This window comes from Rivibacter subsaxonicus (assembly GCF_004217215.1).
In the GTDB taxonomy this organism is placed as follows: Bacteria; Pseudomonadota; Gammaproteobacteria; order Burkholderiales; family Burkholderiaceae_C; genus Rivibacter; species Rivibacter subsaxonicus.
Map to the genome: position 1 here is coordinate 335,730 of NZ_SHKP01000007.1, position 111,406 is coordinate 447,135.

Annotated in this window: 113 protein-coding genes and 2 tRNA genes (2 of these 115 only partly in view); 59 read left to right on the forward strand and 56 right to left on the reverse strand. The window is 68.7% G+C overall.

Annotated features, from left to right (window positions below; genetic code table 11):
- Together EV670_RS14835 and EV670_RS14840 are read left to right on the forward strand one after the other, a co-directional pair.
- Positions 1-608, forward strand: the 3' end of a protein-coding gene (locus tag EV670_RS14835; protein WP_130433445.1) for a M61 family metallopeptidase. It extends 1,183 nt beyond the left edge of the window; 608 of the gene's 1,791 nt are visible here — the last part of the coding sequence; the start codon falls outside the window, past its left edge; its stop codon occupies positions 606-608.
- Positions 609-627: 19 nt separating this feature from the next.
- Positions 628-1,824 carry a DUF3108 domain-containing protein gene (locus EV670_RS14840; RefSeq protein ID WP_130433447.1) on the forward strand — a complete coding sequence of 399 codons (1,197 nt, stop codon included), beginning with the start codon at positions 628-630 and terminating at the stop codon, positions 1,822-1,824.
- 15 nt (positions 1,825-1,839) lie between these two features.
- Here EV670_RS14840 and EV670_RS14845 read toward each other — a convergent pair whose 3' ends face one another.
- Entirely contained in the window at positions 1,840-2,364 is a 525-nt protein-coding gene (locus EV670_RS14845) for a hypothetical protein (protein ID WP_130433449.1), read from the reverse strand.
- A 180-nt stretch (positions 2,365-2,544) separates the two neighbouring features.
- Between EV670_RS14845 and EV670_RS14850 the strand changes: the two genes are divergently transcribed.
- From EV670_RS14850 to EV670_RS14860, 3 genes are all read left to right on the forward strand, one after another.
- Positions 2,545-3,333: an enoyl-CoA hydratase gene (locus EV670_RS14850; protein WP_130433451.1), complete on the forward strand. Its 789-nt coding sequence runs from the start codon at positions 2,545-2,547 to the stop codon at positions 3,331-3,333.
- A 16-nt stretch (positions 3,334-3,349) separates the two neighbouring features.
- Entirely contained in the window at positions 3,350-4,084 is a 735-nt protein-coding gene (locus EV670_RS14855) for a class I SAM-dependent methyltransferase (protein WP_130433453.1), read from the forward strand.
- 130 nt (positions 4,085-4,214) lie between these two features.
- A complete protein-coding gene (locus EV670_RS14860) occupies positions 4,215-4,796 on the forward strand; it encodes a PEP-CTERM sorting domain-containing protein (RefSeq protein WP_130433455.1) in 582 nt (193 codons plus the stop codon).
- A gap of 12 nt (positions 4,797-4,808) precedes the next feature.
- Here EV670_RS14860 and EV670_RS14865 read toward each other — a convergent pair whose 3' ends face one another.
- Together EV670_RS14865 and lysS are read right to left on the reverse strand one after the other, a co-directional pair.
- Positions 4,809-5,366, reverse strand: coding sequence for a pyridoxamine 5'-phosphate oxidase family protein (locus EV670_RS14865; RefSeq protein WP_242616990.1), 558 nt, complete (start codon positions 5,364-5,366; stop codon positions 4,809-4,811).
- 64 nt (positions 5,367-5,430) lie between these two features.
- On the reverse strand, positions 5,431-6,957 hold the full coding sequence (gene lysS / locus EV670_RS14870) for a lysine--tRNA ligase (protein ID WP_130433457.1): 1,527 nt from the start codon (positions 6,955-6,957) through the stop codon (positions 5,431-5,433).
- A 159-nt stretch (positions 6,958-7,116) separates the two neighbouring features.
- Between lysS and EV670_RS14875 the strand changes: the two genes are divergently transcribed.
- From EV670_RS14875 to EV670_RS14915, 9 genes are all read left to right on the forward strand, one after another.
- Entirely contained in the window at positions 7,117-8,394 is a 1,278-nt protein-coding gene (locus EV670_RS14875) for a lipopolysaccharide biosynthesis protein (RefSeq protein WP_130433461.1), read from the forward strand.
- Between the two features lie 22 nt (positions 8,395-8,416).
- Positions 8,417-9,115 (forward strand): acyltransferase, encoded by a 699-nt coding sequence (locus EV670_RS14880; protein WP_130433463.1) that lies wholly within the window; start codon positions 8,417-8,419, stop codon positions 9,113-9,115.
- Positions 9,103-10,215 carry a glycosyltransferase gene (locus EV670_RS14885; protein WP_130433465.1) on the forward strand — a complete coding sequence of 371 codons (1,113 nt, stop codon included), beginning with the start codon at positions 9,103-9,105 and terminating at the stop codon, positions 10,213-10,215. The genes EV670_RS14880 and EV670_RS14885 overlap by 13 nt, the downstream gene beginning before the upstream one ends.
- The gene (locus EV670_RS14890; protein ID WP_130433467.1) at positions 10,212-11,228 is read left to right on the forward strand and encodes a glycosyltransferase family 2 protein; all 1,017 of its coding nucleotides are present in this window, start codon (positions 10,212-10,214) and stop codon (positions 11,226-11,228) included. Before EV670_RS14885 ends, EV670_RS14890 begins: the two co-directional genes overlap by 4 nt.
- Entirely contained in the window at positions 11,225-11,923 is a 699-nt protein-coding gene (locus EV670_RS14895) for a class I SAM-dependent methyltransferase (RefSeq protein ID WP_130433469.1), read from the forward strand. The genes EV670_RS14890 and EV670_RS14895 overlap by 4 nt, the downstream gene beginning before the upstream one ends.
- 54 nt (positions 11,924-11,977) lie before the next feature.
- Positions 11,978-13,321: a UDP-glucose dehydrogenase family protein gene (locus tag EV670_RS14900; RefSeq protein ID WP_130433471.1), complete on the forward strand. Its 1,344-nt coding sequence runs from the start codon at positions 11,978-11,980 to the stop codon at positions 13,319-13,321.
- A gap of 65 nt (positions 13,322-13,386) precedes the next feature.
- Entirely contained in the window at positions 13,387-14,607 is a 1,221-nt protein-coding gene (locus EV670_RS14905; protein ID WP_130433473.1) for a DegT/DnrJ/EryC1/StrS family aminotransferase, read from the forward strand.
- 6 nt (positions 14,608-14,613) lie between these two features.
- Positions 14,614-15,207, forward strand: coding sequence for a sugar transferase (locus tag EV670_RS14910; protein ID WP_130433475.1), 594 nt, complete (start codon positions 14,614-14,616; stop codon positions 15,205-15,207).
- A gap of 14 nt (positions 15,208-15,221) precedes the next feature.
- Positions 15,222-17,090: a polysaccharide biosynthesis protein gene (locus tag EV670_RS14915; protein WP_130433477.1), complete on the forward strand. Its 1,869-nt coding sequence runs from the start codon at positions 15,222-15,224 to the stop codon at positions 17,088-17,090.
- Between the two features lie 7 nt (positions 17,091-17,097).
- Here the strand turns inward: EV670_RS14915 and EV670_RS14920 are convergent, their stop codons facing one another.
- Both EV670_RS14920 and EV670_RS14925 read right to left on the reverse strand, forming a co-directional pair.
- Positions 17,098-17,865, reverse strand: coding sequence for a glycosyltransferase family 2 protein (locus tag EV670_RS14920; RefSeq protein ID WP_130433479.1), 768 nt, complete (start codon positions 17,863-17,865; stop codon positions 17,098-17,100).
- A 105-nt stretch (positions 17,866-17,970) separates the two neighbouring features.
- Positions 17,971-18,714 carry a glycosyltransferase gene (locus tag EV670_RS14925; protein WP_130433481.1) on the reverse strand — a complete coding sequence of 248 codons (744 nt, stop codon included), beginning with the start codon at positions 18,712-18,714 and terminating at the stop codon, positions 17,971-17,973.
- A gap of 155 nt (positions 18,715-18,869) precedes the next feature.
- Between EV670_RS14925 and EV670_RS14930 the strand changes: the two genes are divergently transcribed.
- Entirely contained in the window at positions 18,870-19,787 is a 918-nt protein-coding gene (locus EV670_RS14930) for a glycosyltransferase family 2 protein (RefSeq protein WP_165393334.1), read from the forward strand.
- A 21-nt stretch (positions 19,788-19,808) separates the two neighbouring features.
- Here the strand turns inward: EV670_RS14930 and EV670_RS14935 are convergent, their stop codons facing one another.
- The 16 genes from EV670_RS14935 to EV670_RS15010 all read right to left on the reverse strand — a co-directional run bounded on the left by EV670_RS14935 (position 19,809) and on the right by EV670_RS15010 (position 35,668).
- Entirely contained in the window at positions 19,809-20,924 is a 1,116-nt protein-coding gene (locus tag EV670_RS14935) for an EpsG family protein (protein ID WP_130433485.1), read from the reverse strand.
- A 4-nt stretch (positions 20,925-20,928) separates the two neighbouring features.
- On the reverse strand, positions 20,929-22,023 hold the full coding sequence (locus tag EV670_RS14940) for a glycosyltransferase family 4 protein (RefSeq protein ID WP_130433487.1): 1,095 nt from the start codon (positions 22,021-22,023) through the stop codon (positions 20,929-20,931).
- Between the two features lie 77 nt (positions 22,024-22,100).
- The gene (locus EV670_RS14945; RefSeq protein ID WP_130433489.1) at positions 22,101-22,850 is read right to left on the reverse strand and encodes a class I SAM-dependent methyltransferase; all 750 of its coding nucleotides are present in this window, start codon (positions 22,848-22,850) and stop codon (positions 22,101-22,103) included.
- Between the two features lie 62 nt (positions 22,851-22,912).
- Positions 22,913-24,190, reverse strand: coding sequence for an O-antigen translocase (locus EV670_RS14950; protein ID WP_130433491.1), 1,278 nt, complete (start codon positions 24,188-24,190; stop codon positions 22,913-22,915).
- A gap of 22 nt (positions 24,191-24,212) precedes the next feature.
- Positions 24,213-25,307 (reverse strand): DegT/DnrJ/EryC1/StrS family aminotransferase, encoded by a 1,095-nt coding sequence (locus tag EV670_RS14955; RefSeq protein WP_130433493.1) that lies wholly within the window; start codon positions 25,305-25,307, stop codon positions 24,213-24,215.
- Between the two features lie 3 nt (positions 25,308-25,310).
- Positions 25,311-25,787 carry an acyltransferase gene (locus EV670_RS14960; RefSeq protein WP_130433495.1) on the reverse strand — a complete coding sequence of 159 codons (477 nt, stop codon included), beginning with the start codon at positions 25,785-25,787 and terminating at the stop codon, positions 25,311-25,313.
- Positions 25,784-26,665, reverse strand: coding sequence for a WxcM-like domain-containing protein (locus EV670_RS14965; RefSeq protein WP_130433497.1), 882 nt, complete (start codon positions 26,663-26,665; stop codon positions 25,784-25,786). Before EV670_RS14965 ends, EV670_RS14960 begins: the two co-directional genes overlap by 4 nt.
- Positions 26,666-26,815: 150 nt before the next feature.
- A complete protein-coding gene (gene gmd, locus EV670_RS14970) occupies positions 26,816-27,937 on the reverse strand; it encodes a GDP-mannose 4,6-dehydratase (RefSeq protein ID WP_130433499.1) in 1,122 nt (373 codons plus the stop codon).
- 22 nt (positions 27,938-27,959) lie between these two features.
- Positions 27,960-28,898 carry a GDP-L-fucose synthase family protein gene (locus EV670_RS14975; protein WP_130433501.1) on the reverse strand — a complete coding sequence of 313 codons (939 nt, stop codon included), beginning with the start codon at positions 28,896-28,898 and terminating at the stop codon, positions 27,960-27,962.
- Between the two features lie 13 nt (positions 28,899-28,911).
- Positions 28,912-29,274 (reverse strand): MarR family EPS-associated transcriptional regulator, encoded by a 363-nt coding sequence (locus EV670_RS14980; RefSeq protein WP_130433503.1) that lies wholly within the window; start codon positions 29,272-29,274, stop codon positions 28,912-28,914.
- 101 nt (positions 29,275-29,375) lie between these two features.
- Complete coding sequence (gene rfbC, locus EV670_RS14985) at positions 29,376-29,927, reverse strand: dTDP-4-dehydrorhamnose 3,5-epimerase (protein ID WP_130433505.1); 552 nt, start codon at positions 29,925-29,927, stop codon at positions 29,376-29,378.
- Complete coding sequence (gene rfbA / locus EV670_RS14990; RefSeq protein ID WP_130433507.1) at positions 29,927-30,808, reverse strand: glucose-1-phosphate thymidylyltransferase RfbA; 882 nt, start codon at positions 30,806-30,808, stop codon at positions 29,927-29,929. The genes rfbC and rfbA overlap by 1 nt, the downstream gene beginning before the upstream one ends.
- Before the next feature lie 31 nt (positions 30,809-30,839).
- Positions 30,840-31,736 carry a dTDP-4-dehydrorhamnose reductase gene (gene rfbD, locus EV670_RS14995; protein WP_130433509.1) on the reverse strand — a complete coding sequence of 299 codons (897 nt, stop codon included), beginning with the start codon at positions 31,734-31,736 and terminating at the stop codon, positions 30,840-30,842.
- Complete coding sequence (gene rfbB / locus EV670_RS15000; protein ID WP_130433511.1) at positions 31,733-32,806, reverse strand: dTDP-glucose 4,6-dehydratase; 1,074 nt, start codon at positions 32,804-32,806, stop codon at positions 31,733-31,735. The genes rfbD and rfbB overlap by 4 nt, the downstream gene beginning before the upstream one ends.
- Positions 32,807-32,865: 59 nt before the next feature.
- A complete protein-coding gene (locus tag EV670_RS15005; protein ID WP_130433513.1) occupies positions 32,866-34,017 on the reverse strand; it encodes a Wzz/FepE/Etk N-terminal domain-containing protein in 1,152 nt (383 codons plus the stop codon).
- 13 nt (positions 34,018-34,030) lie between these two features.
- Entirely contained in the window at positions 34,031-35,668 is a 1,638-nt protein-coding gene (locus EV670_RS15010; protein WP_165393335.1) for an SLBB domain-containing protein, read from the reverse strand.
- 484 nt (positions 35,669-36,152) lie between these two features.
- Between EV670_RS15010 and EV670_RS15015 the strand changes: the two genes are divergently transcribed.
- Genes EV670_RS15015 through EV670_RS15025 form a run of 3 tightly spaced genes read left to right on the forward strand, consistent with a single transcriptional unit; the run spans position 36,153 to position 39,231 of the window.
- Positions 36,153-37,286 (forward strand): glycosyltransferase family 4 protein, encoded by a 1,134-nt coding sequence (locus EV670_RS15015; protein ID WP_130433517.1) that lies wholly within the window; start codon positions 36,153-36,155, stop codon positions 37,284-37,286.
- 7 nt (positions 37,287-37,293) lie between these two features.
- Complete coding sequence (locus tag EV670_RS15020; RefSeq protein ID WP_130433519.1) at positions 37,294-38,766, forward strand: DEAD/DEAH box helicase; 1,473 nt, start codon at positions 37,294-37,296, stop codon at positions 38,764-38,766.
- A 54-nt stretch (positions 38,767-38,820) separates the two neighbouring features.
- Positions 38,821-39,231, forward strand: a complete 411-nt coding sequence (locus EV670_RS15025; RefSeq protein WP_130433521.1) for a VanZ family protein — start codon at positions 38,821-38,823, stop codon at positions 39,229-39,231.
- Here EV670_RS15025 and EV670_RS15030 read toward each other — a convergent pair.
- Together EV670_RS15030 and EV670_RS15035 are read right to left on the reverse strand one after the other, a co-directional pair.
- Entirely contained in the window at positions 39,149-39,946 is a 798-nt protein-coding gene (locus EV670_RS15030) for an SAM-dependent methyltransferase (RefSeq protein WP_130433523.1), read from the reverse strand. The genes EV670_RS15025 and EV670_RS15030 overlap by 83 nt on opposite strands.
- The gene (locus tag EV670_RS15035; protein WP_130433525.1) at positions 39,943-40,563 is read right to left on the reverse strand and encodes a Maf family nucleotide pyrophosphatase; all 621 of its coding nucleotides are present in this window, start codon (positions 40,561-40,563) and stop codon (positions 39,943-39,945) included. Before EV670_RS15035 ends, EV670_RS15030 begins: the two co-directional genes overlap by 4 nt.
- A gap of 43 nt (positions 40,564-40,606) precedes the next feature.
- On the opposite strand from EV670_RS15035, the gene EV670_RS15040 reads away from it, so the two are divergent.
- The 22 genes from EV670_RS15040 (at position 40,607) to nagZ (ending at position 60,646) form a co-directional block, all read left to right on the forward strand.
- Positions 40,607-41,215 (forward strand): YceD family protein, encoded by a 609-nt coding sequence (locus EV670_RS15040; RefSeq protein ID WP_130433527.1) that lies wholly within the window; start codon positions 40,607-40,609, stop codon positions 41,213-41,215.
- Positions 41,216-41,446: 231 nt separating this feature from the next.
- Positions 41,447-41,629 carry a 50S ribosomal protein L32 gene (gene rpmF / locus EV670_RS15045; RefSeq protein ID WP_130433529.1) on the forward strand — a complete coding sequence of 61 codons (183 nt, stop codon included), beginning with the start codon at positions 41,447-41,449 and terminating at the stop codon, positions 41,627-41,629.
- A gap of 139 nt (positions 41,630-41,768) precedes the next feature.
- Positions 41,769-42,860 carry a phosphate acyltransferase PlsX gene (gene plsX / locus EV670_RS15050; protein WP_130433531.1) on the forward strand — a complete coding sequence of 364 codons (1,092 nt, stop codon included), beginning with the start codon at positions 41,769-41,771 and terminating at the stop codon, positions 42,858-42,860.
- Positions 42,857-43,876 carry a beta-ketoacyl-ACP synthase III gene (locus EV670_RS15055; protein WP_130433533.1) on the forward strand — a complete coding sequence of 340 codons (1,020 nt, stop codon included), beginning with the start codon at positions 42,857-42,859 and terminating at the stop codon, positions 43,874-43,876. Before plsX ends, EV670_RS15055 begins: the two co-directional genes overlap by 4 nt.
- A gap of 62 nt (positions 43,877-43,938) precedes the next feature.
- Positions 43,939-44,880: an ACP S-malonyltransferase gene (gene fabD / locus EV670_RS15060; RefSeq protein ID WP_130433535.1), complete on the forward strand. Its 942-nt coding sequence runs from the start codon at positions 43,939-43,941 to the stop codon at positions 44,878-44,880.
- The gene (gene fabG, locus EV670_RS15065) at positions 44,877-45,626 is read left to right on the forward strand and encodes a 3-oxoacyl-ACP reductase FabG (protein WP_130433537.1); all 750 of its coding nucleotides are present in this window, start codon (positions 44,877-44,879) and stop codon (positions 45,624-45,626) included. Before fabD ends, fabG begins: the two co-directional genes overlap by 4 nt.
- A gap of 122 nt (positions 45,627-45,748) precedes the next feature.
- Positions 45,749-45,991 (forward strand): acyl carrier protein, encoded by a 243-nt coding sequence (gene acpP / locus EV670_RS15070; RefSeq protein ID WP_130433539.1) that lies wholly within the window; start codon positions 45,749-45,751, stop codon positions 45,989-45,991.
- Positions 45,992-46,030: 39 nt separating this feature from the next.
- Positions 46,031-47,275: a beta-ketoacyl-ACP synthase II gene (gene fabF, locus EV670_RS15075; protein WP_130433541.1), complete on the forward strand. Its 1,245-nt coding sequence runs from the start codon at positions 46,031-46,033 to the stop codon at positions 47,273-47,275.
- 41 nt (positions 47,276-47,316) lie between these two features.
- Positions 47,317-47,814 (forward strand): hypothetical protein, encoded by a 498-nt coding sequence (locus tag EV670_RS15080; RefSeq protein WP_130433543.1) that lies wholly within the window; start codon positions 47,317-47,319, stop codon positions 47,812-47,814.
- Positions 47,815-47,898: 84 nt separating this feature from the next.
- The gene (gene rpoE / locus EV670_RS15085) at positions 47,899-48,513 is read left to right on the forward strand and encodes an RNA polymerase sigma factor RpoE (protein ID WP_130433545.1); all 615 of its coding nucleotides are present in this window, start codon (positions 47,899-47,901) and stop codon (positions 48,511-48,513) included.
- 30 nt (positions 48,514-48,543) lie between these two features.
- Positions 48,544-49,206 carry a sigma-E factor negative regulatory protein gene (locus EV670_RS15090; protein WP_130433547.1) on the forward strand — a complete coding sequence of 221 codons (663 nt, stop codon included), beginning with the start codon at positions 48,544-48,546 and terminating at the stop codon, positions 49,204-49,206.
- A gap of 1 nt (position 49,207) precedes the next feature.
- Positions 49,208-50,272, forward strand: a complete 1,065-nt coding sequence (locus EV670_RS15095; protein ID WP_130433549.1) for a MucB/RseB C-terminal domain-containing protein — start codon at positions 49,208-49,210, stop codon at positions 50,270-50,272.
- A gap of 158 nt (positions 50,273-50,430) precedes the next feature.
- Entirely contained in the window at positions 50,431-51,996 is a 1,566-nt protein-coding gene (locus tag EV670_RS15100; RefSeq protein ID WP_130433551.1) for a DegQ family serine endoprotease, read from the forward strand.
- A gap of 583 nt (positions 51,997-52,579) precedes the next feature.
- Complete coding sequence (gene lepA, locus EV670_RS15105) at positions 52,580-54,394, forward strand: translation elongation factor 4 (protein WP_130433553.1); 1,815 nt, start codon at positions 52,580-52,582, stop codon at positions 54,392-54,394.
- 40 nt (positions 54,395-54,434) lie between these two features.
- Positions 54,435-55,403 carry a signal peptidase I gene (gene lepB / locus EV670_RS15110; protein ID WP_130433555.1) on the forward strand — a complete coding sequence of 323 codons (969 nt, stop codon included), beginning with the start codon at positions 54,435-54,437 and terminating at the stop codon, positions 55,401-55,403.
- 26 nt (positions 55,404-55,429) lie between these two features.
- Entirely contained in the window at positions 55,430-55,804 is a 375-nt protein-coding gene (locus EV670_RS15115) for a DUF4845 domain-containing protein (RefSeq protein ID WP_207225081.1), read from the forward strand.
- A complete protein-coding gene (rnc, locus tag EV670_RS15120; RefSeq protein ID WP_130433557.1) occupies positions 55,801-56,502 on the forward strand; it encodes a ribonuclease III in 702 nt (233 codons plus the stop codon). The genes EV670_RS15115 and rnc overlap by 4 nt, the downstream gene beginning before the upstream one ends.
- A gap of 63 nt (positions 56,503-56,565) precedes the next feature.
- Positions 56,566-57,528 (forward strand): GTPase Era, encoded by a 963-nt coding sequence (gene era / locus EV670_RS15125; protein WP_130433559.1) that lies wholly within the window; start codon positions 56,566-56,568, stop codon positions 57,526-57,528.
- Between the two features lie 28 nt (positions 57,529-57,556).
- Positions 57,557-58,348, forward strand: coding sequence for a DNA repair protein RecO (gene recO, locus EV670_RS15130; RefSeq protein ID WP_130433561.1), 792 nt, complete (start codon positions 57,557-57,559; stop codon positions 58,346-58,348).
- Between the two features lie 16 nt (positions 58,349-58,364).
- Complete coding sequence (locus EV670_RS15135) at positions 58,365-59,165, forward strand: pyridoxine 5'-phosphate synthase (RefSeq protein WP_130433563.1); 801 nt, start codon at positions 58,365-58,367, stop codon at positions 59,163-59,165.
- Positions 59,166-59,171: 6 nt separating this feature from the next.
- Positions 59,172-59,573, forward strand: a complete 402-nt coding sequence (gene acpS / locus EV670_RS15140; protein WP_130433565.1) for a holo-ACP synthase — start codon at positions 59,172-59,174, stop codon at positions 59,571-59,573.
- Positions 59,570-60,646, forward strand: coding sequence for a beta-N-acetylhexosaminidase (gene nagZ, locus EV670_RS15145; protein ID WP_130433567.1), 1,077 nt, complete (start codon positions 59,570-59,572; stop codon positions 60,644-60,646). Before acpS ends, nagZ begins: the two co-directional genes overlap by 4 nt.
- Positions 60,647-60,710: 64 nt before the next feature.
- Here nagZ and EV670_RS15150 read toward each other — a convergent pair whose 3' ends face one another.
- Positions 60,711-61,328 (reverse strand): FMN-binding negative transcriptional regulator, encoded by a 618-nt coding sequence (locus tag EV670_RS15150; protein ID WP_130433569.1) that lies wholly within the window; start codon positions 61,326-61,328, stop codon positions 60,711-60,713.
- Positions 61,329-61,362: 34 nt separating this feature from the next.
- Between EV670_RS15150 and EV670_RS15155 the strand changes: the two genes are divergently transcribed.
- Positions 61,363-64,014: a ligase-associated DNA damage response DEXH box helicase gene (locus EV670_RS15155; protein WP_242616991.1), complete on the forward strand. Its 2,652-nt coding sequence runs from the start codon at positions 61,363-61,365 to the stop codon at positions 64,012-64,014.
- Here EV670_RS15155 and EV670_RS15160 read toward each other — a convergent pair.
- The 7 genes from EV670_RS15160 to EV670_RS15190 all read right to left on the reverse strand — a co-directional run bounded on the left by EV670_RS15160 (position 63,914) and on the right by EV670_RS15190 (position 71,548).
- Positions 63,914-65,221 (reverse strand): tetratricopeptide repeat protein, encoded by a 1,308-nt coding sequence (locus EV670_RS15160; RefSeq protein ID WP_130433573.1) that lies wholly within the window; start codon positions 65,219-65,221, stop codon positions 63,914-63,916. The two genes, EV670_RS15155 and EV670_RS15160, sit on opposite strands and share 101 nt — an antisense overlap.
- The gene (locus EV670_RS15165; RefSeq protein ID WP_130433575.1) at positions 65,218-65,961 is read right to left on the reverse strand and encodes a hypothetical protein; all 744 of its coding nucleotides are present in this window, start codon (positions 65,959-65,961) and stop codon (positions 65,218-65,220) included. The genes EV670_RS15160 and EV670_RS15165 overlap by 4 nt, the downstream gene beginning before the upstream one ends.
- 96 nt (positions 65,962-66,057) lie before the next feature.
- A complete protein-coding gene (gene rocF, locus EV670_RS15170) occupies positions 66,058-66,990 on the reverse strand; it encodes an arginase (protein WP_130433577.1) in 933 nt (310 codons plus the stop codon).
- 55 nt (positions 66,991-67,045) lie between these two features.
- On the reverse strand, positions 67,046-67,969 hold the full coding sequence (locus EV670_RS15175) for an LOG family protein (RefSeq protein WP_130433579.1): 924 nt from the start codon (positions 67,967-67,969) through the stop codon (positions 67,046-67,048).
- A gap of 12 nt (positions 67,970-67,981) precedes the next feature.
- Positions 67,982-68,782 (reverse strand): HesA/MoeB/ThiF family protein, encoded by an 801-nt coding sequence (locus EV670_RS15180; protein WP_130433837.1) that lies wholly within the window; start codon positions 68,780-68,782, stop codon positions 67,982-67,984.
- A 78-nt stretch (positions 68,783-68,860) separates the two neighbouring features.
- Positions 68,861-70,306 (reverse strand): S41 family peptidase, encoded by a 1,446-nt coding sequence (locus EV670_RS15185; protein ID WP_130433581.1) that lies wholly within the window; start codon positions 70,304-70,306, stop codon positions 68,861-68,863.
- A gap of 159 nt (positions 70,307-70,465) precedes the next feature.
- Positions 70,466-71,548, reverse strand: coding sequence for an ABC transporter ATP-binding protein (locus tag EV670_RS15190; RefSeq protein ID WP_130433583.1), 1,083 nt, complete (start codon positions 71,546-71,548; stop codon positions 70,466-70,468).
- A gap of 94 nt (positions 71,549-71,642) precedes the next feature.
- Here EV670_RS15190 and EV670_RS15195 point away from each other — a divergent pair, with 94 nt between their 5' ends.
- A complete protein-coding gene (locus EV670_RS15195; protein ID WP_130433585.1) occupies positions 71,643-73,334 on the forward strand; it encodes an ABC transporter permease in 1,692 nt (563 codons plus the stop codon).
- Positions 73,335-73,345: 11 nt separating this feature from the next.
- On the opposite strand, the gene EV670_RS15200 is transcribed toward EV670_RS15195, so the two are convergent.
- Entirely contained in the window at positions 73,346-74,287 is a 942-nt protein-coding gene (locus EV670_RS15200; protein ID WP_130433587.1) for a LysR substrate-binding domain-containing protein, read from the reverse strand.
- 161 nt (positions 74,288-74,448) lie between these two features.
- On the opposite strand from EV670_RS15200, the gene EV670_RS15205 reads away from it, so the two are divergent.
- Positions 74,449-74,784: a DUF2917 domain-containing protein gene (locus EV670_RS15205; RefSeq protein ID WP_165393336.1), complete on the forward strand. Its 336-nt coding sequence runs from the start codon at positions 74,449-74,451 to the stop codon at positions 74,782-74,784.
- A gap of 22 nt (positions 74,785-74,806) precedes the next feature.
- Here EV670_RS15205 and EV670_RS15210 read toward each other — a convergent pair.
- The 19 genes from EV670_RS15210 to EV670_RS15300 form a co-directional block, all read right to left on the reverse strand.
- A tRNA-Arg gene (locus EV670_RS15210) sits at positions 74,807-74,881 on the reverse strand.
- 285 nt (positions 74,882-75,166) lie between these two features.
- On the reverse strand, positions 75,167-75,442 hold the full coding sequence (locus tag EV670_RS15215; protein ID WP_130433591.1) for a hypothetical protein: 276 nt from the start codon (positions 75,440-75,442) through the stop codon (positions 75,167-75,169).
- Between the two features lies 1 nt (position 75,443).
- A complete protein-coding gene (locus EV670_RS15220) occupies positions 75,444-76,388 on the reverse strand; it encodes a hypothetical protein (RefSeq protein ID WP_130433593.1) in 945 nt (314 codons plus the stop codon).
- 12 nt (positions 76,389-76,400) lie between these two features.
- Positions 76,401-76,667 (reverse strand): hypothetical protein, encoded by a 267-nt coding sequence (locus EV670_RS15225; RefSeq protein ID WP_130433595.1) that lies wholly within the window; start codon positions 76,665-76,667, stop codon positions 76,401-76,403.
- A 578-nt stretch (positions 76,668-77,245) separates the two neighbouring features.
- Entirely contained in the window at positions 77,246-77,464 is a 219-nt protein-coding gene (locus EV670_RS15230; RefSeq protein WP_130433597.1) for a hypothetical protein, read from the reverse strand.
- Between the two features lie 30 nt (positions 77,465-77,494).
- Positions 77,495-78,166: a hypothetical protein gene (locus EV670_RS15235; RefSeq protein WP_130433599.1), complete on the reverse strand. Its 672-nt coding sequence runs from the start codon at positions 78,164-78,166 to the stop codon at positions 77,495-77,497.
- Positions 78,167-78,280: 114 nt separating this feature from the next.
- Positions 78,281-79,066, reverse strand: a complete 786-nt coding sequence (locus EV670_RS15240) for a HEPN domain-containing protein (RefSeq protein ID WP_130433601.1) — start codon at positions 79,064-79,066, stop codon at positions 78,281-78,283.
- An 85-nt stretch (positions 79,067-79,151) separates the two neighbouring features.
- Positions 79,152-79,547 carry a hypothetical protein gene (locus EV670_RS15245; RefSeq protein WP_130433603.1) on the reverse strand — a complete coding sequence of 132 codons (396 nt, stop codon included), beginning with the start codon at positions 79,545-79,547 and terminating at the stop codon, positions 79,152-79,154.
- A gap of 329 nt (positions 79,548-79,876) precedes the next feature.
- Complete coding sequence (locus EV670_RS15250) at positions 79,877-82,135, reverse strand: AAA family ATPase (RefSeq protein ID WP_130433605.1); 2,259 nt, start codon at positions 82,133-82,135, stop codon at positions 79,877-79,879.
- Between the two features lie 123 nt (positions 82,136-82,258).
- Positions 82,259-82,465, reverse strand: coding sequence for a hypothetical protein (locus tag EV670_RS15255; protein ID WP_130433607.1), 207 nt, complete (start codon positions 82,463-82,465; stop codon positions 82,259-82,261).
- Positions 82,466-82,574: 109 nt separating this feature from the next.
- Entirely contained in the window at positions 82,575-82,754 is a 180-nt protein-coding gene (locus EV670_RS19005; protein ID WP_130433609.1) for a helix-turn-helix transcriptional regulator, read from the reverse strand.
- 38 nt (positions 82,755-82,792) lie between these two features.
- Positions 82,793-83,110 (reverse strand): hypothetical protein, encoded by a 318-nt coding sequence (locus EV670_RS15265; RefSeq protein WP_130433611.1) that lies wholly within the window; start codon positions 83,108-83,110, stop codon positions 82,793-82,795.
- Positions 83,107-84,303 carry a tyrosine-type recombinase/integrase gene (locus EV670_RS15270; protein ID WP_130433613.1) on the reverse strand — a complete coding sequence of 399 codons (1,197 nt, stop codon included), beginning with the start codon at positions 84,301-84,303 and terminating at the stop codon, positions 83,107-83,109. The genes EV670_RS15265 and EV670_RS15270 overlap by 4 nt, the downstream gene beginning before the upstream one ends.
- A gap of 147 nt (positions 84,304-84,450) precedes the next feature.
- Positions 84,451-84,525: transfer RNA gene (locus EV670_RS15275), tRNA-Arg, on the reverse strand.
- A 158-nt stretch (positions 84,526-84,683) separates the two neighbouring features.
- On the reverse strand, positions 84,684-89,153 hold the full coding sequence (locus EV670_RS15280) for a translocation/assembly module TamB domain-containing protein (protein WP_130433615.1): 4,470 nt from the start codon (positions 89,151-89,153) through the stop codon (positions 84,684-84,686).
- Positions 89,153-91,081 (reverse strand): autotransporter assembly complex protein TamA, encoded by a 1,929-nt coding sequence (locus tag EV670_RS15285; RefSeq protein ID WP_130433617.1) that lies wholly within the window; start codon positions 91,079-91,081, stop codon positions 89,153-89,155. Before EV670_RS15285 ends, EV670_RS15280 begins: the two co-directional genes overlap by 1 nt.
- A 2-nt stretch (positions 91,082-91,083) precedes the next feature.
- Complete coding sequence (locus tag EV670_RS15290; protein WP_130433619.1) at positions 91,084-92,277, reverse strand: vWA domain-containing protein; 1,194 nt, start codon at positions 92,275-92,277, stop codon at positions 91,084-91,086.
- Positions 92,278-92,284: 7 nt separating this feature from the next.
- Positions 92,285-92,890, reverse strand: coding sequence for a GNAT family N-acetyltransferase (locus tag EV670_RS15295; protein ID WP_130433621.1), 606 nt, complete (start codon positions 92,888-92,890; stop codon positions 92,285-92,287).
- A gap of 10 nt (positions 92,891-92,900) precedes the next feature.
- Positions 92,901-93,758: an AAA family ATPase gene (locus EV670_RS15300; protein ID WP_130433623.1), complete on the reverse strand. Its 858-nt coding sequence runs from the start codon at positions 93,756-93,758 to the stop codon at positions 92,901-92,903.
- 208 nt (positions 93,759-93,966) lie between these two features.
- On the opposite strand from EV670_RS15300, the gene EV670_RS15305 reads away from it, so the two are divergent.
- Both EV670_RS15305 and EV670_RS15310 read left to right on the forward strand, forming a co-directional pair.
- Positions 93,967-94,644 (forward strand): c-type cytochrome, encoded by a 678-nt coding sequence (locus EV670_RS15305; protein ID WP_130433625.1) that lies wholly within the window; start codon positions 93,967-93,969, stop codon positions 94,642-94,644.
- A gap of 113 nt (positions 94,645-94,757) precedes the next feature.
- The gene (locus tag EV670_RS15310; RefSeq protein ID WP_130433627.1) at positions 94,758-96,338 is read left to right on the forward strand and encodes an ABC transporter substrate-binding protein; all 1,581 of its coding nucleotides are present in this window, start codon (positions 94,758-94,760) and stop codon (positions 96,336-96,338) included.
- Between the two features lie 141 nt (positions 96,339-96,479).
- On the opposite strand, the gene EV670_RS15315 is transcribed toward EV670_RS15310, so the two are convergent.
- The gene (locus EV670_RS15315) at positions 96,480-96,911 is read right to left on the reverse strand and encodes a DUF1841 family protein (RefSeq protein WP_130433629.1); all 432 of its coding nucleotides are present in this window, start codon (positions 96,909-96,911) and stop codon (positions 96,480-96,482) included.
- Between the two features lie 43 nt (positions 96,912-96,954).
- On the opposite strand from EV670_RS15315, the gene EV670_RS15320 reads away from it, so the two are divergent.
- A complete protein-coding gene (locus EV670_RS15320) occupies positions 96,955-97,530 on the forward strand; it encodes a malonic semialdehyde reductase (RefSeq protein ID WP_130433630.1) in 576 nt (191 codons plus the stop codon).
- An 11-nt stretch (positions 97,531-97,541) separates the two neighbouring features.
- Here the strand turns inward: EV670_RS15320 and EV670_RS15325 are convergent, their stop codons facing one another.
- Positions 97,542-98,180: a trimeric intracellular cation channel family protein gene (locus EV670_RS15325; protein ID WP_130433632.1), complete on the reverse strand. Its 639-nt coding sequence runs from the start codon at positions 98,178-98,180 to the stop codon at positions 97,542-97,544.
- A 19-nt stretch (positions 98,181-98,199) separates the two neighbouring features.
- Here EV670_RS15325 and EV670_RS15330 point away from each other — a divergent pair, with 19 nt between their 5' ends.
- The 6 genes from EV670_RS15330 (at position 98,200) to EV670_RS15355 (ending at position 104,537) form a co-directional block, all read left to right on the forward strand.
- Positions 98,200-98,958 carry a sulfite exporter TauE/SafE family protein gene (locus EV670_RS15330; RefSeq protein ID WP_130433634.1) on the forward strand — a complete coding sequence of 253 codons (759 nt, stop codon included), beginning with the start codon at positions 98,200-98,202 and terminating at the stop codon, positions 98,956-98,958.
- Between the two features lie 120 nt (positions 98,959-99,078).
- On the forward strand, positions 99,079-99,810 hold the full coding sequence (locus EV670_RS15335) for a GntR family transcriptional regulator (protein ID WP_130433636.1): 732 nt from the start codon (positions 99,079-99,081) through the stop codon (positions 99,808-99,810).
- A complete protein-coding gene (locus EV670_RS15340; RefSeq protein ID WP_242616992.1) occupies positions 99,807-101,138 on the forward strand; it encodes a malonyl-CoA decarboxylase domain-containing protein in 1,332 nt (443 codons plus the stop codon). The genes EV670_RS15335 and EV670_RS15340 overlap by 4 nt, the downstream gene beginning before the upstream one ends.
- Before the next feature lie 63 nt (positions 101,139-101,201).
- Positions 101,202-102,200: a Bug family tripartite tricarboxylate transporter substrate binding protein gene (locus tag EV670_RS15345; RefSeq protein WP_130433638.1), complete on the forward strand. Its 999-nt coding sequence runs from the start codon at positions 101,202-101,204 to the stop codon at positions 102,198-102,200.
- A 7-nt stretch (positions 102,201-102,207) separates the two neighbouring features.
- Positions 102,208-102,999 (forward strand): enoyl-CoA hydratase/isomerase family protein, encoded by a 792-nt coding sequence (locus tag EV670_RS15350; RefSeq protein WP_242616993.1) that lies wholly within the window; start codon positions 102,208-102,210, stop codon positions 102,997-102,999.
- Positions 102,996-104,537 (forward strand): malonate--CoA ligase, encoded by a 1,542-nt coding sequence (locus EV670_RS15355; protein ID WP_130433642.1) that lies wholly within the window; start codon positions 102,996-102,998, stop codon positions 104,535-104,537. The genes EV670_RS15350 and EV670_RS15355 overlap by 4 nt, the downstream gene beginning before the upstream one ends.
- On the opposite strand, the gene EV670_RS15360 is transcribed toward EV670_RS15355, so the two are convergent.
- Together EV670_RS15360 and EV670_RS15365 are read right to left on the reverse strand one after the other, a co-directional pair.
- Positions 104,527-104,967, reverse strand: coding sequence for a TM2 domain-containing protein (locus tag EV670_RS15360; RefSeq protein WP_130433644.1), 441 nt, complete (start codon positions 104,965-104,967; stop codon positions 104,527-104,529). The two genes, EV670_RS15355 and EV670_RS15360, sit on opposite strands and share 11 nt — an antisense overlap.
- A 5-nt stretch (positions 104,968-104,972) precedes the next feature.
- Positions 104,973-105,530: a GNAT family N-acetyltransferase gene (locus EV670_RS15365; RefSeq protein ID WP_130433646.1), complete on the reverse strand. Its 558-nt coding sequence runs from the start codon at positions 105,528-105,530 to the stop codon at positions 104,973-104,975.
- Positions 105,531-105,731: 201 nt separating this feature from the next.
- On the opposite strand from EV670_RS15365, the gene rpsP reads away from it, so the two are divergent.
- The 6 genes from rpsP (at position 105,732) to EV670_RS15395 (ending at position 109,701) form a co-directional block, all read left to right on the forward strand.
- Positions 105,732-105,992: a 30S ribosomal protein S16 gene (gene rpsP, locus EV670_RS15370; RefSeq protein WP_130433648.1), complete on the forward strand. Its 261-nt coding sequence runs from the start codon at positions 105,732-105,734 to the stop codon at positions 105,990-105,992.
- A gap of 14 nt (positions 105,993-106,006) precedes the next feature.
- On the forward strand, positions 106,007-106,603 hold the full coding sequence (gene rimM, locus EV670_RS15375) for a ribosome maturation factor RimM (protein WP_423213585.1): 597 nt from the start codon (positions 106,007-106,009) through the stop codon (positions 106,601-106,603).
- Positions 106,604-106,630: 27 nt separating this feature from the next.
- Entirely contained in the window at positions 106,631-107,422 is a 792-nt protein-coding gene (gene trmD / locus EV670_RS15380) for a tRNA (guanosine(37)-N1)-methyltransferase TrmD (protein ID WP_130433650.1), read from the forward strand.
- Between the two features lie 135 nt (positions 107,423-107,557).
- Positions 107,558-107,911, forward strand: a complete 354-nt coding sequence (rplS, locus tag EV670_RS15385) for a 50S ribosomal protein L19 (protein WP_130433652.1) — start codon at positions 107,558-107,560, stop codon at positions 107,909-107,911.
- Between the two features lie 84 nt (positions 107,912-107,995).
- A complete protein-coding gene (locus EV670_RS15390; protein WP_130433654.1) occupies positions 107,996-108,679 on the forward strand; it encodes a CoA pyrophosphatase in 684 nt (227 codons plus the stop codon).
- 32 nt (positions 108,680-108,711) lie between these two features.
- Positions 108,712-109,701, forward strand: a complete 990-nt coding sequence (locus EV670_RS15395) for a CobD/CbiB family protein (protein ID WP_130433656.1) — start codon at positions 108,712-108,714, stop codon at positions 109,699-109,701.
- A 52-nt stretch (positions 109,702-109,753) separates the two neighbouring features.
- On the opposite strand, the gene argH is transcribed toward EV670_RS15395, so the two are convergent.
- Complete coding sequence (argH, locus tag EV670_RS15400; RefSeq protein WP_130433658.1) at positions 109,754-111,184, reverse strand: argininosuccinate lyase; 1,431 nt, start codon at positions 111,182-111,184, stop codon at positions 109,754-109,756.
- Positions 111,185-111,308: 124 nt separating this feature from the next.
- On the opposite strand from argH, the gene EV670_RS15405 reads away from it, so the two are divergent.
- A protein-coding gene (locus EV670_RS15405; RefSeq protein WP_242616994.1) for a sensor histidine kinase crosses the window boundary here: on the forward strand, positions 111,309-111,406 show its 5' portion. The gene runs 1,036 nt beyond the window's last position; the window shows 98 of its 1,134 coding nt (coding positions 1-98); the start codon lies at positions 111,309-111,311; the stop codon falls past the right edge of the window.

The window sequence follows — 111,406 nt, forward strand, 5'->3', positions numbered from 1 at the left end:
CGCTGGTGGCGCTCTGCATCGACCTCACGCTGCGGCGCGAGGGCCGCACCACGCTCGACGGGGTGCTGCGCGAGCTGTGGCGGCGCAGCGGCGCCGCGCGCGGCGAGGGCGGGATCAACGAAGCGGACTTGCTGACCGTGCTGCAGGAACTGGGGGGCCGCAGCTTCGCCCCCGAGCTCCAGGCCTGGGTGCACGGCACCGGCGAGCTGCCGCTGGCCGAGCTGCTAGGCCCCTTCGGCGTGAACTGGAGGGAGGAAGCGCCGGTCGTGGCCCAGCGCCTGGGTGCCCGCATGGCCGACAGCGCCGGCGTTCTGAAGCTGCAGTCGGTGCTGCGCGGCGGCGCGGCCGAGCGCGCCGGCTTGGCCGCCGGCGATGAACTGATTGCGGTCAACGGCTGGCGCGTGCGGCGCGCCGACGACTTGCTGCCAGCCGGCGCCTTTGCCGGCGCGGCCGAGCTGCTGGCCGCGCGCGACCAGCGCCTGCTCACGCTGCGTCTCGAGCCTGCCAACCCGGCGCCGGGCGGCGCGGTGCAGCTGAGCCCGATGCCGGCGCCTGAGCCGGCCGCGGCCGATCGGCGTGCGGCGTGGCTCGGCGAGCCCAGGCGTTGATGCCGGGGCCGATCGCATCGTGAGCGTGCCGGTCGGCGACCGATCGCCGCAGCCAGGCCGCGGCCGCTGGCTGCTGCTGCTGACCCTGCTGGTGGTCGGCGCACACCTGCTGCTCACCCATTGGGCCGGCTCGGCGTTGCGCGGGATGGGCGAGGCGCAGGCGCTCGAACGCATGGAGGCGGCTTTCATCACCGAACTGCGGCCGACCGCGCCGCCGGCGGTGCCCGCAGCCGCCGCGCCGGCGGCCCCGCCCAAGCCAGCCGCCGTGCCGGCACGGCCGGCTTCTGCGGCCTCGGCCGCCGAGCCGACTCCGGCGGTCGAGCCGGTCCCGCCTGAGGCCGCCTCGGTGCCGCCCCTCGCGGACACGCAGGCCGCCGATGCCGGTGCTTCCGCGCCGGGCCTCGCATCCTCCGCCTCGGCGCCGGCAAGCGCGCCCGAAGCGGCCGCGACGGCGGTCGCTGCCGCGTCGGCTGCCAGCGCGGTCGGCGGCGGCGACCTGCTCGAGATCGCCAGCTTTCGCTGGCCGCCATCGACACGCCTGTCGTACACGCTCACCGGCTGGGTGCGCGGCGAGGTGCATGGCAGCGCCCAGGTCGGCTGGCTGCGCGAGGGTGCGCGCTACCAGGTCCAACTCGACGTGCTGGTCGGCCCGCGCGTGGCGCCGCTGGTTCAGCGGCACATGACCAGCGACGGCGACATCACCGCCGCCGGCCTCGTGCCGCGCCAGTACGAGGAGAGCACCGAGACCGTCTTCGGTCGCCCGCGGCGCAACCGCATGAACTTCGGACCCGAGCAGCTGCAACTGGCCAACGGCAACTGGGTCGCCAAGCTGCCGGGCGTGCAGGACACGGCGAGCCAGTTCGTGCAGCTGAGTTGGTTGCTGTCGAGCCAGCCGCAGCGGCTGCTGGTAGCCGGCGGCAGCGTCGAGTTGCCGCTGGCCTTGCCGCGGCGCCAGGATCCGTGGGTCTACGAGGTCGTCGGCATGGAAACGCTGGATACCGAACTGGGCGCGATCGACACCTGGCACCTGCGCCCGCGGCGCGAGGGCGATCCGTCGACGCTGTCGGTCGAGGCCTGGTTCGCACCGAGCCTGCAATACCTGCCGGTGCGCATCGTGATCCGCCAAGACGAGGACAACTTCGTCGATCTGCTGATCGAGAAGCTGCCACAGCAGGCGTTGGCGGGGGTGGGGCCGGCCAGTTCGCCGGCGCGCTGAGCCCGAGGGCTCGGCTCAGGCTGGCGGCAACAGGGACACCACGTCGCGTTGGAACTCGGCCAGTCGGCCGGCGCCGAGCTGGTCGCGCACGACGTTCTCTGCACTTGCGAGCGCGGTGCGCAGGTCTTCGCGCGACTTGGCCTTCTCTAGCCGGATACTGAGCCCTTCGCCGACCGGGCCGAGCTTGTCGTTGATCCAGCGCACGGCGCGCTTGCGGACCTCGTCGGCCGTCAGCGCCGCGAGCACCGGCGCGGTGGGAGCCGACTGCGCCGGCGCGGCTGCGGGCTGCGGATCGCCAGCGGCGGGTGTTGCACGCGGCGAGGGGCGATCGGCGGTGACAGCGATGGCTTCGATGAAGCCGTCCTTGATCAGCGCCTGCAGCGTTTCGTCGGCCGGCGGCAGGATCATCTTGCGCAACTCTTCGTCGGTGCGCTTGCCGTCGACCATGATCAGCCCCGAACGCAGGCGCGGAGCCAGATGATGGACACGGGTGGCGATCTCGGCCTGCCCCTTGTCGGTCTTGCGGTAGATCGTGGCCATGCGGTTGGCGATGCCGGCAAGCCGGACTCGCAGCGGATCATATGAGTCTCGAAGCGTAACCGAGTGCCACGATCACGTGCACGGTGTCCCGCTTCTGGTGCGGCTCGGCCGCCACATCGTTCACGCAGGCCGGCGCGGTTACCTCGGCGTTACAGTGCCAGCGCAAACGGAGGAAGAGTCATGGCTTTCGAGAACCTGCTGACCGAACTGCGCGGCGAGGCGCCGCTGAAGACCGGCTGGATCACGCTGAACCGGCCCAAGGCGCTCAATGCGCTGAACGACGCGCTGATGGACGAACTCGGGGCCGCGCTGCTGGCCTGGGACGCCGACGACACCGTGGGCTGCATCGTCATCACCGGCAGCGAGAAGGCCTTTGCCGCCGGCGCCGACATCGGCGCGATGGCGAGCTATGGCTTCACCGACGTCTACCGCGGCGACTACATCACCCGCAACTGGGAAACGCTGAAGAAGGTGCGCAAGCCGGTGATCGCCGCGGTGGCCGGCTATGCGCTGGGCGGCGGCTGCGAGCTGGCGATGCTGTGCGACTTCATCATCGCCGCCGACAGCGCGAAGTTCGGCCAGCCCGAGATCAAGCTTGGCGTCATCCCGGGCGCCGGCGGCACCCAGCGCCTGCCGCGCGCCGTTGGCAAGGCCAAGGCCATGGACATGGTGCTGACCGCGCGCATGATGGACGCGGCCGAGGCCGAGCGCGGCGGGCTGGTCTCGCGCGTGGTGCCGGCGGCAGCCTTGCAGGCCGAGGTACAGGCCGTGGCCGACATCATCTGCAGCCAGTCGCTGCCCTCGCTGCTGGCGGCCAAGGAATGCGTCAACCGCGCCTACGAGGGCACGCTGGCCGACGGCGTGATGTTCGAGCGCCGCATGTTCCACGCCCTGTTCGCCACCGCCGACCAGAAGGAAGGCATGCAGGCATTCGTCGAAAAGCGCAAGCCCGCCTTCAACCACCGTTAGCCGGAGGACAGCGGCCATGAAGATCGACCAGGTGCATACCGTCGTCGACGGCCTGTGCTGCATGAGCTTCGAGCAGGGGCGGGTGATCAGCGATCTGGTGCTCGAGAACCGCTTCCGCGACCTGCTCGAACTCGGCTTCAACCATGGCGTCTCGAGCTGCTATCTCGCGGCCGCGCTCGACGAGCAGGGCGGCGGCCTGCTCACCACCATCGATCTGGAAGAGGCGCGCACGCGCAGTCCCAACATCGGGGAACTGCTCGGGCGTCTCGGCCTCGAGCGCTACGTCAAGCCGTGCTTCGAGCCGACTTCCTACCTCTGGCGGCTGATGCGCATGCTCGAGGAGGATCCGTCGCCGCGCTTCGACTTCTGCTACATCGACGGCGCACACGACTGGTTCTGCGACGGCTTCGCGTTCCTGCTGGTCGACCGGCTGCTGCGGCCGGGCGGGATGATCGTCTTCGACGATCTCGACTGGAGCTACGCCACCAGCCGCACGCTCAAGGCCACGGAGCGCGTGCTCAACATGCCGGCGGACGAGCGTGAACTGCCGCAGGTCCGCAAGGTCTACGAACTGCTGGTCAAGACCCATCCCGGCTACGGCGACTTTGCGGAGAAGGATGGCTGGGCCTACGCCCGCAAGCTGCGCGGCGAGGGCGGTGCCGCGCCGCTGCGCAGCGAGACCGTCTACGTCGACCGCGAGGTTGGCCTCGGCGCGGCGCTGCTCAGGATGGCGCGCCGGGTGGCGCGCTGAAGCAGCTGGCGGCGGCGCGCCGCCGGCCGGCGCCCCCGCCCCTGGGTGTGGCGGAACCCCCGGGCCGCGTGTGGTGCGATCGTTTTTCAATCCCTAGGCTCTGTTCCTACTACGAACTTGGGGGCAGGTCATGCTGGGGAACAGGTACTACGGTTGGGTGGCGGCCGGGCTTCTGGCGGTCTCGGCGACGGCTCACGCGGGATTCGATGGTCGCAGCTTCGACGTCCACTACGGCTATCCCGATCTCGACACGGTCTACTTCGATGCCTCGGCGCCGGCCAGTTTCGAAGTCGCGGCTGGCGTCGACACGGTGGTCGAGGTCGAGGGGGTCACGAAGCTGCTCGTCGACTTCAGCGACCGCTCGGTGACGATCGTGTTCAACACCGTCCTCGAGGCGCCGACCTGGAACTGGTGGGTTCCGTTCAACGGCCTCGTCTTCGATCTCGCCGGCGGCGCCGCTCATGGCTTCGCCGGCGCCAGCATCGACCCGACGACGACGCTGGCGGGATTCGGTGCCGACCGCGTCGGCCTCGACCCGTCGCGCCTCTCGTTCAACTGGTACGGCCTGAGCTACCGCGACGGCACCGTGCTGAAGGTGAACTTCTCGCCCGTTCCCGAGCCGGGCACCTTCGTGTTCGCGCTCGCTGGCCTGGCGCTGGTGGGTGTCTGCGCGCGCAGGCGTCGGGCGCCGTCGGCCGCCAGCGCCGCCTGAGCGCGGCCTCCGCTACGGCTGCAGCCAGCGCGCGCCGTCGCCGTCGAACAGCGCGCGCCGGTGGCCGGCGCGGTGCAACTCGAGCCAGTCGATCGCGTCGACCTGTAGTTCGATGATCGCGAAGTGAGCTTCGGTGCCGGGCGGGTCGGTGGCCCCGGCGAGCACACTGCCCGGCGGCCGGGGCGATAGGTAGTCGCTCGCGGCCGCGGAGTCGCGCAGGCGCTCCCAGCGTGAGCGCAGCATCGACTCGTCGAGCACCAGCCCGGCGCGCCCTCGCAGTCGCAGTTGCCACTGCAGGCGCGGCGACCAGCAGAGCAGCGTGACGCGCGGCTCGGCAGCGATCTGCGCGGCCTTCGCCGAACGGGCGTCGGTGTAGAGCCGCAGTTGCTTCGCGTCGGCGTCGACCTCGCGCAGCACGACGGTGCGCGCGTCGGCGCCGAGCGCTGCATCGACGCTGGCCAGCACCGGCGTTCGCCACTCATGGTGGCGATCATCGGAGGCGCACCGGAGCTCGCGCCAGATCGCGACTTCGATAGCCTCAAGCGCCGGCGGGCGATCCGGCAGGTTCAAGGGGCTCGGGCCTCGCGCCTCAGCGCCAACTGATCTCACGCTTCCCGGCGCAAGACCGGCGCGCTCACCCTTCCCGGCGCAAGGCCGGGAAGAGCAACACGTCGCGGATGCTCGGCGAATCGGTGATCAGCATCATCAGGCGGTCGATGCCGATGCCGCAGCCGCCGGTGGGCGGCATGCCGTGCTCGAGGGCGCGGATGTAGTCGGCGTCGAAGTACATCGCCTCCTCGTCGCCGGCGTCCTTGTTGGCGACCTGGGCCAGGAATCGCGCGGCCTGATCCTCGGGGTCGTTGAGCTCCGAGAAGCCGTTGGCGATCTCGCGGCCGGTGGCAAACAGCTCGAAGCGTTCGGTGAGAGCCGGGTCGGTGTCGGAGGCGCGCGCCAGCGGCGACACGTCGGCCGGGTAGTCGATGATGAAGGTCGGCTGCCAGAGCTTGTCCTCGACCTGTGCCTCGAACAGGCCGAACTGCAACTGCGCCAAGCCCCAGTGCGCCGGCACCTCCTCGCCCAGCGCGAGCAGCTTGGCGCGCAGCGCCTCGGCCGAGTCGGCCTCGGCCGGCGCGAGGCCGGCGTACTCGACCAGGCTGTCGCGCATCGAGACGCGCTTGAACGGCGATTCGAGGTCGACCTGCTTGCCGGCGTAGCTCACCAGCGCCGAGCCGGTCGCCTTGCGCGCGGCGTGGCGGATGATGGCCTCGGTGTAGTCCATGATGTCGCGGTGGTCCCAGTAGGCCGCGTAGAACTCCATCATCGTGAACTCGGGGTTGTGGCGCTGCGAGATCCCCTCGTTGCGGAAGTTGCGGTTGATCTCGAAGACCCGCTCGAAGCCGCCGACCACCAGCCGCTTCAGGTACAGCTCGGGCGCGATGCGCAGGAACATCTGCTGGTCGAGCGCGTTGTGGTGGGTGACGAAGGGTTTGGCGTTGGCGCCGCCCGGGATCGGATGCAGCATCGGCGTCTCGACCTCGAGGAAGTGGTGCTCCACCATGAACTGGCGGATCGAGGCCACCGCCTTGCTGCGCGCGGCAAAGCGCTCGCGCGCCGCGCCGTCCATGATCAGGTCGACGTAGCGCTGGCGGTACTTCTGCTCCTGGTCGCTCATGCCGTGGAACTTGTCCGGCAGCGGCCGCAGGCTCTTGACCAGCAGGCGCAGGCTGCTGAGTTCGAGCGTGAGCTCGCCGGTCTTGGTCCTGAACAGCGTGCCCTCGCAGCCGAGGATGTCGCCCAGGTCCCAGGTCTTGAAGGCGGCCAGCGTCTCGGCGCCGACCGCGTCCTGCTTGACGTAGATCTGGATCCGGCCCGAGCCGTCCTGCAGCGTCGCGAAGCAGGCCTTGCCCATCACCCGCTTGAGCATCATGCGGCCGGCGATGCGCGCGGCCACCGGCTGCGCAGCCAGTTCCTCGGCGCTCTTGGTCTCGTGCAGCCGATGCAGATCGGCGGCCTGCGCGTTCGGCTTGAAGTCGTTCGGGAACGCCACCTTCTGCCCGGCACGGATCGCGGCCAGTTTCTCGCGCCGTTCGGCGATCAGCTGGTTCTCGTCGACGACGGGGGCTTCGACGCTTTGCGCGCCGGCGGGCTGGTTCTGGCTCATGCGAAGGACCGCGCGGAGCGCGGTGGGCAGCGTTGCGGGGGAAGAGGGCGATTGTAGAGAGCGGGTGGTCCGGCAACCCCTGTTGCGGATGCTTGCGCGGCCGGCACGCCCGCCGGCCGACAATTCGCGCTGCCGATGCCGCCCCCTGCCGACCCTCGCATGTCTTCCGTTCCCGTCGCTACCCGCAGGCCGCTGCCGTTGCTGCAGGGCGCGGCGCTCAACCTCGCCGCGCGCGGCCTGGCGGTGCTGCTCGGCTTGGCGATCCTGGTGCTGGTGGCGCGGCGCGGGCCGGCGGTTCAGGGTGCCTTCGCGCTCTTCGTCGCGATCGAGGCGGCGCTGCTGACGCTTTGCTCGGGCCTGGGCCTGCTGCTGGCGCGCGAGGCCTCGCAGCGCCACGGCGCGCTGCCCCAGGCTCGGGTGCGGCGGCTGCTGGCGATCGCGCTGCTGCTCGGGCTGGTCGCGGCGCTGGTGCTGGCGGGCTGGGCCTGGCTGGCGCAGAGCGAACCGTACCGGCATCTGTGGCTGCTGGCGCTGGCCGCGCCGGCGCTGCTGATGGTGCCGACCGCGACCGGGCTCTGGATGGGGCAGGGCCGGCTGCTGGCGCTGAACCTGCCGCAGGTCGCGGCACCGGCGATCGTGGTGCTGATCCTGCTGTTCGCGGGCCGTGCGGACGGAACCTCGGCCATCGCGGTGCTGGCGGCGTGGGCCGCGGCCAAGGGCCTGGTCGGCCTGGTCACCGGCTGGGCCGCGGCGCGTGCAGTGCCCGCCGGCGTGCCGGCACCCGAGCGGCCGCTGACCGCACCGGCGCCGGCGCTGCGCTTCGTGCTGCTGATCGGCCTGACCAACCTCGTGAGCCTGCTGAACTTCCGCGCCACGCTGTTTCTGCTCGAGCGGGTCCATGGGCTCGAGCCGGCCGGCGTCTACTCGGTGGCGGTGCAGGTAGCCGAACTGCTGTGGCTGTTGTCGTCGGCGGTCACCGTATCGGCCTACGGCCGGATCGGCGCGCCCGATCCGCAGCAGGCCGCGCGGCTGACGCTGCGCGCGGTGCGCATCAACCTGCTGGCCACGCTGGCCGCCGCGCCGCTACTGGCGCTGGCGGCCTGGTGGCTCTTGCCGCGCGTGCTCGGCGCGGCCTACGCGGATGCGCTGCTGCCGCTGCTGCTGCTACTGCCCGGGGTTGCCGGCTATGCGGCGGCGTCGAGCCTGTCGGCCTGGTTCACCAACCAGCGCGGGCGGCCGCAATGGTCGGCGGCGATCGCCGGCCTCTCGCTCGCGCTGACGCTGGCGATCGCGGCCTTCACGGTGCCGCGCTACGGTGCCGCGGGCGCGGCGCTGGCCACCAGCGTGGCCTTCCTGGTCGCGATCGCGGTGGCGTTGCGCTCCTTCCTCGCCGACGCCGGGCTGCCCTGGTCGGCGCTCTGGGCGCGGCCACAATGAAGCACTCGTTGACGACATCCGCATGAGAAGAATGCTGCGTTTCCTGCTGTCTCCGCTGATCCGCCTGCACGCGCGGCTGCTGGCGCCGCGCATGGTCTACGGCTGGCGTGCCGCTGACGGTGCCTGGCGCGCCCACGCCCGCGTCAGCACCCATACCTGCATCGAGTCGCCCGAGCTGCTGGTGATGGGCGACCATGTGTTCATCGGCCACCACAACTTCGTCGACGCCTCGGGCGGGCTCACGCTCGGCGAGGGCGTGCAGATCACCAACCACTGCTCGGTGCTGACGCACTCGAGCCATCGCGCGCTGCGGCTGGAGCGCGAGGCCTACTGGGGCCACCCGGCGCCGGCCGGCTACGAGCGTGCCGCCACCGCGATCGGCGACTGGAGCTTCGTCGGCCCTCACAGCGTGATCGCGCCCGGCAGCCGCGTCGGCGCCGGCGTGCTGGTCAAGGCCTACAGCTTCGTGCGCGGCGAGGTGCCCGACTTCGCCGTGGTCGAGGGCCAGCCGGCGCGGGTGGTGGGCGACGTGCGCGAACTCGACCGCGCCTGGATCGAGCGCGCCCAACCGGCTGCGTTCAATGCCGCCCAGCGCGAGGCCTACGAGGCTTGGGTGCTGCGCGTCGGCGCGGCACCGCGTGCGAGCGCAGCTGCCGCGCGTGGCCAGGCCCAGGTTGCCGGCGCCGGGGCCGACGCGCCCGACGCTCAATGGGCGCCGTGAAGCCGGCGGCCACGCGCCGCATCCTGTTCTTTGCCGACGCCAGCAGCGTGCATACCCGGCGCTGGGTGCAGGCGATGGTCGAGCGCTCCTTCGAGTGCTTTGTCGCGACACGCCTGCCGGCCGAGATTCCAGGCGCGGCCGATGTCATCCCACTGAAGCCTGGCAGCGGCGGCGCCGGATGGTTCGGCGCGATTCCTCAAGTGCGCACGCTCGCGCGCCAGCTCCGGCCGCATTGGATCCACGGGCACTACGTCACATCCTACGGGCTGTGGGCCGCGGCCTGCGACTACCCGGTCCCCAAGCTGCTCACCGCCTGGGGCAGCGACATCCTGGTGACGCCACGCGAGAAGGGTCTGCGCGGCAGCTTCATGGCCGGCCTGGTCGGCTGGAGCCTGCGCCAGGCGCAACTGATCACCGCGGACTCGGCCGACGTCATCGAGGCGATCAAGGGCTACGGTCCGAGTGCGCCCTGCCACGAGATCCTGTGGGGCGCCGACACCGATCGCTTCCGGCCGTCGAAGGCGCCGCGCACGGGCTTCGAGCTCCTCAGCCTGCGCAACTGGGAGCCCAACTACAACATCGACCTGATCCTGCGGGCGCTGGCTGCGCTGCGCGCCGTACGGCCGCAGGCCGATGCCACGCTGAGCTTGCTGGGTGGCGGGCCTGACGAGGGCGCCCTGCGCGCCCTCGCCAAGCAACTCGGCATCGAGGGTGCTGTGCGCTTCACCGGCCGGGTCGACGACGTGGCCATGGTTGCGGCGTTGCAGCGCGCGACGGTCTCGATCAGCGTGCCGAGCAGCGACGCGACCTCGGTCGCGATGCTCGAGTCGATGGCCTGTGGCGCGCCGGTGGTCGCCAGCGACCTGCCGGCCAACCGCGCCTGGATCGATGACTCCCTACGCGTGCCGGCCGGCGATGCCGATGCGCTGTGCGCCACGCTGCTACGCCTGCATGACGACCCGGCGCTAGCACGCGTGCAGGGCGAGCGCAATCGCCAGGCCGTGCTGCAGCGCGGCTCGCGCAAGGCGCAGATGGACCGCATGGCGATCCTCTACGAATCGCTGTGGCTCAAGGCGCCGCCGGCGCCACCGGCGCGATGAGCGAGACCCTGCTGCTGAGCGTCGTCGCGCCCTGCCGCAACGAGCGTGCCCACATCGACGCCTTCTGTGATGCGGTGCTGGCGCAGGTGCTGCCGCCAGGCTGGGCGATGGAGGTACTGATTGCCGACGGCGAGAGCGACGACGGCACGCGCGAGCGGCTGCTCGAACGCTGCGGGCAGGACGTCCGCCTCGCGCTGGTGCCCAATCCCGGCCGTATCGTCTCGACCGGCCTCAACGCCTGCATCGCGCGCGCCCGCGGAAGCGTGATCGCGCGGCTCGACCTGCATACGCGCTATGCCGGGGACTACCTCGCGCAATGCCTGGCGGCGCTCGATCGCAGCGGCGCCGACAACGTCGGCGGGCCCTGGGTGGCCGAGGGCGAAGGGCCGATGGGCGAGGCGATCGCGGCGGCCTTCCAGAGTCGCTGGGTGGTCGGTGGCGCCCGCTCGCGCGACGTGGGCTTCGAGGGCGAGGTCGATTCGGTCTACCTCGGCTGCTGGCCGCGGAGCAGCTTCGAGCGTTTCGGCGGCTTCGACGATGCGCTGGTGCGCAACCAGGACGACGAGCACAACCTGCGTCTGCGCCTGGCCGGTGGCCGCATCTGGCAGAGCGCGCGCATCCGCTCGAGCTACCGCCCGCGCGGCTCGCTGCGCCAGCTCTTTGCCCAGCAACGCCAGTACGGTTACTGGCGACCGTTCGTGATGAGGAAGCACGGCCAGCCGGGCTCGTTGCGGCAACTGGTGCCGGCGCTCTTCGTTGCCGCGCTGGTGTTGTGCGTGTTGCTGCTGCCGTGGACCGCCAAGGCGCTGGCGAGCCTGCTGCTGGCCTACGGCGCCTATGCTGCGGTTGCCAGCGTCCTGGCCGCGCGGCGGGGCGGTTCGCGTCTGCTGCCGCGGCTGCCGCTGGTGATCGCCGCCTTCCACCTCGGCTACGGCATTGGCAGCTGGCAGGGACTGTGGGACCTGGCCTGGCGCGGCGCACCGTCGCCCGCCTTCGCGAGGCTGACCCGATGAACCGCCATGAGCCGGCCGCGGTGCAGGAGCGCTACGCAAGGCGCGATGCCACCCAGGATGCTCGGCGCTACAGCCTGTTCCTCGATGCCGCCGCGCAGCAGGCACAGCAGGAGCGCCTGCGAGCAATGGCCACCATCTGGCGTGCCCACGGCTGGACCACGCTGGCCGACAAGGCGCTGCTCGAGGTCGGCTGCGGCGCCGGCGGCAACCTGCAGGATCTGTTGCGCCTGGGTGCGTCGGCGCAGAGCCTGACCGGGCTGGAACTGTTGCCCGAGCGTGCCGCCGCGGCCCGTTCGGCGCTGCCGGCCTTGGTTCGCATCGAGGAGGGCGATGCGCTCGCGGCCGCCATCGCGCCGGCCAGCCAGCATGCGGTGCTGGCCTTCACGGTCTTCTCCTCGTTGCTCGATGCCGGCTTTCGCCAGCAACTGGCCGAAGCGATGTGGCGCTGGGTCGCGCCCGGCGGCGGAGTGCTTGTCTACGACTTCGCGTTCGACAATCCCAACAATGCCGATGTGCTCGGCATGTCGGCGCGCCGCATCAGGGCGCTGTTCCCGCAGGCAAGCTGCCGGGTCAAGCATCTGACACTGGCGCCGCCGATTGCGCGCCGGCTACCGGCCCCGCTGCTGGCCCCCGCATCCGTGGTGCTTTGGCCGCTGCGTACGCACCGGTTGGTCTGGGCCGTCAAGCCAGCGTGAAAGAATCAGGGCAAACCCGCGCGAGCGGGCATCCCTTTCGCTTCTGGAGTTCGCATGAAGATCACCGTCGTTGGCACCGGCTATGTCGGCCTCGTCACCGGGGCCTGTCTGGCCGAGATGGGCAACCACGTGCTGTGCCTCGATGTGGACGCGCGCAAGATCGACGTGCTCAACGACGGCGGCATCCCGATCCACGAGCCCGGGTTGCAGGAGGTGGTGCAGCGCAATGCGCAGGGCGGCCGGCTCGAGTTCACGACCGATGTCGATCGCGCGGTCGCCCACGGCACCCTGCAGTTCATCGCGGTCGGCACTCCGCCCGACGAGGACGGCTCGGCCGACCTGAAGTACGTGCAGGCCGCGGCGCGCGCCATCGGCGAGCGCATGACCGACTACAAGGTCGTGATCGACAAGAGCACGGTGCCGGTCGGTACCGCCGACAAGGTGCGCGCCGCAATCGACGAGGCGCTCGCTGCACGCGGCCTGCAACTGGAATTCGCGGTGGTCTCGAATCCCGAGTTCCTCAAGGAGGGCGCCGCGGTGGCCGATTTCATGCGCCCCGACCGGGTGGTGGTCGGTGCCGACGACGAGCGGGCGATCCTGCTGATGCGCGCGCTCTACGCGCCCTTCATCCGCAACCGCGAGCGCCTGCTGGTGATGGATGTCAAGAGCGCCGAGTTCACCAAGTACGCGGCCAACGCGATGCTGGCCACCCGCATCAGCTTCATGAACGAACTTTCGAGGCTGGCCGAGACGGTGGGTGCCGATATCGAACTGGTGCGCCAGGGCATCGGCTCCGATCCCCGCATCGGCACCCACTTCCTCTACGCCGGTGCCGGCTACGGTGGCTCCTGCTTCCCCAAGGACGTGAAGGCGCTGGTCCGGACCGGCGCCGATGCCGGCCACGACCTGCTGATCCTCAACGCGGTCGAGGCGGCCAACGAGCGCCAGAAGCAGGTGCTGGTCGACAAGGTGGTCAAGCGCTTTGGGGAGGGCGCCAAGGGCAGCCTTGCCGGCCGCCGCTTTGCGCTGTGGGGACTGGCCTTCAAGCCCGGCACCGACGACATGCGCGAGGCGCCGAGCCAGGTGCTGATCCAGGCGCTTGCCGCGCGCGGCGCCGAGGTCGTGGCCTACGACCCGGTGGCCATGGATGAGGCCCGGCGCTCTATGCCCGGCCAGCCCGGGCTGCAGTACGCCGCGTCGGCCAACGAGGCGCTGGCCGACGCGGACGCGCTGATCATTGTCACCGAGTGGAAGGAATTCCGCAGCCCCGACTACGAGTTCATCAAGAGCACGCTCAAGCAGCCGGTGGTCATCGACGGCCGCAACCTCTTCGAGCCGGCAACGATGAAAGCCTTCGGCATCGAGTACCACGCGATCGGACGGCCGCTGGTGGCCTGAGTCCGGGCCGGCGCGAAGCTGCGAAAATCGGCGGCTCGCGCCGATTCCGGCGCTCGTTGCCTGCCATGAATCGTCCCTCCGAGCTGCCCTTCCTGCCCTTTGCCCTGCCCGAGATCGGCGAGGAAGAAATCGCCGAAGTCGTCGACACCCTGCGCTCGGGCTGGGTCACGACCGGCCCCAAGGCCAGGCGCTTCGAGAGCGACTTCGTCGCCTTTCTCGAAGGTGACGCCCCCTCACCCCGACCCTCTCCCCCTGACGGGGGCGAGGGAGTCGCCGGGCTCGAGGCGATCGCGGTGAACTCGGCCACCGCCGGCCTGCACCTGGCGCTCGAGGCCCTGGGCATCGGCCCCGGCGACGAGGTCATCACCACCACCCACACCTTCACCGCCACCGCCGAGGTGGTGCGCTACCTGGGCGCCGACGTGGTGCTGGTCGACATCGATCCGGCCACGCTCAACATCGACCCGAAGGCCGTCGAGGCCGCGATCACGCCGCGCACCCGCTGCGTCGTCCCGGTCCACTACGCCGGCCTGGCGGCCGACATGCAGGCGATCCTCGCGATCGCGCGCAGGCACGGCCTGAAGGTGGTGGAAGACGCCGCCCACGCGCTGCCGACCACGCATCGCGGCCAGCTGGTCGGCACGCTGGCCAGCGACGCCACCGTGTTCAGCTTCTACGCCAACAAGACCATCACCACCGGCGAGGGCGGCATGCTGGTCACGCGCGATGCGGCGCTCGCAAAGCGGGCCCGCGTGATGCGCCTGCACGGCATGAGCCGCGATGCCTTCGACCGCTTCACGGCCACCACGCCGAGCTGGTACTACGAGATCGTCGCGCCCGGCTTCAAGTACAACCTGACCGACATCGCGGCCGCGCTCGGCATCCACCAGCTGAAGAAGGCGCGGGCCTTTGCCGAGCGGCGGGCGGCGATCGCGGCGCGCTTCGACGCGGCCTTTGCCGACCTGCCGCTGCGCATGCCGCCGCTGCCGCTGGCCGGCGATCGGCACCCGTGGCACCTCTACGTCGTGCGACTCGCCGACGACGCCGGCATCGAGCGCGACCGCTTCATCGAGCGCCTGTTCGCGCTCGGCATCGGCTGCTCGGTGCACTACATCCCGCTGCACCTGCACCCCTACTGGCGCGAGCGCTACGGCTTGCGCCCGGAGCAGTTCCCGCACAGCCAGCACGCCTACGAGCGCATGCTCAGCCTGCCGCTCTACAGCAAGATGAGCGACGCGGACGTTGAGCGCGTGATCGCCGCGGTGCGCCAGGCGCTGGGCGGCTGAACACCGATGCCCAAGCGCGGTCTCGACCTGCTGCTGGCCGGGCTCGGCCTGCTGCTGCTGGCGCCGCTGTTCCTGCTGATCGCGCTGGCCATCAAGCTCGATTCCAGCGGGCCGGTGTTCTTTCGCCAGCAGCGGGTCGGACGCTTCGGCGTGCCGTTTCGCATCCACAAGTTCCGCACCATGCAGCACTCGCCGCAGGCGGCGGGGCCGCAGATCACGATCGGCGCCGACGCCCGCATCACCCGCGTCGGCGCCTTGCTGCGCGCGACCAAGCTCGACGAGCTGCCGCAGCTCATCGACGTGCTGAGCGGCTCGATGAGCCTGGTCGGCCCGCGCCCGGAGGTGCCGCGCTACGTGGCGCTGTACCCGGCCGCGCTGCGCGACAAGGTGCTCTCGGTGCGGCCCGGCATCACCGACCCGGCCTCGATCGAGTTCCGCGACGAGTCGGCGCTGCTGGCGCACGCGGCCGACCCCGAGCGCGAGTACGTCGAGCGCATCCTGCCGCGCAAGCTGCAGCTTGCCGCCGACTACGTGGACCGCGCCTCGCTCGCCACCGACCTGGCCGTGATGATGCGCACCTTGCGTGCGCTGTTCGCCTGAAGCGATAGCCGCCGATGAGTTTCTGGCACCGCCTCGACGCCCTGCTCGCGCGCATCCGCCCGCGGCGCTACGCGCTTTCGCTGCTGATCGATGCCGCGGTCATCGTCGCGGCCTGGCAGTTCACCTATCTGTTCCGGCTCGGCTTCGAGCGCTGGCTCTCGGCGCGGCCGGGCTACGACCCGCTGGTGCAGGCGGCCATCGTCGCGATCTACCTGGTGGTGTTCGTGCTGCTCGGCGTGCCGCGCGGCATGTGGCGCTTCTCGGGCTTTGGCGAAGTCAAGCGACTGGCCGTGGCCTGTGCGTTGGCCGGTGCGCTGGCCGCCGCAGTGGTGCTGATGGCGCAACTGGTGCAGGTGCCGCGCGCGGTGCTGGCGTTGCACCCCGTGATCACCTTGTTCGGGTTGGCCGGGGTACGGCTGGGCTATCGCATGCTCTACGAGCACACGCGGGCCCAGATCGCCGCAGGCAGCAGCGAGACGCGGCGCACGCTGGTGCTGGGCGCGGGCACCGCGGCCCGCATGCTGCTGGCCGGCATCCAGCACCAGGGATGGGTCGTGGTCGGGCTGCTCGACGACGACCCGGCCAAGCAGCGATCGCGGCTGGCCGGCGTGCCGGTGCTCGGCACGCTCGACCGCGCCGCGGAACTGGCCCGGTCGCTGGCCGCGACGCACCTGGTGATCGCGATGCCCTCCGTGCGCGGCGCGCTGCGCCGGCGCGTGATCGAGCTCGCCACGGCCACCGGCCTGCCGGTGCAGACCGTGCCTTCGGCGCAGGAACTGGTCGAAGGCGCCACCGTGAGCCGGGTGCGCGACATCCAGCCCGAGGACCTGCTCGGCCGCGAGCCGGTGGTGCTCGACGAAGCCGGCATCGCCGATTGCATCGGCGGCAAGGTGGTGCTGATCACCGGCGCCGGCGGCAGCATCGGCAGCGAGCTGTGTCGCCAGGTGGCGCGCTACGGGCCGGGCAAGCTGGTGCTGGTCGAGCTGAGCGAGTTCAACCTCTACACCATCGAGCAGGAGCTCGGCGAGCGCTTCCCGCAACTGCCGCTGGAGCGCCTGATCGGCGACGTGAAGAACCTCGAGCACATGCGCCAGCTGATGCAGCGCTGGAAGCCGCAGGTCGTGTTTCACGCCGCGGCCTACAAGCATGTGCCGCTGATGGAGGAGCACAACGCCTGGGTCGCGCTGCAGAACAACACCCTCGGCACCCACAACGCGGCGCTGGCCGCGGCCGAGGCGGGGGCCGAACGCTTCGTGCTGATCAGCACCGACAAGGCCGTGAACCCGACCAATGTGATGGGTGCGACCAAGCGCGCCGCCGAGATGGTGATCTCGGCGCTGGCGCGCGAACACGTCGGCACCCGCTTCATGGCGGTTCGCTTCGGCAACGTGCTCGGCAGCAGCGGCAGCGTGATCCCGAAGTTCAAGGAGCAGATCGCGCGCGGCGGCCCGGTGACAGTGACCCACCCGGACATCATTCGCTACTTCATGACCATCCCCGAGGCCGCGCGCCTGGTGGTGCAGGCGGCGGCGATCGGCGAGACGGGGCAGGTCTACGTGCTGGACATGGGCGAACCGGTGAGGATCGTCGAGCTGGCGCGCGACCTGATCCGGATGTCGGGCCACACGCTCGAGGAGATCCCGATCGTGTTCACCGGCCTGCGGCCGGGGGAGAAGCTGTTCGAGGAACTGCTGGCGGACAGTGACACCACGCTGCCGACGGCGATTGCGCAACTCCGCATCGCGCGCTTGCAGGGGCAGGGTGGCACCGCTGCTGCACTCGAAGCGACGATCCGCGCAGTGCCCGAAGGCGATGCCGCGGCGGTGCGCGGGCTGCTGCGCGATCTGGTCGGCGAGTACCGCGCGGCGCCGGCCTCCGCCTGATGACGCGCTACGGCGTCGATGCCAGCGGCCGCCGGACCAATTGCGGCAGCTTCGACACCACCTTGCGCAGCATGAAGCCGGCGCCCCCGGGCAGCCCGTGCTTGACGCAGGCCCGCGCAGCCTCGCGGTTGCTCTTGAGCACATTGGCCAGACTGCGCGTGGACTCGCCACCGGTGCGCATGCGAACCAGGATCTCGGGGATGTAGGCCGAGCGCAGCCCCGCCACGTCGAGCAGGCGTAGGCACATCTCGAAGTCGGCAGCGATGCGGAACGAGAGATCGTAGTCGCCGTGGCGCTGATAGGCCTCGCGCCGTGCATAGAAGGTGGGGTGGGCAGGCATCCATCCGCGTGCGCACAGGCCGCGCTCATGCTGTCGGGATTGCCAGTAGCGCACCACCTTGTCAGGTCGCGTCGGATCGACGAAGACGAGATCACCGTGGCACGCGTCGACCGCCGGCGAGCGCATCGCGTGCGCGATGCGAGCCAGCACTTCGGGGTCGGCGTAGACGTCGTCGGAGTTGAGGAAGCCGACAAGCTCGCCGGTGGCCAGCGCCAGCCCCTTGTTCATCGCGTCATAGATGCCACGGTCTGGTTCCGAGACGAAGCGCGCCACGCGGCCGCCGCGGGCGCGGACCAGCTCGACCGTGCCGTCGCGCGAGCCGCCGTCGATGACGATGTGCTCGATGTCCGGATGGGATTGCGATGCGACCGAGGCCAAGGTGTCGGCAATGGTGGCCGCGCTGTTGTAGGCGACGGTGATGACGGTGATTCTCATGGGGCAGTCGGAACGTTCGTCATTGAGTACCAGGGAGCGGTCGGCGTGGCGGCAGGTGCCGCGCAGGACGGTCGGCATCGGCGCCGAGCCGCGGGGCTGCAGCCGCTAGGCACCTGTTGTGCCGGTGGCCATCGAGCGCTCGCCGAGCCGGCCACGCACCGCGAAGAAGAGGTCCCAGCGCCACCGCAACATCTGGGGCACGCTTGCCCGTCGCGAAGGGCTGACATTCCGATCATGTCGGCGGTACTGCAGATAGGGCTGAGGCAGGTAGTGAACTCGCCCGCGGCTGGCGGCGAGCATGCCGAACCACATGTCGTGCATGGGAGCGCGAGCGGGAATCGGCAAGCCGAGGGCCACGACGTCGCGGCGCAGCGCCATGCAACAGCCGAGGTAACGGTTCCTGAGCAGCGTGGACCAGCGCCCGCCGCGGAACCCGCCTTTGCCAGCCATGAACGACTGCGAGAGAACCGTACCCTGGCCATCGATGACCTGCGCATCGGACACTGCCACCGTACACAGCGGATCCTGGTCGAAGGGCCGAGCCAGCGCGTCGCGCTTGCCGGCCATCCAGACATCGTCCTGATCACAGAGCAGGACGACCTGCCGGGTGCAAGCGCTCAGCGCTCGTTCGAAGCTGCGGCTTACACCCTGGTTGCGATCGTTGGCGAGCAGGACGACGCGGGGGTCGTCGAGGCTGCGCAGCCAAGCCAGCGAGCCGTCCGTGGAATGGTCGTCGACGACGACGAGTTCGTCCTCGGGCCGAAGCTCGCGCAGCACGGACGCCATCTGCTCACGGAGATAGGGCAGGCCGTTGTAGACGGCCATCGCCACCGAGACAGGCTGACTCATGACTAGGAACTGGTAAACGGACTTCAGCGAGAGAAACCACGCGAACCCATGCGGGCTCGGGCACGAAGCAGTTCGGTCAACGGGTCGCCGAAGCTCGAAGACGCAGTGGCACAATCATCATTTTATCAGTCTCGTCATTGCATATGAGCCCCGCCGTGCTTGCACAGGCCACGAGCACAGTCGCCGTTGTCGTCACTTTTCATCCGGATGCCGAGCGCCTGCTGGAAGGCCTGCATGCCATTCTTCCGCAGGTTGATGCGGTCGTCGTGGTGGATAACGGCTCGTCAGCCCCCATTCTCGATGCGATCTCGGAACTGGGGCGTGTAACGGTGCTCAAACTCGAGGCCAATCACGGCATCGGCTTCGCGCAGAATCGGGGCATCGATTGGGCCAGAAGTCGGCAGGCCGACTTTGTGCTTTTGCTCGATCAGGATAGCGTCGCGGCCGACGATATGGTGGCGCGACTTCGGCGGGCGCACGACGAACTCGCGGCAGGCGGCGTTCGGATCGGTCCCGTCGGCCCGGCCCAGGTGGACGGGTTCAACGCGTCATTGGCTAGATTTACATGCTTTCGGCGGGCACGTTACAGCCAGGTGACGGTGCCGCCGGAAAAGGCGTCGATGGCCTGCGACGTATTGATCGCGTCCGGAAGTTTGATCCCGATTACCGTACTCGATGCCGTCGGTGCGATGAACGAGGATCTGTTCATCGACAAGGTCGATACCGAATGGTGTCTCCGGGTCGGCCGTGCCGGTTACGAGATTCACGGGGTTCCGGCCGCGCGGCTATACCACCGCTTGGGCGAGAGCGCACTTACCGTTTCGTGGTGGCGCGGCAAGCGCCTGCCGGTGCACAAACCGTTTCGCTACTACTACATGGTTCGCAACAGTATCTTGCTGCAGAGAATGCCGCGCATGCGCTGGGGTTGGCGCACGGCGGACCTGTCGCAGATGGTGCAGATCATCCTGTTTCACGGACTCCTGGCGCCCGCTTCCCGCCAGAATCGGCCGATGATTCTGCGAGGATTGCGTGACGGCATCAGTGCTGTTTCGGGGCCGATATCCAAGGCATGATTACCCGCCACCACTGCTGAATCAAAGACCGATCGAGTATGGCCCGACCAAGGTCGGAGTCCGGAAGACGTAATTCCCGAAGGTCGCGGCCAGCCATAGCCACAAGATCAGCGACGGGAGTCGCATGCCGCGGGTTTGCGCCAGGTGCACGGCGTACAGCGGCAGGCAGGCCATCCAGAACTCCATGACGCGCACCGCCACTTCCCGGACGTCGGCGAACAGGAACAGGGCCAGTTGGCCAAGCACGATCAGTCGCAGCAGGGTCAGGAGCGCGACCGATGACGGCCCTGTCCGATCTGCCGAGACGAGTGCCGGCGCGGACAGACGGTCCTGGCGGACCAAGGCTGCATAGCTCATGAGGATGAGCAGGAGGACGAGCACGGTACGAACCGAAAACGGCTCGACGGGTTCGCTGACGCCCGAACTGGCGAACTGCATATACAGGGCGAGTCGGGCATCGAGCGAACCGAACAGCTCAGCCATGCGCTCGAGACTGAACACGCCGCGCGCACGGCCGAGCGCTGCCAGCGCCAGCATGCCGAGCAGCGCAACGTCGAGCCAGCCGCGCCGCAGTCGCGACAGCGGCAGCGCTGCCAGTCCCAGCAAGGCGGCCGAGTGGATGAGCGCAGCGACAAAGATGGCCGCCAAGTAGGCCCATACCCGGCGCTCGCTCAGGAATACAAGCGAAAGCATGAAGCAGGCGATGGCAAGGCCGGCCCGCAACTGCGTGAACTCGTGCAACAGGAAGCCGGAAAAGAGGTAGCAGGCGGTTCCTGCCCAAAGACCGGTTCTGGTGACCGCGATGCGGCGAATGCTGTAGAGCTTCAGCGAGATGGCGCCGAGCGCCACGACCCAGAGAAAGATGCGAAACGGCAGGCCAGCCTCGCTGCTGAGGGTCATGCCCGCAAAGAAGAGCGACTCCAGCAATGGCGGCCGCTCCAGCACGCCTTCGGACTGCGTGCCGATGCGATACCACTCCTGGTACTCGATGAAGTCGTTGCTGATGTCGGGACCGCGCAGCGCAACAAATGTCGCCAGCCAGCAGGCCACGATGAACGCGGCAAGATTTGGCTGACGCGCCCGATGCGTCGCCCGGATCAGTAGCGCGCTGGTCAGCAAGACGAGCAGGTAGACCATGGGCTCAGAGCGGTTCGGCCATCAGGTCCATGAACGCCTTGGACACCGCGTCCCAGTAGAACGTCCTGATCGCGAGGGCGGCACGATCGAGCTTGGCGTGCAGTGCCGGCTCGTCGATGGACACGAAGTCCTCCACCGCCCGTTCAATCGCCGCTGCATCCCGCACCGGCACGATCCAGGAATTGCGTTCGTCCGCCGGCAGATAGCCCGTGGTGATCACGGGTGTACCGCACGACATAGCTTCGAGGACGGGGTAGTGACAGGCGCCCAACTGCACGGTGCCCGGTGCAATCATCGCGTCGATCGAGCGGTAATAGTCAGCGAGACCCTCGTCTCCGTCTGGCACGACGATCTCGCATCTCGGATGCGACCACCCGGCCGGCACGTTGTTGTAAGCCACCTTCAGGTGATAGCGCTCATCCTTGCGCGCCAAGCGCTCGAAGGCCTCGAGTACGTAGATCGTGCCCTTGGTCTCCTCCGTCCGGCTGATCACCCCGAGCGTGACCTTGCTGTCGGGGTTGCGGCGGGGTTGGTCGCGGCGTCGGTGGAATATGGCCGGATCGAGGCCTGGCGGGATCCAGTCGCGGGCGCGGATGGACCGGTAGCCGATGTAGATCGGTGCATTCGCGACCTGGGTCAGCGGCAGACTGTAGCTGAGCGCAGACATCGCCTGCAGCACGCGACCCTTCCAGCCCGGCTCGAAGGAGTAGTACTCCGGCTCGTACGCCTGGACGTAGTACCACTTGCGGGCCCGGCCCGCGCGCGCGAGGGCCACCGGCAGCGCCGTGAAGCTGTGGTTGGCCAGGATGATGTCGTAGTCGGCCCCGATGCGGGTCAGCGCCCGCAGCATGCCGAGATAGACGCTGCGGGTGTTGCCTGACGCGGAGAAGGCGGGCCGCGGCGCCGATGCCGGTACTTCAGCCCCATGCGGATCGAAGCGCCGGACCGAGGCCGTTGTCGGATAGCGGGGCGGGCCGGAGCGAGCGTCGACCAGGAAGCTCACCTCGTGGCCCTGCCGCATCCAGTGGTTCGACAGTTCGGACAGAACACGAAAACCGCCACCGACTTCGAAGCTTGCAACGGGAATCAGGAGTCTCATGCGATGCGATGCAGTGTCATGGGAACCCGGCCTTGGAGGCGGGCCCGGGGCGGGCCCGGGGCGGGCTCGGTAGGGGTTCAGGGCTTCTGTCCGAGCACCACGAACTCGTGCGGCGTGGTTGCATGCCGTCGAACGCCGAGGTCGAAGTGCTTCATGGTGGCAAAGACCAGCGGCAGATCGAACACATGATGGTGAAGGCAACGGTTCTCGAAGTTGCGCAGCGACCGGGCCCTGAACTGTTCGGCGTCGCCCGCCCCGGGATCCAGACTCAGGTCGTGCAACGCCAGGATCTCGTCGAGGTGGGTCATGTCATGCTCGTCGACCTGTCGCTCGAAGTCCTCCAGCAGATGCTCGAAGCGCGTGTAGGGACGCCGATGGTCGAAGTTCCCGGCCTTGCTCGGCACGATCAGCAGCAGATGCCCGCCCGGTCGGATGACGCGCACCCATTCGGCAAGTGCGCGCAGCGGATTCGCGATGTGCTCGAGGTTGTGGCAGGACAGCACGAAGTCGTAGTGCGCATCGGGCAGCTGGCGCAGGTCGGTGCCGTCGCAGATGATGGTCCGCCCACGGGCGAGCGCCGGTGCCGAGTCGAGCGGCTTGCTCGACTCGGCCCGACTCCACACCGTATCGGCGCTGAAGTTGAGCTGATCGACGGCGTGAGCCAGACGATAGAGCGGCAGGCGCCGTGTGAAGAAGCTGCTGGGGCCGCCAATCTCCAGGCCGGACTTTCCGGCGAGGCTGCGCTCGAAGTCCCGGTGCCCGGCCATCGGCAGTCCCAGCCGGTTGCGCACGCGGCTCATCAGATGACGGTCTAGCAGAGTACTCATCGTGGCGATCCAGGTTGACGACGATTGATGATGACGTATCGGCCCGGTGGCGGCGAAGTCGTTCAGGCCACGCGAGCGAGGGCCCGGCGCCGCAGCGCCGCCAGCAGGCTCCGAAAGACGATCGCCATGACGAGCCAGTAGATGGCATAGGTCAGCGCGTAGGCCACGGTAGCCCCCAGCAGACCCCAGCGCTGCGACAGCAGCACCGTGCTGACGCCCAGCAGCAGGGAGAATGCGATCTCCGTGGCAATGAAGGTGCGCGTCATCGCATGGCTGACCATGGTGTAGGCCATGACCCAACTGTTGATCTTCAGCAGGTCTCCGACGAGTTGCACACCCAGCAGACCCACCAGGGGCAGAAACTCCGCGGTCAGCAGGCCGTGGACCAGCGGAGTGCGCAGCAGGTAGATCGCGGCCGAGGTGGCCAGGCTCAGGGGCAGCACGAATCGATAGGCGGCGCGTACCTCATGGCTCAGCTCGGCCGGGTCCTGGATCTCGGAGAACCTCGGCAGCAGATAGACCGACAGCGTGGTTGTCAGCAGCATCAGGTGCATCTCGCTGATTTTCCACAGGGCCTGCCACAGGCCGACGCTGGCCCAGCCGAGATCGGTGGCCAGGCGGTCGCGGATGAAGACCTGGGCCAGCGGCGTGGCCAGTGCCGAGGTCGCCGCCATCAGGGCATAGGCGCCGAGGCGGCGGGCCATCTGCGGGTCGATGCGGCCAAACAGTTGTCCGATCGCGATGCCGCAACTCCGGCGCAGGACGAACACCGTGACACCGCAGGCAAGGGCCTGGCCGACAGCGATGGCCACCAATGCGCCCTCGAGTCCGCGCGTGGCCACAAGGGCACCGGCGAGAGCTGCGCTGATCAGGCTGCCGGCAATGTTCGCCGCGACGAGGCCGCGGACGGCCTTGCGGCCGGTGAGGATGGCCAGCATCAGGCCGTTGAGCACAAGGAACACCAGCGACGCGCCGAGCCACACGAGGACGCCCGCATGCGCCACGTCGCCCAAGGCCCAGCGGGCCAGCGGTTCGCGCGCCAGCACCAGGGCCAGGGCGCATACGGCCGCGCCGATCAGGCCCAGGCCCGAGGCGGTGCCCCACACGACGAGCTGGCGATCCTTCTCGTCCACGTACTCGGCGGTGTACCGGGTCACGCCGGTGTTCACGGCGCCGCTGGCCAGCGTGCTGACGATGCCGACCAGGTTCTGGAACTGCCCGATGACCCCGTAGCCCGCCGGTCCCACGTAGACCGCGATCACCTTGCTCAGGAACAGCGACGTGGCGAGCTTGGTGAGGACGGCCAGGCCATTGAGCAGGCTGGTCTTGGCGAGGTTCATGAACGCATGCGCGACGCGAACCTCAGGCGAGGCGGCGCAGCGCTGCGATCACCGCATCGGCCTGCTCGATCGTCATGGTCGGCCCGATCGGCAGGCTGAGCACCTCGGCGTGCAGGGCCTCGGCAATCGGCAGCGAGCCCGGCGTGATTCCGAGCGATGCGTAGGCCGGTTGCAGATGCGGCGGCACGGGGTAGTGGATAACGGTGCCGATGCCCGCCTCCGCGAGGCGGCGCGCCAGCTGATCCCGGTCGTGATGGCGCACGACGAACAGGTGCCAGACGGGCTCTGCGAACGCCGGTACCTGCGGCAGCACCAGCGGCACGTCGCGCAGGCCGTCGAGGTAGCGCCGTGCAATTTCGGCGCGCCGGGCGTTGCCGGACTCGAGGGTCGGCAGCTTGGCGCGCAGCAGGGCCGCCTGCAGCTCGTCGAGCCGCGAGTTGAATCCGATCACCTCGTTGTGGTACTTCAGGCTCGAGCCGTAGTTGCGCAACGAACGAAGACGTTGCGCGAGCGCGGCGTCGTTGGTGGTGATGGCGCCGGCGTCACCGAGCGCGCCAAGGTTCTTGCCCGGATAGAAGCTCCAGGCCACCGCGTCGCCATGGGCTCCGACGCGGCGACCCTTGTAGCGGGCACCGTGGGCCTGTGCGCCGTCCTCGAGCACCTTGAGGCCGTGCTGGCGGGCGACCGCCAGCAGCGGATCGAGATCGGCGGCCTGGCCGTAGAGGTGAACCGGCATCAGCGCCCTGGTTCGGGACGTGATCGCGGCCGCGACGCGGTTCGGGTCGAGGTTGTAGCTGTGCGGGTCGGGCTCCACCGGTACCGGCGTGGCTCCAACATGACTCACGGCGAGCCAGGTGGCGATGTAGGTGTTGGACGGAACGATCACCTCATCCCCGGCGCCGATGCCCATGGCTCGCAGCGCGAGGCTCAGGGCTTCAAGACCATTGGCGACGCCGACGGCGTGCCCGGCGCCGCACCAGTTGGCGTACTCCTGCTCGAAGCGGGTCACTTCTTCGCCGAGCACGTACCAGCCCGAGTTCAGCACCCGCTGGAACGCCGCGGTGAGGCTCTCCGCCGATTCGAGGTTGATGGACTTGAGGTCGAGGAAGGGGATCATGCGCTAGCCCTCTGCGGAGCCATGGTGCCGGGCGGGATTGCCATACCAGAGCTCGCCAGGCGGGACGTCATGCGTGACGACGCTGCCGGCACCTACCAGAGCTCCGGCACCGATCGAGATGCCGCAGAGGAGGGTGGTGTTCGCCCCGATCGATGCTCCGCGATGAACATGCGTGGTGGCGAACTTCTCGGGGTACTGCTTCGAACGGGGGAACCGGTCGTTGGTGAAAGTGACGTTCGGTCCGACGAAGACATTGTCCTCAAGGCGCACACCGTTCCAGAGCTGCACCCCGCTTTTGACCGTAACGCAGTCGCCGATGACAACGTCATCCTCGATGAAGCAGTGAGAGTTGATGTTGCAGTCGCGCCCGATGCGGGCACCTGCCAGCACCACGACAAACTGCCAGATTCGAGTTCCCGCGCCGACGTTGGCAGTCTGAACTTCTGCGGAAGGGTGGATGAAGACGCTCTGGTCGATCATGTCGCGATACCTGCTGTCGCCTGCCCGTCGCGAGCAACGGCACGCAAGAATGTGCCGTAGTCCCGGATGTAGTCTGCCGGGTCGTAGTGATGCGAGGCAAACACCAGCAGCAGGGCATCGGCCGAGTACTTGTACTGGATGCCCCAGGTCATCGGTGGCAGGTGCAGGCCGCGGCTCGGCATGTCGAGCGTGACCTCGACACGGCGCACGCCGTCATCCGCCACGACGCAGCAGCGCCCGCGCACGCAGACCAGAAACTGGTGGCACTCGCGATGCGCGTGTTCGCCGCGAATCTCCTGGTTCGGCACGCCAAAGACCATGAAATAGCGCAGCGGATGGAACGGGATCTGGCGGCCGAACTCGCCGACGGTGAGATTGCCGCGCAGGTCGTTGATGACCGGGAAGCTGTGCACCGTGACGCCGCGGACCGAGGTCGCCTCGATCGGTTGCGGTGTGCCTGCGATCAGCGCCGGCCCGGCGCCGGCGCGCGGTTGATCGGTGTCGACATAGCCCGTGATGACCGCCGGATTGCCTTCGACGATGGCGGCCGGAGGCACCGAACGGGTGACCACCGCGCCTGGGCGCACGACGGCACCGGTGGCCAGCGTGATGCCGCTGTGGATGGTCGCATTGGCGCCGATGCGAACTCCGCGCTGCACCTGAGCGGCAGCCCCGTCCGCGGAACTGCCTGGTTCCACGAACACGGCGTTGGGGCCGACGATCACATCGGCCTCGAGCATGACGCCAGAGCAGATGACGGCACCGCTTGCCACGATGCAACCATCGCCTATCGATGCCCCCTGTGCGACGACGGCGCGCGGGTCGATGGTCGCTGTGCCCGGGTGAACCTTGATTGGGAGAGGCTCTGAGGTGCTCATGGATGCTGCGCCAGTCTTGATTCGGGTCGATGTTGAGCGGGCGGCAAGTCGGCCGGTGCGGGGAACGTTCTCCTGTGCTCGCGGCGGGTGCTCAGGACGGCAGACCCGCCGTGAACCTGGCCGCACGCGGCTCGGGAGTCGGTGGCAGCTTCATTCGTTGTAGTCGTAGATGCGGAATCCGGCTGTCTTGATCAGGTGGTCGCGCTTTGCCGCCGTGTAGTCGCTCTGCACCATCTCGCGCACCAGTTCCTCGAAGGACGTCGTCGGCGTCCAGCCCAGCTTGGCCTTGGCCTTGCTCGGGTCGCCGAGCAGGGTCTCGACCTCGGTCGGGCGAAAGTAGCGCGGATCGACCTTGACGATCACGTCGCCCGGCTTGCACTGCGCCTGGTCACCGTCGACCCGCACCACCACTGCGACCTCGTTGCCGCCTTCACCCCTGAACTCGAGCGTGACGCCCAGTTCGCGCGCGGCGCGCTCGACGAACTGGCGCACGCTGTACTGCACACCGGTGGCAATGACGAAGTCTTCTGGCTGTGTCTGCTGCAGCATGCGCCACTGCATCTCGACATAGTCCTTGGCGTGACCCCAGTCGCGCAGCGCGCTCAGGTTGCCCAGGTACAGGCAATCCTGGAGGCCCAGCGCGATGCGGGCCATCGCCCGCGTGATCTTTCGCGTCACGAAGGTCTCGCCGCGCAGCGGGCTCTCGTGGTTGAACAGGATGCCGTTGCAGGCATACATGCCGTAGGCCTCGCGGTAGTTCACCGTGATCCAGTAGGCGTACATCTTGGCCACTGCATAGGGGCTGCGCGGATAGAACGGCGTGCTCTCCTTCTGCGGGGTCTCCTGCACCAGGCCATAGAGCTCGCTGGTGCTGGCCTGGTAGAAGCGGGTCTTCTTCTCGAGCCCCAGGATGCGGATCGCCTCGAGGATGCGCAGGGTGCCGATGCCATCGGCGTTGGCGGTGTACTCCGGCGTCTCGAAGCTCACCGCCACGTGGCTCATCGCCGCGAGGTTGTAGATCTCGTCGGGTTGTACCTGCTGGATGATGCGGATCAGGTTGGTGGAGTCGGTCAGGTCGCCGTAGTGCAACACCAGGCGCTGGTCGTCCACATGCGGATCCTGGTACAGGTGGTCGATGCGGTCGGTGTTGAAGAGGCTGCTGCGGCGCTTGATGCCGTGCACGACGTAGCCCTTGGCCAGCAGCAGCTCGGCGAGATAGGCGCCGTCCTGGCCGGTGATGCCGGTGATGAGTGCGACTTTGGCGGTGGTCATGGTTGGCTCGTCGGATCTCAGTTCAGGCCGTCGCGGAGAACGGCGCGGCGGCGTAGGCGCGCGCGATGCCATCGCGCAGCTGCGTGCGTGCGGTCCAGCCCAGAGCGGCCATGCGACCCACGTCGAGCAGCTTGCGCGGCGTGCCATCGGGCTTGCTGGCATCGAAGACGATGCGGCCCTCGAAGCCCACAACGTCCATCACGGTCCGCGCCAGCTCGGCGATGGTCACGTCTTCGCCGGTTCCCAGGTTGAGCAGCGAGCCGTCGTAGCCGCGCTCCATCAGAAACACACAGGCGTCGGCCAGGTCGTCGACGTAGAGAAATTCCCGGCGCGGCGTGCCGCTGCCCCACACCATCAACTCGCTGTCGCCGCGCTGCCTGGCTTCGTGCGCCTTGCGGATCAGCGCCGGCAGCACATGGCTGGTGCCGAGGTCGTAGTTGTCGTTGGGCCCGTAGAGGTTGGTCGGCATGACGCTCACGTACTGCCGACCGTACTGCCGGTTGTAGCTCTCGCAGAGCTTGATGCCGGCGATCTTGGCGATCGCGTAGGGCTCGTTGGTGGTCTCGAGCGGCCCGGTCAGCAGGTAGTCTTCGCGAATCGGCTGCGCGCAGTCGCGCGGGTAGATGCAACTGGAGCCCAGGAACATCAACCGTTGCACGCCGGCCAGGTGCGCGCCGTGGATCAGGTTGTTCTGGATTTGCAGGTTCTGGTACAGGAACTCGCCGCGCTGGAGGTTGTTGGCCTGGATGCCGCCGACCTTGGCCGCGGCGATGAAGACGTAGTCGGGGCGCTGCTCGGCCATGAAGGCCTGCACCGCGTGCTGGTCGAGCAGGTCGAGTTCGCCGCGCGTTCGCGTAATCAGCTGCCGGTAGCCACCGGCGCGCAGGCGCCTTTCGATGGCACTGCCGACCATGCCTCGGTGGCCTGCTATGAAGAGCCTGGCATTCGGGTCGATCTGCATGGGCTTGCGGGGATCAGGGCCGGTGCTGGACGCCGAGCTCGGCGCGCAGGTCGGCGATGGTGGTCTTGAGCATCTCGAACTCGCTTTCCTTGCGGCTGAGGAAGGCCTGCGTCAGCCGCAGCTTCTCGCGCAGGCCGCTCGGGGTCAGCACATAGGCATAGGCCAGCTTGTTGTCGCTGCGCCTGAAGTTGCGCGCCTTGACCAGGCCCTTGTCGAGCAGTGCGTGCAACAGATAGTGCGTCTTGCCAAGGCTCAGCCCGAGTGCGACCGAGAGCTCGCGCTGCGAGAGCCGTGGCTGCTCGGCCAGCAGCCGCAGCGCGGCCAGACGCGCCGCGTCAGGTTCGCTCGGGTTGGCGGGGGCGGGTTGGTCGGCCATCTGTTCACGCGATGAACGCGCGAGTGTAAGCGCTCGGGTTGACGTTTCCGAGACACCCCGCGCGGCGGTGCCGGCAACCGATGAGAAAGGGACGCGCAGCTTCAGTCGAATGCGAGCGCGCTGCCCAGGCCGGGAGCTGCCGCGTCCTTGGCCGAGAGCGCCGGTGGGCCGCCGGCCAGCGGCCAGGCGACTCCGAGCTGGGGATCATCCCAGCGCACCGCCCCCTCGCTGCCCGGCGCGTAGTAGCCGGTCGTCTTGTAGAGAAAGTCCGCGCTGTCGCTGGTCACCAGGAAGCCATGCGCGAAGCCGGGCGGGATCCACAGCTGGCGGTGGTTCGACGCACTCAGCTCGACGCCGACCCATTGGCCGAAGCGCGGGCTGCTCCTGCGCATGTCGACGGCCACGTCGAACACGCTGCCACTCGTCACCCGTACCAGCTTGCCCTGCGCATGCGGCGGCAACTGGTAGTGCAGGCCACGCAGCACGCCGTGTGCCGAGCGCGAATGGTTGTCCTGCACGAACTTCACCGGATAGCCCACCGCGGCATCGAAGGCCTGCTGGTTGAAGCTCTCCATGAAGAAGCCGCGCTCGTCGCCAAAGACCTTGGGCTCGAGGATCAGCACCTCGGGCAGGGCGGTAGGGATGAGCTTCATCAGTAGACCGTCTCTTTGAGCACCTGCATCAGGTACTGGCCGTAGCCGTTCTTGAGCATCGGCCGGGCCTGGGCCTCGAGTGCCTCGGCACCGATCCAGCCCGAGCGGAAGGCGATCTCCTCCGGGCACGCCACCTTCAGCCCCTGCCGCTTCTCGAGCGTGGCGATGAACTGGCCGGCCTCGAGCAGGCTGTCGTGGGTGCCGGTGTCGAGCCAGGCGTAGCCCCGGCCCATGATCTCGACATTGAGTTGCTGCTGCTCGAGGTAGCGGGCATTGACGTCGGTGATCTCGAGCTCGCCGCGCGGGCTGGGCGCGATGCCGGCCGCGATATCGCAGACCTGTTCGTCGTAGAAGTAGAGGCCGGTCACCGCGTAGTTGCTCTTGGGCGCTTTGGGCTTCTCTTCGATGCTGATCGCGCGTCGCTGCGCGTCGAAGGCCACCACGCCGTAGCGCTCGGGGTCGTTCACGTGATACGCGAACACGCTCGCGCCGGCCGGTCGCGCGGCCGCCGAGGCCAGTTGTTCCTGCAACGCGTGGCCGTAGAAGATGTTGTCGCCCAGAACCAGCGCGCTCGGATTGCTGCCGATGAACTCACGGCCGAGGATGAAGGCCTGCGCCAGGCCATCGGGGCTGGGCTGCACGCAGTAGCTGAGGTTCAGGCCCCAGCGCGCACCGTCGCCGAGCAGGGCCTCGAAGCGAGGTGTGTCCTGCGGCGTGCTGATGACGAGGATGTCGCGGATGCCGGCCAGCATCAGCGTGCTGAGCGGGTAGTAGATCATCGGCTTGTCGTACACCGGCAGCAGCTGCTTGCTGATCGCCAGCGTGGCCGGGTGCAGCCGGGTGCCGGAGCCGCCGGCGAGGATGATGCCCTTGCGTTGCATGGTCTGTTCGTCGCGTTGAAGTGATGACTGCTCAGCGGCCGAGCACCTCGGCCAGCATGCGCTCCACGCCCTGCTGCCATGACGGCAAGCGCAGCTCGAAGGCGGCCTGGAGTTTGCGCGTGTCGAGCCGCGAGTTGAGCGGCCGTGGCGCCGGCAGCGGGTAGGCCGTGGTCGGCACCGGCTCGATCGCCGCGGACGTCACCTTGATCGGCTGACCGTTGGCGCGAGCCCACTCGACGACGAAGCGGGCGTAGCCGTGCCAGCTCGTCTGCCCGGCGGCGGCCGCGTGGTAGGTACCGGCGAGTTCAGGCCGGCGTGCCAGCGCGAGCAGCGCATGGGCACTCACATCGGCCAGCAGGTCGGCGCCGGTCGGGGCGCCGACCTGGTCGTCGATCACCGCCAAGCGCTCGCGCTCGGCTGCGAGCCGCAGCATCGTCTTCGCGAAGTTGCCGCCGCGCGCCGCGTGGACCCAACTCGTGCGCAGGATCAGGTGGCGGCAGCCACTGGCGCGGACCAGTTCCTCGCCTTCGAGCTTGGTGCGGCCGTAGGCGTTGAGGGGGCCGGTGGGCGCATCTTCGTTGCGGGCGTCGCTGCCAGAGCCGTCGAACACGTAGTCGGTGCTGTAGTGAAACAGCGTCGCTCCGATGCGGGCTGCCTCGCGCGCCAGCACGCCGGGCGCCGTGGCGTTGACGGCGCGCGCCTGTTCGGCGTCGCTCTCGGCCTTGTCGACCGCGGTGTAGGCGGCGGCATTGACGATCACATCGGGCCGCACGGACTGCACGGTCGCCGCCAGTGCTTCGGGTTGGCCGAGGTCGCCTTGGAGGTCTCGCGAGTGGCGATCGAGCGCGATCAGTTCACCCAGCGGCGCGAGCGAGCGCTGCAGTTCCCATCCGAGCTGGCCACTCTTGCCAAGCAGCAGGATCTTCATGCGCCGGTCGCCCTGCCGCCGTAGTTCTGCGCGACCCAGTCGCGATAGCTGCCGCTCTGCACCTCGGCGACCCAGTCGCCGCGGGCGAGATACCACTCGACGGTCTTGCGGATGCCGCTGGCGAAGGTCTCGGCCGGGCGCCAGCCGAGCTCGCGCTCGATCTTGCGGGCATCGATCGCATAGCGGCGGTCGTGGCCCGGACGGTCCGTCACGTAGGTGATCAGCCTGGCATAGGGGCCGGCCGGGTCGGGCCGCAACTCGTCGAGCAGCGCGCAGACGATCTTCACGATGTCGATGTTGGCCTGCTCGTTCCAGCCGCCGACGTTGTAGGTTTCGCCGAGTCGGCCTCGCTCGAGCACCGCGCGAATCGCGCTGCAGTGATCCTTCACGTAGAGCCAGTCGCGCACCTGCTGGCCATCGCCGTAGACCGGCAGCGGCTTGCCGGCCAGCGCGTTGACGATCATCAGCGGGATCAGCTTCTCGGGGAAATGGTATGGCCCGTAGTTGTTGCTGCAGTTGGTGGTGACCACCGGCATGCCGTAGGTGTGGTGCCAGGCGCGCACCAGGTGGTCACTTGCCGCCTTGCTCGCCGAGTACGGGCTGTTGGGCTCGTAGGGATGAGTCTCGGTGAAGGCCGGGGCGGCTGGCGAGAGCGAGCCGTAGACCTCGTCGGTGCTGACGTGGTGAAAGCGGAAGGCGGCCTTGTCGGCACCTTCCAGCGTCGACCAGAAGCCGCGTGCGGCCTCGAGCAGCGTGAAGGTGCCGTCGATGTTGGTGCGCATGAAGGCGCCCGGCCCGTGGATCGAGCGATCGACGTGGCTCTCCGCCGCGAAGTGGACGATGGCTCGCGGCCGGTGCGTGGCCAGCAGGCGGTCGACCAGCGCGCGGTCGCAGATGTCGCCCTGCACGAAGACATGCCTGGCGTCGCCCTGCAGCGAAGCCAGGTTGCGCAGGTTGCCGGCGTAGGTCAGCGCGTCGAGATTGACGACCGGCTCGTCGCTCTGGGCGAGCCAGTCGAGCACGAAGTTGCTGCCAATGAAGCCGGCGCCGCCGGTGACGAGGATGGACATGGACGAATGACCTGTATGGAACTGCTTGGAACGAACGGGGACGAGCTTGCGTGGACGACCTAGTCGCCGCGCCAGGCCGTGCGCAGCCGGGCCAGCTTGTCGGCGGTGGCGGGGTCGCGGGCGCTCTCGTGCCAGAAGTGGCGCGCGACGACGAACGCCGCGACGAGCAGGAACGACAGTGCCACCGCCGCCACCGCGATCAGTCCGCGCTTGGGCTTGCTTTTCCATTCGGGCACTGTGGCCACGTCGACGACCTGGATCAGCGCGCCCTCGCGGCTCTCGTCGAGCCGCGCCAGCTCGTACTGGCGCGAGAACAGTTCGAACAGCGTCTCCTGGTACTTGAACTCGCGATAGCGGCCAACGTAGTCGGAGCCCCCGCCCAGTTCACCACTGCGCTCGAGACCAGCCAGCTGCCCGCGCAGCGCTGCGAGCAGCGACTGCTGCTGCTGCACCTCGGGCGAGGCGTCGGCCAGGCTGCGCCGCATTGTCTGCAGCTTCACTTCGGCGGCCGTCACTTCGGCACGCAGTCGGGCATAGCCTTCGGCCGCTGCCTTGGGCTCGGCCTTCAGCGCGCCTTGCGAGAAGCCGCTGCCCTGCAGGTCCATTTGCGCCTTGGTCAGGCGATCGCGGGTCTGCTTGAGCTGCTCCTCGAAGAAGACGCGGCGCTGCTGGGCCTCGGTCAGCGCCAGACTGGAGGACAGGCGCCGCAACTCCTCGACATGCGCGTTGGCGATGTCGGCTGCGCGTTGCGGGCTCCGGTCGTCCGCCTCGATGCTGATCAGTCCGTCCTTCTTGCCGATCGCGAAACGAACGTTCTGGGCCAGCTCCTTGCGGGCCTGGAATCGGTAGTCGACGTCGTAGACCTGCATCAGCTTGAAGCGGTCGATCAGCCGATCGGCCACGGTCTCGCTCTGCATCAGCGCCACGTACTGGTCGGCCGGGGTCTTGAGGCCGGCACCGCCGGCCAGGCCCGCCAGCGCTCCGAGCTGCGACAGGGCGGCCCCGACCTGGTTCTGCTGCTGTTGCGGCGGCAGCAGGCTGGTCCTGGCGGTGTAGGTCTTGGGCAGCAGGAAAGCGATGCCCAATGCCACGAGCCCGGCCGCCAGGGGGCCGAGGATCAGCAGCTTCAGGTTCTGCGCCAGCGGCACCGCCACATCGAGCAGGTCGACCCCGTCCTCGAGGATCTCGGCCCGCGGTGCGCTCTGTGTCATTTCGGCGTGCATCTCACTTGCCCACCGCAACGAAGGCCGCGGCGCTGAGGCCGGTCTGGTAGAGGATCTGCGCCCAGTCCTTGAGATCCTGGGTCAGGGTCGTGCGGTCGAGTTCGTCGGGCACGAAGATGGTGTCGCCCGGCAGCGCCGCAACGCCCTTGAGGTCGCGCCCGCTGATCCAGCTGCCGTTCTGGCGCGCGCTCACCACGCTGCCGTTGGGGCGGATCAGGAACACGCTCTGGGCGTCGGCACCCACCGTCGGGCCACCAGCGAGCTGCAGGAAGTCATTGGCGGTGGCGCCCTGCTTCCAGAGGTAGCTGCCGGCGTTGTAGACGCTGCCGAACACGCCGACGCTGGTCGCCTGCGGCGGGATGAAGATGCGATCACCGTCCTCGAGCGCCAGTTCGGGCAGCTTGGGAGCGGCCGGATCGATCTGCAGCACCACGCGGCCGCTGGGTTTGAGCTCGCGCAGCCGATCGACGAGTCGCTGGATCGACTGGTTGCGGGCGCCTGCCGCGGCCGCTTCGTCGGCCGAGGCCACGCGCTGCGTGTTGGCCGACTTGGAGAAGGCCACCTCGAGATCGCGTAGCGCGCGCTCGTAGTTCTGCTGCTGGGTCACCCGCACGCTCTCGCGATTGAACTCGGTGCCGAACACGTAGGCCGCCGGCGTCAGGCCGCCGGCCACGGCGAGCGCGTCGCTCATGCCGCTGCCTGGCGGCAAGAGGTAGTCGCCCGGCCGCAGCACCTCACCCTCGACCCTGACGAGCTTGGTCTGGCGTCCCACCGGCAACGCGGCGTCGACCGCGCTGAACGCGCGCAGCACGTCGCCGTTGCGGGCCGCCACACCTTCGCCGGCTGGCAGGTCGATCTGCGTGACGCGCTGGCTGCTGCGCTCCTCGAGTCGCTCCACCGCGAGGCGGCTGCGGTCGGCCACGGTGTTGAAGCCACCCGCCATGCGCAGCACGTCGGCGACGGTCTCGCCGGGCTTGAGTTCGAAGATCGCCGGCCGGTTGACGCTGCCGATCAGCGCCACCTGCGGGCCGACCGGGCCGACGTAGATCACGTCGTCGGCCTGCACGATGCGGTCGCCGGTACGCTCGCCGTTGAGCAGGAAGTCGTAGAGGTCGAAGCGGGTCTCGACCTTGCCGGCGCGGCGCAGCTCGATGTTGCGGAAGCTGCCCGATCCCGACGGCCCGCCCGCGGCCAGCAGTGCATGCGTCAGCGTGGACAGGCTGCTGACGCTGTAGGCGCCGGGCTGCGGCACAAAGCCGGTGACGTAGACACGCACGCCGCGCAACTGGCCCAGCGTGGCGCTGAGCTGGTAGTTGCGGAATTGCTGGCCGACGCGGCGGCTGATCGTGTCGTTCAAGTCCGCGTAGCGCACACCGGCCACCTGCACCGGGCCGACACGCGGGATGTTGATGCGGCCGGAGCGATCGACCACCAGCCGCAGGTCGGCGTCGACCGAGCCCCAGATCGTGAGCAGAACCTCATCGCCCGGCTTGATGAGGTAGTCCGCTGGCACCAGGGGGCTGAAGTCGGCGGCGGCGCGATCGACGGCGTGGGTGATGATGTCGGCACCGAGGCGGTTGACTTCGGCCGGTGCCGCCAGGCGCCGCACAAAGGATTCGAACTCGCTGCGCTTCGTCACGGGCACCTGCCCGCGCGCCTCGCCCTGTCGCTCGCTCGCATCGACCTCAGCTTGGCGCTCGCGTGCTTCACCAGGTCGCTCCCTGGTCGTAGACCGCGCGCGCGATTGTTCGGTGCTTCCAGGTGCTGGCGACGGCTGGCGCAGCCGGATCGGGCCATTCGCGTCGGTCTCGCTGCGCGGCTCCGCGCGCGTGTCCTGCTGGGCTGACGCTGCGGTCGCGGCTGTCATCGCCGCAAGGACCAGCGAAGCCTGGGCCAGGGCGAGGCAAGTTGACCGAAGGGAGCGCTGCAGGGCGCGAAGTAGGCCGTCGAATCTCATCTTGGGAAGGGTTTCCGGCTATGGCGCACGCCGCGACAACGGGCAATCGGCGGCTCGGGGGAGCGGAGGGCTAGCGGCTGGATTCTAAGGACTGCCCCAAAACGCTTCCCCATCCCCCTAAGGATTGGGACGGGTCGTCACGAGTGACCGATACACTCGCGGCCCCATGACGGTTTTCCTTCTCGGCTTCGCGGTTGCCAGCCTGCTGACCCTCCTGATCCTGCGCGCGGCGAGCGCGGAGGGTCATGTGGCGCTCGACAGCGATCTCGATGGTCCGCAGAAGATGCACGCGCGTCCGGTGCCGCGCATCGGTGGCGTCGGCATTGCACTGGGCACGCTCGCTGCGGTGCTGATGCTGTGGCGGCAGCAGCCCGCCGTCGGCGCGCAGGCGCTGGTGCTGCTGGCCTGCGCGCTGCCAGCCTTGGGCGCCGGCCTGGTCGAGGACCTGACCAAGGGCGTCAGTCCGGGCCAGCGCTTGGCCTGGACCGCTGGTTCGGCTCTGCTGGCCGCATGGCTTCTCGGCGCGGTCGTCACGCGAACCGGCATTCCCGGGCTCGACCTGATCGCGGCCACCGCGCTCGGCTCGGTGCTGCTGGCGGTCTTCGTGGTGGCGGGGGTCGCCAACTCGGTGAACATCATCGACGGCATGAACGGCCTGGCCTCGATGTGCGTCGTCATCATGATGGCCGGGCTGTGCTACGTGGCCTTCGACGTCGGCGATCAACTGGTGGCATTTGCCGCGCTGGCGGTCATCGGCGCGGTGCTCGGCTTCTTCATGTGGAACTACCCGCGCGGCCTGATCTTCCTGGGTGACGGTGGCGCCTACTTCCTAGGCTTCATGTTGGCCGAACTCGGCATCCTGCTGGTGGTGCGCAATCCACAGGTGTCGCCGATCTTTCCGCTGTTGCTCTGCGCCTACCCGATTTTCGAGACCTTGTTCTCGATGTACCGCCGCAAGGTGGTGCGCGGCCGCGCGGTCGGCATGCCCGACGGCATCCACCTTCACACGCTGATCTACCGGCGCCTGATGCGCTGGGCGATTGGCGCGACCGATGCCGCGATACTGACCCGACGCAACTCGATGACCTCGCCCTATCTTTGGGTGATGTGTTCGCTGTCCGTGATCCCCAGCGTGCTGTGGTGGGGAGACAGCGCGATGCTCTCGGCATGGATGCTGCTGTTCGTGGCGTCGTATGTCCTGCTTTACAGCAGCATCGTGCGCTTCAGGACACCGCGGATCCTGATCGTGCGACGGCGCTCGCACGCGTCGCCAAGCTCCGGATCCGATCCCGGGCGATAATCCGGGAATGTCCCAATCTCCCCCGGCCGCCGACGCGGCCGCCTCCGGCGCAGAGGTTCAAGTCGCGCCGCCCTCCCGTTTCGACACGCTCGCGCTCGATCCCAAGCTGCTGAGAGCGGTGGCCGACTCCGGCTACACCTCGATGACGCCGATCCAGGCCAAGGCGATCCCGATCGTGCTGGCCGGCCGCGACATCATGGGTGCGGCCCAGACCGGCACCGGCAAGACGGCCGCGTTCACGCTGCCGCTGTTGCAGAAGATGCTGCGCCACGAGAGCGCCTCGGTGTCTCCGGCGCGCCATCCGGTGCGCGCGTTGGTGATCGCACCGACGCGTGAGCTGGCCGACCAGGTCGCCAACAACGTCAAGACCTACGCCAAGCACACGCTGCTGCGCTCGGCGGTGGTCTTCGGCGGCATCGACATGAAGCCGCAGACGCTCGAGCTCAAGAAGGGCGTCGAGGTGCTGATCGCCACGCCAGGCCGCCTGCTCGACCACATCGAGGCCAAGAACTGCAATCTGGGTCAGGTCGAGTACGTCGTGCTCGACGAGGCCGACCGCATGCTCGACATCGGCTTCCTGCCCGACCTGCAGCGCATCCTCAGCTACCTGCCAAAGCAACGCCAGACGCTGCTGTTCTCGGCCACCTTCTCGCCCGAGATCAAGCGCTTGGCCCAGAGTTATCTGCAGGATCCGCTGCTGGTGGAAGTGGCGCGGCCCAACGCGACCGCCACCAACGTCGAGCAGCGCTTCTACCGCGTCGATGAAGACGACAAGCGGCGCGCGGTGCGCCAGATCCTGAAGGACCGCGAGCTCTCGCAGGCGATCATCTTCGTGAACTCCAAGCTCGGCGCCGCCCGCCTGGCGCGCACCTTCGAGCGCGACGGCCTGCGCACTACCGCGCTGCATGGCGACCGCTCGCAGGACGAGCGCCTCAAGTCGCTGGCCGCCTTCAAGGCCGGCGAAGTCGACCTGATGGTCGCCACCGACGTCGCCGCGCGCGGCCTCGACATCGCCGATCTGCCGGCGGTCTTCAACTTCGACGTGCCGTTCAACGCCGAGGACTATGTGCACCGCATTGGCCGCACCGGCCGCGCCGGCGCCTCTGGCTTGGCGGTCACGCTGGTCGACCGCGACGATGCGCGGCTGATCTCGGACATCGAGAAGCTGATCAAGAAGACGCTCGAGATCGAGCCGCTCGAACTCGACGATGATCGCCCGCGGCGGCCGCCGCGCCGCAGCGACGACGAGGGCGAACGTGCGCCCCGGGCCGTGGCGCCTGGCACCGAGCGGCGCGCGCCCTATGCGCCGCGTCCGGCAACGCCGCGCGCATCGGCCGACCCGTTCTTCGATCGCCCCTACGAGCCGAGCACCACGGCCAACCCGGTCTGGGAGAAGGGCGACGCCGCGCCGACACCGGCTGCGGGCGTGTCGCGCAACATCAAGCTCAAGCGCAAGGTCGCTTCGCTGCTTGGCGGCTAGCTCAGGTCCAGCACGACCGACTCCCGCACCGAGGCGTCGGATCCCGGTCAGCCAATGACGGCACGGCGCTGGCGCCTGCTGTTTGTGCTGGCAGTGCTGGTGGCGCTGTTCTTCGCGCTCAAGCCGGCATCGACCGAGCCGGAACCCATCGAGTATCTCGACAAGCTCGAGCACATTGCCGCATTTGCCGTGCTCATGGTGCTTGGCGTGCTGGCCGCACTGCGACCGGTATGGGCGCTCGCGCTGGGGCTGCTGGCGCTGGGCATCGGCATCGAGATCGCCCAGGCCTTCACGCCAGACCGAACACCCGACGTCAGGGATGTGGTGGCCGACGCGATTGGCATCGTCACCGGCTTGCTGCTGTACGTGCTCTGGCGCGAGCTCAGCCAGCGGCGAGCCAGCCGAACACCGCTGGCAGGTTCTTCGCAAACTGCGGCGGCGACTGACGCCACTCGGCCACGCTGAGACTGCGATTCCAGCCGCCTTCGAGCGTGAGGCCGCAGGCCACCGACAGACGCGTGGTCGGCCGCAGGTGCGCCAGCAGGGCGGCCATCAGCGCCTCGTTGCGGTAGGGCGTCTCGATCGCCAGTTGGGTCTGGCGTTCGGACAGCGAGCGCGCCTCCAGCGTGCGAATGCGTGCGGCGCGGCCGGCCTCGTCCTGCGGCAGGTAGCCGACGAACGCAAAGCTCTGGCCGTTGAGCCCGCTGGCGGCAACCGCCAGCACGATCGAACTCGGGCCCGACAGCGGCCGCACCTCGATGCCGGCCTTGTGCGCGGCGGCGACCAGATCGGCGCCGGGGTCGGCCACCGCCGGCAGTCCGGCCTCGGACAGCAGGCCGATGTCCTGCCCCTGATCCAGTGCCGGCTGCAGCAGCGGTCGCAGGTCGGGCGTCACGACCAGCTTGGCGCCACCCTTGGGCGCGCGCGGCAGCTCGCGAATGTGGAGCGCCTGCAGCGGCTGCACCAGCGGCACGATGGCGTTGACGCGCTTGAGGAAGGCGCGAGTCGTCTTGGCGTTCTCGCAGACCCAGTGCGTCAGCGTGGCGGCGGCGTCGATCGCGCCCAGCGGCAACACCTGCTGCAGGTCCGGCTCGGCCGCGCCCGGGGCCAGTGCGCCGAGGTCGAGAGTATTCGGCACGAGCACCAGGGCGCCGCGGCGGGAGGGCGGGGTCGGGCTCATCGGCTCGAGTGCAAGCTGGCCGCATGCAGCGGGTCGAATCCGGCCTCGCGCAGCAGCGCGCAGGTGGCAATCAGCGGCAGTCCGACCAGTGCCGTCGGGTCGTCGGATTCGATGGCGTCGAGCAGCCCGATGCCGAGCGTCTCGCTCTTGGCGCTGCCGGCGCAGTCGTAGGGTTGCTCCAGGCGCAGGTAGGTTTCGATCTCGGCATCGCTCAACTGGCGAAAACGCACCCGCACGGGCACCAGCCGCATCGCCTCGAAGCCGGTGGCCGATCGCACGACGGCAACCGCGGTCTGGAACACGACGCTGCGTCCGCGCATCGCGCGCAGTTGCGCCACGGCGCGCTCGTGGGTTCCGGGCTTGCCGATGGCCAGGCCGTCGAGGTCGGCGACCTGGTCGGAGCCGATCACGACGGCGTCTTGGCAAGTCGCCGCCACCGCACGCGCCTTGGCCAGCGCCAGCCGCTGCGCCAGTGCCGCCGGCAACTCGCCGGGCTGCGGGGTCTCGTCGACATCGGGGCTGGTGACGTCGAAGGGCAGGCGCAGGCGTTCGAGCAACTCGCGGCGGTAGCGCGAGGTCGAGCCGAGCACGAGACGGGGCAGGGCGGGCGTGGTCATCGACTGCCATTGTCCGGCAGGCCGCGCGCCTACACTTGGCGCCATGGCCGCGTCCCGAAACACCAACCCGCTCCGGCTCGACGTTGCCGCGTTCGCCGAGCATCGCGATGCGCTGTCCGGCAGCTGGCCGCTGGCCGAGCTCGAGCGGCTGGCCGAGATCGAACGCGGTGCGAGCGCCAGGGCGGCCGAGCCGCAATCGGCAAGCGCCGCCGACGCGGTTTCCTGGGCGCTGCACGGCGAGCAGCGGACACGGCTCGGCGCCGAGCCCGAGACCTGGCTCCATGTCGAGGCCCGTGCCATTGTTTCGATGGAATGCCAGCGCTGCCTGCAGCCCGTGGCCGTGACGGTGGTGGCGGACCGCTGGCTGCGCTTCGTGCCCGGCGGCGAGGAAGCCGCGGCTGCGCTGGACGACGACAGCGACGACGACGTGCTGCCGCTGCAGCGCGCGGTCGATGCCCGGGCGCTGATCGAAGACGAACTGCTGCTCGAGCTGCCCCTGGTGGCCCGCCATGAGTCGTGCCCGCGACCGCTGCCGATGTCGGCCGGCGAGGAGGCGCTCGAGCCGGCCGCTGACGAAGACGGGGCTGCAGCAGAGCGGCCGAGCCCGTTTGCGGTGCTGGCGCAACTCAAGGTGCCAGGCAAGGGGCACTGATCCCGGACTGGCGCATGGCGCTGTGGGGCGGTCATGACGGCACTCGGCCGGGTTGCTTGTGCTACAATCTCAGGCTTTTCGGGGCTCTGCGAGTCCCAACATGTGGCAAGTGAGCGTGGCCCGAGAAAGCCCCTGGCATAGCGGGGCACCGGTCGAGCGGCAGGCACGGTTGTTGTGCATGCCCCCACGGCGCCACGAACCCAGCGCCACCTCTGAATTCAGGAGCCCATCATGGCCGTTCAACAAAACAAGAAGTCGCCTTCCAAGCGCGGCATGCACCGCTCGCACAACGCCCTGGTCACGCCGGGTACCGCGATCGAGCCGACCACCGGTGAAGTGCATCTGCGCCACCACATCAGCGCCAACGGTTTCTACCGTGGCCGCAAGGTGCTCAAGACCAAGGCCGACGCCTGATTTGAGTCCGTCTGCCTCGGGCGCCCCAGGGCCTTTGTGCGGACTGCTTTTCTCCTTGCTTGATGCTGGCCGCCAGCCTCCGACCCGGCCCTCTGCGTTGCAGGCGGCCGGGTTTGCGCTTTGCTGAACTGAAGCTGCGATGAGCATTGCTCCCCTGCCGGGCCCGATTCGCATCGCGGTCGACGCGATGGGCGGCGACCACGGGCCGGCGATCACGCTGCCCGCGGTGCGCGCTTTCCTTGCGGCCCACCCGCAGGCCGAGGTGTTGCTGGTCGGCAAGCCCGAGGCGCTCGCCGGCGCGGCCGGGATCGAGCGCTGCAGCGTCGTGCCCGCCAGCGAAGTCGTCACGATGGACGACCCGGTCGAGGTTGCCCTGCGGCGCAAGAAGGACTCGTCGATGCGCGTGGCGATCACGCAGCTCAAGCCGGCCGTTCCCGATGCACGCGCGGCGGCCGATGCCTGCGTCTCGGCCGGCAATACCGGCGCTCTGATGGCGGTGTCGCGCTATCTGCTGAAGACGCTCGATGGCATCGATCGGCCAGCCATCGCCACCGTCATGCCGAATGAACACGACGGTCACACCACGGTGCTGGACCTCGGCGCCAACGTCGACTGCACGGCCGAACACCTGCTGCAGTTCGCGGTGATGGGATCGGCGCTGGTGGCCGCGGTCGAGGGTAAGGAAGAGCCGAGCGTCGGCCTGCTCAACATCGGCGAAGAGGCGATCAAGGGCAGCGAGACGATCAAGCGTGCCGGCGAACTGCTGCGCGCGGCGGCCGACGGCGGCCACCTCAACTTCCACGGCAACGTCGAAGGCAACGACATCTTCAAGGGCACCACCGATCTGGTGGTCTGCGATGGCTTCGTCGGCAACGTGGCGCTCAAGACGGCCGAGGGCCTGGCTGCGATGCTCACCAGCATCATCCGCCAGGAGTTCACGCGCAACTGGTACACCAAGTTCGCGGCGCTGGTGGCGCTGCCGGTGCTCAAGCATTTCAAGCACCGCGTCGACCACCGGCGCTACAACGGCGCCGCGTTGCTGGGTCTGCGCGGCCTGGTGTTCAAGAGCCATGGTTCGGCCGATGCCTTTGCCTTCGAGCAGGCGCTGAACCGGGCCTATGATGCGGCTCGCAACCGACTGCTAGATCGGGTCCACGACCGCATCCTCGAGACGCTGCAGGCCATGCCGGCCGGCGATTCGGCGGAAGCCTCGGTGGCCCAGGCCGCATGACTTCCACCGCCCTCCCGTCCGCCGCGAACGCCGTGACCGGCGCCAGGTTCTCGCGCATCAGCGGCACTGGCAGCTATCTGCCGCCGCGCCGCCTGAGCAATGCCGACATCGTCGCCGACCTCGCGCAACGCGGCATCGAGAGCTCGGACGAGTGGATCGTCGAGCGCACCGGCATTCGCGCCCGGCATTTCGCCGCGCCCGAGGTCAACTCGAGCGACCTGGCGCTGGAGGCCTCGCGCCACGCGCTCGAGGCGGCCGGACGCGCGGCAGCCGACATCGACCTGATCATCGTCGCCACCTCGACGCCCGACATGGTGTTCCCGTCGACCGCCTGCATCCTGCAGCGCAAGCTCGGCGTGCATGGGTGCCCGGCCTTCGACGTGCAGGCGGTCTGCTCGGGCTTCGTCTACGCCCTGACGGTGGCCGACGCGATGATCCGGTCCGGCAGCGCGCGCTGCGCACTGGTGGTGGGCACCGAGGTCTTTTCTCGCATCCTCGATTTCAACGACCGCACCACCTGCGTGCTGTTCGGCGACGGCGCCGGCGCCGTGATCCTCGAGGCGAGCGAGCAGCCCGGGCTGCTGGCGACCGACCTGCATGCCGATGGCCGCCATGTCGATATCCTCTGCACGCCCGGCACGGTGTCCGGCGGCGAGGTGCTGGGCCAGCCGCTGCTCAAGATGGACGGCCAGGCCGTGTTCAAGCTCGCGGTCGGCGTGCTCGAGCAGGCCGCGCGCGCGGTGCTGGCCAAGGCCGGTCGCAGCGAGGCCGACATCGACTGGCTGATCCCGCACCAGGCCAACATCCGCATCATGAACGGCACCGCGCGCAAGCTGAAGCTGCCGCTCGAGAAGCTGGTGGTGACGGTCGACGAGCACGGCAACACCTCGGCCGCCTCGATCCCGCTCGCGCTGGACCATGCGGTTCGCAGCGGCAAGATCGGGCGCGGCGACACCGTGATGCTCGAAGGCGTCGGTGGCGGCTTCACCTGGGGCGCGGTGCTGCTCGATTTCTGATCCGTGCCGGCGCTGCGCCGGCCGCGACACTTCCAAGAGAACTTTCGGAGACCGATCCAGCCATGACGACCGCATTTGCATTCGTCTTTCCCGGCCAGGGCTCGCAGACCGTCGGCATGCTCGACGCGTGGGGCGAGCATCCGGCCGTGCGTGACACGCTGGCCGAGGCCTCGGCAGCGCTCGGCGACGACCTCGCCGCGCTGATCCACGCCGGACCGAAGGAGCAGCTCGACCTGACCGTCAACACCCAGCCGGTGATGCTGGCCGCGTCGATTGCCTGCTGGCGCGCCTGGCGCGCCGAGGGCGGCCCGGCGCCGGTCGCGGTGGCCGGTCACTCGCTCGGCGAGTACAGCGCGCTGGTCGCCGCCGGCAGCCTGCAACTCGGCGACGCGATCAGGCTGGTGCGCCTGCGCGCACAGGCGATGCAGGAGGCCGTTCCGGCCGGCGTCGGCGCGATGGCAGCGGTGCTCGGCTTGCCGGCCGCCGCGGTGGTCGAAGCCTGTGCCGAGGCGACCGCCGTCACCGGCGAACCGGTCTCGGCCGCCAACTTCAACGATCCGGCGCAGACCGTGATCTCTGGCACCAAGGCGGCGGTGGACAAGGCCTGCGAGTTGGTCAAGGCCAAGGGCGCCAAGCGGGCGTTGCTGCTGGCGGTCTCGGCACCGTTCCATTGCGCGCTGATGAAGCCCGCTGCCGATCGGCTCAAGCTGGCGCTGACCGACGTGGCGATCGCCACGCCGCAGATTGCGCTGATCAACAACATCGACGTGCGCGCCGAGACCGATCCGGCAGCGATCCGCGAGGCCCTCTACCGCCAGGCCTTCGGCCCGGTGCGCTGGGTCGAGACGATCCAGGCGATGCGCGCGCGCGGCGCGACCCATGTCATCGAGTGCGGCCCAGGCAAGGTCCTGCAAGGGCTGGCCACACGGGTCGATCGCGAACTGGTCGCCGGCGGCATCGGCGACCCGGCGACGATGGCCGCCACCAAGGAGTTGCTGGCATGAGCGATCTCTCGAGCCTGAAGGACCAGGTTGCCCTGGTCACCGGCGCCAGCCGCGGCATCGGCCGCAGCATCGCGCTTGCGCTCGCCGAGCAAGGGGTGCGCGTGATCGGCACCGCGACCACCGAGGCCGGCGCCGCCGCGATCGGCGAGGCGCTGGCCGCCTCCGGCGGCAGCGGCCTCAAGCTCGACGTGACCGACGCCGGTGCGCTCGACGCTGCCGTCGACGCCATCGTCAAGCAGCACGGTGCGATCCACATCCTCGTCAACAACGCCGGCATCACGCGCGATCAGCTGGCAATGCGGATGAAGGACGAGGACTGGGACGCGGTGCTCGACACCAACCTGAAAGCCGTGTTCCGCGCCAGCCGCGCCGTGATGCGGCCGATGATGAAGCAACGCTACGGCCGCATCGTCAGCATCACCTCGGTGGTCGGCGCCTCGGGCAACCCGGGCCAGGCCAACTACGCCGCCGCCAAGGCCGGCGTGGCGGGCATGACGCGGGCGCTGGCGCGCGAACTCGGCAGCCGTGGCATCACCGTCAACTGCGTGGCGCCCGGCTTCATCCAGACCGACATGACCGAGGCGCTGCCCGAGGCCCAGAAGGCCGCGTTGATGGCACAGATTCCGCTTGGCCGACTCGGTGCGCCCCAGGAGATCGCGGCGGCGGTGGCCTTCCTGGCCTCGCCCGCCGCCGGCTACATCACCGGCACCGAGTTGCACGTCAACGGCGGCATGTTCATGAACTGATGCCCGTCGCGCGGGGTGGCGGAACCGGAGCGGGCCGCTGTCACGTCGACGACTTAGGGACTCGTCCCTAGACCCTTTAGAATCCCGCCCTGTTTTTCCCGTTACCTCCCTGGAGGAGTTTCATGAGCGATATCGAAGCACGCGTCAAGAAGATCATTGCCGAGCAACTCGGCGTGGCCGAAGCCGAAGTTACCCACGAGAAGGCCTTCGTGGCCGACCTCGGCGCCGACTCGCTGGACACCGTCGAACTGGTGATGGCCCTCGAAGACGAGTTCGGCATCGAGATCCCGGACGAAGAGGCCGAGAAGATCACGACCGTCCAGCTCGCGATCACCTACGCCCAGAACCACGCCAAGGCGGCCTGAGCGGCTGCTGGCGGGTAGTAGAGAAGGCTTGCGCGAGCTATGAGTCGTCGTCGTGTCGTCGTCACCGGGCTCGGGCTCGTCACGCCCGTCGGCCTGACGGTGACGGAATCCTGGGACAACCTCGTCGCCGGGCGTTCCGGCATCGCCAACGTCACCAAGTTCGATGCGTCGAACTTCGCGGTGCGCTTTGCGGGCGAGGTCAAGGGCTTCAATGTCGAGGAGTACATCCCGGCCAAGGAAGCCCGCCACATGGACACCTTCATCCACTACGGCCTGGCAGCCTCGCTGCAGGCGGTCAAGGATGCGGGCCTGCCCACCGGCGACGCGCTGAGCGAAGAGTTCGCCGAGCGCATCGGCTGCATCGTCGGCTCCGGCATCGGCGGCCTGCCGATGATCGAGGAGACGCACGCCGAACTCACCGCGCGCGGGCCGCGTCGCATCTCGCCCTTCTTCGTGCCGGCCTCGATCATCAACATGATCTCGGGCCACGTGTCGATCCAGTGCGGCTTCAAGGGGCCGAACCTGGCCATCGTCACCGCCTGCACGACCGGGCTGCACTGCATCGGCCAGGCCGGCCGGATGATCGAGTACGGGGACGCCGACGTGATGATCGCCGGCGGTGCCGAGAGCACGGTCTCGCCGCTGGGCATCGGTGGCTTTGCGGCGGCGCGTGCGCTGTCGCTGCGCAACGACGACCCGGCGGCCGCCTCGCGGCCCTGGGACAAGGATCGCGACGGCTTCGTGCTCGGCGAGGGCGGCGGCGTGATGGTGCTCGAGGAGTACGAGCACGCCAAGGCACGCGGCGCGAAGATCTACGCCGAGTTGACCGGCTTCGGCATGAGCGCCGATGCATTCCACATGACCGCGCCCGATGTCGACGGTCCGCGCCGCGCAATGCAATCCGCATTGCGTAACGCCGGTGTCAACGCCGATGCCGTGCAGTACCTCAACGCCCACGGCACCTCGACGCCGCTGGGCGACCTCAACGAGACCAACGCCATCAAGCTGGCGTTCGGCGAGCATGCGAAGAAGTTGGTGGTGAACTCCACCAAGTCGATGACCGGCCACCTGCTCGGTGGCGCCGGCGGCATCGAGTCGGTGTTCACGGTGCTGGCGATCCATCACCAGGTCTCGCCGCCGACCATCAACATCTTCAACCAGGATCCGGAGTGCGACCTCGACTACTGCGCCAACACCGCGCGGGAGATGAGGATCGACGTCGCCGCCAAGAACAACTTCGGCTTCGGCGGCACCAACGGCTCGCTGGTCTTCAAACGGGTCTGATGCCTCGGCATCGGTCGGCGGCCCTGGGCTGAGTCCGATCGATGCGACCGGCGCCCGCGGTCACCGTCAGATGGCGCACCGGGCCGGCCTGGCTCGCGGCGGCGCTGCTGCTGTCGATCCTGGCGCTGGCCACCAGCCTCGCCTGGGCCTGGCTCAAGGGTGGCGGCGCCTGGCTGCTGCCGTTGGCCAGCGCCGCCATGGTCGGTTTGGGCCTGTGGCCGCTGCGGCCTCGACCCGCACAGCGGCTGCGCTGGGACGGCCATGACTGGTGGCTGACGCCGACCGGCGCGGCCAGCCATGACGACGCCGAGGAGCAGATCGGCCAGGTGGCCGTCGCGCTCGACCTCGGCCAGCACCTGCTGCTGCGCTTCGTTCCCACCGAGCGCCCCGGCCGCACGGCGACGATCGGCCTGCCGGGAATCCGGTGGCTGGCGCTCTCGCGTCGCGCCACCGATGGCGACTGGCACGGCCTGCGCTGTGCGCTACATTCATCGGGCCCTGCCGGCGCGGAGCCCGCTGCCGTCGATCCACCCGCATGAGCCAATGACGCCAGCCCGCTCCCTTCGTTCGCTGCCCCCCGAGGGGGTGCTCGGCGCGTTTTGGGTGGCCCGGCACGCGCCGACATGAGCACCGCAGCCGACGACGATGCCCTGCTGGTCGAGCGCGTCAAGCGCGGTGACACGCGCGCCTTCGAGATGCTGGTCGTCAAATACCAGCGCCGCATCGAGCGGCTGATCGCGCGCATGGTGCGCGACGTCGACCTCGTCCCCGACATCGCCCAGGAAACCTTCATCCGCGCCTACCGCGCGCTGCCGCAGTTCCGCGGCGAAAGTGCCTTCTATACCTGGCTCTACCGCATCGCGGTCAACACGGCCAAGAAGCAGTTGATGGAACTCAAGCGCGATCCGCTGGTCTTCGAGGCGGCGCGCTTCGGTGGCGACGAGGACGGCGACGAAACTTCCCGCGCCGAGAACGAACTAAGCGACGGCGAGACCCCGGAGTCGGTGCTGGCGACCAAGGAAATCGCGCTCACGGTGAACGCGGCGATCGAATCGCTGTCAGACGATCTGCGGCAGGCGATCACGTTGCGCGAGATCGAGGGTCTCAGCTACGAAGAGATCGCTGCCGTGATGAATTGCCCGATCGGCACCGTGCGCTCGCGGATCTTCCGCGCCCGCGACACGATCGCTCAAAGGCTGCGACCACTGCTCGACACCCGCGAAGGCGAGCGTTGGTAGCCGCCCTGGTTTGAATTCAGGAGTCAGTAGATGAAGTCCCCCCCGATCAACCTGCAGCCCGAGGACCTGTCCGCGTTGTGCGACGGCGAGGCCGACGCCTCGGTGGCCGCCGCGGCGTCCCTGGCCTGGCGCGACGACGCCCAGTTGCGCGCGCGCTGGCACAGCTTCCACCTGATCGGCGACGTGCTGCGCTCCGAAGACCTGGCCCGCCCGGCTGCGGCCGACGCCACCTTCCTGCAGGCGCTGCGCGAGCGACTGGCCGCCGAGCCGGTGGTGCTGGCGCCGACCGCCGAGGCCGGGGGTGCCGCATCGCCGACGCCGTCGCAAGCACCGGCCCGCAGCGTTGCCCGCCGGCGCTGGATGGGTTCGGGCGCGATTGCCGCCGGCTTCGTGGCCGTCCTGGGCTCGGTGTTCGTGCTGCGGGCACCGAGCGGCGTCGAGGCCGGCTCGGCCCAGATGGCGGCCGGTCCGGCAACAGCGGTTCCCGCACTGGTGGCCGCGGTCGAGGCGGTGCCGACGCCGCGCGCCCTGGTCGCCGAGCCGACGCGGGCAATCGCCGCCAACGGCTCCTTGCTGCGCGATGCCGGCCTCGACCGCTACCTGGCGGCGCACCAGCAGTTCGGAGGCAACTCGGCGCTGGCGGTGCCTTCGGGCTTCATGCGCAACGCGACCTACGAAGGGCCGAGCCGCTGATATGTCGAAGCTGGCCCTGAATGCTGCTCCGGTGCAGCGCGAGCGCCTCTGGAGCGCGCTGGCCTGCGTCAGCGCGGCCTGGTTCACCGGGGCGGCGCCGGCGCGGGCGCAGACGGCCGATCCGCTGGTCGATGCGCGCGAGGCGCGCCGCTGGCTTTCGCGCATGCACGAAGCGGCCGGGCGCAAGAGCTTTCAAGGGATCTTCGTCGTCAGCGCCGGCGGCGCCGTGTCGAGCTCGCACATCGTCCACTACTGCGACGGCCGCAACCAGTACGAGCGCATCGACTCGCTCGACGGCCAGCGGCGCCGGGTCCTGCGACACAACGACACCGTGCTCACGCTGTGGCCGACGAGCCGGGTCGCGCTGTTGGAGTCGCGCGAGGCGCTCGGCGAGTTCCCGTCGCTGCTGCAGTCCAGCGCCGATCGCATCGTGCGGCTCTACGACGCGCGCCCGCTCGGCGCCGATCGGGTGGCCGGACTCGACGCGCTGGTGCTGCAACTGCAGCCCAGGGACGCCTATCGTTTCGGGCTGCGGCTGTGGGCCGAGAAGAACTCCGGACTGCTGTTGCGGGCCGAGGTGCTTGGCGATCGCGACGAGGTCATCGAGTCTTCGGCCTTCTCGGAGGTGCAGATCGGCATCCGTTCGCAGCCCGAGCAGGTGCTGCAGGCCATGCGCCGGCTCGAAGGCTACCGGGTCGAGCGTCCGGTGCTCGATCCGACCGATCTCGAGCGTGAGGGCTGGCTCACGCGCCAGCTGCCGCCCGGATTCGTGCTCAGCCGCAGCGTCAAGCGCGTGATCGACATCGAGCAGCCGCGCCCCGCGGCCATGGGCGACGCCGACGCTCGGGCAACCGTGCTGCAAAGCAGCTTTTCCGACGGCTTGAACCATGTTTCGGTGTTCATCGAACCTTTTCGCCCGCAACGACACAAACGGGAGTTGTTGATGTCGATGGGTGCCACCCAGACCTTGGCGCTTCGCCATGGAGATTGGTGGCTCACCGTGATCGGCGACGTGCCGGTTCTGACCTTGCGGGCCTTTGCCGGCGCGTTGGAACGTCGCAAGTAGGGCCCTGCCTCGGCGTAGCCGCGGCGCGGTGACTGGTTGCGGCGCATGGTGTTCCCGTCCCCTTGTTGCTCTGGTCCCTCGAATGCACCTCGCATGCTGGATGCGTGCGTTAGCGAGTCCTCAATCTGTCCAACTTGTCCGATCCTGAAAGAGCTTTGATGCGAACGAAACTCGAGAATCTGTCGCAACGTGCACCCGCGCTGCGTCTTTGGGGCTTTGCCGCGGCCGGTGTGGTCGCGGCCGGGGTCGCGGCGACCGCGCTGACGCCGCCGAGCGTCTCGCACGCCCAGGCCCAGTCGCCAGCGGCAGTGGCCGCCGCGCGCGGCCTGCCCGACTTTGCCGATCTGGCCGAGCAGATCAGCCCCTCGGTCGTCAACATCCGCACCACGGTGCGCAACGGCGGCGCCAACGCCGGCCCCGGCCGCGGTGGCGCGCCCGAGGGCGACGAGGAGATGCAGGAGTTCTTCCGCCGCTACTTCGGCGTGCCGCCCGGCCAGATGCCGGGCCAGCCCGGGCAGCCGCGTCGTGGCGGCCCGCGCCAGCAGCAGCCAGGCGCCGAGGAAGAAACCCCGCGTGGCGTCGGCTCCGGCTTCATCTTCAGCAACGACGGCTACGTGATGACCAACGCGCACGTGGTCGACGGCGCCGACGAGGTCTACGTCACGCTGACCGACAAGCGCGAATTCAAGGCCAAGGTCATCGGTGCCGACAAGCGCACCGACGTGGCCGTGGTCAAGATCGAAGCCGCCGGTCTGCCGGCCGTGAAGATCGGCGATGTCAACAAGCTGCGCGTCGGCGAGTGGGTCATGGCGATCGGCTCGCCCTTCGGCCTCGAGAGCTCGGTGACGGCCGGCATCGTCAGCGCCAAGGCGCGCGACACCGGCGAGTACGTGCCCTTCATCCAGACCGACGTCGCGATCAACCCCGGCAACTCCGGCGGCCCGCTGCTCAACCTGCGCGGCGAGGTGGTCGGCATCAACTCGCAGATCCTGAGCCGCTCGGGCGGCTACATGGGCATCGCGTTCGCGATCCCGATCGACGAGGCAACGCGCGTGGCCGACCAGCTGCGCGGCAGCGGCCGCGTCGTGCGCGGGCGCATCGGCGTGCAGATCGGCGAGGTCACCAAGGAAGTGGCCGAGTCGCTCGGCTTGGGCAAGGCCAGCGGCGCGCTGGTGCGCGGCGTCGAAAGCGGCGGCCCGGCCGACAAGGCGGGCCTCGAGGCCGGTGACATCGTGACCCGTTTCGAGGGCAAGCCGGTCGAGAAGTCGAGCGACCTGCCGCGCCTGGTCGGCAACACCAAGCCGGGTACCAAGGCGACGGTGCAGGTGTTCCGTCGGGGCGCCACGCGCGACCTCAACGTGATGGTCGCCGAGCTCGAGCCCGATGCGACCCAGAAGGCGCAGGCACCGGCCGCCGGCGGCAAGGCGGCACCGGCCGCCGCGGCGGCGTCGATGGGGCTCGGCCTGGCCGACCTGAGCGACGCTCAGAAGCGCGAACTCAAGGTCAAGGGTGGTGTGCGCATCGACTCCGTCGAGGGCTCGGCCGCACGTGCCGGCCTGCGCGAGGGTGACGTGATCCTGGCCGTGGCCAACACCGAGGTCGCCGACATCAAGCAGTTCGAGGCCGTCGTTGCCAAGCTCGACAAGAGCAAGCCGGTCAGCGTCCTGTTCCGACGTGGCGAGTGGGCGCAGTACGCGCTGGTGCGCCCGACGACCTCGCGCTGAACCATGGGCGACAGAGCCTGGGCGCCGGCGGCGCCCGAGCGCTGACCCACCCAGGCCCGGCGACCGACTCGGTTGCCGGGTCTTTTCATTTGGTGGGAGCGGCTCGCTCGCCCAGGACGGGGTGGCGGCCGATCAGCGGGCGTTTGCAAAAGTTAGCATGCGCACACATCTAGTCGATTCCGGGCGATTCAGCCGGATCTTCGATAGAATCTGCGCTTCGCCACGCCGGTTTGCGTGCCTGACAAGCGCCGCTGCTGGTGGCCTTCGAACGATCCACATGCCGTCCACAGGCATTTGTGGATAAGGTGTTGAAAACAATTCCTGTTGGAGCGTCGCAACGTCGCAAAAGCGAGCATCGGTGCGGTTTCCAAGGGGGTGACTTCGATACAATGAAGGTCCAACAAAGCAGTTGCCATTTTCTTTTGTTGGAAGGCGCGTCACCGGTTTGACGTGCCTTTTTTTTGCTCGCGACACAGCTCGATCAGTGCATCGCCTGACCGGCTCGTCGTGAAGTTCGGCGCCGCGGTCTTCGCGATGGTCGCCGCCGTCGCGGCTTGAATCACCAGGCAGTACAGCAGGTCACATGGACCACATCCGCAACTTCTCCATCATTGCCCACATCGACCACGGCAAGAGCACGCTCGCCGATCGCATCATCCAGCGCTGCGGTGGTCTCAGCGATCGCGAAATGGAGGCGCAGGTGCTCGACTCGATGGACATCGAGCGCGAGCGCGGCATCACGATCAAGGCCCAGACCGCGGCGCTGCAGTACACCGCGCGCGACGGCAAGGTCTACAACCTGAACCTGATCGACACCCCCGGGCATGTCGACTTTAGCTATGAGGTGAGCCGCTCGCTGTCGGCTTGCGAAGGCGCGCTGCTGGTGGTCGACGCCAGCCAGGGCGTCGAGGCGCAGACGGTGGCGAACTGCTACACCGCGCTCGAGCTCGGTGTCGAGGTGGTGCCGGTACTCAACAAGATGGACCTGCCGCAGGCCGATCCCGAGACGGCCAAGGCCGAGATCGAGGACGTGATCGGCATCGATGCCGAGCATGCGATCCCGTGCTCGGCCAAGACCGGCATGGGCATCGACGAGATCATCGAGGCGGTGATCGAGCGCATGCCGGCGCCCAAGGGCAATGCCAGCGGGTCGCTGCGCGCGATGATCATCGACAGCTGGTTCGACAACTACGTTGGCGTCGTGATGCTGGTGCGCGTGGTCGACGGCGTGCTGAAGAAGGGCGAGCGCATCCGCATGATGGCCACCGACGCCATCTACCCGGCGGAGCACCTGGGCGTGTTCACGCCGAAGTCGGTCGATCGCGAAGAACTGCGCGCCGGCGAGGTGGGCTTCATCATCGCCGGCATCAAGGAGCTGCAGGCGGCGAAGGTGGGCGACACCATCACCGTCGAGAAGAAGCTGCCCAACAACGCCGGCCCGGCCACCGAGCCGCTGCCCGGCTTCAAGGAAATCCAGCCGCAGGTTTTCGCCGGCCTCTACCCGACCGAGGCCAGCGAGTACGACCAGCTGCGCGACGCGCTCGAGAAGCTCAAGCTCAACGACAGCTCGCTGCGCTATGAACCCGAGGTAAGCCAGGCGCTCGGCTTCGGCTTTCGCTGCGGCTTCCTCGGCCTGCTGCACATGGAGATCGTGCAGGAGCGGCTCGAGCGCGAGTTCGACCAGGACCTGATCACGACCGCGCCGAGCGTGGTCTACGAGGTCGTGCTCGGCGGCGCCGACGCGACCGTGATCCATGTCGAGAACCCGTCGAAGATGCCCGAGATCGGCAAGATCGCCGAGATCCGCGAGCCGATCGTCACGGTGCATCTCTACATGCCGCAGGACTACGTCGGCCCGGTGATGACGCTGGCCAACCTCAAGCGCGGCGTGCAGCTCAACATGGCCTACCACGGCCGCCAGGTCATGCTGACCTACGAGATGCCGCTGGCCGAGATCGTGCTGGACTTCTTCGACAAGCTCAAGAGCGTCTCGCGCGGCTACGCCTCGATGGACTACGAGTTCAAGGAGTACCGCGCGGCCGACGTGGTCAAGGTCGACATCCTGATCAACGGCGACCGCGTCGATGCGCTCAGCATCATCGTGCACCGTGCCCAGAGCCAGTTCCGCGGCCGTGCGGTGGTGGCCAAGATGCGTGAACAAATCCCGCGCCAGATGTATGACGTCGCGATCCAGGCTGCGATCGGCGCCAACATCATCGCGCGCGAAAACATCAAGGCGCTGCGCAAGAACGTGCTGGCAAAATGCTATGGCGGCGACATCAGCCGCAAGCGCAAGCTGCTCGAGAAACAGAAGGCAGGCAAGAAACGCATGAAGCAGATCGGAACCGTCGAGGTGCCGCAGGAGGCCTTCCTCGCCATCCTGCAAGTCGATGACTGACGCCACCACCACCGCCACCGCCGTCGCCTCGCCGCCCGCCATGAGTGCCTTGACCGCCGTCCTCTACGGGGCGCTGGTTGCCTACCTGGGCGGCTGGTATCTCGGCGCCTGGACCGGCAACTTCTCGCTGCTGCTGCTGGTCCTTTCGCTGGTGACCTTCGGCTACTGGCTGGCCGAGCGTTTCCACTTCCTGCCGGCACGCCAGGCTGCCGCACGCTCGCTCGAAGCCAGCGACGCGCAACGCCGCGACAAGTTGCATCGCCAGGGCATCACGCAGGTCGACACCTCGGTCGACAGCGCACGCGAGGCGGTGCTGGCCCAGCCCTGGTGGCTCGACTGGACCGCCGGCCTGTTCCCGGTGATCCTGGTCGTGTTCCTGCTGCGCTCGTTCCTGTTCGAGCCCTTCAAGATCCCGTCGGGCTCGATGATCCCGACGCTCGAGATCGGCGACCTGATCCTGGTCAACAAGTTTCACTACGGCATCCGGCTGCCGGTGAGCAACACCAAGATCATTGCCAACAACGATCCCAAGCCGGGCGACGTGATCGTGTTCCGCTACCCGCCCAACCCGCGTGTCGACTACATCAAGCGCGTGGTCGGCCTGCCCGGCGACGAGGTGGCCTACATCAACAAGCGCCTGACGATCAACGGCAAGCCGGTGCCGCAGACGCCGCTGCCCGACTACTACGACGACGACAGCCTGCGCTATTCGCAGATGTTCAGCGAACAGCTCGGCAGCGTCGAGCACCGCATCCTCAACGAGCGCAACGCGCCTGGCTTCGTCATGCCGCTGCCCGAGTTCCAGTCCGACCGCGAGGCCTGTCGCTACAGCGCCGAGGGCGTGGTCTGCAAGGTGCCGGCCGGTCACTACTTCGTGATGGGCGACAACCGCGACAACTCCCAGGATTCACGCTACTGGGGCTTCGTGCCGGATGCCAACCTCGTCGGCCGCGCCTTCTTCGTCTGGATGAACCTGGGCAACCTCAGGCGCATCGGATCGTTCCAATGAAACAACCAAAGTCGGAGGAGTTCTCGATGATCTCAGCCCTACGGCGTGCGCCCCTGGCGCGCCAACGCGGTATCACCCTGCTCGGCCTGCTGTTCTGGGCCGTGATCATTGCGACCCTCGCGCTGGTCGTGATGAAGGTCCTGCCTTCGGTCAACGAGTACTACACGATCCAGAAGGCGGTCAACAAGATCGCCAGGGAAGGCGGCAGCACGGTGCAGGACGTGCGCAACGCCTTCGAGAAGCAGAAGGAGATCGAGTACTCGATCCAGAGCATTGCCGGCAAGGACCTCAACGTGAGCAAGGAGAACGACAAGCTCGTGGTCAGCTTTGCCTACGACAAGGAGATCCTGCTGATGGAGCCGGTGTACCTGCTGATCAAGTACAGCGGCCGTTCGCAGTGAACGCGCCGGCGCCAGCCCCGGAGGCTGCGCTACCGGCGTTGCAGACGCGGCTGCAGCACCGCTTTTCCGACCCGGCCCTGCTGCAGCGCGCGCTGACCCACAAGAGCTTCGGCGCCGACCACAACGAGCGGCTCGAGTTCCTCGGTGACGCGGTGCTCACCGCGACCATCTCGGCACTGCTCTTCGACCGCTTTCCCGAAGCCCCCGAGGGCGACCTCACGCGCGTGCGGGCCCACCTGGTGCGCGAGGAGATGCTGCACAGCATCGCGCTCGATCTGGGCCTGTCCGCCCTGCTGCGCCTGTCCGAGGGCGAGGCCCGCAGTGGCGGGGCGCAGCGCGCCTCGATCCTGGCCGACGCGCTCGAGGCGCTGATCGGCGCGGTCTACCGCGATGCCGGCTTCGCACCGGCGCGGCAACTGGTCGAGCGGCTGTTCGCGCCGCGCCTGGAAGCCAGCGCCGCCGAGGGCTGGACCAAGGACCCGAAGACCGAGTTGCAGGAGTGGTTGCAGGCGCGTCGCGAGCCGCTGCCCGAGTACCGCATCGACTCCACCCGTGGCCGCCAGCACGACCAGACCTTCGTCGTCGCCTGCCGCATCGTCTCGCGCGGCATCGAGGCGCTCGGCGAAGGACGTTCGCGGCGCGCGGCCGAGCAGGCCGCGGCAAGCGCCGCTCTCGATACACTGCGTTCCCCGGTCTAGTCCTTCGGACTGCATGCCGGCCGCGCCGCCCGCGCGCCCTCGCTGGCTCCACGCCCGCACACGATGACCGACACCGCCGCTCCCCCGCCCGACTCGCCCGAACCGACCGCCGACACCGAGCCCCGGCGCTGCGGCCTGATCGCCATCGTCGGTCGCCCCAACGTCGGCAAGAGCACGCTGCTCAACGCGCTGGTCGGGCAGAAGGTCAGCATCACCTCGCGCAAGGCGCAGACCACGCGCCATCGCATCACCGGCATCGCGACCGAGGGCACGACCCAGTTCGTGTTCGTCGACACACCCGGCTTCCAGACCCGCCATACCTCGCGTGGCACCACGGCGCTCAATCGCGCGCTCAACAAGACGGTGCAGTCGGTGCTGGGCGACGTGGACCTGGTGGTGTTCGTGGTCGAGGCCGGCCGCTTCGGCCTCGACGACGCCAAGGTGCTGGCGCTGGTGCCGCCCGGCAAGCCGGTGCTGCTGATCGCCAACAAGCTCGACCTCGTGCAGCGCCGCGCCGAACTCGCGCCCTGGCTCAAGAGCATGGGCGAGCGCCACGCCTTTGCCGAGTACGTGCCGTTGAGCTCGAAGCGCGAGGACGATGCGAAACGCCTGCTCAAGGTCATCGAGGCCTACCTGCCCGAGCAGCCCTGGTACTACGACGAGGACGCGGTCAGCGATCGCAGCGAGAAGTTCCTCGCCGGCGAGATGATCCGCGAGAAGCTGTTCCGCCTGACCGGCGACGAACTGCCCTACACCTCGACCGTGGTGATCGAGAAGTTCGACGAGGAACCCGGCCATTCCGGCGGCCGCTTCATGAAGATCGCCGCCACCATCATCGTCGAGCGCGATGGCCACAAGGGCATCGTCATCGGCGATGGCGGCGAGCGCCTCAAGCGCATCGGCACCGAGGCCCGCACCGAGCTCGAGAAGCTGTTCGACGCCAAGGTCTTCCTCGAACTCTGGGTCAAGGTGCGCTCGGGCTGGGCCGACGACGAGGCGCGGCTCAAGTCCTACGGCTACGAGTGAGCCCGGCGCGCAGCGCCTGGGGGCTTGAGTGAAACAGGCCCACCATGCAGCCTACGTGCTGCATCGCTACGACTGGAGCGAGTCGAGCCTGATCCTCGACCTCTTCACGCGCGACGAGGGGCGCGTCGTGGTGGCGGCCAAGGGCGCCAAGCGACCGAGTTCGCAATGGCGCGGCGTGCTGTTGCCGTTCCAGCGTCTGCAGGTGGTGTTCGGGCGCCGGCGTACCGCCGCGGCGCAGGATCCCGAGGCCAGCGAGGTGCTGCCCTTGCGCAGCGCCGAGTGGGCCGGTGGCGCCGCGCTGCCGCGCGAGGCGGCGCTGCTGGCCGGCTTCTATCTCAACGAACTGCTGCTGAAGCTGCTGGCGCGCCACGATCCGCACCCGGCGCTGTTCGATGCCTATGCGCTGACGCTGCCGGCGCTCGGTGCCCGCGACGACGGCCGACTCGAATCGGCGCTGCGTGCCTTCGAACTGCTGCTGCTGCGCGAGATCGGCCTGCTGCCCGACCTGGCTCTGGTGACGCAGACCCAGGCGCCGTTGAAGGTTGCACGGCGCTACGTGCTGCGCGCCGAGTCGGGCATCGATGAAGCGGCCGATGGCGAGGGCAGCGAGTCGGCCATCCCGGCTGATGTCTGGCAGCGCCTGCAGCACGAGCTGTCGGAGCCGGTCTCGGCCGCCGCCGTCGCGGGCCTGCAGCAGGTGTGTGGCGACGCCCGTGCCGGCCTCAAGCCGATGCTGCGCAATGTGCTTCACTATCATCTGGGCACGCCGCAGCTGCGCTCGCGTCAGGTGATGCTCGAGTTGCAGGCGCAGGAGCGCTGAAGCTTCCACATTGCCCATGAATCCGCTCGTCTCCTCCGGCCTCGACTCGCGCCACGGCGGCACCACCGCGCTGTCGGTCAACCTCAACAAGATCGCCCTTCTGCGCAACACGCGCACGCTCGGCATCCCGAGCGTCACGCGCGCGGCGACCATCGCGCTCGAAGCCGGCGCGCAGGGCATCACGGTCCATCCGCGGCCGGACGAGCGCCACATCCGCCCGCATGACGTGCACGAACTCGGCGCCCTGCTCAAGGCCTGGCCGCAGGCCGAGTTCAACATCGAGGGCAACCCGCTGCACAACCTGCTGCCGCTGGCGCGCGAGGTGGTCGCGGCCGGGCTGCCGCTGCACCAGCTGACCTTCGTGCCCGACAGCGTCGAGCAGAGCACCTCCGACCATGGCTGGAACCTGCCTGCCGACAGCGAGCGCCTGCGGCCGCTGATCGATGAAGTGCACACGCTCGGCGCGCGCGTGAGCCTGTTCATGGATCCGCTGCCCGAGGCCATGGCGCAGGTGCGCGCGCTTGGTGCCGAACGCGTCGAGCTCTACACCGAAGGCTACGCGCGCGCCCACGGCACGACGCAGCAGGCCGAGGTGCTGGCACGCTACGCGGCAGCGGCCGAGGCCGCGCTGCGCGCCGGGTTGCGCCTTAACGCCGGCCACGATCTCAATCGCGACAACCTGGCCGACTTCCTGCGCGCCGTGCCCGGCATCGAGGAAGTCTCGATCGGCCACGCGCTGGTGGCCGACGCGCTCGAACTCGGCTTGGCCGAGACGGTGCGCGACTACCTGCGTTGCATCCGCAACGCCGAGACCTGAGTCGCCGTGATCTACGGCATCGGCACCGATCTCTGCGACGTGCGACGCATCGCCGCGACGCTCGAACGCAAGGGTCCGCGCTTTGCCGAGAAGGTGCTCGGCCCCAACGAGCTCAAGGTCTGGCAGGCCCGCTCAGCACGGGTGCCCGAGCGCGGCCTGCGCTACCTGGCGAGCCGCTTCGCCGCCAAGGAAGCTTTTTCCAAGGCCATTGGCCTGGGCATGCGCATGCCGATGAGCTGGCGCGCCTGCGAACTGCTCAACGCGGCCAGCGGCCAGCCGCAGATCCGCCTGCATGGCGCGCTGAGCGACTGGTTCGAGGCACGCGGCCTGCGTGCCCACGCGACCATCACCGACGAATCCGACTACGCGGCCGCCTTTGTGGTGGTCGAGACGCTGACAACACCATGAGCCTGCACGCCCCCGTCATCCTCGACATCGCCGGCACCGAACTCAACGCCGACGACCGCCGCCGTGTCGCGCACCCGCTCACCGGCGGCCTGATCTTCTTCACCCGCAACTGGGTCGGCCGCAGCCAGATCACCGACATCGTCGCCGAGCTCAAGAGCATCCGGCCCGACCTGCTGATCACCATCGACCACGAGGGCGGCCGCGTGCAGCGCTTTCGCACCGACGGTTTCACCCACCTGCCGGCGATGCGCCGCCTCGGCGAACTATGGATGGACGATGGCAGGAAGGGCGTCCCCGGCACCGGCGCGATGCGTGCGGTCGATGCCGCCACTTCGGCCGGCTATGTGCTCGGCGCCGAGCTGCGCGCCTGCGGCATCGAGCTGAGCTACACGCCGGTGCTCGACCTCGACCATGGCCGCAGCGAGGTGGTCGGCAACCGCGCCTTCCACCGCGACCCGCGGGTCGTGACCGTGCTCGGCCAGAGCCTGATGCTCGGCCTGCGCCAGGCCGGCATGGCCAACTGCGCGAAGCACTTTCCGGCCCATGGCTACGCGGTGGCCGACTCGCATGTGGCGCGCGCGGTCGACGAGCGCAGCCTCACGCAGATCCTGGCCGAGGACGCCCAGCCCTACGACTGGCTCGCGAGCGGCATCAGCTGCGTGATGCCCGCGCACGTGACCTTCCCCAAGGTCGACGAGTGGCCGGCCGGCTTCTCGGCCCGCTGGCTCAAGGACATCCTGCGCACCCGCATGGGCTACGCCGGCGCGATCGTCTGCGACGACCTCAGCATGGAAGGCGCCCGCATCGCCGGAAGCGCGCTCGATGGCGGTCTCAAGGCGCTCAACGCCGGCTGCGACCTGCTGCTGCTGTGCAACCAGAGCAAGGTCGACGGCGGCCGGCCGGTCGACGAACTGCTCGACGGCTTGCAGGCCGCACTCGAGCGCGGCCAGTGGCAGGCCGATCCGATGAGCGAGCAGCGCCGCCTGGACCTGCTGCCGCAGAGCGCGCCGCTCACGTGGGACGAACTGATGCGCGACGCGCGCTACCAGCGCGCGCTGGAGCGGCTGCCTTAGTTGTCGAGTTCCAGACGCTTGTTCATGGCGACGATGCCGCTCCATGAGCGGCACGAGTTGATCATCAGCCCGGCCGGTGCGCTCGAATCAACGCCGCCGAATCCGCATGCCCGCCCGCCTCCAACGCCGCAGCCGCCCCCTGCGCGTCGGCCTCGTTGCGGTTCTGGCTGACCTTCCACTTGGCGTCGATGCGCTCGATCGTGAGTTCGAGGCCGACGATCGCGCGCAGGTTGGCGGCGATGAAGTCGGTCGGAGCGTCGCTCGGTTTCCAGGGCTGCGCCTGGGCTGCCTCGTGGGTCTTGGTCAGCGTGCTCACCAGCGCGTGCAGTTGCTGCACATCGTCGAAGAAGCGCAGCGGGCCGTGCACATGCACCACCGCGTAGTTCCAGGTCGGCACGACCTTGCCGTGCTCGCGCTTGCTCGGGTAGCCCGAGGGGCTGATGTAGGCCTGCGGGCCCTGGAACACGGCCAGCGCGCTGCCCTGGATCGCGCTCTGCCATAGCGGGTTGGCGCGCGCCACATGGCCGCGCAGCACGTTGCGCTCCACGTCGAGCATCAGCGGCAGGTGGTTGGCGACCAGACCGTCGGGCGTGGCCACCACCAGGGTGGCGAGCGGGTGCGCCTTGAGCAGCGCGTTCCGGATGGTCGGGTCGTCGAGGCGGAAGTGGGCGGGCTGGTACATCGTTCGCATCCTACGGCCTGATAAGTTCAGGCTCGTGCGCGATCCTTCGACCACCGCCTCGCCGAGCGACGCCGCGCCGCTGCAAGCGGCGCGGGCCTGGTTCTCGGCCCGGGGCTGGCAACCGGCCGCGTTCCAGGTCGAGGCGTGGCAGCACATGCTGGCCGGGCGCAGCGGCCTGCTCCATGCGAGCACCGGCTCGGGCAAGACTTACGCGGTGTGGTTCGGTGCCTTGCTGCGGGTGTTGGTGGAGAAGAAGAAACGAGAGCAGGGCGCACCGCCGCTGCGAGTGCTCTGGATCACTCCGATGCGGGCGCTGGCCGCCGACTCCTTGCGCGCGATCACGCTGCCGCTGGCCGATCTGGCGCCGCACTGGACCGCCGGCATCCGCACCGGCGACACGCCGAGTGCCGAGCGCGCGCGCCAGGACCGGCGCATGCCGACGGTGCTGGTCACCACGCCCGAGTCGCTGAGCCTGATGCTCTCGCGCGAACACGCACGCGAAGAGCTGGCGCAGCTCGACGTGGTGATCGTCGACGAGTGGCACGAGCTGATGGGCAACAAGCGCGGCGTGCAGGCGCAGCTCGCGCTGGCGCGGCTGCGCACCTGGAACCCGGCGCTGCTGGTCTGGGGCCTGAGCGCCACGCTCGGCAATCTGGACGAGGCGGCGCGCACGCTGCACGGCCATGCCGAGGGCGCGCTGGTGCGCGGCCATGTCGACAAGACGCTCGTGATCGACACGCTGCTGCCGGCCAACCCGGGTCGCTTCTCGTGGGCCGGCCACCTGGGCGCGCAGATGCTGGAACCGCTGGTGGCCGAGCTGGAGGCCTCGGGCACCGCGCTGGTGTTCACCAACACCCGCTCGCAGGCCGAGATCTGGTACCAGCTGATCATCAACGCGCGGCCCGATTGGGCCGGGCTGGTGGCGCTGCATCACGGCTCGCTGGCCCACGAGGTGCGTGAGTGGGTCGAGGCGGGGCTCAAGGCCGGCAAGCTGAAGGCGGTGGTCGCGACCTCCTCGCTCGACCTTGGCGTGGACTTCCTCCCGGTCGAGCGCGTGCTGCAGATCGGCTCGGCCAAGGGCGTGGCGCGGCTGCTGCAACGGGCCGGCCGCAGCGGCCACCAGCCGGGGCGGCCGAGTCGCATCACGCTGGTGCCGACCAACACGCTGGAGCTGGTCGAGGCCGCGGCCGCGCGCCGTGCTGCGCAGGCCGGTCGCATCGAGCGGCGCGAGACGCCGCAGCGCCCGCTCGACGTGCTGGTTCAGCACCTGGTGACGCTCGCACTCGGTGGCGGCTTCGAGGTGCTGCCGCGCGACGGCGCGCAGGGCGGGCACGACGCACCGGCGCTGCTCGACGAGATCCGGCGTGCTCATGCGTACCGCGATCTCACGCTCGAACAGTTTCGCTGGGCGCTCGACTTCGTCGAGCGCGGTGGCGCCAGCCTTGGCGCTTATCCCGAATACCACCGGGTTCGCATCGAGGCCGATGCCGACGGCGTGCTGCGCGCCGGCGTGCCCGACCGCGGCATCGCGCGCCGGCATCGCATGTCGGTCGGCACCATCGTCAGCGATGCCTCGATGCAGGTGAAGTGGATCACCGGCGGCACGATCGGCTCGATCGATGAGGGCTTCATCGCGCGCCTGAAACCCGGCGACTGCTTCATCTTTGCCGGCCGCGTGCTCGAGTACGTGCGCACGCGCGAGATGGCGGCCTACGTGAAGCGCGCAGCGCGCAACCGTGGCGCGGTGCCGGTCTGGGGCGGCGGCAAGATGCCGCTGTCGACCGAGATGGCGAGCGCCGTGCTCGATCTGCTGCAGGGCGCGGCGCAGGGCGATGACGATCCGGTCTGGAGCGAGCCCGAGCTGCAGGCGGCGCGGCCGATGCTGCAGACGCAGGTGCAGCTCTCGCGGCTGCCGACGCCACGGACGCTGCTCGTGGAGACCTGCGACTCCCGCGAAGGCCATCACCTCTGCCTCTATCCCTTTGGCGGTCGCAACGTGCACATCGGGCTGGCGCAGCTGTTCGCGTGGCGGCTGTCGAAGCACCAGCCCAACACCTTCAGCCTGGCGGTCAACGACTACGGGCTCGAACTGCTGAGCGCGCTGCCGATCGAGCTGGGCGCGGTGCTCGACCACTCGTTGTTCGATTCCTCGCGGCTGCTCGACGACGTGTTGCAGAGCCTCAATTCGGGCGAGCTGGCACAACGCCGCTTTCGCGAGATCGCGCGCGTCGCCGGCCTGGTGTTCACGGGCTTTCCCGGCGCACCGAAAAGCACGCGCCAGCTGCAGGCCTCGAGCAGCCTGTTCTACGAAGTATTCCGCAAGTACGACGCCGGCAACCTGCTGCTGACGCAGGCCGACGCCGAGGTGCTGAGCCAGGAGCTCGAGATCGGCCGCCTGGCCGCCACGCTGGCGCGCATGCAGACGCTGCGCATCGAGCACGTGGCGCTGCCGATGCCGAGCCCGATGAGCCTGCCGCTGATGGTCGAGCGGCTGCGCGAGAAGCTCACGACCGAGAAGCTGGCCGACCGCTTGCAGCGGATGCTGCAGGAACTGGAGGCGGGCGCCGCACGGGCCGAGACCTCGCTCAGCCGCCCAGCAGCCGCAGGCGCTGCGTCACGTCGTCGCGCTCGGGGTGCAGGGCCTGCAGCAGGCGCAGGTAGCCGATCGCGCGCGGCGCGTCCTTGAGGTAGGCCGCGGCGCTGACCGCCAGTTCGAGCACCATCGTGCGGCGCTGCTCGCGCTCGCTGATCTCCTGCCCCAGTTGCGAGCCGGCGATGCTGTCCAGATGATGCCGCTGCTGGTCACGCAGGCGCGCCACCGCCAGCGAGCCATCGTTGAGCGTGAGATAGCGGTCGGCATCTTCGAGCGCCTCGGCGGCCCGGCCCTGCTTGAAGCGCGCGGTCCCGCGCAGCCACCAGCCGTCCTCGAAGGCCGGATCGACCTCGATCGCGCGGCTGGCGGCGGCCTCGGCCATATCGTGGCGGCCGATGTTGGCGACGCAGAAGGCCAGCCGGCACAGCTCGGTCGGCCGCAGCCGTGCCACCAGCGTCTCGGGCGATTGCTCGCGCTGCAGATCGGCCAGCAGCGCCTTCATCGCCTCGGCCACCGGCTGCTGGCCGGCGGCGGTGTAGACCGCGTGACCGGCCATCGCGCTCATGAACAGGCGGGCCTCGGCGTCTGCCGCCACCTCGGCCTCTCCGGCCGCGCGTGCGAGCCGGCGGGCGCGGTCGAAATGCCCGGCCGCCACCGGCAGCAGGCGATCGCTCGGGATGTCGAGCACCGCGTGGCCGAGCCGGCACAGGAACTCGGCCGAGTCGGCCTGGGCCGGGAAGGCCTGCAGGTAGGCCTCGAACAACGAGAGGCGGTCGAGGCGATTGATGCCGACGGCAGCCCGTTCGAAGTCGCCGCGCGAGATGCGCGTGCCCTGGGCCTCGATGCCCAGCGTGTTGCGGCCGGCCTGCAGAAAGAACTCGTCGGCCCACGGGTCGGCAAAGCTGATCCACCCGGCGTCGCGGTCGATCGTGCCGATCTCGGTGTAGTGGTGCGTCTCGCGGTCGGACAGCAGCGCGGTGTCACCGGCCTCGGCGAACCACCAGAGGTGGCGGGCCGGCACCGCCACGCCGCGCTCCAGCGGCAGCCGGCGCTGGCGCGACCAGATCGGGAACACGCTCAGGTCGGGCATCTCGTTGCGCAGCGGCGAGTAGGCGCGACGCGAGATCTCCGCCATCTCGCCGAGATCGACGCGCGTCATCGGGCGCGGATTCGGGCTGCTGCCGGCGTGGCCGACGCCGCCCAACGCGAACATCGTGGACCACAGCTTGCCGTTGTCCACGTAGACCTGCAGTCGCGGGTCACGCGGCGGTCGCGGCAGCAGGCCATCGTCGGCGTTCATTCGGCTTCCTTGTAGATCGCCACCGGCAGCGAGGTGTGCTGGCGCAGCTCGCGCGCGCCGACGCGGTAGAAGGCGCGCAGGCAGAAGCGGTAGAGCCCGCCGGCGTTGGCGCTGACGGTGATGCGCAGCGGCTGCGGCGCGTCGCGCGGGCCGATCGCGAGCAGCGAGGCCGGGTCGGTGTCGAGGAAGTTGGCGCTCTCCGCCAGCAGCGGGCGGCTGCGGCCCTCGGAGTCGCGCATCATGCGACGCGCGCGTCCCACGCGTTCGCCCTCGAGCTCGACGAAGAAGCGCAAGGGCTCGACGAGGCCGGCACCATGCACCGCGTCGGCGGCCAGGCCGGCCTCGTACTCGGGGCGCGCCTCGGGGCTGAACGCGATCAGGTGCAGGTCGAGACGCTCAAGCAGGATCTGCTGCTCGCTCTGGCCGTTGTGGGCGAGGGTCAGCGCAAGCCGCACGCCCTCGATGAACACCGGCTCGCTGCCGTCGGCGCTGGCGAAGGGACCGGGCGCGCCGTCGAGCGGCATCAGCACCTCGGCCGAATCGAGCGCCGAGATCTCGAGGTCGGCACCGAACAAGGCCCGCACGCTCTTGAGCGCGGCCGGCGCGCCGGGCACGAAGGCGCCGGGCACCTCGAGCAGCTTGACGATCGGCTCACCGACCTCGGTGGCGATGGTTCGCACCCGCTCCCAGAGCGCCTGGCGCGGGCTGCGCTGGTTCCAGGTCCACGGCTTGGCCGACATGCTGCTTCCCGAAGGAGGCGCGCAGTGTCGATCCGGGTCCTGGGCTCGTCAATCCTGCGGCGATGCCCGCCGCGCCGTGCGTGGCAGCGCCCGCGGCTAGTGGCCCTTGCGCATCAGCGTGCTCTTGCCGAACAGGCTCTCGATCAGGTCGAGCGCGACCACCGCGGTGCGGTTCTTCACGTCGTAGGCCGGGTTCAGCTCCATCAGGTCGAGCGAGGCCATGCGACCGGTGTCGGCGATCATCTCCATGCAGAGTTGCGCCTCGCGGTAGGTCGGGCCGCCGTTGACCGTGGTGCCGACGCCGGGCGCGATCTCGGGCTCGAGGAAGTCGACGTCGAAGCTGACGTGCAGATGGGTGTTGGCATCGAGCGTGGCGAGCGCCAGCTCCATCGCGTGGCGCATGCCCATCTCGTCGATGAAGCGCATGTCGAAGACCTCGAGGTCCTGCTGGTGCACGAAGCGCTTCTCGCCCGGGTCGACGCTGCGGATGCCAATCTGGCGCACCCACTTCGGGCTGATCGCCGGCACATGGCCGCCGATCTCGATCAGTTCCTGCGGGCCGTGGCCGCTGAGGCAGGCGACCGGCATGCCGTGGATGTTGCCGCTCGGCGTGAGCTGGCTGGTGTTGAAGTCGGCATGCGCGTCGAGCCACAGCACGCGCAGCTTCTTGCCCTGCTCGCGGCAGTGGCGCGCCACCGCGCTGATCGAGCCGATCGCCAGGCAATGGTCGCCGCCCAGCAGCACCGGCAGGTTGCCCTGCGCGAGTTCGGCGTACACCGCCTCGTGCACCGAACGGTTCCAGGCCGTCACCTCGGGCAGGTGGCGGTAGCCGTCCGTCGGCGGCTGCCAGGGGTTGGCCGGCCCGATCAGGTTGCCGCGATCGACCACCGTCAGCCCATGCGCCTCGAGCGCCGGCTGGATGCCGGCCACGCGCATCGCCTCGGGGCCCATCGAGGCGCCACGTGCGCCGGCGCCGATGTCGGTGGGGGCGCCGATCAGCGCGACGGTGGGAACGGGATTCGTGCTCATTGCAAACAGGGCGTGGTGCCGGATATCGGGAAGGGATGGAAGTGGCTCGGCGGCTTCAAATGTCTTCGGCCAGGCGGCCCTTGTCGGCGCCGGAGGGCTCGTTCGGGACCAGCCCGTAGTGCTGTTCGATGACGCCCCAGGCCTCCTCGGCGCTCTCGACGAAGTGGAACAGCTTGAGGTCGTCGGCGCCGATCATGCCGGTGCCGACCAGCAGCTCGAAGTTGATCAGCTTGGTCCAGAACTCGCGTCCGAACAGCAGGATCGGGCGCTTGCGCACCTTGCCGGTCTGCTGCAGCGTCATCACCTCGAACAGCTCGTCGAGCGTGCCGAATCCGCCCGGGAAGCACACCAGCGCAATGCTGCGCATCAGGAAGTGCATCTTGCGGATCGCGAAGTAGTGGAACTGGAAGCACAGCTCCGGCGTGATGTACGGATTGGGCGCCTGCTCGTGCGGCAGCACGATGTTCAGACCCACGCTCGGGCCGCCGGCCTCCAGCGCGCCACGGTTGCCGGCTTCCATGATGCCGGGGCCGCCGCCGGTCACGACCACGATGTTGTGGTCGAGCCGCTGCGATGCCTTGGTCACCATGTTGGCAAAGCGTTGGGCCTGCTCGTAGTGATGCGACATCGCCAGTTGCATCTCGGCGCGCTTGATCGCGGCCTCGTCGCCGGTGGTGCGCGCCGCATCGCAGACGGCACGCGCGGCATCGGGCGGCAGGATGCGCGCGCTGCCGAAGATCACGATCGTCGAGTCGATGCCGAACTCGCGCTGCACCATCTCGGGCTTGAGGTACTCGAGCTGCAGGCGGATCGAGCGCAGGTCCTCGCTGAGCAGGAACTCGCTGTCGGCGAAGGCCAGCCGGTAGCTGCTGTCGGGGCCGGCATAGGGCTCGCCGAGCTGCTGCTGCTCGGCGGCGGCCTTGGCCGCCTCCTGGCGGGCCGAGCGGAAGTTGCGTGAGGAAAGCTTGGAATCGTTCATCGGATCGGGAGCTTAGTCCTTGGCGGTGCCGCGCGTGCCGCAGACGCTGCAGTCGACGCGACGTGCAATGCCGAATTCGCGCCACTGCAGGCCGCGCGCATCGAACATCTGGAGCCGGCCGGTGGCGACGTCGCCGACGCCGGCGAGCAGCTTGAGGGCCTCGGCCGCCTGCAGGCTGCCGATGATGCCGACCAACGGCGCGAACACCCCGAGCGTGGCGCAGGCCACCTCCTCGTAGGCGGCGTCCTCGGGAAACACGCAGGCGTAGCAGGGGTTGGCGGCGCGCCCGGGGCGGGCCGGATCGTCGCGCTCGCGGGTGTCGATCACCATCAGTTGGCCGTCGAAGCGGATCGCGGCGCCCGACACCAGCGGCCGCGCGTGCGCGACGCAGGCGCGGTTGACGGCATGCCGGGTCGCGAAGTTGTCGCTGCAGTCGAGCACCACGTCGGCGGCGCGCACCAGCGCGTCGAGACGGCTGCCGGACACTCGCTCGGCCACGGCGTTGACGCGCACCAGCGGGTTGATCGCGCGCATGCGGGCCGCGGCCGACTCGACCTTCAGTTGGCCGACGCTGCCGGTGTCGTGCGCGACCTGGCGCTGCAGGTTGCTCAGATCGACCCGGTCCGGGTCGGCCAGAGTGATCGTGCCGACCCCGGCCGCAGCCAGGTAGAGCAGCGCCGGTGAGCCGAGGCCACCGGCGCCGATCACCAGTGCATGCGACGCAGCCAGCCGCTCCTGGCCCTCGATCCCGAACTCGTCGAGCAGGATGTGGCGGCCGTAGCGCAGCAGGGCGTCGTCGTCGAGTTCGGGCATCGGTGTCGTGATGAAGCGCTGGGTGCTCAAGAAAAAGGGCCCGCGCGGGGCCCTTCTTGGCGCAGGCCGTCGAGCGCTTCAGTTGAGCTTGGACTCGTCGGCCTTGCGTTCGGTCTGGGTCTTCGAGGCGAGCACGGTCTTGCCCTTGAGCTGGTTGAGCGCCTGCTGCAGCGGGAAGTCCTCGGCCGAACCGAACTCCGGCAGCGGCTTGGGCGCCTTGTTGCCGTTCTTGGCCTGCTCTTCCTCGATCTTCTTGATCGCGTCTTCGCGAGCCTTCTCGCGCGCGGCGATCTTGGCCTGGTCCTCGGCGCTGCCACCGGTGATGTGCTTGTCGAGGTCGGCCTCGCGCGGACGCAGCGCCGCAAACACATTGCCATCGGCGGTCTCGTCGAGCCAGACGTCGGGAACGATGCCCTGGGCCTGGATCGAGCGGCCGCTCGGCGTGTAGTAGCGCGCGGTGGTGATCTTCAGCGCGGTGTCGGGCGAGAGCTGACGCACCGTCTGCACCGAGCCCTTGCCGAAGGTCTGCGAACCCATGACGGTGGCGCGCTTGTGATCCTGCAGCGCGCCGGCGACGATCTCGCTGGCCGAGGCCGAGCCTTCGTTGACCAGCACCACCAGCGGCACGTTCTTGAGCGCCTCGGGCAGCCGCTTGAGCGGATCGCTGCCGCGGCGGGCGTAGGACTCCGGGTTGGCCTTGAAGGTGGCCTTGGATTCGGCGATCTGGCCGTTGGTGCTGACCACCACCGTGTCGCGCGGCAGGAAGGCGGCCGACACCGCGACCGCACCCTCGAGCAGGCCGCCCGGGTCGTTGCGCAGGTCGAGCACGATGCCCTTGATGTTGGGATCCTGCTTGTACAGCTCGCCCAGCTTGGCGGCGAAGTCCTCGACCGTGCGGTCCTGGAACTGGGTCAGGCGGACCCACGCATAGCCGGGCTCGAGCAGTTTGGCGCGCACGCTCTGGACGCGAATCTCCTCACGCGTGATCGTCACCGGGAAGCTGCGGTTCTCGCTCTTACGGAACACCTGCAGCGTGACCTTGGTGTTGGGCTCGCCACGCATGCGCTTGACGGCCTGGTCCATGCCCAGGCCCTTGACGAAGGTGTCGTCGATCTTGGTGATCAGGTCGCCGCTCTTGATGCCGGCGCGGAAGGCGGGCGAGCCCTCGATCGGCGAGACCACCTTGACCAGGCCGTCTTCCATGCCGATCTCGATGCCGACGCCGACGAACTTGCCGCTGGTGCCTTCGCGGAATTCCTTGAAGCTCTTCTTGTCGAAGTACTGGCTGTGCGGATCGAGGCCGGCCACCATGCCGCCGATGGCGTCGGTGATCAGCTTCTTCTCGTCGACCGGCTCGACATAGTCTTTCTTGACGATGTCGAAGACCGAGGCGAGCTGCTGTAATTCCTCGAGCGGCAACGGTGCCGACGGATTGCGGGCAATGGCCTGGAGTTGCATCGTGGCCAGCGCGCCTGCGATGGCCCCCAGAGCAACCCAACCGCCGACTTTCAATTTCACGCCCATGACTGTGCCTTCAAGCTTTGCGGTTCCAGTATAGGACCGCGCCTGCTCTTGGTGCCGGGAGCCACCCCAAAGTTGCGTGGCGGGCCGGGCATTGCTACCGGGTGATCTCTCCAAATGCCGACCGGCGGCGGCCAGCGGCGGACAGCCGGGCGCGGCCTCTCAGCCGGCGCGCGCAAAGGTCACGACATGCTCGATCTCGGCCCGGATGCCGATCCACTCGCCGATCTGGTGGTCGTGGTGGCTCGGCACGTGGGCCAGCAGCTGCTCGCCGCTGGCCAGGCGCAGCGTGTAGAGAAACTCCGAGCCGCGAAAGGCCTTGCGCTCGATGCAGGCCTTCAGCGGCGAGGCGTCGTCGTGGACGATGTCGTCGGCGCGCAGCAACACCTCGAGCCCGGCGCCGCCGCTCGCCGGCGCCGCCGGTGTGCCGCTGCGATCGGCGAAGTCGCCGAGCGGCGTGCGCACGCGCAGGCCGGCCGGGCCCTGGACCAGTTCGGCCGGCGCGAACACGCCGTGGCCGATGAAGTCGGCCACGAAGCGCGTCGCCGGCCGGTGGTAGAGCGCGTAGGGCTCGTCCCATTGCTCGAGCCGGCCGCGATGCATCACGCCGATGCGGTCGCCCAGCGCAAAGGCCTCGAGCTGGTCGTGGGTGACGAACAGGGCGGTGGTGCCGGTGCGCTTGAGGATCGCGCGCAGTTCCTGCGCCAGCCGCTCGCGCAGGTCGACGTCGAGGCTGGAGAAGGGCTCGTCGAGCAGCAGCAGCGCCGGCCGGGCCGCCAGCGCCCGCGCCAGCGCGACCCGCTGCTGCTGGCCGCCCGAGAGCTGGTGCGGTGCCCGTGTCGCGGTGTGGCCGAGGCCGACCAGGTCGAGCAGCTCGGCGACCCGCGCCGCGCGCGCCGAGCGCGACTCGCCGGCCAGGCCGAAGCCCACGTTCTGCGCCACGCTCAGGTGCGGGAACAGCGCGTAGTCCTGGAACACCATGCCGACCCGACGCCGTTCGGGTGACACATGCGCGCCGCCGCCTTCGGACAGCAGCTGGCCGGCCAGGCTGATGCGGCCCGAGTGCAGCGGCTCGAGGCCGGCCACCGCGCGCAGCAGCGTCGTCTTGCCGCAGCCCGAGGGGCCGATCAGCACGCCGATCTCGCCGGCGGCAAGTCCGAAGCTGACCGCCTCGACCGCAGCCGTGCGCTCGGCCGCGTGTGCGGCGGGGTAGCAGACGGTGGCTTGGTCGATCTCTAGAAACACGCCTCTATGATACCGGTCGTGTTACCAATGAAACTCGTTCGCATTCAGCATCGCGTGTTACCGCCGCTCGTCTGCCTGCGCGGTCGCACCTGAGATGCTGCGCCACCTCGACCTGCGCCTGCTGGCGATGGCGCTGTGCGCGCTGCTGGCGCTGCCGGTGCTGGCGATCGGCCTGGCCTGGCTGAGCCCGCAGGCCAGCAGCTGGGAGTTGCTGCAGCACCTGGTGTCGACCGTGCTGCCGGGCTACGCGCTGAACTCGATGCTGCTGGTGCTGGGCGTGGCCCTCGGTGTGGCGCTGCTCGGCGGCGCCACGGCGGCGGCGGTGGCGCTGTTCGAGTTTCCGGGGCGGCGCCACTTCGAATGGGCCCTGCTGCTGCCGCTGGCGATGCCGGCCTATGTGCTGGCCTACGCGATGACCGACTTCCTGCAGTACAGCGGGCCGCTGCAGGGTGGGCTGCGCGCCGCGTTCGGTTTCAAGGGGCCGCTCTGGCCCGACGTGCGCAGCCTGCCGGGCGCGGTGCTGCTGTTCACGCTGGCGCTCTATCCCTACGTCTACCTGCTGACGCGCGCGGCGCTCGCCGAGCGCGGCGTGCATCTGATGGAGGCCGCGCGCATGCTCGGTGCGCCGCTCGCGCGCCGGATTCGCGAGGTGGCGCTGCCGCTGGCGCGACCGGCCATCGCCGCCGGCGTCGCGCTGGCGATGATGGAAACGCTGGCCGACTACGGCGTCGGCTCCTTCTTCGGTCTGAGCACCTTCACGACCGGCATCTACAAGGCCTGGCTGGTGGCCGACGATCGCATCGCGGCGGCCCAGCTCGCCACCGTGCTGCTGCTGGTGGTCGGCGTGCTGCTGGCGGCCGAACGGCGTGCGCAGACGCGGCTGCGTTTCTCGGGCACCCGCGGCGGCGGACGCGTCGCGCCCACCGAGGCCGGGCGTGGCGGTCAAGTCGCGCCGTCGCGCGAGGGCAGCCTGGTGCCGCTGCACGGCGCCGCCGCGGCCGGCGCGCTGGCGCTGTGCGCGCTGCCGGTGCTGCTCGGCTTCGTGCTGCCGGTCGGCATCCTGCTGCGCGCGGTGCTGATCGAGGCCGCGCACGGCGGGCCGGAGGGCCTGGGCGGGCTGCCGTGGGATCGCTTCATCGGCTGGGCCTGGACCAGCCTGCGTCTGGCCACGATCGCGGCCGTGCTCGCGGTGGCACTGGCGCTGCTGCTCGGCAGCGTGCTGCGCCAGCCGCGCCACGACCGCCGCGCGGCCGCCGCCGGCTGGCTCGCGCGGGTGGTCTCGCTCGGCTACGCGGTGCCGGGTGCGGTGATCGCGGTCGGCCTGCTGCTGCCGGTCGGTTGGTTCCAGCAGGCCGGCGCGCCCGGTGCGGCGTTGCTGACCGCGCTCTTCACCGGCACCGCCTTCGGCCTCGTCTACGCCTACCTGGTGCGCTTCAGCGCGGTGGCGCTGCAATCGGTCGAGGCCGGCTACACGCGCATCCCGGCCAGCTTCGACGACAGCGCACGCCTGCTCGGCGCCGGCCCCGGCCGGCTGTTTGCCGGCGTCCACCTGCCGCTGCTGCGGCGCTCCGCGCTGGCCGCCGGCCTGCTGGTATTCGTCGACGTCATGAAGGAGCTGCCGGCCACGCTGATGCTGCGGCCCTTCAACAGCGACACGCTGGCGGTGGTGGCCTACAACCTGGCGCGCGACGAGCGGCTGGCCGAGGCGGCGTTGCCGTCGATCGCCATCGTCGTGGTCGGGCTCGCGCCGGTGCTGCTGCTGTCGCGGGCCATGCGTTCGCGCTGAAATGCCGGCCCTCAGCCCTGCTGCGCCGACTCGCGCTCGGCGGTGCGCAGCAGCCAGTCGGCAAAGGCCTTGACCTCGGGTCGGTCGGCGCCGAAGCGGCCCAGCAGCAGGTAGTAGCCACGCGGCGAGGAGAAGCGCTGGTCGTGCTGCCCGGGCTGGTCGAACAGCGCCACCAGCCGGCCTTGGCGGATATGGCGCTGCACCAGCGGGCTCACGCCGAGCGCCACGCCCTGGCCCTCGACGGCTGCGTGGATGAGCTGGTCGTACTGGTTGAACTCCAGGATGCCGGCCGGTCGCAGCTCGTGCTGCTGCATCACCTCGAGCCAGACGCGCCAGGACCCGGTCGGCCACACCGTTTCCGCCGCCTCGTACTGCAGCAACACCTGGTGGCGCAGGTCGGCCGGCACCCGCAGCGGACGTTCCGGCCGGTCCAGCAGCGCCGGGCTGCAGACCGGGATCACCTGCTCGCCGAAGAGCCTGGTCGCACCCGGTGGTGCCAGCTCGGGCGGGCAGTAGCGCACCGCGGCCTCGACCCGGTCGCGCTCGAGGTCGAGCAGGCGGTTGTTGGCATCGATGCGCAGGTCGATGTCCGGGTGCTGCTCGCGAAAGTCCATCAGCCGCGGCACCAGCCACAGCGAGGCGAAACCGATGCTGCATGAGACCGTGACCGAGCGCGCCGCGCTGCGCTCGCGGATCCGCGCGGCGCTGTCGCCGAGCACCCGCAGCGCCTCCGATGCCGCGCGGAACAGCTCCTGGCCAGCGGCCGTGAGCCGGATCGCGCGGTGGCGGCGTTCGAACAGCGGCGTGCCCAGTTGTTCCTCGAGCGCCTGCACCTGGCGGCTGACGGCCGACTGCGTCAGGAACAGCTCGGCCGCCGCCTTGGTGAAGCTCAAGTGGCGCGCGGCGGCCTCGAAGCCGCGCACGAGGTCCAGCGAGGGCAGGTTGCGGTTCATGGGTCGATGCTCTCATGCATTCTCGTGGCGCATGCAAATCATGCGAAACGATCGTTTGAAGCCGATCCGCTTGGCATCGAAGATTAGCGCATGGAGTCGAGCCGTTCCCGGGACCGGGCAAGCAACGGAAAGAATTCCTTCAGTGCATGCAAGGAGCCATCATGAGCCTTCATCCCCAGATCACCCGCGAAGCCAGCGCCGCCACTTTGCGCAAGGGCCAGTTGCTGGCGCTGGCGGGCCGCTCGGGCCTGCGCATCGACTGCCGCGAAGGCAGCCTCTGGATCACCCAGGACCGCGACCCGGTCGACGTCGTGCTCGAAGCCGGGCAATCACATGTGCTGGCCGGCGACGAGCGGGTGCTGGTGCAGGCGCTGGCGCCGGCGCGGCTTGTCGTGCGTCCGCCGCTGCGACCGGCAGGTGCCGGTTGGGTCGCGCGGCTGCAGCGTCGCTGGCCGGGATGGCTCGGCGGGCAGATGCTGTCCGGGTCGGCGCACTGAGCGCCGCGGGGCGTCAGTCGCCTGGTCCCGCCGACAGGAATCGAACCTGTATTTGCCGCTTAGGAGGCGGCCGTTCTATCCATTGAACTACGGCGAGGGCGATGGCCTACGCCGTTCCCCCGGACTAGAGTCCGTTCCCCTTCCTGTTCTCCCTTGTTGTGATGTACATCACATGTACATCACAGCAGGTCGTCCACCTTCTGGAGTCCTCGCTCCTGGAGCAACTCCCGGCACTTCCGAAGAGCAGCGTTCACTGTCTGCCCGACCGCGGAACGGCTGACACCGATGGCCTGAGCAATCTCTGCGTTGGTCAGGTCTGCGTCCCTGTCCGACGAGCCGAAGGGACGCCCAGACTGACGACCAGTCTTCCGCCTCTGGCGGGTCACTGAAGAGTCCTTCCCTCTGAGACCCCTTGCACCTGGCAGTCCGCGGCTACGAGGTTGACGATCTGCAGGCGCTTCACGAGGAAGTTGTTCTGGTCGTCCAGGCAGACCACGGCCTCGTCCGCGGAGGGCTCGTACATCAGGGCCTGGACCTCGTTGATCCTGGCGACCATGACCCCACCCAGCGGGGCGGAAGGATCAGCGGTCTTGGCCCAGTCGATCAGGACCTGGACCGCGCCATGGACCAGTGCCTTGTCCGCATCTGTCCCGTCCATGTCAGGACACCCGGAAAGCGGCCACCGCGGAGGGGAGGCATTTGCTCCAGGCGAGGAAGGATTCCGCTCGGACAGAGAACAGATTCAACTGCCACAGACTGACCGCGGAGATGGTGTCGGTCTCCGGGCTGTCAGACATCTCGACCATGCCTTCCTCTGAGTTCGCGAGATCCACGGTCAGAACCGTTGCCGCGATGGCAGAGGCGCAGTACGCGATGACCAGGTTGGACTCGACCGCAGGGCTGACGACCACGGACTGGAAGACGCTCTGCCCTGGATACATGGCCGCGAACTGAAGGCCCGCCGTGTAGCCCATCAACAGGGAAACAGGCCCTGCGGCAGAGACGACCTGAGCCGCGACAGCCAGACCCGCTGGAAGCGTGGCCGTCGAGATCGTCAGGCCGTCCAGGATCGACAACGGAGCGTCTGCCATCGAAGGGATGGCGACAAGGGCCGCGTCGACCGACTTCGTGATGGACCTGACCATCGCATCCTCGACAGCTTGCTCCAGAGTCTCCAGATACCGCGGATTGTTCGCAGCACCAGAACCGTCTGCGCCGCCGACCTTGAATAGGTCCCGCGAGAACACTGCCATCGTGATGATCTTCTTCGGCGGAAGTGCCGTGCTGCCAATCAGCCACTTGCTGACCGGCTTGAGCTTCTGTTCCCCGAGCCAGTAGCTGATCGGGTCCTGGAGGACCGTGGCGACGCGGAAGTTCGCGATTGCCGGTCGGAGGTTCATCTGGCCGATCAGGGACTCCTCTTGGACCCTGGAGACGATCCCGTCGTCCAGGCGCAGTCCCGCGAAGTCCTGAGTGCCAGAGATACCTACCGCAGCCCGTTCCAGCACGGCCTTGGTCAGCGGAGACAACCCCTGACTATTCATGGCCGCATGGGCACCAGGAAACCGGCCAAGCGCAGTGATGGCTTTCGCAATTGACGACATTTTGGGTACTCCTTAGGTAATGACAAGGAAATGGCCGACTCGGCCTGGGTGCGGGACGACTTCATACCCGAATAGCCTGAGCAAATACGAGTTCTGCTCCGCGGACGGGATCTCTGGGTTCAGGCGCATCTGAAGCACTCCCGTCGGGCCGAATCGGATAGCCACGATCTGCTCCTTGCCACCGATCACTGCCCAAAGGCAGGATTCCGCGGGAATATCGTCAAGTTCTCCGCCCAGAAGCCTGAAAACTCCGATTTCGTCGGTCGCTTGGAACAGCATTTCTGGCTCCTAGAAGGGGGGGGATATGGGGCCCCTGGAAAGTTGAAAACTTAGTCTCTGATTGGGGGACGGTGGCGTATGAGGGTCTATTCAATAGAAATTCTGACCATCCCCCCAACCCATGTCCCCATCTCTCCACAAACAAAAACAGCCTGAACTGATTTAGTCCAGGCTGTCTTCTGAATCTTTGAGTGACAGGATCATTGGTCCTGTGTCCTTGTCCCTTTCCTCCGAACAACTCTCACAGAGTCCCAATCTGAATGCCGGCACAGAGACATGGAATCGGTTCCAGCAGTTTCTGCAGGAATCCTTGGACGGTCTGTCTGCGGGTATCTGGTATCGGCTGGAGCCCATGGCGGGCATTGCATCGGACCGTGGCGGGGTCCGTCCACCTATCACGGTTCCGGGGTTTTTGCCAACGTGGGCGGCTGCCCACGGAAGCGGGGAACGGATGGGGCGACCAAAAGGGGGAGGGCATCCCCACCGTCAGGGGGCCGGCCGAGCCACGGAATCACGCTCAGAGGCGCCGAAACCATCCGCGGAGGGGAAACCCAAGGGCCCTAAGGCCCTCGTGTGCGTCAGAGGCGCAGACGGATCTTCTGGGTATGGGTCGCCAGGCGGCTGTTGACCAGCCAGAAGAACACCGCGGACAGTTCCTTGCGACTCGGGTTGCCTGGGATCAGGTGGCGGTACTTGTCAGCGTCACGCTGACTGCAGGAGAGCCCGTACGGATAGTCCTGCAGGAAGTCGATAACCGACTCTCTGAGGAAATCCCGTCGTTCACGATCTGGCTTCACGCCAGGGATTCTGGCGCAGTCAGCCCGCGGTCACTTGAAAAGCCCGATGCGCTTCGCCTCAGCTTCGATCGCGTTCAGGATACTTTCGACTTCTTGAGCGAGGTGGTTCAGAACATCCACTGCTGGCTGACCAATCACAGGCCCGACATCGAGGAGAGATATGCAATAGGTATAACCGAAAGTGAAGTCAAGCGTGCCACCGATAGCGTATCGGGCCAATTCCATCTCATTCTTCGTGTGATCCCACTTGGGGTTGGGAATCGATAGCATGCCGGGATTGCCACCTAACATATTGAACTGTATCCCGGCAGTGGCAATCGCGGTAGGAGATGTGATCCGATGCTTGTTGGTATTGGATAGCTTATTCAATGCCCAAAGGAGATCGTTCCCGCCTTTGTAGGGCTTGAATCCAACCATCACGTCGAAGATCTCTTGCGGGATCTCCGCAGAGCCACCCTTCTGCTTGCCACGCACGTCTGCAAGAGAAGCGCCGAAGGGGAAGTAGGTATCCATACCCTTCCCGCCGTGGGCTACAGATACCGCGTAACCGGCTTGGTCCAACGAACTACGCAGATTGTGAACCGCGTCAGACGCGATGCAGTTCAGCACGGAGGGGAATGGCCTTACGAGCCGGAGCTTTGCGACATTTCGTTGGGCGAGCGTGTCGATTTCCGTAACCCTGGCGAAGGGGTTGCTGCCCATGAAAGCAGAGCCCTGAGCGTCCAAGTCGGCGATGTGCGTCCTGGCACGCGCTAGGGCGGCTCGTGGGCTGTCAAGTGGGTCAGTCATGGCTTTGAAGCTTCAGCGGGCGCAAGTTTACTGAGTGAGCGGTGCCAAATGACGCATGAAGGATCGAACCGCGGCGAAGACTTCAGTCGCCTGCTCATCCGTGTAAGTTGCCTTCGGGTGCATCACTTCATTTCGCCATGCCTGTTTGACGTGGTACAGATGGGTACTGCTCTGCGACCATTGATCTCGAGCGGCTCCCTTCGGCAGGGCTTCGATTTCCTTGTTTATGTCACTCAGCAGCGGACCCCAGGGGAGGTCTATCTTGGCGATCCCGAGCTTTGTTGCCATGGCTCGAACTGCGATTTCCATGGCTCTCATTAAGTGGAAGACAGCGGCGGTTGAACGCCCAAGCGCCAAACACTTGCCAGCCTCCTCGATATCCTCAGCGGCTGACGGAAACGATGCAGCCACCTCCGGCCCGAAATGAGGCTCATCGCGTTCGTAGAGCGCTGCTTTGTCTGGTGAGAGAACCAGGATTGCCCTTGCTTCGGTCTCAATGCGAATGACTTGAGTAAAGCCCCGCAGGTGCGCATCCAGTTGTGGCAAATGATGATCCCGCATGATCATGTCGCCGCTGGTCATGTCCACCGCCGCCGTTCGCAAATCTCCTGCAATCAGTGTTGCGAGCCTTCGGATGACCAGAAGATTCATCGCTTCACAGTCCGCCGCAAGGTTATCCGCCGCGGTGAGCCAAGTTTGATAATTGTCCGGATGCAGCGCAAGAGTGGCACCCTTGGCGGTGGAGACATGGTTTTGAAGAGTCACCATGGCTTGGACCGCACTAACTAACCGGGAGAGCGGAATCCTGAGCATTTCTCGAAGTCCTAAATGGGGATGATGACAATCCTACTCGAATTGAATCTGCGAAGTCTAGTTCTGGGTTGCAGTAATCGCGTCCTCAATTGGAGCTCTTGCCTTTGCCAGCGCTGAATCCAGCTATCACCCAAAGCGCCACCAGGACGACGCCTTCCATCAGGAGCCAAACCACTAGCGGCACCAGAAGTCCCACGATGCCGATTTTCAAAGGGGAGGCACTGCTCACGATAATCTGCACTTCGTCCATCTTGTAGTCGCTACGCCCTTCCGCATATTTTTCCCACGGCTTCCCGCTCTCACGTTTCTGCCGTTCAGCAAGTTCTTCGGGTGTCATAGGCACCAACTGCTGACGCGTCTCTGTAGCATCGGAGCTCAGTAAACCGCTAGCGTCGCCAGTGATCGCAATGAGGACGATTCCGGCAAACCAGAGGGCGACGAATACTAGGCCAAGCCTGCGCCAGCCGTTGAGAGAAGCCATGACATTCTTCGGGGTGAGCATTGCGCGAGTCTACAGGCCCGCTGGCGGCGAGGGAATCGGGGAAACCGCGTGCGGGTCCTCAAACGTCGGAAAGTTGGCATTCAAAGGCCAACCCCATCGGTGGAGGAGGCAACCCCGTCGGGTCGTCGATTTCAGGGGGCAAGCGCGCATGTACGCGCATGGGAAAGTAACTTTATATATATATATTTGGCATTCAAAGGCAGACAAAGAACCCGACGGGAAAGATCATGGAATCCTTTGTCTGCCTTTGAATGCCAAATTTCTGCGCCCTTTTTCATCGGCCCGTACGCGCGATCCCCCTGAAACCGTCAGAGCAATGGCAGGCGCCACCAGAACTGCCCGCGATGCACCTTCCTGAAAGTCTCGATGCCGAGAGCCGCCTTAGCCCGAGCAAGTGTCCTGGCGGACGTCCCGGCCGCCTTAGCCGCGGTCTCCATCTCCTTTGCTAGCCGAGGGGCACGCTCTAGGTGCTCGAACAGGAATTCCTGGGCGCGGGTCAGCGGGGAGTCGACTTGCGCTTCGTGCTCAGGGAGGAACCAGACCGCGTTGCCACCCAAGCCGAGCTTCCGGTTCTCAACGGCTAGCTCCGCCTTCGCCTTCTTCAACGCGCTGAGCGTGATGCCGCTTGCGCTAGCGTCGTTCTGTACTTCGGCGCTATCGACAGGCCCGTCGGCCAGTCGGTTCACCAGGAACTGCTTGGCTTGGACCACTTTCCGATCCTCTGTGGTCGGCGGGGCAATCAGGTCCCTAGCCGAGCCAACGCGTGCAGTGCCCCAGATGGTCTTGCTCGTGTGGATGAACTCGCCTTCGTTGGAGACGAACGCATCGGGCTCGATCACATACTCAAACCCGCCGCCTGATGGCCCCAAGTTGTTCTTCGCTCTAGACAACACGAACCGACGTTCATCTTCGGTCGCGAAGAGTTCTGCCGCCACCAAGACGATTCGAGAGATTGCCGTGAACGCCTGCGACGCCAGCACCCGATCTAGAACAGGCTTCCTCTCTGTGCCCTTTGCAAAGTGCGTCAGGCCCAGCGTGACCAGCTTGCAACGCTCAGTCAGATCTACGACGGGTTGGAGTCCGCGTCGGACGTCGCCGGCTTTGTGGGAGTCACCGTCAATGGCTGAGATCAACGGGTCGATCATCAGCATCTGAACCCCGCCGAGTCTTGTGATCGCCTGTTCCAGCTTTGGCATGTCAAAGGCAGGATCGAACAGCCTCACCTCGCCAGGGCCTAACTCCTTCGTCTCGCCCACCACGAAATAGATCATCGACGGGTCGCCTCCCATCGACACGAACCGCGGTAGCAGCGTGGCTCCGATTGAGTCCTCGCCAGTCCAGACGACCACCTTGCCCATTTTGGCCCGATGACCGTCAGGGAAGCAGCCCCCGACTGACACGGTTGCCAGGAGTGACATGCCAGTCGTGCTCTTGCCAACTCCCCCCTCGCCGGCGAGGAGGTGAACCGCCCCCTTCGCCAACCAACCGGGCCACAGCCACTCGGTAGCAGTCATCGGCACGCTGTCACCTCTGACCAGCACCCCGTCGTCCTTCTGCCCTTCAGCGGCACGAGAACCGGCCTCAGAGCCGCCAAACGCCTCCGCGGCGTCAGCGGCACGGGTCCGACCCTTCGTGGCGCTGTACGCCCGTTCCGCGGCTCGGACGTCCCCGTCGTGATCCAGAACGACGTGAGCGGCCCATGCATCAAAGACCCCTGACAGCGGATCGCCAGCATGGTGACTGACCCAGAGGTCGTCCTTCCCAGGTATCCGGCTGATTCCCGGCATCCCGGTGGCCAGGGGGTGAGACCACCTGCCAGTGCCCTCGTCCTCGACGTAGTTGTGCTCCCTGAGCAGGTCCTCGACCTCGTGATCCCGGTTGAACTCCATTCGCCTGGACGACGGGAAGGCCAGTTTCTCTCCGTCCTGGCCCATCGAGGCAGAGACAGTGCCTCCGACAGCCTTGGCCATCGTCTGCTCGATCTCATGCCGGTACCCAATGTCCTCTGAGGCCCTCAGCCAGACCTCCAGGAGCTTGCCGTCCAGTTCCTGAAGGTCCTCGAAACTGCCTTCCAGCTTCTGCTTGTACTCGGTCAACCCATCCGCGGACAGGTACTTCGTGCCTCCCAAGCAGTCTTGGAGATTTGGGCTTCCGGCTCGCAGTTCGCCCAGAGTTCCGTGCTCAGTGGTCCTGAACCGGAGCCACTTCAAGATCACACCCGCGGGGAGTCTGAATAGGAACTTGCCGCCACTGCCTGGACGGGTGCTTGAAGTCCAGATGCCACGTTCCCAGTCCGTCGAGGCGATACCCAGAGCTTTGAGCCCGGCCTTGAACCGCTCCACGTCATCAAAGTCCACGGAACAGAGTCCCGACCCGCTGAGATGTATTCCGAAGTTCGCGTCTTCAGGGGCATTCCGGATCTGGGCAGCGGTCAGGAACCGAGTATTCCATTCCTGACCGCTCGGCCTCTTGGACAGCGGCTGAAGTTCAACGACCTTGAATCCCTGTCTCCGGGCTTCGAGGGCGATTTTCTTACGAGGATTTACGAGAGCAGGTCGCTGGGACATAATGGAAACTCCATTCGGAGGTTAGGTTGGTCCTGAGGCGGGTTAGGCTTTCCACGGATGGGGTTTCCTTTCCAGAAGACGTTGATAGGCTCCGGGGCGTTTCCCGGAGCCTATTTTTTGTGCTCATTTGCCTGGCCGTTTCGGGGGCAGCCGTGCATAGCATCCGACATACACGCGTTCGATGTAGCCACGATCCACGAGTTTGCGGAGGTGGGGGTTCAGGTTGAGCCGATCAGGAACCTGTGGCAGTTTCTTCAGAAGGTCCAGCAGGTCGATGCGAACGCCGACGGGAGGGAAGGCGGCAAGAATCTCTTCGTTTCGAACTCTCATTTCAAAGTCCTCGGTGGTGGTTGAACAGAAGGCGGACTTTGATACGGGTTTTCTTCCCGTGAGCCACCGATTTTCTGCCATCTACCTATCGCGGTAGGTATACCCAGCGTCATGGCCGCCCTCTGACCAAGTGCTTGTCCTGTGCATCCAGGACTGATCCAGCCCAGGCCACACGCCGCGGGGAGATATTCACAGGTGGAGGGAATCGCCCCGCGGTGACGAGCCTGTGCAGCGTGCTACGGCTAAACCCATAGCGACGGCAGACTTCGGGGGCTGAGAACCAGTGCATGAGCAAATGGTCTCCCGACCAATGCCCTGCGGGGGAAACTATCCCAATAGTTTCCTGAGCCAGACCTTCGACGGCACCGGGCCAAGGCGCAGTTCCACCCAGACCCGCTCGACGCTCGCAGCGGTGACCGCTTCCCCGCGTTCAACGAGGACAGCCTTGCAGCGGTCAAGCCTCTCTCTCGTTGGCTTGCCAGCCCGTTCCCGGATGGTCTGAGCCTTCAGGGCATTCATCCGGTACTTGGCAGCCTGTTGGAACGCTTGCTCGACTTCGGCGAGCCACGCAGCTTCATCCTCCGCGTCTCCGCTGAGGTATATGCGGATCGCGGCATCGAACAGCCGTTTGGCCCGCTCGCTCATGGCGCGATCAGGTCCCCGTACTGCTGCACTGCTTCTGCCCGCTGGGCGAGGAACTGCGTGCGGTCGTATGCCCTTCCCAGAGCAGTCCGCGGAGCGTGGGCAAGCTGGGCCTCCAGGACGTCCGGACGGACTCCGGCTTCGGCCATGACTGTGCGGAAGGACGCTCTGACGCCGTGGGCCGACTGCCCGAAGCCGGTCCTGTCGAAGCACGCTCCCAGAGTGGCATCTGACAGCCCCTTCCGCGGATCATTCCTGCCTTGGAACACCAGAGGTGACACCGGGTTGTGTGACGCCTTCAGACCGCGGAGGATCTCGACCGCCTGACGGCCGAGAGGCACCACGTGCGGGTCACCATTGGCCTTGTGTTCCACGCTGCGTTTCATCTCGCTCGACGGGATGGTCCACAGACCTTTGTCCAGGTCCAGCTGGTCCCACTTCATGAGGCGGATGTTCCCCGGCCTCTGAGCAGTGAGCATCAAGACCTTGCAGGCAGCCACGACGACAGCGGCGCCGGTCAGGGATGCATAGCACTGCCGCAGAGGTTCCACGTCCAGAAGAGCTTCCGCGTGCTTGGTCGGTGGCTTGGGTGCCATGACCCCTTCCAGGTCGTTCGCACAGTTCCGCTCGACCTGACCCTCCGCCAGCGCCACTTGCAGAGCACGCTTGATGATCCTCACGCAGAAGCTGGCGGTGTCTCTCACCCCGCGAGCCTCGATGCTGCGGACCATCTGCAGGAGCATCGGAGCAGTCAGGTCCCCGACGGGTGTGTCTCCGAGCCTCGGATAGATGTCCCGCTCCGCGGCGGCGACGTACCTTGACAGGTAGTCCGCGGACCACTTGGGCTTGTCCAGTTCCACAGACCGTTCGATCGCCAGCCGAAGGGTGTGCGCAGCCGCCTCAGACGCTCGCTGCGCCTCGCGACGCTGCTGGACTGGATCAACCCCTTCGGCCAGCAGACGACGCGCCTGGAGGCCGTTCTCTCGGGCCGCTGCCAGCGTGACGACGGGATGGATGCCCAGAGCCAGGCGCGTCTGCTGCTTGTCCGCAGGGCGCGAGTACTTCAGGAACCAACGACGGGAGGCAGACGAGACCTCTAGGTACAGGCCGGGACAGGGGCCACCGTCGAAGACGCGGACGAACTTCTTGTCAGGAGGGCAGACCGTCTTGCGGACTGCTGCTTCGGTCAGGGCCATGGTCCAGGGGGAACAGAGTTCTTGGAGACCCTGAATCTATCCCTTCTGTTCCCCCTGACTCTGAAACTTCATGGAGTTCTGTGACACTCCATGAACACAACTCGCCTATGACAACTTGGGTTCTGTTCCCCCGCTGAGAGGGGCTGGTGGTCCCGCCGACAGGAATCGAACCTGTATTTGCCGCTTAGGAGGCGGCCGTTCTATCCATTGAACTACGGCGAGGGGCGGCGGAGATTGTAGGTGGCGGGTCCGGTGCAGGCCGTGGCCACTCGTGCCACTCGCAGAGCTCGTGGCCCTCGAGTGGCGGCCTCATGCCCGTCGCAGAGCTCCGGTCCTTCGAGCCGTCCAAGGCCGAACTTTCGGCCTCGGAGCCGCGGCTCTCAGTCCCATCTGAATATCCAGATCAGGTCGAGGGCGGACTCGTCGCCGCTCTGGGCGCGCAGCGTGAAGCGGTTGGCGATGCGGTAGGTCAGCTCCCAGGTGCCGCTGCTGGCGTTGATGCCGCGGCGGTAGCCGACGTAGACGCGGTCGCTGAGCTGGCGGCCGATCGCGACGATGGTGTCGCGGGTCGCGCCGTCGCTCTGGCTGACCGAGAAGGTGTCGAAGCCCATGGTGCGGAACAGGCCGCCGGCGCCGCCTTCGCCGGCCAGCAGCGCCAGCGCGGCGCGCTGCATGATCAGCATGTCGGTGCCGCCCAGGCTGTCGTAGGGGCGGCCGGTGATCAGCAGCGCCAGCACCTCGGTGTCCGGCTTTTCGGGTTCCGAGAAGAGCCGGATCCGTGGCGCGTTGACGGTGCCGGTGACGCGCACCCCGACGCGGTCGTCGAGGTTGGGCCGGATAGCCTCGATGTCGAGCAGCGGGTTGGCCACGTCGCCGGCAAAGCTGATCACGCCGCGCTCGATCGTCAGGCGCTGGCCGTAGGCCTCGAAGCGTCCGGACTCGGTGCGGATCTCGCCGGTCGCGCGCAGCGCGTTGCGTGGCGCGGTCAGCCTGATCTCGCCGGCGAGCCGGGCGTCGAGCCCGTGGCCGCGCAACTGCAGGTTCTGGCCGGCATTGACCACGAGATCGAGATCGATGCTGCGCTGCGCCGCCGCCGCGTCGACCGCGACGGCCGCGTCCGGGTCGTCGCCGGCGCGCTTGACCACCACGTCGTCGCCCAGGCGCGGGGCGCCGAAGCGGCTGATGTCGATCAGCCCCTCGTCGACCTCGAGCCGGCCGCGCAGCGCCACCTTGTTCGGCGCCAGCCGCACCTGGGCGTCGCCGCTGATCACGATGCGGCGGTCGACCCGGCCCAGCACGGTGGCGTGGCGTGCCGCGAAGTCGAGCAGCACGCTCGCCTCGGGGCTGGTGCGGGCGCTGCCGGTGGCTTCGAGCGTGCCCTCGCCGGCCTTGAAGCGCAGCGTGGTCAGCTCGACGGTCTCGCCGCGGAAGTCGAGTTCGAGGGTGCCGTCGCGCAGGTCCACGCCCTCGAGCGTGTTGCGCAGCACCATGTCGCGGCCACGCACGGTGCCGAGGATCCGCGGCGCGCCCACGGTGCCAGAGACCTGCAGTGCGGCGTCGAGCTGGCCACCCAGGCGCCAGCCGGCTGGGACCCAGATCGCCCAGGCGGCCAGGCTTTCGACCTGGGCCCGCAGCTGGCCTTCGATCCGGGCATCGGCGCGCGGCACCAGGTCGAGCGGGGTGGCGGCGATCGCCAGGTCGGCCTCGACGCGACCCAGGTAGCTGCCATTGAGGCGTTGCGTCAGCTGCCACTGGCCGTTCTCGGCGACCACCTTGACCAGCGCCTCCTCGAGCCCGAGCGAGCGCACGCCGCCGAAGTCGCTGAGCTGCAGATCGCCGCCGGTGCGCGCCAGTTCGAGCTTCAGCGATACCTCGGGGCGCGCGTGCAGCTCGAGCCGGCCGCCCACGCGCAGGTCGCCGGCCCAGCCGAAGTCGGGCTGGAAGCGCCGCAGCACCGTCGCGACCTCGAAGGGCTCGAGCTCGGCCGAGACGTCGAAGGTCGGCGCAGCACCCGCCTGGCGCTCGCCCTGCAGCGCGCTCCAGCCGAGCGTGGCGCCGGCCAGTTCGGCGCGACCCGGCGCCACGCTCCACTGCAGACGCTCGGGACTGTTCTGCAGCAGGAACTCGAGATCGCGCGCCAGCAGCAGCGGCGTCGCCGGCAGCTTGGAGGCCGCGGCCGGCGGCGCCGGCAAGGGTGGCCAGGCGGCGCTTGCCAGCGGCGCCGAGGCGCTGCCGGTGGCGGCCGGCGGCGTTGTCGCGGGCTTGGTCGCCGCCGGCAGCGCCGCCGCGACGGCACGCGCCTGGTCGCGGCTCAGCGGCCGCAGCAGCAGCTGCGGCAGCTTGAGCGCCCAGCGCTGCTCCTCGCCGCTGCTGCTCCAGTTGCCGCGTGCGGTGGCGTCGAGCACCAGCGGCCGCACGTCGGGCGGCGGCGCCTCGTCGCTGGCGGGCGGGGCCAGCACCGCGCGCAGCTTGGCCTCGTGCTCGGCCAGGCTGCCGTCGAGCCGCAGCGCCAGCACCGGTAGCGTCAGCGCCGGCAGCGAGATCTGGTCGCCGCGCAGCTCGGCCTTCAGGGCCGCCTGGCCGAGCGCGTCGAGACCCTCGGCGCGCGCCGGCGGCAGCGTCGCCTCCCAGCGTCCGCGCAGCTTCTGCACGCGCAGACCCTTGCTGCGCAGATCGTCGAGCTCGACCGTGCCGCGCGTGAGGAGCGGGGTCGAGGCGCTGCTCGTGGCGTCAGCTGCCGCGCCGCGCGCCGGCAGCAGCCAGGCGCCGACGCCGCCGCGCGCCTCGGCCTTGAGGAACACGCGCCCGGACAGATCGGGCTGGCCCAGCGCGCGCGTCAGCGCGCCGGTGCGGCCGATGGCCGGGGCGTCGAGCGTCAGCAGCAACTGTTCGGCCTGGGTGTCGGCGCTGCCGCGCGGCAGCAGCAGCAGGCTGGCATCGAGCTGGTTGCCAGCGGCGCGCGCGGCTGCGCTCGCGCGCACGCCGCCGCGGCCGTCGGCCTCGGCTTGGGCGTCGGCCTGAAGTCGCACGCCGCCGAGCCAGCTGTCGTCGCCCAGCCGCGCCTTGGCGCTGCCTTCGAGCAGCGCCAGCCAGTCGGCCACGCCGGCACCGGGCCGCGGTGCGCTGGCGCGGAACTCGAGCTCGCCATCGAGCGAGTTGCGCGCCTGGCGCCAGGCGCCGCTGGCGTCGCCCGGCAGCCAGAGCGAGGGATCGAAGTCGCTCAGTTGCAGGCGGCCATCGCCGCTCCAGCGGCCGCCGCCGGCCTCGCGCAGCAGCGCGCTGCCCTCGAGCCGCGCCGGGCCGGTGGCGGCGAGCAGGCGTTCGATGTGCAGGCGCCGCGGATCCAGCTCGGCGGTGGTCTCGAATCGCACCGGGCCGGCGCGCAGCGGTGCCGGCGCGCGCCGCGCGGCCTCGCCGAGCAGGGTGCCGCGCAGCTGGGTCTGCAGGCGCACGGTGCCGAAGGCCGCCTCGGCGGCGGTCGGTGCGGCATGCTCCAGCCGCAGCGGCCCGCTGAGTTGCAGCGACGGCGCGCGCGCGTCGAGCTGCGGCAGCGCGACGCCGTCGAGCGTGAAGCGCAGATCGCCGGTGGGCCAGCGCGAGGCGGCCGCGGCAGCAGCCGGCGGCGTGGCCACCGGCTCCGCGCTGCGCTCGGGCAGGGCAAAGCTGCCGCTGACCGACAGGCGCCCGGCCGGAACACCGCCGGCACCGGCCAGGCGCGCATCGCCGCGCTCGATCTGCCAGTCGCGACCACCGCCGCGGGCATCGAGCTCGAGCCTGGCCAGCGGCAGCCGGCCGGCGTCCCAGCGTCCGGGCAGGCCGTTGTCGATCGCGGCGCGCAGCACCAGCGGCTCGGCGGCGTCGAACTGGAAGCCGAGTTCGCCGTCGAGCCGGGTCTGCGGCGCGCTCGCGCCGAGCAGCGCGGCCAGCGGCTGCAGGTCGAGCTGCGCGAAGCGAGCGTCGAGCCCGCTCAGCGGCGCCGCGGCGAAGGGCGTGACGCGCGCTTCGGCGTCGAGCCGCTGGCCTTCGAGTGCCAGCGCCGCACTGGCGTCGAAGCCGGCGAGCGGCCCGCGTGCGCCGAGCGTGAGTTCGAGTCCCTTGGCCCAGGCCGGCAGCAGTGTCGTGGGCGGCGCCGGATGCTCGCCGGCCCCCGCCGGAGCCGCGGCCGGCAGCGCCCGGACTTCGATCTGCGCCTGCAGCGGCAGCGGCCCGCTGGCGCCGATCTGCGCCGAGCCGCTGGCCGCCAGGCCGTTCCAGCGCAGCGCCAGCTGCTCCACCCGATGCACCGCGCCGAGTTCGACGCGGGCGCCGATGCCTTCGAAGGGACGGTCGAGGCCGGCGATGGTGAGCCGGTCGACCTGCAGGCGCTCGACGCGGGCTTGCACCGGCAGCGCCAGCGAGGTCGGCGCCTTGGCGCGCGGCGCCTTGGGGTCGGCCTTGGCCGGGGCGATGTCGAGCGTGCGTGCTCTCAGCGACTCGAGCTCGATCGCGACGAAGGGCGCCTGGCGCTGCCACTGGCGCAGGCGCAGCCCGCTCCACGCGAGTTCGGTGGCGTAGACGCGGGTGCCGCCGGTGTCGATGCGCAGCGTGCCGACGCCGAAGCTGCCGTCGCCGCCGAGCAGGGTGCCGTGGATGCCGCTGACGTCGATGCCGGGCATGCGACCGACCGCCTGCTCGACCCACCAGCGGGTGCCGGTCTCGGTGCGCAGCGACAGCACCAGGCCGGCGCCGGCGAGCAGCACGAGGGCGACGAGGCCGCCCAGCAGTCCGAACAGCCAGCGCCAGCCGCTGCGCCAGCGTGGCGCCGGCGTGCTGGCGACCGGGTCGCCCGGTGTGGCGGCGCGCTCGTCCATCAGAAGCTCAGCCCCACCGAGAAGTGCAGCCGTGCCTGCTTGACCTGCTGGCCGTAGGCCACGTCCATGCGCAGCGGCCCGATCGGGCTGCGCCAGCGAATGCCGACGCCGTAGCCGAGTGCGGCATCGAAACCGTCCCAGCTGTCGGCGGCGTTGCCGGCGTCGACGAAGACCGCGCCGTACCAGTCGCGCCAGCGCTCGCTCAGCCGGTGCATCACCTCGACCGAGCCGGTGGCCATGACGTTGCCGCCGACGGTGGAGCCGTCCCGCTGTGGCCCGAGCGACTGGTAGGCGTAGCCGCGCACCGAGTCATCGCCGCCGGCGCGGAACTTCAGCGAGTCGGGCAATTCGACTTCGTCGCGCGTGAGGATGGTGGCGCCTTCGCCGCGCGCCTGCAGCAGCCATCCGCCACCGAGCGGCATGTACCAGACCAGCCGCCCCTGCACGCGCCCGAAGGGCCCCTGCTGTTGGTCCGAGTCACGCGCGTAGCCGCCGCCGCCCTGCAGCGTCCAGATCGTGCCGCGGGTCGGGAACACCAGGTTGTTGACGTCGCGCCGCGTCCACTGGTAGTTCGCCCAGATGGCCCGGTCGATGCCGCGCTGGGTGGTGGTCTCGAGCGCGGTTTCGTTGAACTCGGCGAACACCAGGCGCGTGAAGCGCAGGCTGTCGAGCGAGCGGCCGACGCGCAGGCGCCGGGTCTGGGTGATCGAACCTCCGGCGTCGAGGTAGTCGGCGCTGGCGCCGACCAGGTGGCGCCAGCCGCCCTGCTTGGGGTAGCTCAGCAGGTCGACGCTGAGGCTGCGCTCGAGGCTGCCGATGTTGGCCCGTGCGCTGAAGATCCAGTCGGTGTCGAAGAGCCGGCGGTGGGTGTATTCGATGCCGAAGCGCGGGCCGGTGTCGGTGCTGTAGCCGACGCTGAAGGTGGCTTCCTGGAACTTGCGCTCGCGCAGGCGGGCGATGACGACCGCGTCGTCGGCCTGCTCGGGCTCGCTGGTGTCGAGCTCGACCGCGATGCCGTCGTAGAGGCCGACCTTGGACAGCGCCTCCTGGTAGTCGATCAGCATCTGCTCGGAAAAGATGGTGCCGAGGTCGAATGGCCGCACGTTGAGGGCGGCGCTCTCCGGCGTGCGCTGCAGCCCCTCGATGCGCACCGAGCCGACGCGGAACAGCGGCCCGCTGTCGGTGGCGACGAACAGCCGCACGCTGGCCTGCGCCGCATCGACATGGGCGCTGGTGCCGAGGAAGCTGGCAGTCGGGTAGCCGTAGCTGCGCAGGTCGGCCAGCAGCGCGGTCTTGGACCGGCTCCAGGCCCGCTGGGTGAACAGCTCGCCCTCGTCGAGCGACCATCGGCGCTGGGCGCGGCGCCAGCGGTTCTGGGCCCGTTCGTCGCCGGCGTTGACGCTGTCGAGCAGCGGCCCCTGCAGCTCGAGCTGCAGGCGCGAGATGCGCGCCTGCACGCCGGGTCGCACGCGCAGCGTCACCGTCGGCAGCGTGCCACCGCTCGCGGCCGCGGCGTCGGAGCGCCCGATCTCGACCTCGGGCTCGAAGAAGCCCTCTGGCTCGAGCAGGGACTGAACCTGCGCCGGCGCGGCCGCCATCAGGCGACCGAGTTCGGTATCGGAGACATCGTCCTCGCTGGCGAAGCGCGCAAGGTCGAGATGACGTTCGAGCAGCTCGCGCAGCGGCGAGGGTGTGACGATCACCAGGCGGTAGGTCTTGCCCTCGATCGTGGAGCTGCCGCTGTCGAACAGGTTGGCGCGCTCGTCCTGCTCGTGGCGCTCCTCGTCGCGGGCCTCGGCCGCAAGGCTGTCGAGGCCGGCGTCGCGGGTCTGGGCGGCCAGGGGTTGCGCCGCCGCCAGCGCCAGCAGCAGGGCCGGCGCCCACCAGCGGCGCCGTCCGGCCCGGCGCAGCTGCGCGACGCTGGCCACGCTCACTTGCTGAGCAACCGCATCGCGCCTTCGAGGCCGGCCAGCGTCAGCGGGAACATGCGCTGCTGCACCAACTGCTGCACCACCGCGATGCTCTGGCGGTACTGCCAGACGCCCTGCGGCTCGGGGTTGATCCAGGCGTACTTGGGGAAGGCGTGAGTGAGCCGTTGCAGCCATTCGGCACCCGGCTCCTCGTTGTTGTACTCGACGCTGCCGCCGGGCTGCAGGATCTCGTAGGGGCTCATCGTCGCGTCGCCGACGAAGATCAGCTTGTAGTCGCGGTTGTACTTGCGGATCAGGTCCCAGGTCGAGAACTTCTCGGCGAAGCGGCGCCGGTTGTTCTTCCAGACGAAGTCGTAGACGCAGTTGTGGAAGTAGTAGAAGTCGAGGTGCTTGAACTCGCTCTTGGCGGCCGAGAACAGTTCTTCCACGCGGTGCACATGCTCGTCCATCGTTCCGCCGACGTCCATCAGCAGCAGCACGCGCGCCTTGTTGTGGCGCTCGGGAATCATCTTGATGTCGAGCAGGCCGGCGTGGGCCGCGGTGCTGCGGATCGTGTCGTCGAGGTCGAGCTCGAGCTCGGAGCCCTCGCGCGCGAAGCGGCGCAGCCGGCGCAGCGCGACCTTGATGTTGCGGGTGCCGAGCTCCTTGGTGTCGTCGTAGTCCTTGTAGGCGCGCTGCTCCCAGACCTTGACCGCGCTCTTGCTGCCACCCTTGCCGCCGATGCGGATGCCCTGCGGGTTGGCGCCGCTGTTGCCGAAGGGGCTGGTGCCGCCGGTGCCGATCCACTTGGAGCCGCCCTCGTGGCGCTCCTTCTGCTCGTCCAGGCGCTTCTGGAGTGTTTCCATCAGCTCGTCCCAGCCCATCTTCTCGATCGCGGCGATCTGCTCGGGGCTGAGTTGCAGCTCGAGCGTCTGCTTGAGCCAGTCGAGCGGGATGTCCTTGGTGGCCTCCGACACCAGCTGCACGCCCTTGAAGTAGGACGCGAAGGCGCGATCGAACTTGTCGAAATGGGCCTCGTCCTTGACCAGCACCAGGCGCGACAGGAAGTAGAACTTGTCGATCGAGGGGCCGCTGCCGCCCTCGGCGCTGTCGTCGATGACGCCGGCCTGCAGCGCCTCGAGCAGCGTCAGGTACTCCTTGACCGAGACCGGCAGCTTGGCCGCGCGCAGCGTGTAGAAGAAGGCGGTGAGCATCGGAACCTCACTCGGTCGACGTGGCCCGGGGACGGTCGAGCTGCCAGCGCAGATGCGCCTTCACCGTCGGCCACTCAGCGGCCACGATGCTGTAGACCGCGGTGTCGCGCAAGGTGCCGTTCGACGCGAGCTGGTGGCTGCGCAGCATGCCGTCGAGCTGGGCGCCCAGGCGCTCGATCGCGCGCCGGCTCTGGGTGTTGAAGCGGTGGGTGCGGAATTCGACCGCGATGCAGCCGAGTGCCTCGAAGGCATGCGTCAGCAGCAGCAGCTTGCACTCGGTGTTGAAGGCGCTGCGCTGCATGCGCGCGGCGGTCCAGGTGCTGCCGATCTCGACCCGGCGGTGGACCGGGTCGATGTTCATGTAGGTCGTCATGCCGACTGGCGTGCCGGCGGCGTCGAGCGAGCAGAACGGCACCATCGAGCCGGCGCCCTGCAGCGACAGTCGCCGCTCGATCTCGGCCTCCATCCGCTCCGGCGCCGGGATGCTCGTGTACCAGAGCTTCCAGAGTTCACCGTCGCGCACCGCGTCCGCCAACGCCGCGGCATGCGAGCGCTGCAGGGGCTCGAGGCGGGCGTGCTGCCCGCGCAGGCTGATCGGCTCGGGCCAGGGCATGAAGTGCTTCCTAGCGGTTGTGGCGCTGCATGAACACGAGCTTCTCGAACAGCGTCAGGTCCTGCTCGTTCTTCAGCAGCGCACCGACCATCGGCGGGATCTGCACCTTGTCCTCGCCGGCCGCGGCCAGCGCGCTGGCCGGAATGTCCTCGGCCAGCAGCAGGCGCAGCCAGTCGATCAGCTCCGAGGTGCTCGGCTTCTTCTTCAGGCCGGGCAGGCTGCGGATGTCATAGAAGCTCTTCAGCGCCGCGCCGAGCAGGTTGCTCTTGAGATCGGGGAAATGCACCGCGACGATCTTCTTCATCGTCTCGGCGTCGGGGAACTTGATGTAGTGGAAGAAGCAGCGGCGCAGGAAGGCGTCCGGCAGTTCCTTCTCGTTGTTGGAGGTGATGAAGACCAACGGCCGATGCCGGGCCTTGACCAGCTCGCGCGTCTCGTAGACGTAGAACTCCATGCGGTCGAGTTCGCGCAGCAGGTCGTTGGGAAACTCGATGTCGGCCTTGTCGATCTCGTCGATCAGCAGCGCCACCGGTTGCTCGGCGGTGAAGGCCTGCCACAGCGTGCCCTTGACGATGTAGTTGCGGATGTCGCGCACCTTGCCGGCGCTCTCGGCGTCGGCGAGCTGGCTGTCGCGCAGGCGACTCACCGCGTCGTACTCGTAGAGGCCCTGCTGGGCCTTGGTGGTGCTCTTGATATGCCATTGCAGCAGCGGCAGCTTGAGCGCGGCGGCCACTTCCTCGGCCAGCATCGTCTTGCCGGTGCCGGGCTCGCCCTTGACCAGAAGAGGCCTCCGCAGCGTGATCGCGGCATTGACCGCGAGCATCAGGTCATCGGTGGCAACGTACTGCTCGGTACCTTGAAACTTCATGGTGCAAAGGCTGCTAGAGGGCTCGCGGGCGGGCCGGCCGCGGGGCTGGTAGACACCGCCTCGGACGGGGTCGGGCCAGTATAGGGCGGCCCGTATAATCGCTCGCTGACCTTCAGGCCCGCGCTGCGCCACGTCGCCGCGCGTGGCGCCCATAGCCGCCGATTCGCCTTTTCGCGTCCGGCGGTTTTCACTGACCGCCGCGTTGAACATGAACCTCCCGATCTCCGCGAAGACCCTGCTGGCCGTGCTCGCCGGCGCCCTGATGGCAAGCGCTGCCCTCGCCCAGGACAAGGCCGTCAGCGGCGACGCTGCCAAGGGCCACAAGAAGGCCGCGATGTGCATCGGCTGCCACGGGATCGAGGGCTACCAGGCCAGTTTCCCCGAGGTCCACAAGGTGCCGATGATCGCCGGCCAGAACGCCAAGTACATCGTGGCTGCGCTCGCCGCCTACCAGAAGGGCGAACGGCGCCACCCGACGATGCGCAGCATCGCCGCGCCGCTGACCGAGCAGGACATGGCCGACCTCGCCGCCTACTACGAGACGCAGGGCGGCCCGCGCGCCGAACTGCCCAAGGAGCCGGCGCTGCAGCCCGATGCCAAGGTGGCCGAGCTGCTGAAGAAGGGCGTCTGTGCCTCGTGCCACGGTGCCAACTTCAGCACCCCGATCGACGCGAGCTACCCCAAGCTCTCGGGCCAGCATGGCGACTACCTCTACGTGGCGCTGAAGAGCTACCAGGTCGAGAAGAACCCGAAGGTCGGCCGTGCCCATCCGGTGATGCGCGCCCAGGCGGCGCCCTTCACGCATGCCGAGCTCAAGGCCATGAGCAAGTACCTCGAGTCGCTGCCCGGCGACCTGAAGACGGTACCGCAGTCGAAGTTCCACTGAGATGAAGCGGCGGCCCGGCCGCCCGCTCACCCGCAGACAGCCGCAGCGATCCTGCGGCTGTCGTGTTTTTGCGAGCTGCCTACACTGCCGACGATGCAGAAACGGGAGTTCTCATGAGATCCGGATCGATTCGCTTCCTCGCCGCCGCGCTGCTGACCGCCGCGCTGCCGCTGTCGGCACAGACCCTGCGCTGGTCCTCGCAGGGCGACCTGCAGACGTTGGACCCGCATTCGCTGAACGAGTCGCTGACCAACGCACTCAACGGCCAGGTCTACGAGAGCCTGGTCAACCGCGGCAAGCAGCTCGAGATCGTGCCGGTGCTGGCCACCGAGTGGCAGCAGACCGCGCCCACCGTCTGGCGCCTCAAGCTGCGGCCCAACGTCAAGTTCCACGACGGCGCGCCGTTCAGCGCCGACGACGTCGTGTTCTCTGTTCAGCGCGCCGCGGCCGGTAGCTCGGACATCAAGGTCTATGCGACGGCGCTCGGCGAGGTGCGCAAGATCGATGCCTTGACGGTCGAGTTCAGGCTGGCACAGGTCAATCCGATCTTCCTGCAGCACCTGACGACGATCCAGATCATGAGCAAGGCCTGGAGCGAGAAGCATGGCGTGGCGCGTCCGCTGGACTTCAAGGCCAAGGAGGAGAGTCACGCCTCGCTCAACGCCAACGGTACCGGGCCGTTCACGCTGGCCGCGCGCCAGCCCGACGTGAAGACGGTCTACAAGCGCAACCCGGCCTGGTGGGGCAGCTTCGAGGGCAACCTGCAGGAGGTCGTCTTTTCACCGATCAAGAGCGATGCCACGCGGGTCGCGGCGCTGATCTCGGGCGAGATCGACCTCGTGCTCGACCCGGCGCCGCAGGACATGCCGCGCCTGCGCAACACGGCTGGCGTGAAGGTGGTCGACGGCCCCGAGAACCGCCTCCTCTTCATCGGCATGGACCAGAGCCGCGACAAGCTGCTGTTCGGTCGGGTCGACGGCGACCGCAACCCCTTCAAGGACCCGCGCGTGCGCAAGGCGCTCTACCAGGCGATCGACATCGACACCATCAGGACCAAGCTGATGCGCGGCCAGAGCCTGCCGACCGGCGGCCTGACGCCCTCGCCGCTAGGCGCCTTCAACGACCCCGAGCTCGAACGACGCCTGCTGCCCTACGACGTGGCGGCGGCGAAGAAGCTGATGCAGGAGGCCGGCTTCGGCAACGGCTTCGAGGTCACGCTCGATTGCCCCAACAACCGCTACATCAACGACGAGGAGATCTGCCTCGCGCTGGCGGCGATGTGGGCCCAGCTGAACGTCAAGCTCAAGGTCAACGCGATGCCGCGCAGCACCTACTTCCCGAAGGTGCAGAAGTTCGACACCTCGCTCTACCTGCTCGGCTGGGGCGGCTCGATCACCGATGCCGAGACCGTAATGACGCCGGTCTACCGCAGCCGCGGCGAGGGCGGCATCGGCTCGTGGAACTTCGGCGGCGTCAGCAACGCGAAGTTCGACGAACTGGCCGCGGCATCGAGCCGCGAGCCCGACCCGAAGAAGCGCGAGGCGCTGATCAAGGCCGCGCTTGGCGAGTACCGGCAGCAGGCGCACGTCATCCCGCTGCACCGCCAGGTGATCCCCTGGGGCATGCGCAGCAACGTCAGCGTGGTGCACCGGGCCGACAACTGGCTCGAGTGGCAGTGGGTCTCGGTGAAGTGACCACCCCGAAGCGGCCTGCGGCCGCCTCCCCTCAAGGAGCGACGCGAGCGGCCCGGCAGAGCCGGTTCCGCCGCGTCTGCTGGCTAGGCTGAAGCGGGCGCAGTCGGGCGCGACTTCAATCGCCGTCGATGCGAATCGCGCTCAACGGGTCGCCCGACGCCGGATGCAATCGATATAGGCCTCGCCGTCGGGCGGCAGGCCGCTGCGCTGCGAGGACCAGATCATCTCGCCCAGGCACTCCATCGCCTCGTGCTGCGCCTCGTGCAGCGAGCCGCGCCGTGCGGCGAGCAGCGCCACCGCTTGCTTGATGCCGCGCGGCTGGTCGATCTGCACCTGCTCGCTGATCGACAGGTGCATCGCCAGGTGCAGGAAGGGGTTGCTGCGGCCTTCCTCGACCGTGTAGCTGGCGGCGACCGCGGCGTCGGCATTGGCCAGTTCGGCGTGGTACTCGGGATGCTGGTCGATCCAGTCGGCGGCCAGCGCCTCGAGCGGCGCCAGCAGTTCGGCGGCACGCTGCTTGCGGCGGACCTCGCAGAAGAATCGCCGTACGTCGTGCTGGCTCGGGGTGAACATCGGACAATTGTCGCGTCATCCCTCAGATCGCGGGCTCCTCCTCATGCAAGTCAGTACCGAACGACTCTTCACCGAGGCCCGCAGCCACAACGGCTGGCTCGACCGGCCGGTGCCCGACGCGCTGCTGCGCGAGCTCTACGAACTTCTTCGTTGGGGGCCGACCTCGGCCAACTGCTCGCCGCTGCGTGTGCTGTTCGTGCGCAGCGCCGAGGCCAAGGCGAAGCTGGTGCCGCTGATGGCACCGGGCAACCGCGAGAAGACCGCAGGCGCCCCGGTCGTCGCGATCCTCGGCATGGACCTGGGCTTCCCCGACACGCTGCCGAAACTGTTTCCGCACACCGATGCGCGCTCGTGGTTCGCCGGCGACGAGGCCAAAATTGCCGAGACGGCGTTTCGCAACGGCAGCCTGCAGGGCGGCTACCTCATTCTTGCGGCGCGTGCGCTCGGGCTCGATTGCGGGCCGATGAGCGGCTTCGACGCCAAGGCGGTCGACGCCGCGTTCTGGGGCGGCACGCAGGTCAAGACGAACTTCGTCTGCGGCCTTGGCCATGGCGATCCGGCCAAGCTCTTCGGCCGCAGCCCGCGACTCTCCTTCGACGAAGCGTGCCGGGTGCTGTAGTCGGTTGCTCGCTAGTCGGTGGTCTGCCAGGCTGGCAGCCGCCAGTCGTAGCGCACCGCCAGCAGGCGCAGGCCGACGGTGAGGGCCGTCGCCGCCAGCAGCGCCGTGGCCTGGGCCAGCCCGAGCGCCTCGGCGACCACGGCCGCCCAGCCGCCGGCAAAGGCGCAGATCGCGTAGGGCCGGTGGTCGCTGAAGGCGGCCGGGATCTCGTTGACCACGATGTCGCGCAACACGCCTCCGAAGACCGCGGTCACGACGCCCATCAGCACCGCGATCAGCGCCGGCAACCCACCCTCGAGCGCGAGTTGGGTGCCGGTGGCGGCGAACAGGCCGAGGCCGAGCGCGTCGGGCCACAGCATCGCGCGCTCGGTCGGCTTGAAATGCCGGCCGCGCATCCACAGCATCGCGCCGATCGCGAGCAGGAACACGCCGACCACGTAGTGCCAGTGCGCGACCCAGAAGAAGGGTCGGCGGTCGAGCAGCACGTCGCGCAGCGTGCCGCCGCCGAAGGCGGTGACGCCGGCGACCACCACCACGCCGACCGCGTCGAGCCGCTTGCGCGCGGCCACCAGCACGCCGGAGAGCGCAAAGGCGGCGGTGGCCGCCGCCTCGACAACGATCTGCGCCGTTGCCAGTCCGGGAATCTGCATCTATGTGCTCGCTGATCCGATGATGCTGCCGATCATCACCGATCCCGCCTTCTACGCGGTGGCCGTGCCGGCGGTGCTGCTGATGGGCCTGAGCAAGAGCGGCTTCGGCGCCGGCTTCGGCGCGCTCGCGGTGCCGCTGATGGCGCTGGCGGTGCCGGTGCCGCAGGCGGCGGCGATCATGCTGCCGCTGCTGGCGGTGATGGACCTGACCGGCCTGCAATCGCTGGCCCGCCATGCCGACCGTTCGTTGCTGTGGCTGCTGGTGCCGGCCGGACTGCTCGGCACCCTGGTCGGCACCGCCAGCTTCGGGCTGCTGCCGGCGCACACCGTGGCCGGCGTGGTCGGGCTGCTGACGCTGGCCTTCCTGGCCCAGCGCAAGCTTTTCCCGCCGCGCGCCGACGCCCACCAGCCGCCGCGCTGGGCTGGCGGCCTGCTCGGCGTGGCCGCCGGCTTCACCAGCTTCGTGGCCCACGCCGGCGGCCCGCCGATCATGGCCTACGTGCTGCCGATGCGGCTGGCGCCGCTGCGCTTTGCCGGCACCTGCGCGGTGTTCTTTGCCGTGATCAACGCCTCCAAGTGGATTCCCTATGCGGCGCTCGGCCTGATCGATGCGCGCAACCTGGCAACTTCCCTCGTGCTGATGCCGCTGGCGCCGCTTGGCGTCTGGGTCGGCGTGCGACTGGCCAGGCGCGTCTCGGCGCTCTGGTTCTACCGCCTGGTCGAGGCGGGAATGCTGGCGACGGGGCTGAAGCTGGTCTGGGACGGTTGGGCCGGCTGAGTCGCAGCCATGTCCCTTGGATGTGGGGTCGTTCGAAACTTCCCGAGTTCGTGATCTTGTAATTACAGAATTTCCTAACTACGCTAGGAACATTCCGCTTCGGAGTTGCCTGGAACTGTCATGAGCGACCTCAGCGATCTCGGCCCCCTGGTTCGTCCCGCCTCGTTGCACGAGTCGGTTGCCGCCCGGCTGCGTGCGCTGATCTTCGATCGAGGTCTCGCGCCCGGCACGCTGATCGACGAGCTGGCGCTGGCGCACGAGTGGGGCATCAGCCGCACGCCGCTGCGCGAGGCGCTCAAGGTGCTGGCCTCCGAGGGCCTGGTGCAGCCGCAGCCGCGCCGCGGCTGTGTGGTTGCCGAGATCAGCGAGGACGACGCGCGCCAGCTGTTTCCGGTGATGGCGCTGCTCGAGGGGCGCTGTGCCTTCGAGGCGGCGCGCAACGCGAGCGACGCCGAACTGGTCGAGCTCGAGGGCCTGCACGCGCAACTCGAGCACCACGCGGCGATCGGCGACACCGACGGCTACTACCGCGCCAACCACCTGTTCCACACCCGGGTGCAGGCGCTGGCGCACAACCCCTGGCTGTCTCGCGCGACCGACCAGCTGCGCGTCTTCATGCGCCTGCTGCGCGGCCGCCAGCTGAACCTGCCGGGGCGCATGGATGTCTCGATCGGCGAGCACCGCGCGCTGATCGCGGCGCTGCTCGCGCGCGACGCCAAGGCGGCCCAGCGCGAGATGCATGACCACCTGATGGCGCAACTCGAGGCGCTGGAGGCGCTGCGCGCCACCGAGGCGATGGGGCATGCGCCGAAGGTAGTGCGCAAGGCTGTGAAGCCGAGGAGCCGTCGATGATGTTCAAGCTGGCGACCGACACCCCTTCACCCGAGCGCGGCGCCGCGTTCGGCCTGTTCGCGCGCCGCCCGGGTGGCAGCGGTTCGCGCGCGGTGGCGCGCGTGATCGACGGCTGCCGCCGGCTGCTGTCCGAGCGCGGCGAAGCCAACAGCCAGGCCATCGCGGCCGAGCTGATGCCGCGCCTGGTCGCACTCGACGAAGACGCGCTGCGGCGCTTCTTCCAGCACCTGGCGCAGGACTTCGGCCCCGATCCGCAAGGCGTGCTGCTCGCGGCACAGCGCTTCGCCGAGCAGCCCGATGCCGAGCGCCTGATCGCGCTGACCGCGGTGTCGGAGCCGCCGCGCCAGGAGCTGCTGCGTCGCCTCAACCGTGCTCCCGGTGGCACCGCCGGCATCCTGCGGCTGCGCCGCGCACTGCTCGATGCCTTGAAGAGCGAGCCGGGACTGGCGGCGGTCGAGGCCGATTTCCTGCACCTGCTGTCGAGCTGGTTCAACCCTGGCTTCCTGCAGATGCAGCCGATCGACTGGCGCTCGAGCGCGGCCCTGCTCGAACGCCTGATCGAGCACGAGGCGGTGCACGAGATCCAGGGCTGGGGCGACCTGCGCCGGCGCCTGCAGCCCGACCGCCGCTGCTTCGCGTTCTTTCACCCGCAACTGCCCGGCGAGCCGCTGATCTTCGTGGAAGTGGCGCTGCTGCCCGAGATGCCGGCGGCGATCGCGCCGCTGATCGATCCGGCCTCGATCCCGCGGACGGCGCGCGAGTTCAGGGTCGCGACCTTCTACTCGATCAGCAACTGCGAACCCGGGCTCAAGGGCGTGTCGCTCGGCAACTTCCTGATCAAGCGCGTGGCCGAGCATCTGCAGCGCGAACTGCCGCAGTTGCATACCTACTGCACGCTGTCGCCCATTCCCGGCTTCGCGGCGTGGCTGCAACGCGCAGACGCCGTCGCGCCGCCGCGGCTGGCGGCGCCCATGGCCGCGGCGCGCGAGCTGCTCGCGCAGGCGGGCGGAGCTGCCGCGCTCGGCCGGAGCCTCGAGCCCGAGCGCTGCCCGGCACCGCTGCGCGAGGCGATCGAGCTGCTTGCCACGATCTACCTCGCGCACGAGTCGCCGACGGCGCGCGGCGACGCGGTCGCCAAGTTCCATCTCGGCAACGGCGCCCGGCTCGAGCGGCTGAACTGGGCGGCCGACCTGGGCCGCAAGGGACTCAGGCAAGCGCTCGGGCTGATGGTCAACTACCTCTACGATCTGCGCCACGTGGAGGAGCAGCACGAGCGCTTCGTGCATGGCGAGGTGAGCGCCTCGCGGCGCATCCGGCGCGCGCCCTGATTTCCCCCGCCGCGCGGCCCACGAGGCGCGCGCGGCTTACGACAACAAAGACAGGAGACAAGCATGACCGTGATTCCGTTCCTCTGTCGCGCCGTCGCGCGCGGTGCCGTCGCGGCGGTAGCCCTGCTCGCGGCCTTCGGCGCTGCGGCGCAGGGCGCCGCCGGCTGGCCGACCAAGCCGGTGACCATCGTCGTGCCGTTCCCGGCCGGCGGTGGCACCGACGCCTTCGCGCGGCCGCTCTCGGCTCAGCTCACCAAGCAGCTCGGCAAGCAGGTGATCATCGACAACAAGGGCGGCGCCGGCGGCACGCTCGGTGCCGGTATCGCCGCCAAGGCCGCGCCCGACGGCTACACCTGGTTCATGGGCGCGGTTCATCACGCGATCGCGCCCTCGATGTATCCCAAGCTCGACTACAACCTGCAGACCGACTTCATCCCGGTGGCGCTGATCTCCAGCGTGCCGCAGGTGATCGTGGTCAATCCGGGCAAGGTCAAGGTGAACACGCTGCCCGAACTGGTGGCGCTGCTCAAGGCCAACCCCGGCAAGCTCAACTACGCCTCGGCCGGCAACGGCACCTCGCATCATCTGGCGGGCGAGCTGTTCAAGCAGCAGACCAACACCTTCATCACGCACATTCCCTACCGAGGCGCCGGGCCGGCGCTGCAGGACCTGATCGCCGGCCAGGTCGACCTGATGTTCGACGGGCTCGGTTCCTCGGCCACTCACATCCGCAGCGGCCGCATCAAGCCGATCGCGGTGGCCGCGCCCAAGCGTGCGCCCGGCTTCGGCGAGATCCCGACCAGCGCCGAGGGCGGCGTGCCGAGTTACGTGGTCGCGACCTGGTACGGGCTGTGGGCGCCGAAGGGAACGCCCAAGGAGATCGTCGACCGCATGAACGCCGAGCTGGCCAAGGCCTTTGCCTCCGACGAGATCAAGAACGGCTGGAACAGCATCGGCTCCGACATCCCGACGCTTACCGGCCCAGCCTTCGGCGCCTTCGTCGATGCCGAGACCAAGCGCTGGGCCGAGGTGGTCAAGGCCTCGGGTGCGAAGCTGGAGTGAGGCGAGCGTGGACGGCGAGATCCGCTTCGTTCGCGACGAGCGCGACCGGCGCATCGGCCGACTCACGCTGTCACACCCGGGCAAGCTCAATGCGATCTCGGTGTCGATGTGGGGCGCGCTGCGCACGCTGGCCGAAGGCTTCGATGCGGTCGGCGCGCCGCCCCTGGCGGCGATCGTCATCGCCGGCGAGGGCGACAACTTCGCTGCCGGCGCCGACATCGAGGAGTTCCCCGCCTTTCGCTTCGACGAGCGCACGCTGCGCGCCTATCACGAAGGCGTGATCGCGCCGGCGCTGCAGGCGCTGCTCGCCACCGAGGTGCCGCTGGTGGCGCAGATCGACGGGGCCTGCGTTGGTGGCGGGCTCGAGATCGCGTGTTGCTGCGACATCCGCATCGCCGCGCGCACGGCCCGCTTCGGCGCGCCGATCGCGAAGCTGGGCTTCCCGATGGCGCCCGACGAACTGGCGGTGGTGCTGGCCGCCGCCGGCCGCGACAGCGCGGCCGAGCTGCTGCTCGAGGCCGGCCTGATCGATGCGGCCACTGCGCTGCAACGCGGCCTCGTGCACCGGCTGGCCGATGATCCGGCCGCCGAGGCCTGGGCCTCGGCGCAACGCATCGCCGCGCTGCCGCTGGAAGTGGCGCGCGCCAACAAGCGCACCCTGCGCCAGTTGCGGCCGAGCCCCTCGACCGCCAACGCGCGGCGCGGGCATTTCGACTATGCGGACGCGGAGTTCCACCGCGAAGGCATTCGCGCCTTCCTCGAACGCCGTGCACCGCGCTTCGACGACACCGACGCATGACAAACCACAACCTCTACGCCGCGCTGCGCGCGGGCTTTCCGGCCGAGCTCGACAGCGCCGCGATCGAGACCGAGACCGGCCTCGTCTACAGCTGGCGCGACATCGAGCAAGGCAGCGCGATGCTCGCGAACCTGCTCGCCTCGCTCGAGATCGAGCCGGGTTCGCGCGTTGCCGCGCACACCGACAAGTCGGTCGAGGCCTTGCTGCTCTACCTGGCCTGCCTGCGCGCCGGTTTCGTCTACCTGCCGCTGAACAACGCCTACCAGTCGAGCGAACTGGACTACTTCATCGGCAATGCCGAACCGGCCGTGGTCGTGTGCAGCGGGCGCAACTTCGGCTGGCTGTCGAAGCTCGCGTTCCAGCGCGGCGTGCGGCATGTGTTCACGCTCGACGACGACCGCAGCGGCAGCCTGCTCGAGCGGGCCTCGCACTTCGGGCAGCAGCACGAGGTGGTGTCGCGCGCCGCCGACGATCTGGCCGCGATCCTCTACACCAGCGGCACCACCGGCCGCAGCAAGGGCGCGATGCTGAGCCACGGCAACCTGCTCAGCAACGCCCGCACGCTGCACGCGTACTGGGACTGGCGCGCCGACGACGTGCTGATCCACGCGCTGCCGATCTTCCATGTCCACGGACTGTTCGTCGCCAGCCATGGCGCGCTGCTGGCCGGCGCGAAGATGCTGTGGCTGTCGAAGTTCGAGCCGAAGGCGGTCATTGAGCGCCTGCCGCGCGCGACCGTGTTCATGGGCGTGCCCACGCTCTACGTGCGGCTGCTGCAGGAGGCCGGCCTGACGCGCGAGCTTTGCGCACGCATGCGCCTGTTCGTCTCGGGCTCGGCGCCGCTGCTGATCGAGACCTTCCGCGACTGGCAGCGGCGCACCGGCCATGTGATCCTGGAGCGCTACGGCATGAGCGAGACGGTGATGCTGAGCTCCAACCCCTGCCGGGCCGAGGACGGCGAGCGTGTCGGCGGCACCGTCGGCCCGGCGCTGCCCGGCATCGGCATCCGCATCGTCGACGACCGCGATGCCGCGTTGCCCGCGGGCGAGACCGGCCCGGTGCAGGTCAGCGGGCCGAACGTGTTCGGCGGCTACTGGCGCATGCCCGAAAAGACCGCCGAGGAGTTCGTCGCCGACGCCGCGGGGCGGCGCTGGTTCCGCACCGGCGACGTCGGCCGGCTCGACGAGCGGGGCTACCTGAGCATCGTCGGCCGCAGCAAGGACCTGATCATCACCGGCGGCTACAACGTCTACCCGGCCGAGATCGAGGGCATGCTCAACGAGTTGCCCGGGGTGGCCGAGTCCGCGGTGATCGGCGTGCCCCATGCCGATTTCGGCGAGGCGGTGGTCGCGGTGGTCGTCGCCAAGGCCGGGGCGCAGCCCGATGAAGCTGCCCTGGTGGCCACGCTCAAGAGCCGGATCGCCGGCTACAAGGTGCCCAAGCGCGTGCTGGTGGCGAGCGACCTGCCGCGCAACGCGATGGGCAAGGTGCAGAAGAACCTGCTGCGCGAGCAGCACAAGGCGCTCTTCACTGGCTGAGCTTGCGCGCTTCCTCGACCTGCGTTTCGAAGTAGCGCTGGCCCGAGTAGGCGATGGTCGCAATGAGCACGACCGCGCCGACCATCAGTGCGCCGATGACGCCAATCACCGCGCCCCAGCCGCTGCTCGACGGTCGTCGGTGCGGGTTGAAGCGCGCGTTCCACTTTTCGTCCGGCATCAGCCCGTAGACGATCGCGGTCAGCATGGTGCCGGCCAGCATCAGGCCGAGGATCGGCACCAGCACCCACGACAGGCGATCATCCTGGCCGAACTCGAGCATCCGGCGCACGCCGTAAAGGCCGACCAGGGTCGGCCAGGGGTGCAGCCAGCCGGCCCAGTCGCGCAGCCCGTGCAGATAGAAGCGATGCAGCCCGAAGCTGCCGCCAAGGAAGGCGAGCCAGGTGGCGATGGTCTTGGACTTGGGTCGCATCGGGATCACCCCGGCGCCGACGCGTCGCCCGGGCCGAGCGCGCGCTGCATCAGCACCACGTCGAGCCAGCGCTCGAACTTCCAGCCGGCGGCGCGCAGCGTGCCGACCTCGGTGAAGCCCTGGGCGCGATGCAGTCCGATCGAGGCCGCGTTGGCGCTGTCGCCGATCACCGCCAGCATCTGGCGCGCGCCGCGCGCGGTGCACTGCGCCACCAGTTCGGCCAGCAGCAGGCGGCCGAGGCCCTGGCCCTGCGCCTGCGGCGCCAGGTAGATCGAGTCCTCCAGCGCGAAGCGGTAGGCCAGGCGCGGCCGGAAGTGGTTGGCGTAGGCATAGCCCAGCACCTCGCCGTCACGCTCGGCCACCAGCCAGGGCAGGTCCTTGGCCAGCACGTCGTCGCGCCGCCGTGCCATCTCATCGCGCGGCGGGCCTTCGAGCTCGAAGGTGCCGGTGCCGTGCTCGGCATTCCAGGCGTAGATCGCGGTGATCGCGTCCAGGTCTTCGGCGTGGCTGGCGCGAACGAGCAGGCGCGGCGCGTTGCCGGCGCGGGGGGCATGGTCGGACATCGGCAGTGAGTTTATAATGCTGGGTTCTGGTGCCGGTCCGGCGCCGAGGCAGCGCCGCTGGGGTGCTCCGCGGTCAAGGGCGTATCTACGGCGGCCGGGAATCCTTCAGTCGAAGCCACCAGCGGCTTCGGCCCTCGATCAGCAGGCCCGAGTGTCTCCGGGAGCGCTTGATCACCGACACAGACAGTTCAAGGAAACATCATGGTCGTGATCCGACTCGCCCGCGGCGGCTCCAAGAAGCGCCCGTTCTACAACATCGTCGTCACCAACTCGCGCAACCGTCGCGATGGTCGCTTCCTCGAGCGCGTGGGTTTCTACAACCCGGTCGCTTCGGGCAAGGAAGAATCGCTGCGCGTCGCCTTCGACCGCGTCGAGCACTGGACCGCCACCGGCGCCCAGCTCTCGCCGACCGTCGACCGCCTGGTCAAGGAAGCCAAGGCCAAGGTCGTTCCGGCGGCCTGAAGCCCTCCGGCATCGTGAGCATCGACTCGACCACCGACCGGGCCGCCTGGCCCGAGGACGCGGTCGAGGTCGGTCGCATCCAGGGTGCCTGGGGCATCAAGGGTGGCATCAAGGTGCTGCCCTTCTCGGGGCAGCCCGAGGCGCTGCTGGCGAGTTCGAACTGGTTCCTGAAGGCGCCCGAGGACAAACCGCGTCCCGCCGGCAGCCCGGCGTTGCCCGCCATGCTGAGCGTGGCCAGCGCGCGCGACCAAGGCGAGTTGATCGTCGCGACGGTGAGCGAAGTCACCGATCGCAACGTGGCGGAGTCGCTGCGCGGGGCGCGCATCTTTGTCTCGCGCAGCAGCTTTCCGGCGGCCGCCGAGGGCGAGTATTACTGGATCGACCTGATCGGCCTGGCGGTTCTCAACCGTGCCGGCGAGGCGCTGGGTGCGGTAGAGAGCCTGATCGATACCGGCCCGCACAGCGTGCTGCGTGTGTTGCAGGCGACCGGCACCGAGCCGGAACCGGTCGAGCGGCTGATTCCCTTCGTCGCTGCCTATGTCGACCAGGTCGACCTGCCGGGTCGGCGCATCGTCGTCGACTGGGCGCTCGACTGGGGCCTCGACGACTAGTCGAGCCAGCCGCTTCGCGTGCCTGTCATGCGCTTCGACGTCCTGACCCTGTTCCCCGAACTGTTCGCGCCGTTCCAGGCCAGCGGCGTGACCCGGCGTGCCTTCGAGCCCGGCGGCAGCGTGGCGCTGCAACTCTGGCAGCTGCGCGACTACGCCGACGATGCCTATCGTCGCGTCGATGATCGCGCCTACGGCGGCGGCCCCGGCATGGTGATGCTGGTCGAGCCGCTGGAGCGCGCGCTGGCCGCGGTGCGCGCGTCGCAACTCGCCGAAGGCGCGGCTCGCACGCCGCTGATCCTGTTCAGCCCGGCCGGCAAGCCGCTGACCCAAGGGCGCGTTCGCGAACTGGCCGGCGGGCCCGGCGCGGTGCTGCTGTGCGGCCGCTACGAAGGCATCGACCAGCGTTTCGTGGACGCGCATGTCGACGAGGAACTCAGCCTCGGCGATTTCGTGCTCTCGGGTGGCGAAATTCCGGCGCTGGCGCTGATCGACGCGGTCGCCCGGCTCCAACCCGGCGTGCTCAACGACGCCGCCTCGCACGAGCAGGACAGCTTCTCGGCCGACCATGGCCTGCTCGACTGCCCCCACTACAGCCGCCCGGAGCGGCTCGGCGACAGCGCCGTGCCGGCGGTTCTGCTCTCGGGCCACCACGCGCAGATCGCGCGCTGGCGCCGCGAGCGCCAACTCGAGCTGACGCTGCGGCGCCGGCCGGAACTGATCACCGCCGCGCGTGCCGCCGGCCGCCTTTCGGTGCACGACGAGCGCTTCCTGGCCGGGTTGGTGGCCGCCGTGGCCCCGCAAGTCCGGACTGGGCTATAATCACGGGCTTACCCCGATCCTCTGTTCGGCGGCTCCATTGAACGCCAATGAAGCCAGTCCAACCGGCAGCCTCCAGGCCAGCCAACCGGACCACCACAAGCCAGTGGGCGCGCACATGATCTACATGGAGTTTTTATGGACCTGATCCGCCAACTCGAACAAGAAGAGATTGTTCGACTGAACAAGACGATCCCCGAGTTCGCCCCCGGCGACACCGTGATCGTCAGCGTCAACGTCGTCGAAGGCACCCGCAAGCGCGTGCAGGCCTACGAAGGCGTCGTGATCGCCAAGCGCAACCGCGGCCTGAACAGCTCGTTCATCGTGCGCAAGATCTCCAGCGGCGAAGGCGTCGAGCGCACCTTCCAGCTCTACAGCCCGCTGATCTCGTCGATCGAAGTCAAGCGCCGCGGCGACGTCCGCCGCGCCAAGCTGTACTACCTGCGCCAGCGCAGCGGCAAGTCGGCACGCATCAAGGAAAAGCTCTCCTGAGCCATGCGCTCCTGAGCTGGAAAAGGCCGCCTTCGGGCGGCCTTTTCATTTGCGGTCGCGAGCAAGCCCTACAGTGAGTTCCTGATGCAGCGTGTTCCCATCATCGATCCGCGCGTGGTGCCCGTGGTCGGCCGCGACTCGGCCAATCCGGCGGTGCCCGGCGCGCGACTGACGCCCGAGGCCTTGCGCGCCCGCTTCGGTGCGCCACCGGCATGGACGCCCGAAATCCGCGGAGACGGCCGCTTGCTCGACCGCGACCCCACCGCCGCCTCGGTGCTGGTGCCGTTGGTGGCGCGTGGCGACGGCGTGTCGGTGCTGCTGACGCTGCGCACCGATCACCTCAAGGACCATGCGGGGCAGATCAGCTTTCCCGGTGGTCGCGCCGAGGATGAGGACGTCGACGTCGTCGCCACCGCACTGCGCGAGACCGAGGAAGAGGTCGGTCTGGCACGCGATCACATCGAGGTGATCGGCGCGCTGCCGATCTACACGACGGTCACCAACTTCGTCGTGACGCCGGTGGTGGCGATCGTCGAATCGGGCTTCTCGCTGCGGCCCGATCCGGTCGAGGTGGCCGAGGTCTTCGAAGTGCCGCTGGCCTTCCTGATGACGCCGGCCCACCACCAGCGGCATGCCTTCGACTGGCAGGGCGGCCGGCGCGAGTTCTGGTCGATGCCATGGCATGCACCGGACCGGGACGAGCCCTATTTCATCTGGGGCGCCACCGCGGCGATGCTGCGCAACCTCTACCGCTTTCTCAGCGTCTGAGGTCGCCGCCGGCGTCGCTATCATCGCCCGCCATGAGTTTCTTCTCGGTGCTGCTGGCACTCCTGATCGAGCAAGTGCGGCCGCTGCCGCGCAAGAACGGCGTCCACGAAACATTGGTCGCCTGGACCCGCTGGAGCGGTCGCAACTTCGACGCCGGGCGCGAGCATCACGCGTGGGTGGTCTGGGGCGTCAGCGTCATCGGTCCGACGCTGGTGGCCTGGGGCGTCTACCTCGCGTTCGCCCACTTCAGCTTCTTCCTGGCGCTGGCCTGGAACGTGGCGGTGCTCTACCTGACGCTGGGTTTTCGCCACTTCAGCCACTACTACACCGACATACGCGACGCGCTCGAGCGCGGCGACGAGATTGCCGCCCGCCAGCTGCTCGCCGAGTGGCGCCACGTGGATGCGAGCGACCTGCCGCGCGACGAGTTGCTGCGCCAGGTCATCGAGCATTCGCTGCTGGCGGCGCATCGTCATGTCTTTGGCGTCTTCTTCTGGTTCGTGGTGCTCGCGGCCTTCGGCTTCGGCCCGGCCGGCGCGGTGCTCTACCGCCTGGCCGAGTTCTCGCAGCGCTACTGGGCCTACAAGAACCGCACCACCGGCGTCGCGATGAACGAAGGACTGCGCCAGCGCGCCGAGTCCATGTTCGAACTGATCGACCATGTGCCGTCGCGGTTGACAGCCTTCGGCTTTGCCGTCGTCGGCAACTTCGAGGAGGCGGTCGCCTGCTGGCGGCGCGATGCCGAGCTCTGGCGCCAGCCCAACGACGGCATCGTTCTCGCGGCGGCCGCCGGTGCGGTCGGCGTGCGGCTCGGCGGCAAGGCGCCGCCGCCGCTTGGCCCCGACCGCAGCCAGGGCATCGGCGCCAGCGCCGCCGCGCAGGAGGGCGACGCCACCGGCTCGACCCCGGGCGTGACGCCCGAACTCGGCCACCTGCGCAGCGTGGTCGGCCTGGTCTGGCGCTCGGTGGTGCTGTGGATGCTGCTGCTGGTGCTGCTGAGCCTGGCCAACCTGGTCGGCTAGCGCGCGGCCCTGATGAGAGCCGCGGCGCAACCGCCCGCGGCGAGCGATGCGCTCAGATCGCCAGTCGCGCCCGATGGCGTGCGATCTGGCCCCGCACCTGCGCCGGCGCGGTGCCGCCGAGCGTGTTGCGCGCCTCGAGCGAGCCGCGCAGGCTGAGTACGGCGTAGACGTCCTCGTCGATCGCCGCGTGGTAGCCGCGCAGTTGGGCCAGCGTCAGCTGCGAGAGGTCGACGCCAAGCGCGATCGCGTCCTTCACGGCATGCGCCACCACCTCGTGCGCGTCGCGGAACGGCAGGCCCTTCTTGACCAGGTAGTCGGCGAGGTCGGTCGCGGTCGCGTAGCCCCTCAACGCGGCGCGCTCCATCGCCTCGGGCTTGACCGTGATACCGGCCGCCAGTTCGGCAAAGATGCGCAGCGTGTCGCGCAGCGTGTCGACGGTGTCGAACAGCGGTTCCTTGTCTTCCTGGTTGTCCTTGTTGTAGGCCAGCGGCTGGCCCTTCATCAGCATGAGCAGGCCCATCAGGTGGCCGATCACGCGGCCGCTCTTGCCGCGCGCCAGCTCGGGCACGTCGGGGTTCTTCTTCTGCGGCATGATCGACGAGCCGGTGCAGAAGCGATCGGCGAGGTCGATGAAGCCGTAGTTCTGGCTCATCCACAGGATCAGTTCCTCGCTGAAGCGCGAGACGTGGATCATCAGCAGCGAGGCCGCGGCGCTGAACTCGATCGCGAAGTCGCGGTCGCTGACCGCGTCGAGCGAGTTCTGGCAGACGCCTTCCATGCCCAGCGTGCGTGCCACCAGCTCGCGATCGAGCGGGTAGCTGGTGCCGGCCAGCGCGGCGGCGCCGAGCGGCAGGCGGTTGACGCGCTTGCGCACGTCGGTGAGGCGCTCGGCGTCGCGCGCGAACATCTCGACGTAGGCCAGCAGGTGGTGGCCAAAGCTCACCGGCTGCGCGACCTGCAGGTGGGTGAAGCCGGGCAGGATGACCTCGACGTTGCGTTCGGCCACCTCGACCAGCGCCAGCTGCAGTGCGCTCAGCAGCGGCAGCAGCTCGTCGATCTCGGCGCGCAGCCACAACCGGACGTCGGTGGCGACCTGGTCGTTGCGCGAGCGGCCGGTGTGCAGGCGCTTGCCGGCGTCGCCCACCAGTTGGGTCAGGCGGGCCTCGATGTTGAGGTGCACGTCCTCCAGCGCCAGCTTCCACTCGAAACTGCCGCTTTCGATCTCGGTGCGGATCTGCGCCATGCCGCGTTCGATCGCCGCATGGTCCTCGGTGCTGAGCAGGCCCTGCGTGTGCAGCATGCCGGCGTGGGCCAGCGAGCCCTCGATGTCGGCGCGCCACAGGCGCCGATCGAAGTCGACGCTGGCGGTGTAGCGCTGCACCAGCTCGCTCATCGGCTCCGAGAACAGCGCCGACCAGGCTTGCGCCTTGCGGTCGAGCTGGTTGTCGACGGGGGTGGCGGGGGCGGGTGAGTGCGCGGACATCGTCAGTCGATCAGTGCGTGCCGACAACGCACCGCCTGCGGATCGCTTGCCGGTGCGCGAAGGGGTTGTGGACAATCGATTGTAGGAGTCGGCCTTGCGGCCGACGCCCCCGCCGCCTCCTTCGATGCCTACCGACGCCACCATTCCCGATCCGCTGAGCCATCCGCCAAGTGCCGTCCGCCGGCCGGCCGGTGCCGACAGCGGCGCCGGCACCGAGTGGCC

Coding starts and splice junctions, on each gene's coding strand:
- EV670_RS14980 (WP_130433503.1), bottom strand. CDS start 29,274: ATGGCCGACCAACCCGCCCCCGCCAACCCGAGCGAACCTGACGCGGCG.
- EV670_RS14975 (WP_130433501.1), bottom strand. CDS start 28,898: ATGCAGATCGACCCGAATGCCAGGCTCTTCATAGCAGGCCACCGAGGC.
- EV670_RS14905 (WP_130433473.1), top strand. CDS start 13,387: ATGAATCGTCCCTCCGAGCTGCCCTTCCTGCCCTTTGCCCTGCCCGAG.
- gmd (WP_130433499.1), bottom strand. CDS start 27,937: ATGACCACCGCCAAAGTCGCACTCATCACCGGCATCACCGGCCAGGAC.
- EV670_RS15020 (WP_130433519.1), top strand. CDS start 37,294: ATGTCCCAATCTCCCCCGGCCGCCGACGCGGCCGCCTCCGGCGCAGAG.
- EV670_RS15355 (WP_130433642.1), top strand. CDS start 102,996: ATGACAAACCACAACCTCTACGCCGCGCTGCGCGCGGGCTTTCCGGCC.
- rfbB (WP_130433511.1), bottom strand. CDS start 32,806: ATGTCCATCCTCGTCACCGGCGGCGCCGGCTTCATTGGCAGCAACTTC.
- lysS (WP_130433457.1), bottom strand. CDS start 6,957: ATGAGCCAGAACCAGCCCGCCGGCGCGCAAAGCGTCGAAGCCCCCGTC.
- EV670_RS15115 (WP_207225081.1), top strand. CDS start 55,430: ATGATCTCAGCCCTACGGCGTGCGCCCCTGGCGCGCCAACGCGGTATC.
- EV670_RS15100 (WP_130433551.1), top strand. CDS start 50,431: ATGCGAACGAAACTCGAGAATCTGTCGCAACGTGCACCCGCGCTGCGT.
- fabF (WP_130433541.1), top strand. CDS start 46,031: ATGAGTCGTCGTCGTGTCGTCGTCACCGGGCTCGGGCTCGTCACGCCC.
- EV670_RS19005 (WP_130433609.1), bottom strand. CDS start 82,754: ATGCACTGGTTCTCAGCCCCCGAAGTCTGCCGTCGCTATGGGTTTAGC.
- EV670_RS15315 (WP_130433629.1), bottom strand. CDS start 96,911: ATGTTCACCCCGAGCCAGCACGACGTACGGCGATTCTTCTGCGAGGTC.
- EV670_RS14845 (WP_130433449.1), bottom strand. CDS start 2,364: ATGGCCACGATCTACCGCAAGACCGACAAGGGGCAGGCCGAGATCGCC.
- EV670_RS15300 (WP_130433623.1), bottom strand. CDS start 93,758: ATGAAGTTTCAAGGTACCGAGCAGTACGTTGCCACCGATGACCTGATG.
- EV670_RS15090 (WP_130433547.1), top strand. CDS start 48,544: ATGAAGTCCCCCCCGATCAACCTGCAGCCCGAGGACCTGTCCGCGTTG.
- EV670_RS14955 (WP_130433493.1), bottom strand. CDS start 25,307: ATGATCCCCTTCCTCGACCTCAAGTCCATCAACCTCGAATCGGCGGAG.
- fabD (WP_130433535.1), top strand. CDS start 43,939: ATGACGACCGCATTTGCATTCGTCTTTCCCGGCCAGGGCTCGCAGACC.
- EV670_RS14945 (WP_130433489.1), bottom strand. CDS start 22,850: ATGAGTACTCTGCTAGACCGTCATCTGATGAGCCGCGTGCGCAACCGG.
- EV670_RS14860 (WP_130433455.1), top strand. CDS start 4,215: ATGCTGGGGAACAGGTACTACGGTTGGGTGGCGGCCGGGCTTCTGGCG.
- EV670_RS15135 (WP_130433563.1), top strand. CDS start 58,365: ATGAATCCGCTCGTCTCCTCCGGCCTCGACTCGCGCCACGGCGGCACC.
- EV670_RS15175 (WP_130433579.1), bottom strand. CDS start 67,969: ATGAACGATTCCAAGCTTTCCTCACGCAACTTCCGCTCGGCCCGCCAG.
- EV670_RS15195 (WP_130433585.1), top strand. CDS start 71,643: ATGCTGCGCCACCTCGACCTGCGCCTGCTGGCGATGGCGCTGTGCGCG.
- rpmF (WP_130433529.1), top strand. CDS start 41,447: ATGGCCGTTCAACAAAACAAGAAGTCGCCTTCCAAGCGCGGCATGCAC.
- EV670_RS14935 (WP_130433485.1), bottom strand. CDS start 20,924: ATGGTCTACCTGCTCGTCTTGCTGACCAGCGCGCTACTGATCCGGGCG.
- EV670_RS15025 (WP_130433521.1), top strand. CDS start 38,821: ATGACGGCACGGCGCTGGCGCCTGCTGTTTGTGCTGGCAGTGCTGGTG.
- plsX (WP_130433531.1), top strand. CDS start 41,769: ATGAGCATTGCTCCCCTGCCGGGCCCGATTCGCATCGCGGTCGACGCG.
- rfbD (WP_130433509.1), bottom strand. CDS start 31,736: ATGAAGATCCTGCTGCTTGGCAAGAGTGGCCAGCTCGGATGGGAACTG.
- trmD (WP_130433650.1), top strand. CDS start 106,631: ATGCGCTTCGACGTCCTGACCCTGTTCCCCGAACTGTTCGCGCCGTTC.
- argH (WP_130433658.1), bottom strand. CDS start 111,184: ATGTCCGCGCACTCACCCGCCCCCGCCACCCCCGTCGACAACCAGCTC.
- EV670_RS15325 (WP_130433632.1), bottom strand. CDS start 98,180: ATGCAGATTCCCGGACTGGCAACGGCGCAGATCGTTGTCGAGGCGGCG.
- EV670_RS15040 (WP_130433527.1), top strand. CDS start 40,607: ATGGCCGCGTCCCGAAACACCAACCCGCTCCGGCTCGACGTTGCCGCG.
- EV670_RS15245 (WP_130433603.1), bottom strand. CDS start 79,547: ATGGCTTCTCTCAACGGCTGGCGCAGGCTTGGCCTAGTATTCGTCGCC.
- EV670_RS14940 (WP_130433487.1), bottom strand. CDS start 22,023: ATGAGACTCCTGATTCCCGTTGCAAGCTTCGAAGTCGGTGGCGGTTTT.
- EV670_RS15015 (WP_130433517.1), top strand. CDS start 36,153: ATGACGGTTTTCCTTCTCGGCTTCGCGGTTGCCAGCCTGCTGACCCTC.
- EV670_RS15335 (WP_130433636.1), top strand. CDS start 99,079: ATGAGCGACCTCAGCGATCTCGGCCCCCTGGTTCGTCCCGCCTCGTTG.
- EV670_RS14960 (WP_130433495.1), bottom strand. CDS start 25,787: ATGATCGACCAGAGCGTCTTCATCCACCCTTCCGCAGAAGTTCAGACT.
- EV670_RS15240 (WP_130433601.1), bottom strand. CDS start 79,066: ATGCTCAGGATTCCGCTCTCCCGGTTAGTTAGTGCGGTCCAAGCCATG.
- EV670_RS15215 (WP_130433591.1), bottom strand. CDS start 75,442: ATGGACGGGACAGATGCGGACAAGGCACTGGTCCATGGCGCGGTCCAG.
- EV670_RS15310 (WP_130433627.1), top strand. CDS start 94,758: ATGAGATCCGGATCGATTCGCTTCCTCGCCGCCGCGCTGCTGACCGCC.
- EV670_RS15005 (WP_130433513.1), bottom strand. CDS start 34,017: ATGACACAGAGCGCACCGCGGGCCGAGATCCTCGAGGACGGGGTCGAC.
- EV670_RS15365 (WP_130433646.1), bottom strand. CDS start 105,530: ATGTCCGACCATGCCCCCCGCGCCGGCAACGCGCCGCGCCTGCTCGTT.
- EV670_RS15255 (WP_130433607.1), bottom strand. CDS start 82,465: ATGAGAGTTCGAAACGAAGAGATTCTTGCCGCCTTCCCTCCCGTCGGC.
- EV670_RS15035 (WP_130433525.1), bottom strand. CDS start 40,563: ATGACCACGCCCGCCCTGCCCCGTCTCGTGCTCGGCTCGACCTCGCGC.
- fabG (WP_130433537.1), top strand. CDS start 44,877: ATGAGCGATCTCTCGAGCCTGAAGGACCAGGTTGCCCTGGTCACCGGC.
- EV670_RS15235 (WP_130433599.1), bottom strand. CDS start 78,166: ATGGGCAGCAACCCCTTCGCCAGGGTTACGGAAATCGACACGCTCGCC.
- EV670_RS15340 (WP_242616992.1), top strand. CDS start 99,807: ATGATGTTCAAGCTGGCGACCGACACCCCTTCACCCGAGCGCGGCGCC.
- era (WP_130433559.1), top strand. CDS start 56,566: ATGACCGACACCGCCGCTCCCCCGCCCGACTCGCCCGAACCGACCGCC.
- EV670_RS14880 (WP_130433463.1), top strand. CDS start 8,417: ATGAGAAGAATGCTGCGTTTCCTGCTGTCTCCGCTGATCCGCCTGCAC.
- EV670_RS14885 (WP_130433465.1), top strand. CDS start 9,103: ATGGGCGCCGTGAAGCCGGCGGCCACGCGCCGCATCCTGTTCTTTGCC.
- EV670_RS14850 (WP_130433451.1), top strand. CDS start 2,545: ATGGCTTTCGAGAACCTGCTGACCGAACTGCGCGGCGAGGCGCCGCTG.
- acpP (WP_130433539.1), top strand. CDS start 45,749: ATGAGCGATATCGAAGCACGCGTCAAGAAGATCATTGCCGAGCAACTC.
- EV670_RS15345 (WP_130433638.1), top strand. CDS start 101,202: ATGACCGTGATTCCGTTCCTCTGTCGCGCCGTCGCGCGCGGTGCCGTC.
- rfbC (WP_130433505.1), bottom strand. CDS start 29,927: ATGAAGCTCATCCCTACCGCCCTGCCCGAGGTGCTGATCCTCGAGCCC.
- EV670_RS14920 (WP_130433479.1), bottom strand. CDS start 17,865: ATGAGAATCACCGTCATCACCGTCGCCTACAACAGCGCGGCCACCATT.
- EV670_RS15200 (WP_130433587.1), bottom strand. CDS start 74,287: ATGAACCGCAACCTGCCCTCGCTGGACCTCGTGCGCGGCTTCGAGGCC.
- EV670_RS15205 (WP_165393336.1), top strand. CDS start 74,449: ATGAGCCTTCATCCCCAGATCACCCGCGAAGCCAGCGCCGCCACTTTG.
- EV670_RS15305 (WP_130433625.1), top strand. CDS start 93,967: ATGAACCTCCCGATCTCCGCGAAGACCCTGCTGGCCGTGCTCGCCGGC.
- rpoE (WP_130433545.1), top strand. CDS start 47,899: ATGAGCACCGCAGCCGACGACGATGCCCTGCTGGTCGAGCGCGTCAAG.
- EV670_RS15165 (WP_130433575.1), bottom strand. CDS start 65,961: ATGTCGGCCAAGCCGTGGACCTGGAACCAGCGCAGCCCGCGCCAGGCG.
- EV670_RS15265 (WP_130433611.1), bottom strand. CDS start 83,110: ATGAGCGAGCGGGCCAAACGGCTGTTCGATGCCGCGATCCGCATATAC.
- EV670_RS15280 (WP_130433615.1), bottom strand. CDS start 89,153: ATGGACGAGCGCGCCGCCACACCGGGCGACCCGGTCGCCAGCACGCCG.
- EV670_RS15080 (WP_130433543.1), top strand. CDS start 47,317: ATGCGACCGGCGCCCGCGGTCACCGTCAGATGGCGCACCGGGCCGGCC.
- EV670_RS15320 (WP_130433630.1), top strand. CDS start 96,955: ATGCAAGTCAGTACCGAACGACTCTTCACCGAGGCCCGCAGCCACAAC.
- EV670_RS14855 (WP_130433453.1), top strand. CDS start 3,350: ATGAAGATCGACCAGGTGCATACCGTCGTCGACGGCCTGTGCTGCATG.
- nagZ (WP_130433567.1), top strand. CDS start 59,570: ATGAGCCTGCACGCCCCCGTCATCCTCGACATCGCCGGCACCGAACTC.
- EV670_RS15360 (WP_130433644.1), bottom strand. CDS start 104,967: ATGCGACCCAAGTCCAAGACCATCGCCACCTGGCTCGCCTTCCTTGGC.
- rocF (WP_130433577.1), bottom strand. CDS start 66,990: ATGAGCACGAATCCCGTTCCCACCGTCGCGCTGATCGGCGCCCCCACC.
- EV670_RS14965 (WP_130433497.1), bottom strand. CDS start 26,665: ATGAGCACCTCAGAGCCTCTCCCAATCAAGGTTCACCCGGGCACAGCG.
- EV670_RS15290 (WP_130433619.1), bottom strand. CDS start 92,277: ATGCTCACCGCCTTCTTCTACACGCTGCGCGCGGCCAAGCTGCCGGTC.
- EV670_RS15095 (WP_130433549.1), top strand. CDS start 49,208: ATGTCGAAGCTGGCCCTGAATGCTGCTCCGGTGCAGCGCGAGCGCCTC.
- EV670_RS15160 (WP_130433573.1), bottom strand. CDS start 65,221: ATGAACGCCGACGATGGCCTGCTGCCGCGACCGCCGCGTGACCCGCGA.
- lepB (WP_130433555.1), top strand. CDS start 54,435: ATGAGTGCCTTGACCGCCGTCCTCTACGGGGCGCTGGTTGCCTACCTG.
- EV670_RS15250 (WP_130433605.1), bottom strand. CDS start 82,135: ATGTCCCAGCGACCTGCTCTCGTAAATCCTCGTAAGAAAATCGCCCTC.
- EV670_RS14925 (WP_130433481.1), bottom strand. CDS start 18,714: ATGAGTCAGCCTGTCTCGGTGGCGATGGCCGTCTACAACGGCCTGCCC.
- rpsP (WP_130433648.1), top strand. CDS start 105,732: ATGGTCGTGATCCGACTCGCCCGCGGCGGCTCCAAGAAGCGCCCGTTC.
- EV670_RS15150 (WP_130433569.1), bottom strand. CDS start 61,328: ATGTACCAGCCCGCCCACTTCCGCCTCGACGACCCGACCATCCGGAAC.
- EV670_RS14950 (WP_130433491.1), bottom strand. CDS start 24,190: ATGAACCTCGCCAAGACCAGCCTGCTCAATGGCCTGGCCGTCCTCACC.
- EV670_RS15295 (WP_130433621.1), bottom strand. CDS start 92,890: ATGCCCTGGCCCGAGCCGATCAGCCTGCGCGGGCAGCACGCCCGCCTC.
- EV670_RS15185 (WP_130433581.1), bottom strand. CDS start 70,306: ATGGGCGTGAAATTGAAAGTCGGCGGTTGGGTTGCTCTGGGGGCCATC.
- EV670_RS14875 (WP_130433461.1), top strand. CDS start 7,117: ATGTCTTCCGTTCCCGTCGCTACCCGCAGGCCGCTGCCGTTGCTGCAG.
- rplS (WP_130433652.1), top strand. CDS start 107,558: ATGGACCTGATCCGCCAACTCGAACAAGAAGAGATTGTTCGACTGAAC.
- EV670_RS15270 (WP_130433613.1), bottom strand. CDS start 84,303: ATGGCCCTGACCGAAGCAGCAGTCCGCAAGACGGTCTGCCCTCCTGAC.
- EV670_RS15395 (WP_130433656.1), top strand. CDS start 108,712: ATGAGTTTCTTCTCGGTGCTGCTGGCACTCCTGATCGAGCAAGTGCGG.
- EV670_RS15220 (WP_130433593.1), bottom strand. CDS start 76,388: ATGTCGTCAATTGCGAAAGCCATCACTGCGCTTGGCCGGTTTCCTGGT.
- EV670_RS14900 (WP_130433471.1), top strand. CDS start 11,978: ATGAAGATCACCGTCGTTGGCACCGGCTATGTCGGCCTCGTCACCGGG.
- EV670_RS15390 (WP_130433654.1), top strand. CDS start 107,996: ATGCAGCGTGTTCCCATCATCGATCCGCGCGTGGTGCCCGTGGTCGGC.
- EV670_RS15330 (WP_130433634.1), top strand. CDS start 98,200: ATGATGCTGCCGATCATCACCGATCCCGCCTTCTACGCGGTGGCCGTG.
- rfbA (WP_130433507.1), bottom strand. CDS start 30,808: ATGCAACGCAAGGGCATCATCCTCGCCGGCGGCTCCGGCACCCGGCTG.
- EV670_RS14915 (WP_130433477.1), top strand. CDS start 15,222: ATGAGTTTCTGGCACCGCCTCGACGCCCTGCTCGCGCGCATCCGCCCG.
- EV670_RS15030 (WP_130433523.1), bottom strand. CDS start 39,946: ATGAGCCCGACCCCGCCCTCCCGCCGCGGCGCCCTGGTGCTCGTGCCG.
- EV670_RS15225 (WP_130433595.1), bottom strand. CDS start 76,667: ATGCTGTTCCAAGCGACCGACGAAATCGGAGTTTTCAGGCTTCTGGGC.
- EV670_RS15180 (WP_130433837.1), bottom strand. CDS start 68,782: ATGCCCGAACTCGACGACGACGCCCTGCTGCGCTACGGCCGCCACATC.
- EV670_RS14910 (WP_130433475.1), top strand. CDS start 14,614: ATGCCCAAGCGCGGTCTCGACCTGCTGCTGGCCGGGCTCGGCCTGCTG.
- EV670_RS14895 (WP_130433469.1), top strand. CDS start 11,225: ATGAACCGCCATGAGCCGGCCGCGGTGCAGGAGCGCTACGCAAGGCGC.
- lepA (WP_130433553.1), top strand. CDS start 52,580: ATGGACCACATCCGCAACTTCTCCATCATTGCCCACATCGACCACGGC.
- EV670_RS15055 (WP_130433533.1), top strand. CDS start 42,857: ATGACTTCCACCGCCCTCCCGTCCGCCGCGAACGCCGTGACCGGCGCC.
- EV670_RS14890 (WP_130433467.1), top strand. CDS start 10,212: ATGAGCGAGACCCTGCTGCTGAGCGTCGTCGCGCCCTGCCGCAACGAG.